Source organism: Chryseobacterium sp. R2ACT005 (assembly GCF_049949215.1).
Taxonomy (GTDB): domain Bacteria; phylum Bacteroidota; class Bacteroidia; order Flavobacteriales; family Weeksellaceae; genus Chryseobacterium.
Map to the genome: position 1 here is coordinate 5015781 of NZ_CP188192.1, position 115343 is coordinate 5131123.

Sequence of the window (115343 nt, forward strand, 5' to 3'; positions counted from 1 at the left end):
TAAATATTTATTGGCATTTTTGTTCGTGATGATATTCATGATTGCACCTCCGGATGTAGCCGGAAATTCAGCGCCGGGTTGAGTGATTACCTCAATTCTTTCTACAGAATTGGCAGGCATTCCTTCAAGAAAGGAGTTCAATTCATTGGATGTGATGTTCAGAGGTCTTCCGTTAAGATATACTTCCAGCATTTTTCCCTGGTACATCATTCCTGCGATGTCGGTAGATACCAGTCCAGGAAGCTTTTTTATTCCTTCTAATACGTTTCCGTTGTTCAGCTGAGGTTGCTCGGAAAAGTCAAAAATAGTACGGTCTGCCTTTTGTTCAACTGCTTTTTTAGTTTTGGTGATGACTACACCTTCAATCTGCTTTTCCTGAGGTTTATTGTTTTTTTCCTGTGAAAAGACAAAAACAGAGCTTAATAAGGATAACGCGAAAATCGTTTTTTTCATAATGTTTTTACTGATATCCGGTTAGACGCTGAAAAAGATAATTTGTTACGCTAAAATGTTGAAAATCGAAATTTTAGGTTAAATATTTTTTTATTTATGAAATAATTATATCTTTGCCGGGTAATTATCAAGAATCTCTAGATGGGATAGCAACCTGCAAAAACAAGCAAGGTGCTGCAATCGATAAGCCGGATCTTCCGGAAAAAATGTTTATCATTCTATCATTATCCCCATCTTGAATTTTTGTTTTAAAGTTAAATTCAAATGTTTAAAGACAAGGGAAATCTCCTTACATCAGTTATCTTTTATTCTTCGGATCATGAAGTGAATCTTCATTATTCCCATATGTTTTCATGCCATTTCTATATGCGCATGTGTTGTTGCTTCTAGCCTTTTCTATTTCTAAAAAATAATACAAACATTTCGAACATTTATGTAACCTTAAAATTTAGGGATACGGGATTTGTATTGCTCAAAAAACAATTTTTAACAACAAAAAGTAAACAACAAACAACATGCATAATTTCAGGAAAAAAATATTTGTTCCTTCTATTGCGCTTATTTCTACATTTTATTACGCACAGACGGACACGTTACAATCTAAGAAAATAGAAGATGTAGTCATCCTTGGATCAAGAGGTTCCGGAAGATCATTGACAGATACACCTGTTCCGGTAGACATCATTAATATATCAAAAATTTTAAAACAGAGCCCGACTAATAGTATCAGCCAGGCCTTAAATTATATTGTACCCTCATTTTCATCCACTTCTCACACGGTTAACGATGGAACTGACTTTGTAGATCCTGCTCTTTTAAGAGGTTTAGGTCCGGATCAGGTTTTAGTTTTACTCAATGGAAAAAGAAGATACCAGTCTTCATTGATTAATGTTACCCTCACACCGGGAAGAGGATCTGTGGGAACCGATCTTAATGCTATTCCAGCTTTTGCTTTAGAAAAAATTGAGGTTTTAAGAGATGGAGCTTCTGCCCAATATGGTTCTGATGCCATTGCTGGAGTCGTTAACCTTGGATTGAAAAAAAGATTAGGGCTTTCCGGACAGGTGTTTTTAGGTGGATATGCTTCACCTGTTGCCAATAATTTCTCCGGAGGAGTGGATGGACAGACCATTTCTGTAGACCTTAATTATGGAGCTAAAATTGGACAGACCGGATTTTTTAACGTTACAGGTTCTGCCCAATACCGAGACCCTTATTCCAGAGCCGGAGTAAGAGAAGGAGATATCTTCAATGCCTATAATGCCATTAACTATAGAGCATTACAGGATGGAGTGAATATTGATGGGTTGTATAAAAATATTACCAATACTTCCAATACTCAGCAGATTATCAATACAATTAAACAATATGCAGGTAAGGTTGGATATTTTGCACCGGATTTTCAGTCTCAGATTTCGGGAGCAAATAGTATTTCGGACCTTCAAAAATTATTAGGTAAAGATTTTACCTCCCAGGAACTTAATTACAGAGGATTAGAGAGAAAAGATTTCAGTCTGAGAGCAGGACAGTCTAAGCTGCAATCCGGACAGCTCTTCTTTAATTCTGAGATTCCTGTTAATGAGGAATGGAAGGTTTACTCATTTGGAGGTTACAGCTACCGCCTTGGAAATGCCGGAGGATTTTACAGACTTCCTAATACTGAAAGAAACATCAATGCAGTGACTCCCAACGGATATCTTCCTCAGATTGAAGCAACCGTAAATGATTATTCTCTCGCTGCAGGAGTCAAAGGGAAATGGAATGGCTGGAATGTGGACTTCAGTAATACATTCGGGAAAAACGTCTTCAGTTTTGGGGTGGTAAATACCTTTAATGCATCACTTACAGACAGTTCTCCAAGAACTTTTGATGCCGGAGGCTCTGAGTTTTCACAAAATACCGTCAATCTTGACTTTTCCAAAAAATATGATGTCCTGAAAGGATTGAACATTGCATTTGGAGGTGAATACAGACACGAAAACTATAAAGTAAATGTTGGAAAAGAAAATTCTTATGCTTCTTATGATATTTATGGACGTGTGGTAACCGCTAAAACCCCTGAAAATGAAAAAGCAACCGATTTCTTCGGAAATACAAGACCGGCCGGAGCTCAGGTTTTCCCAGGGTTTAGTCCGGAAAATGCAGTCTCCGGAAACAGAAACAGTATTGCGGCTTATGCAGATGCAGAGCTGGAGGTTACTGACGGATGGCTGCTGGAAGGAGCTTTACGATATGAGAATTATTCAGACTTCGGATCTACATTCAATTATAAGCTGGCAACCAATGTAAAGCTGGCTCCCAATCTAAACTGGAGAGGTGCTGTTTCTACGGGGTTTAGAGCACCATCTTTAGCACAAATCTATTATAGTTCTACTTCTACACTGATTCAACAGGGAAAAACTACACAGGTAGGTACTTTCAGAAACAATTCTGAAGCAGCACAGGCATTGGGTATTCCAAAATTGAAACAGGAAACCTCACAATCCTACAGCACAGGAATTACATGGAAGATTCCGTCATTAAGCCTGACTTTCACAGCAGATGCTTATTTAATAAAGATTAAGGACAGAGTAGTATTGACAGATCTTTTCTTCCGCCCTAATGGTAATTTTACCCCAGGTTCGGATCAGGCAGTTCTTCAGGACGCTTTTGATCTTGCAAGGGCAAGTGCTGCCAATTTTTTTGCCAATGCGGTGGACTCTCAGACGAAAGGGCTGGATATTACCATTTCTCAGAATTCAAAAATCTCATCAGGGATTTCTTTGGAGAATAACTTCGGCCTTAATCTTAATCAGACCAAAAGAATCGGAGATATCCATGCGTCACCTAAATTAGTAAGCCAGATTGATAATTATTTCTCAGAACCGAACAGAGTATATTTTGAAGAAGCTGTACCACGTGTAAAAGCTACCTTATCCAATACGTTAAGAGTTTCCGGATTTACTTTCCTGCTGCGTAATTCTTTCTTCGGTAAAGTGACGGATGCCGATGTTTTAGATGCTAATTTTGACGGAGTAACAGGAAGTACAGAGCACTTCGTACTTAATAATCGTTTGATAACTGATTTATCTGTAGGATATGATTTTAATAAAAATATTTCAGCAACTATCGGGAGCAATAATATATTGAATATACTGCCTTCTAAAAGCCCGAATATAAATTCATTAACAGCTGATAACCAGTTTGTATATTCAAGACAGGTTTCTCAGTATGGTATTGGTGGAAGGTTCTTATTTGCAAGAATTGAATTCAGATTCTAATAAATAAAGCTTAGAAAATTTAATAAAAAAACAGAGATATCTTCTCTGTTTTTTTATATTCTATTACACCATAAAGAATGAATTATCTATTAGGGTGATTATTCTAATTTTATTTATTTCAGTGAAGAAAATTCAATAAAATCATATTCGGCGGAAGAAGAGAAAAGCTGTCTTAGTACTGCTGCATGGCCATTTCCGGCTATCACAAGAATTCGGTCTTCGCTATTATGAGGAATTTTTTGAATATTGCGGAACATTCTCAGATTCCTGCTGTACCAATACGAGGCAAGCATATCAGCACCATCGTGTTCTCTTAGCTTAAAATCTCCGCTTAAATAAGCACCATATCCGTATTGATGACTTTCTTTTGAATTCATGTAGGTAAATGTGTCTAAAAGCGATTTGAAATTCTTAGGTTCAGAACTCTTGAAGAAGCTGATAAACTGTTGGGAAATTGCATCATCACTTTTAAAATCATAATCTTTGCAGAGGTTATTAAAAAATGTAGAATCTGTTTTCCCAAATTTTGTCTGGAGATCATTCCAGATAGATTCTGCATCTATACTGAACAGTTCTTTGATTTTGAGTTCATTGGCGATTCGCATAGCAAGCTGATAGCGTTCGTCCCTTTCTTCTCTGTGTTTTCCCTCACCATACTCCTTCAGTTTTTGGTTTGCATTCCAGTTTGGCCAGGCTTCAATAGCAATCTTAGTAGGTTTAAATTTCTTGATATATTCTACAAGTTCAGTAACTTCCTTTGCCGTTTTAGGTGAAAGAACATCTATCTGATCTCCCTTATTGGTTGTATGAGCATCAAGATTAGGATAGTCAAAGTGGAAAGACCCTACAACAAGGACTTTGGTTTTTGGATTTTTGAAATAGCCCAAAGGCTTCTTTTGAGCAAAAAAGAATGTGGGAATGCATAGTAGAAGAATATAAATGAAGGTTTTCATAGGTTTATTTTTTTTTGTTATTAAATTATTGAGCACGGTTTTTCTCTTCAAAATCCACCACTCTTTTATTAGATTTTACTTTCTGATTTCCAAAATTGTAAGTGATGCTGAGTGCCAGTCTTCTGGCATCCCAATAGTTGTTGAATGACTGTGTATTATCTGTGAAATACATATCTGCCTTAAAACCAGACTGCCTGAAAATATCACTCACCGAAAGGTTGACCTGAAGAGCCTTTTCCGCAAAACTCATCTTTACTCCTGCATCAATGCTTGCTCTGTTTTTTGCTGCAATATATCCGTCACGTGAAGGCAGATTCTGCCAGTAGTTGACAAACAGCATGAATGTTTTCGCCTTATTCAGCTGAAAAGTATTGTTGAGGGAATAATAAAATGACTGTCCGTTTTTAGGAACCAGATTGAATCTTGTAATCTGGGTCTCATTATAACTGAATGAAGTTGAGATATTACTTTCCCAGATTTTGAAAAACGTATCTGTGTAATTGAAATTGATCCCGTATACGTTCTGATTATAATAATTTTCATAGGTACTGGTAAGGTCAATGCCGTTCAGGAATGAAATCTGGTCAAAATTATTCGTAGTTCTCTGGTAGTAAAGATTCGCAGAAAATTTACTTTTAAAAATATAATTGAACTCAATATTATGATTAAAAGAGGGCTGCAGACTTGGATTTCCGGCATAATATGTATTAGGATTGGAATACCATCGGAACGGATCTAAAGCCCGGAAATAAGGACGGTTGATTCTTCGGGAATAATTAATGCTGAACTGATTATTTTCATTGGCTTTATAAGATAAATAAGCTGTCGGGAAAAACTTTCCGTAATTATTCTCAGATTTTGACTGTGTAGTAAGGGAGAAACCGCTGGTTTGTGAATATTCATAACGGAGTCCTGCCTTTACAGACCATTTTTCACCAAAATCTTTACTGGCACTGATATAAGCTGCATAATTCTTTTCGTTATAATCAAAAAGATTGCTCTTCGCAGGATCTGTGATATAATTTCCATTGATGAAATTAAAATATCCAATATCCGAATTATTGGAAAACTGGCTGTATTTCGTACCGGTTTCTAACTGAATTTTTTTGAAATTTAAAGTTAAGTCAGCCTGTCCGGAATAGATCTTATAATCTACCGAAGAAAGATTTCTCACGACCTGTGTTGCGTTGCTGGTGACATTTCTTGTTGTAAAATTAACTTCCGTATCAGGTAAATTTCCATAATAATTGGCTCCGAAACTTAGCTTATGCTCTCCAAATTTCTGGTCAAAATACAGATTAAGCATTTGGGTTGTAAAAGGAGAACGATGCTTTGAATCCGTCTCTGTTTGTAAAGTAGGCGTACCATCTGTAAAGTAACTTTGTGTTGAAGTGATATCCATATTCGTATGCCCCTTTGTAATATCGTATACCAATCCGATATTGGAATTTTTAGAAAGTGAATAATCAAAATTGGCATTCAGACCGAGCCCGTCATTCATATCCCTTCTGTCATCCTTGCTGACAGAAGAACTTTGGCCAATAATATTATATTTTTCTACTGATCTTTTATCTCCGTCATAGCCCATTACTTTTACGGAGGCTTTTATTTTTTCATTCTGATAATTCACTCCTGCCACACTGCTGAAGCCGGCATATGTTTTTTGAGTATAACTGGTCGTCAGATAACCGTTCCATCCAAGATTCTGATTCTTTTTAAGGACAATATTAATGATTCCGCTATTTCCCTGTGCTTCATATTTGGCGGGTGGAGTGGTGATCACTTCTATTTTCAATATATTTTCAGAGCGAAGATTTCTCAGATAATTAATCAGTTCAGATCCGGAAAGATTCAGCATCCTGTCATTCACCATCACAGAAACTCCGTTTTTTCCGGTAATAGAAAGAAGACCTTTATTTTCATCCACCTGTAATAAAGGAGTGCCGGCTAAGACCTCGGTTCCCGAACTTCCCTGTGAAAGCATAGAATTCTGAACATTATAAACCAGGCGGTCCACTTTACGCTCTACCAGAATTTTTTTGCCATTCATCGTTACTGCCTCAATTTTATTGACGTTAGCAGTGTCTTTTGTTTGTGCTGTTGTAAAAGAACAAGCAAGGGCGGTTATAAATAAAAGGTGCTTTTTCATAGGTTAGTAATGACAGATTAAATGATGTTTATGTTGAATTTCTCGAACAAAAGTATAGGAAGAGCCTTCCATTGGAAATAGCATTTAGATGAAGCCTGAGATTATACATGTCAAAATAGTTTCGTCGGAAAAAAACAGGTTTTTATCGAAAAGGGTTGATGAATTGCGGGAGTATAGATTTATATTTGAATATGAATAAAAAGCAAATTATCTGGCTTCAGATTTTTTATTGGAGTTTCAATTTTATAGGAAACAACATTACACCCTATTTCTTTTTTCCTGAGCGGAGAGGATTTGAATCGTATGTGCTGAACTTTACTTATTTTATTACAGAAATCTCTACTTTTTATCTTTTGTATCTGGTTATTATTCCGAAAGTATTAAATCTGGAGAAACTTTATTCTGCCGTTTTAGTTTTTTTGATCTCTATTTTAAGCTTTGGTGTAATTCGGTATGGAATAGAAGAAGTGCTGCTTCCTATTACCCTTGGATTCAGAAATTATAATAAAGATACCGGACTTTTATATTATTTGACGGATAATATCTACAATGCATCATTGACTGTTTTCATTGCAGGAATCCTGTGGATCCTAGAGAAATATGGTGTTGCCGAAAGTGACAAAAAGCAGCTTTTGATTGAAAAAAAACAGGCAGAACTTCAGGCGTTGAAAACCCAGATCAATCCTCATTTTATTTTTAATTCATTGAATAATATCTATTCTCTCGTATATCAAAAATCAGATAAAGCACTTCCTGCCATTGAAGAACTTGGCCAATTGTTGAGATACAGTACAAAAGATCTAGAAAAAGACTCGATTTCTCTGGATAAGGAAATTGGATATATTGACAGTTTAATTGCATTGGAAAAGCTTAGAATCAGAAATCCTGAACTGTTGAATATAGAAAAAGATATTCAGCATCCACAACTTAAAATTTCACCGATGCTGTTGGTTCCTTTTGTAGAGAATGCTTTCAAACATGGTGATTTTCGTGATAAAGGTTTTGAAATGAAAATCTCTGATCATGATAAGATTCTGCATTTTTATCTTTTAAATTTTAAAACACAGAAAATGAAAGATACCGTGTCTGGAATAGGTATTCAGAATGTGAAAAAAAGACTGGAAATCCTTTATCCTAAACATCAGCTTGAGATCAAAAATTCAGAAACGGAATTTATTGTAGATTTAAAAATTGATTTACGGCATGAATAAGATAAAATGTATTATCGTTGATGATGAGCCGCTGGCAATCTCTCTGCTGGAGCATTATGTAGAGAAAATTCCTTTTCTTGAACTGGTTTTTTCTACAGAGAATCCGATTCTGGCTTTAGAATATCTGCAGAAAAACGATTCGGATCTCATCTTTCTGGATATTCAGATGCCGGAGCTTACGGGAATCAATTTTATGAAGATTGTTGGACCTGGTCAAAAGTATATTCTGACTACAGCGTATTCGGAATATGCGTTGGAAGGATATGAACATAACGTTGTGGATTATCTTCTGAAGCCTATCTCCTTTGAAAGGTTTCAAAAGAGTGTATTAAAAGCTCAGGAGCGGTTTTCTTTTCCACAGGAAGAAAGCACCCATTTCTTTGTGAAATCCTCCGGACAAAGGCATCGTATCGGCTTTCATGAGATTTTGTACGTAGAAAGTATCAAGGACTACGTCAATATCCGGACAGAAAATGATGAGTTTATTGTTCTGGATACTCTTAAATCAATGGAAAGTCAGCTTTCTGAAAAATTTGTGCGGATTCATAAATCTTTCATTGTCAATTTGGATAAAATCAAAAGTATTGGGGCAAAAAAAGTTGTTCTTCCTGAGTTTGAAATTCCTATCGGGGAAAGCTATAGAACAAATCTTCTGGATAGATTAAAGTAAGAAAATTGTAAGTTTTGGCTAAAGCCAGATGTATTTTATAATTTTAAAAGCGGACTAAAGTCCGCTCCTATTGAATTTATTAGCAGGAATTTTTGGTATGAAAATAAAAAAGACGACTTCAATTGAAGCCGCCTTTATATTAATTAATCTAACAATTAATTTTATTTTTCCTGTTGTTTGATCAGGTTCAGTGCAGAACCCGCTTTAAACCACTCAATCTGCTGATTGTTGTAAGTGTGGTTTGCCATGATGATATCTTTAGTTCCGTCAGCATGAACGAATTCTAAAGTCAGCTGTTTTCCTGGAGCAAACTGGTCAAGATCTAAGAAGTTAACTGTATCATCTTCCTTGATTTTATCATAATCAGCTTCATTAGCGAAAGTGATTCCAAGCATACCTTGTTTTTTAAGGTTGGTTTCATGGATTCTCGCGAATGATTTTACCAATACAGCTTTCACACCAAGGTGTCTAGGCTCCATGGCAGCATGCTCTCTTGAAGAACCTTCACCGTAGTTCTGGTCTCCTACAACGATTGTTGGAACGCCTGCCGCTTTGTATGCTCTCTGTACAGCCGGAACTTCACCGTATTCACCGGTTAATTCATTTTTAACTTTATTGGTTTCCATGTTGTAAGCATTTACAGCTCCGATCAACATGTTGTTTGAGATATTATCTAAGTGACCTCTGTACTTCAACCATGGTCCGGCCATAGAAATGTGGTCAGTGGTACATTTTCCGAAAGCTTTGATCAATACCTTAGCTCCTTCAATGTTTTTACCATCCCAAGCCGGGAATGCTTCTAATAACTGAAGCCTGTCTGAAGTAGGACTTACATTCACAACAACACTGGAACCATCTTCAGATGGAGCCTGATATCCATTATCATCTACCGCAAATCCTTTTGAAGGAAGTTCATAGCCTTTAGGTTCGTCAAGTTTTACCTGCTCACCTGCTTCGTTAGTTAAAGTATCTGTAATCGGGTTAAAATCTAGTCTGCCTGAGATCGCAACTGCAGCTACCATTTCAGGAGAAGCTACAAATGCATGGGTATTTGGGTTACCATCAGCTCTTTTGGCGAAGTTTCTGTTGAAAGAGTGAATAATAGAGTTTTTCTCTCCTTTTTCAGCACCTTCTCTGTCCCATTGTCCAATACATGGTCCACAAGCATTGGTAAAGATTCTTGCGTTTTCAAATTTTCTGAAAGAATCTAAGAATCCGTCTCTTTCTGCTGTGAATTTTACCTGTTCAGAACCAGGGTTGATTCCTAAGATGGCTTTAGGTTTTACACCTTTTGATACGGCATCTTCTACAATGGAAGCAGCTCTTGATAAATCTTCATAAGAAGAGTTGGTACAAGAACCGATAAGTGCCCATTCAACTTCCAAAGGCCATCCGTTAGCTTCAGCTTTAGCTCTGAATTCTGCAACCGGAGTCGCCAGATCCGGAGTGAAAGGTCCGTTTAAGTGAGGCGTCAGTTCAGAAAGGTTGATTTCTATTAACTGGTCGAAATATTGTTCAGGGTTTGCATAAACTTCTGCATCACCTGTTAAATGCTCAGCAATTTTATCCGCAGCATCCACTACATCCTGTCTTCCGGTAGCAGCAAGATATCTTCTCATAGAATTATCGTATCCGAAAGTAGAAGTTGTAGCCCCAATTTCAGCACCCATGTTACAGATTGTACCTTTACCTGTTGCGGAAAGGGATTCTGCCCCTTCACCGAAATATTCTACGATGCATCCGGTTCCTCCTTTTACGGTAAGGATTCCTGCTACTTTCAGGATAACATCTTTTGCAGAAGTCCATCCGCTCATTTTACCGGTTAATTTTACCCCGATAAGTTTAGGCATTTTAAGTTCCCAGGCCATTCCTGCCATTACGTCTACCGCATCAGCACCGCCAACACCTATTGCTACCATTCCCAGTCCTCCTGCATTTACAGTGTGTGAATCTGTACCAATCATCATCCCTCCAGGGAAGGCATAATTTTCCAGTACAACCTGGTGAATGATACCTGCTCCCGGTTTCCAGAATCCGATTCCGTATTTATCACATACAGAACTTAGAAAGTTGAATACCTCAGAGTTTTTGTTGATTCCTTCCTGTAAATCTTTATCAGCTCCTACTTTTGCCTGTATCAGGTGATCCGCGTGAGCTGTGGAAGGAACGGCAACTTTAGTTTTTCCTGCCTGCATGAACTGTAAAAGTGCCATCTGTGCAGTGGCATCCTGCATTGCTACTCTGTCTGGAGCGAAGTCTACATAAGAGTTTCCTCTTTCATAAGCCTGTGTAGCATTTCCTTCCCAAAGGTGGGTGTAAAGGATTTTTTCTGAAAGGGTAAGAGGTTTTCCTACGGTTTGTCTTGCTGCAGCAATTCTTTCCGGGTAACGCTCGTACACCTTTTTGATCATATCAATATCAAAAGTCATATCGTATTTTAGTTTTGTTCTTTTTCCGTTTAATGTTTCCTTTTCTACTGTCTGAAAAAGAAAAATCACTTTTTTATATATCAAAAAACGTTCCTATAATCCATAAACAGGGTTGTTTTTGATTCCAAAATCAATAGATTTTATAACTTTCAATTTAAGAAAAAATAGAATCTATTTTCCGGATTTTATCGAAAAAAAAACGTAACTATCTTAAAATAGAAACGTTCTAAACAAAAAATTGGAAGATTTTAAATCCCAAAGGACCAAAATCTTCCAATTATATAATTTTCAATAGTCTTACGACGTATGTGTAAATCTCTTAGTGAGCGCTTGTACTTGTTAATTCTTTAATAGAAGGTACAAAAGTGGTAAGGTCAATACCCTCAACGGCAGCTTTGTATTCATCAATATTAGGAATTCTTCCAATGATCGCAGAAAGAACTACAACCGGAGTTGAAGCAAGTAAAGATTCACCTTTTTTACGTTCAGAATCTTCAACTACTCTTCCCTGGAAAAGACGTGTAGAAGTTGCTAATACTGTATCTCCTTTAGCTGCTTTTTCCTGGTTACCCATACAAAGGTTACATCCGGGACGCTCAAGGTACATTACGTTTTTATATTCAACACGAGCTTCTCCTTTTGGAGCATTATCATCAAATTCAAAAGCTGAATATTTTTCCAGTAATTCCCAGTCTCCTTCTGCCTTTAATTCATCAATGATGTTGTAAGTAGGTGCTGCTACTACAAGAGGAGCATTAAACTCTACCTTTCCTTGTTGTTTTTCAATGTTTCTAAGCATTTGAGAAACAATCTTAAGGTCGCCTTTGTGAACCATACAAGATCCTACGAAACCAAGGTCTACTTTTTTCTCACCTCTATAATAAGAAAGGTCTCTGATGGTATCGTGAGTATATCTCTTAGATACATCGTCGTTGTTTACATCCGGGTCAGCAATCATAGGTTCTACAATTACATCAAGATCTACAACTACTTCAGCATAATATTTAGCATTTGCATCCGGAGTCAAAGCAGGTTTTTCTCCTGATCTGATCTCTGCAATTCTCTTGTTTGCTTTGTCAATTAGTCCCTGAAGAACTTTATTATGGTTATCCATACCTTTATTAATCATGATCTGGATTCTGCCTTTTGCAATTTCCAGTGATTCAATTAAAGTATTATCTTCAGAAATGTTGATAGAAGCTTTTGCCTTCATCTCAGCAGTCCAGTCTGTAAAGGTAAATGCCTGGTCAGCAGGAAGTGTACCAATATGAACCTCAATGATTCTACCCTGGAATACGTTTTCTCCTCCAAACTGCTTCAACATCTGAGCCTGTGTTGCATGAACCACATCACGGAAATCCATGTGTTCTTTCATGTTTCCTTTGAACGTTACTTTCACAGATTCAGGGATTGGCATAGATGCTTCACCTGTAGCTAATGCAAGAGCAACTGTTCCTGAGTCAGCTCCGAAAGCCACCCCTTTAGACATTCTTGTGTGAGAGTCACCACCAATGATGATGGCCCACTCATCTACAGTGATGTCGTTAAGAACCTTGTGGATTACGTCAGTCATTGCATGATATTCACCTTTCGGGTCGCGGGCTGTAATAAGACCGAACTCATTCATGAATTTCATCAGTTTCGGAATATTAGCCTGAGCTTTTTTATCCCAAACAGAAGCCGTATGACATCCTGACTGGTATGCACCATCAACGATTGGGGAAATCACTGTTGCAGCCATAGATTCAAGTTCCTGAGAAGTCATAAGACCTGTTGTATCCTGAGATCCAACGATATTCACTTCTACACGAACATCTGAACCTGCGTGTAACACTTTTCCTGGAGTAGTTCCAACAGCATTTCTGTTGAATATTTTCTCTACAGCCGTAAGTCCTTGCCCTTCGTGAGAAATTTCTTTTGATGGAGCAAAAACAGCAGGTGCTTCAATTCCTAAAAGCTGAGCTGCAAATGTCTGTAGTTTTTTACCAAATACGATAGCGTAAGATCCACCCGCTTTGATGAATTCCATTTTTTGCGGAGTGAAAGATTTAGTAAGGTCGATAAGTTCTTTATCGCCGTTATATAATTTCTTTTCTTTTGTATTAATCGTTAAAACAGTTCCTGTTGCTACTGAATAAGCTTCTTCAAGAACGATGTCGCCATTTTCGTTACGAATTGGGTTTCCGTTTTCATCAACTTTCTTTACCCAGTTTTTAAGGTCAACACCAATACCCCCGGTAACGTCTACTGTTGTAAGGAAGATCGGAGAAATACCGTTTGTTCCTCCTACAATTGGAGCAATGTTTACGAATGGTACATATGGGCTGGCTTGTTTACCTGTCCAAAGAGCAACGTTATTCACTCCAGACATTCTTGATGAACCTACACCCATTGTTCCTTTTTCAGCGATAAGCATAACGCTTGCATCAGGATGTTGTGCCTGTAAAGCTTTAATTTCTTCCTGAGCCTCAGGAGTGATCATACATTTACCATGAAGTTCACGGTCTGATCTTGAGTGGGCCTGGTTACCCGGAGAAAGTAAATCTGTAGAGATATCTCCTTCACCGGCAATAAATGTTACTATTTTGATTTCTTCAGCAACTTCCGGCAGTTTTGTAAAGAATTCAGCTTTTGCATAGCTTTCAAGAATTTCTTTTGCGATTTCGTTACCGCTGTTGAATGCTTCCTTCAGACGGGTTGTGTCTGCTTCATAAAGGAAAACCTGTGTTTTAAGAACAGCTGCAGCTTCTTTAGCGATAGCCGGATCGTTACCTAAAGCAAGGTCCAGCAGCACTTCAATAGAAGGTCCGCCTTTCATATGAGATAATAATTCAAAGGCAAATGCCGGGGAAATTTCTTCTACTATGGATTCACCCAGAATAATTTCTTTTAAAAATTTAGCTTTCACTCCCGCCGCACTTGTCGTTCCGGGTAGCGTGTTGTAAATGAAAAATTTAAGAGAATCCGATCGGTCAGCATTACCTGAATCTTTAATCTGTGTAATGATTTCGCTTAGTAATTCAGCACCATCAATAGGCTTTGGATGAAGCCCTTGGGTTTTTCTTTCTTCAATCTCTTTGATGTAATCCTTATAAATATTCATAATAGAAGGTCTTTCAACATTAAAGGTAGGCCTGCTTCTTCTTTACCGGTCTGTACAAATACAGTTAATGACATTTTGAGTTCTCGCATTTTGATGCAACATTAACCGAATAAAGTCAGCATAATCTACACTTTCTTAAAAGTTTTTTAAAATTATCAAACAATTCAAAATGTTCCCAAAATTACGAATTTTTAATATTTTATAGAAACGAAATTATTTAGATTCTTTATAAATATGAATTTTATAATATCTATTTTTGGTCATATTTTTGTAGACATATGGTGAATATGAAAAATATCCTAAATGTTTTATGCATTTTTACTTCAGTTTTCGTTTTTTCACAGACTAAATCTGTGAAGAAAATACCGGTGAAGCAAGGCGTGAAAACAGCGGTTAAGAAAGGGGCTGCAGCTAAAAAGCCTAATCCTGATTTAGTAATAATCAATAAAGATCTTCCGGTTTTGATTCCTAAGAAGAAAGGTGATCATTTTGGGTATGTTAACCAGAAAGGGAAATTTATTATTCAGCCGGAATATCATATTGCTGTATTTTTTTACGAAGACTGCAACCTTCTGAATTCTCCTAATGAAAAAGTTAGAAAATTCGGAACAAAAGAATATGCTACAGTAGAAAAAGATATGATTTCTTACCGGGTAGATCAGTCTGGGAAGAGAGTATACCAGTTCAAAGAAGCCGATTTTGGAAAATGTATATTTGAAGAATATAAACAGCAGCTATTTCAGGCTTATACTCTGAATGGTTTTTACGGCATTATTGAAAAATCAAAATTTGTGAATGCTGCAGATTACAGGCAGTTTCAGATCTATCCTCAATATCAGTATCTGTACATTATGGAAGGTGATGATGTGGCTAATCCCATGATTGTTGCTTCCAATAATGATAAATTTGGAGTGATTGACGTTAACAATAAGATCATTATTCCTTTTGAATATGCCAATATCAAAAGAAACTTTAGCTGGAAACTGGGGAAGATGTTTGAAGTCACGAAAGATGGAAAAAGCTACTATTATGTTGATGCGGACAATAAAACCTATTAGAAAATTATAAATGATGAATGATGAATGATGAATGGTTCATTCAATAACTCCTATTTTCCGTGATGTTTTTATTATCTCATAACCCAATATCCCGCAACCCGTAACCCGGATTTTACATTCTCTTTTATCTCATATATTTTTTGTAATTTTGCGGCTGAAATAAAGGGGTGCTTTAACAGGCTGAGATTATACCCAATGAACCTGGAACAGGTAATGCTGTTTAGGGATGCGTCTTCATCAGGCGCTTATTGTATAATATCTTATCGATCCCCTTTTATTCATTAAATGTCAAAGATTTATAGAATGAAAGGATTATTTTTTTTAGGGCTTAGTGTAGGCTCTGTAGCCTTTATCCAGGCTCAGAATAAGGATTCTCTGAAAATCAGAGAAATTGAAGCCGTCAACTTTACCAAAAGGCTGCCGGTAGCAAAGGAAATCATCAACGTACAGAAAGATTTAGACGGTAAAAATTTAGGACAGGATCTTCCTATTCTTTTAAAAAATCAAACCTCCATTATTTCTACCTCAGATGCAGGAAATGGAGTAGGATATACCGGTTTTAGAATTCGTGGAGTTTCAGGAAGCGGCATTAATGTAATGATGAATGGTGTTCCGTACAACGATTCTGAAAGCCAGGGGACTTTTTTTGTGAATGTTCCGGATTTAACAAGTTCTGCGTCTCAGATTGTTATTCAAAGAGGAGTGGGAACTTCCAATAATGGTGTTTCTGCTTTTGGCGCAAGTATCAATGTGATTTCTAAAGATCCTGAAGAAAAGTTTTATTTTAAAACAGATGACAGCTACGGCTCATTCAATACCTATAAATATTCGGCTGAAGTAGGTTCCGGTAAGTTCTGGAAAAACCGTCTTTCCATAATGGGAAGATATACACATATTCATTCTGACGGATATATCGACAGAGCTTCATCAAACTTACATTCTTATAATTTCACTGCTTTATTTGAAGAAGGAAACACAAAGCTGCGTTTAATGGCTTTCGGCGGAAAAGAGAAAACCTACCAGGCATGGAACGGGATTGACCGTAAAACATGGGAAACCGATCCTAAATTCAATGTTTCAGGTGCTATTTATGATGCCAATTGGGAGAATATTGTAAGTTTCTATGACAACGAAACAGACAATTATAGACAGAACCACTATCAGTTGCTTTGGGAACAAAAATTCAGTGACCGATGGAATCTTGAAACTACTTTTCACTATACCAAAGGAAAAGGATATTACGAAAACTACAAGCAGGGAGATCCTTTTTCCAGATACAATTTACCTGATTTGACTGAAGGAGGGCAAACTATAAAATATTCAGACTTTATTAGAAAAAAATGGCTGAATAATGATTTTTATGGAGTTGTTTCAACGCTTTACGGAAAGTTTGAAAACTTAGATCTGAATGTTGGTGTTGTTGCCAATCAGTATTACGGAAGACACTATGGAAATGTTACCGGAGTATTTTTTCCTCAGATTGATGAAAGTGAGTATTACAGAAGCCGCTCAATAAAGAATGAAGTATCCGGTTTTGCAAAAGCCTTGTTCAGAGTAGATAATTTTGAATTTTTTGGTGATTTACAGCTTAGAAAAATCAATTATAATACTAAAGTCCTGATGGCTGGTGATGGTGAAGGTGCAGATTTAAGTAAGAACTGGCTGTTTTTTAATCCAAAAGCCGGTGTAAATTACAGAATTGAAGGTGGTAAAGTATTCCTGTCATACGCTCATGCACACCGGGAACCGAACAGAGATGACTTGATGGCGAATAACGATGTGAAAGCAGAAAAACTTCACGACATTGAAGCTGGTTTTGAAAAACAGTTCGGGATTGTATCCTTTACTGCGAATCTCTATTATATGTACTATGTGAATCAATTGGTATTAAATGGTGTACTTAATAATGTAGGAGCATTCATCAGAACCAATTCCGGGAAAAGCTACAGAAGAGGTGTGGAGCTTGGTGCTTTGGCAAAATTATCCAAACAGTGGGAGGTTTCAGGAAACGTAACCTTAAGCCAGAGCAGAAACCAGGATTTTAATATTCAAAATGGAGATGTTCCTAAAAGCCTTGGAAATACACAGATTTCATTCTCTCCAAATGTAATTGCCAATGTAGGTCTGAAATTCAACCCTACAAAGAATTTTCAGTTTGCTTTAATGAATCAGTATGTCGGGAAACAATATCTGGACAATACGGAAGATGCAAATCTGCAGCTTAAAGATTATTTCCTGACAGATTTCAACGCTCAGTATCAGTTTAAAATTGCCAATAATGAAATTGCATTAAAACTGTTGGTGAATAACCTGTTCAATAAAAAATATGTGAACAACGGATCTGTGTATGAAGGACAGCCGTATTATTTTTCACAGGCAGGAACGAATTTCATGTTTGGAGTGAGCTGGAAGATTCAATAATGAGAAGGTCGGAAAGTAAATAAGTGAATTTGTAAATCTGCCCTTTTACATGTTTCATTATAACTGTTAAGCTTAAAAAAAGAAGTTTAAATACCTGTATTCCAGTTTTGATACAGAATAATCAAAAGACTGTTTCGGCAGTCTTTTTTTATATAGGTTAAATATCTTAAAAAGTCATGAAAAAGTTATAAATTTGCTGCCAAATGAATATTTCAGCATACATTTTAGAATACTTAAAACAATTTGGAACTGCCACGGTTCCAGGCTTTGGGGTGTTTTCACTGAAAAATTCTAAGGCAATTATCAATTCCGAAAACGGGAGTATCTTACCTCCAGCCAGTCAGATTGAATTTACAATAGACTACGAAGTACAGGCTGAAGATCTTACTGCTTTTATTGCAGGACAGAAACAGATGTCCTTAGAGGCTTCAAGAAGTGATCTGAAGATCCAGACAGATTTTTGGAAGAAGAAACTTCAGGCCGAACAGGTTCTTGAAATTCAAAACCTTGGAACAGTTTTCATTGAAGAAGGACATACCCATTTCAAAGGAAAAAGAATAGAATCAGGACGTCCGGACTTTTATGGACTTGAAGAGATCAGATTTTCAGATATCAATAACGGAGAAAAGGTAAATCCTTCAGTTAATCGCGAAAAGGATTTCAAATTCAGAAAAACTCTTCTCTGGGTTTTCCTTTTGATTATTCCGGTTTTGGGGATTTTATATCTGGCTTTTACCCAGCAGGAACTTCTTTTTGGTAAAAAGTCTTTCAATAAGGTTTCCGTACAAACCTCTACCCATAGAATTGTAAAAGATACCATTAAGGTGATGGTACATACCCCAAAAGCATCCGTTTCAGATTCTTTGAAAAAAGATTCATTAGCAAAACCTGTCGGAAAAGGAGTAAAACCAGCTCCGGCCGTTCCAAACAACACTAAGACTAGATGGCAAAAATAAAAAAAGCGTCAGACTCTCTGACCATTATGACCAATATCGTTCTTCCGAACGAAACCAATTCTTTAAGAAATCTTTTTGGAGGTGAACTTTTGGCAAAAATGGACCGTTGTGCGTCTATTTCTGCGGCAAGACACTGCGAGAGAAGAGTGGTAACAGCTTCTGTAAACCACGTGTCTTTCAATCACCCGATTCCGGAAGGCGGAGTAGTGGTATTGGAATCTAAAGTTTCCAGAGCATTTTCTACCTCCATGGAAGTATATGTGGATGTATGGTTGGATGACCCGATCAATCAGAAGAAAATTCATACCAATGCTGGTATTTATACTTTCGTTGCAGTAGATGAATTCAACCGTCCGATTCCTATTCCGGAAATGGTTCCTGAAACGGAAGAAGAAAAAGAAAGATTTGCAGCAGCATTCCGTAGAAAAGAACTTTCATTAATTCTTTCCGGAAGAATGAAACCTTTGGAATCTGTAGAACTTAAAAAACTCTTCCAGGAACCACAGGAGTCAAAAAAAGACAAAAAGTAGACTTTACATACTTTATCAATAAAAATGCTTTTAAACTTTGCTGAGTGCTAACACCTTTGCGAGCTTAAAAGCATTTGTTTTTTCAGAAATTTGCGAACTTTGCGATATAATAAAATTGTAATCATTTAGGAATCTGTTCCTATCTCTAAAATCATTAAATAAAAATGAAAATACTTCTTTTAGATAAAAATCATCCTCTTATCACTGAGCAGCTTTTGGCTCAGAATTTTATATTGGAAGAGGATTTTACATCGTCTTATGATGAGGTTTGCAATAAAATTGAAAATTACGACGGGATTATTATCAGAAGCCGTATTCCTTTAGACCAAAATTTTCTGGAGAAGGGTAAGAACCTGAAGTTTATTGCAAGAGTAGGAGCCGGAATGGAAAACATAGATATTCCTGTTGCTGAAAAACTGGGAATCCAACTGATCAATTCTCCGGAAGGAAACAGAGATTCCGTAGCAGAACATGTGGTAGGAATGCTGCTTGTGATCATGAACAGACTTTTTATTGCCTCTCAGGAAGTGAAAAACGGGATCTGGAAACGTGAAGAAAACAGAGGAGATGAATTGCTGGGGAAAACTGTAGGGCTTATCGGGTACGGAAATATGGGGAAAGCTACAGCTAAAAGGCTTTCAGGATTCGGATGTAAAGTGATCTTCCATGATATACTTCCCGGCCTTTCGGATGAATATGCAACACAGGTTTCTCTGGAAGAGCTGAAACAGTCTGCTGAGGTTGTAAGCTTACATATTCCTTTGACTTCAGAAACGCATTATCTTATAGATGAAACATTCATTTCGGAAATGAAAAATGACTTTTATTTTGTGAATACGGCAAGAGGGAAAAATGTAAAAACTAAAAGTTTAGTAGAAGCGTTGAAATCAGGAAAGGTAAAAGGTACCTGTCTGGATGTTTTGGAATACGAAAAATCTTCTTTCGAGCATATTGAAACTGAAAATGAAGATTTAAAATATCTTCTTGAATGTGAAAAAGCCATTGTAACACCACACATTGCCGGGTGGACACACCAGAGCAAAGAAAAGTTGGCTCAGTTTATTGTAGATAAAATTGTAGCTTCACATTGTTAAACAATGAAAAATAAAAGATAAAAGGCGAATTTACAAAAAGTGAATTCGCTTTTTTATTGACTTTCACTTTTTCGCGATTTTGTCCTTCCAAATTTTATATCTCCCTTCATTTATGTTAAATAATTCATAATGTCCCTTTCATGTTTATTATTTATTTTTGAGTTTTATTAAATTGCCGCTCATTTTGAATCTCATGACGAAGCGTAATTTTGTACTTATCCTAACTGTTCTTTTAGCAATATTTTCTTGTAAAAAAAAGTCTGAAGCCAAAGAAGCTTCAGCAGAAAATACGACCAATCTACCCAACTATGGAAATGTAGACTTCGGAAGTATTTTCGTCAAAGGTGATGGAGAGCTTCTGAACAGACAGACAACGGTAAGCTATATAGATCAGTATTACAAAAAAATATGGGAAGAAGGCAATCTTAGCGGCGGAATTCTGGTTGCTAAAGGAGATGAAATTCTTTACGAAAACTATAGAGGCTTTGGAAGAGAAGGCAATCAGATGCCGATTGATAAAAATACACCGTTGCATGTAGCTTCGGTTTCAAAGACTTTAACGGCAATGGCAATGATGAAGCTGATTGAGGCTGGAAAAATAAAACTTACAGATCACCTTACTCAGTTTTTTCCAGGATTTCCATATCCCAATGTTACCGTTCAGACTTTATTGGATCAAAGAAGCGGTCTTCCGAAATACGAATATTTTATCACCAAAATACAGCCTGCACCGGCTGAACTTTCAAAACCGTTTATTACGAACCAGGATGTATTGAATATGATTATCAAGTACAAACCAGATCTGGCGCGAGATACTGATACAGGATTTATGTACTGTAATACCAATTTTGCTCTATTGGCTTTATTGGTTGAAAAAGTAACAAAAACTCCTTTCCCGCAGGCGATGAAAGAAATGGTTTTCACACCCTTGAAAATGAATAATACTTACATTTTCCAGGAAAAAGATATTCCTACAGCCTCTCAGTCATTCTATTATGGGGGAAATAAACTGTATCCTTTAGACAGATTAGATCTTATTTATGGTGACAAAAATGTATATACTACTCCAAGAGATTTGTACAATTTTTCAAAAGCAATGTTTTCGAAAAATTTCCTGAAACCGGAACTCATGGAGATGGTTTTCTCTCCTTACAGTAATGAAAAGTCAGGAATGAATAATTATGGATTAGGATTCAGGATGAAAATTTTTGATAATGGTGAAAAGCTGACGTATCACAACGGATGGTGGCATGGCACAAACTCTGTATTTGCCCACCTTTTAAAATCTAAAGTTACCATCGTGGCTATCGGAAACAAATATTCAAACAAAGTATATACAGCTCTTGCGTTATCCGGATTATTTGAGGATTTTCCTTTACAGAAGGAGAAGTTGCACACCGTTATGCATGATAATAAAGATACTTTAAATTCCGGACAGGAAGTTTTTGGAGAATAATGTTTATTTTTGCTTAAACATTTTCATGAAAAGGTTTCTTTTATTATTTGTTATCTGTTTTCTTGTACATTCATGTGCAAGAGTGGGATCTCCTGTCGGAGGGCCTAAAGATACTTTAGCACCAAGGTTTTTAAGTTCAAACATTGATACGACAAGAATTAATGTCAAAAAAGATATTCACGAGCTCCGTCTGGATTTTGATGAATATGTAACATTGAAGGACATCAATAAAAACCTGATTATTTCACCACCTATTAAAGGGATAACGAGAATTCTTCCTTCGAATATAGCCAACAAATTTGTGCTGATCCAATGGACTGATACTCTTCAGGCGAATACAACGTATAATTTTAATTTCGGAAATTCCATTGTAGATAATAACGAGTCGAATATACTGAGGTATTTCAATTTTGCTTTTTCTACAGGAGACAAACTGGATGATCTTTACATCAGTGGTGAGGTAAAAGATGCAATGGATATTAAAAAGAAAACGGGAACAACAACGGAAAATAAGCTTGTGGTAGGATTGTATCAGGTAAAAGATACAATGGATTATAAGAAAAAACCTTACTATATCACCAAGGTAGATGAAGATGGGTATTATGAATTGAATTATCTGACTCCTGGAAAATATAAAATTATTGCTTTTGACGACGAGAATGGAAATTCTATGTATGACCCAGGAAAAGAAAAGGTTGGATTCCAGAAAGATCCGATTAATGTAGAAAAATCTATTTCAGGATTAAATTTGAAAGTATATCCTTCCAGAAAAGCAGTGAAATATTCAGAAATGAAAGAAATTGCAGGTGGGATTTTAATGTCATTTGAAGGAAATCCAGATGAAGTAAAAGTTCAGTCACTGAATGAGAAAATAAAAGATATCAAAATAATGCATAACCCAAAATCCGACTCTGTCAGAATCTGGTTTGATGCAGTAAAAGATGATGTGGGGCAGACAGCGAATGAAAAACTCACATTTACTCATAATAAAGGTCCCAAAAAAGATAGTGCCTACAGCGTTTCTTTATTTTACAGATATAATAAGAAGAATACGATGGATGTCGTGAGCGATAATGACGGAACTTCAATCGCTCCAAAGGCAGATTTAAAGCTAGCATCAAACTATATTGTAGATAAAATTGATCCTTCAAAATGGACATTAAAGATCAAAGGTGACAGTTTAACAACTTTACCGTTCACTGCTAAAATTTCAGAAACAAATCCTTATCAGATCCATGTTCAATCAGATTTTGTGATGGGAAAAAGCTATGAACTTACTGTTCCTAAGGAAACCGTATCTTCGTACTATGCAAAAAACAGCCAGTCAAAGCGTTTCGACTTTGATGTTGCTAAAGCAGATCAGTTTGGAAGTGTTGAGTTCTCTATTACCAATGCTCCGGAAGCAAATTATTGGATTCAACTGATCGATTCTTCAGATAAAATTGCCTATCAGAAATATATAAAAGGAGACAAGGTAAAATTTGATATATTGAGACCAGCAGAATATATTGTAAGAATTCTGGTAGATAATAACGGGAATAAATATTGGGATGAAGCAGATTTCGCTAACGATATATTTGCTGAAGATGCTTATATCTTCCATAAAAAAGTGATCGTAAGAGGATTGTGGGAAACAAGAGAAGACTGGGATCTGAAGGATACCAGAACACTTGACAGTCCTAAATCAACTTCTCCGACTCCGGCACCCACATCAACCTCTGTTTCAGCATCAGAAACTCCGCAGCCTGTAACACCTACGGTAACGAAGGAACCGCTGAAAAAAGAATTTAAATCCGGTAATGCTGTTTTAACTCCGGCAAAGTAAGCAGATGAAAATGGCTAAGAAAATCATATTTTGGATATTGGTGGGTTTTGCCCTGATCCAGTTTTTTCCTATTGATAGAATCAATAAACCGGTTGATTCTGCTGCGAACTTCGTTGATGCAAGGAAAGCGCCTGAAAAAATCAGAACACTGCTTAAAAATGCGTGTTATGACTGCCATTCCAATGAAACAGTTTACCCGAAATATGCTTTTATTGCACCTGTATCATGGTCTGTAAAAAGCCATGTAAATGAAGGAAGAGAACACCTTAACTTTTCTACCTGGGAAACGTATAATAAGGATTTGAAGAAGGATATGATCACTAAATCTATTCAGACTATCCAAAGCAAAGCAATGCCAATACCGGGTTATATTGTCTATCATAAAGAAGCTAATCTTTCAGAAGCAGAAAGAGCACTGTTGATTCAGTATTTTGAAGAAATGCTGAAGACGAAGACTTACTAATGTCTAAAAATAAAGCTAGAAAGGTATATTTCAATGCTTTATTCTTCTGTTATATTATTTTAAGATTATCATAAAATAAAAAACTCTCGCAGATTTTGCAGACCGGCAGATGAATGTGTTCTAACAATCTGCTTAATCTACAAACTCTGCGAGAGAATATATTACAAAAATTATTTCTTTAAATAGCTCTCAAAAAATCTCTTCTGAGAATCAAAGGCAATATCTTCAAGGTCTAGCTCCTGTAAAGGAATCCATACTGCTTCTGAGATCTCTGAGAGTTCAAGATTTACCTCAAACTTTTCCGAAACATTATACTCATAAAAGAGATCGATGGTATTGTAATCAATTTCTTTGTATTGATAGATGTTTGGAAGGCTGGTAAGGTATTTCAGGTTAGAAATATCGATATCAAGCTGAAGTTCTTCAAAAAGTTCTCTTTTACAGGTTTCCTCTGCACTTTCTTTAGGGTCAACGAATCCTCCGGCAAGATCAAGTTTTCCTTTTTTAGGATCTCTGTTTCTTCGGGTAAGGTAAATTTCGTTACCACATCTGATGACAACCGCCACGGCGCCTGCCACATTATTATACAAAGTAAAACCACATTCCGGACAGCTCCATTTCTTTTCGCCGTCCCAGTGTAAGGACTCTTTGCCACAGCTTGGGCAATATTTCAATAGTTTCATTGAGCAATATTAATATTTCTCGGGTGATAACTCAAAATAACATCCCTTAATTCTTCCGTCTTCAGATGCGTATAGATTTCCGTTGTGGTAATACTGGAATGCCCCAGCATTTCCTGAATATAACGGAGATCTGCTCCGTTCTGCAGCAAATGCGTAGCAAATGAATGTCTGAAGGTGTGTGGAGATATTTTTTTGTTAACCCCTGCTTTATCTGTAAGTTCTTTAATGATAAGAAATACAATCACTCTGGACATAGATGTCCCACGGCTGTTCAAAAACAGAGTGTCTTCATATTTCTTATTGATCTTACCTTTAGAACGTACCTCTTTGATATAATTTTCAAGCAAATCAGCAGTATAGTCGGCCAAAGGTACAAAACGGGTTTTGTTTCCTTTTCCGTTTACCTTGATGTATTGCTCTTTAAAATTGATATTGGAGATCTTCAGATCAATGAGTTCAGAAACACGAAGTCCACATCCATATAGTACCTCTATGATGCAGTGGTTTCTTTTTCCAAGATCTGTATTGACTTCAATAGCAGTGATAATTTTGTTGATATCAGGCAGGCTTAAGGTATCAGGGAGGTATAATCCCAATTTAGGGCCTTCAAGTAACGCCGCAGGATTGTCTTCACGATATTCATCTTCAAGCAGAAATTTGAAAAAGGCTTTGATGGAAGATATCCATCTTGCTTGTGATCTCTCACTGAATTTCTGTTTAGAAAGATTGAAAATGTATTCCTGCAGGTTTTCGTAACCGATAGAATCTGGGCCGACGTTTGCCAGATCTTCTTTTGCATAATCTTTTAATTTCTTAATGTCCCGAACGTAGGCGTCGAGAGTGTTTTCTGAAAAATTTCTTTCGAAACGAAGAAATATTTCAAAATCTTTGATCTTTTCATCCCAAGTCATTTGTGCTTATTTTTTTAGTTCACAGTCCGATATTTGTTCTATTTCAATGTTATGGTTTCTCAGGAACGATATTCCATCGTCATCCGAATACTCATTAATATACACCAGTCTCGCAATTCCTGCCTGTAAAATCAGCTTGCTGCATTCTTTACAGGGAGACAGCGTCAGATATAACGTTGCCCCTTTTGCAGATTGAGTAGAAGCGGCCAGCTTTAATATAGCGTTCGCTTCAGCATGCAATACGTACCAGTGTGTTTTCCCTTCTCCATCTTCACAGCAGTTTTCGAATCCCGAAGGAGTCCCGTTGTAACCATCTGAAATAATCATCCTATCTTTTACGATAAGAGCTCCCACCTGTTTTCTCTTACAGTAGGAGAGTTTTGCCCATTCCTGAGCCATTTTTAGATAAGCTTTATCAAACTTATTCATACCGCAGCATTGTTTTTTTCTCGAAATAATTTGGATTAAAATCTTTTAGAAAGATTTAAAAGTTAGGCTTTCTCTTCTCTAGAAACGCAGTAACTCCTTCTTTCTTATCTTCCATTTCAAAAAGTTGCCCGAAATATTTAATTTCAGTTTCAAAACCTTTCTCTGTATCAGATAAATTTACGGCGTTTATAGCCTTGGATATTGCCATTGGTGAATTGTAGGCAATCGTGTTTGCTAATTCTTTCGTTTTGGTTAATAATTCTTCAATAGGGTATACTTCATTGACCAGGCCGATCTCTTTTGCTTTTTGAGCAGGGATCATTTTGGCAGAGAAGATCATTTCATTGGCAATACCTTTTCCTACAAGCTTTGGAAGCCTTTGAGTTCCTCCGTATCCTGGGATTAATCCAAGAGTTACTTCAGGAAGTCCTAATCTGGCGTTTTCCGATGCATATCTGATATGGCATGCCATGGCAAGCTCTAAACCTCCGCCTAATGCAAAACCGTTTACGGCTGCAATGACAGGTTTAGACATATTTTCAATTTTATTGAACAATATATTTTGTCCGTTTCTTGCAAGTTCTTCAGCTTTTTCCTGTCCGAAGTCGCTGAACTCCTTGATATCAGCTCCTGCTACAAAAGATTTTTCTCCACTTCCGGTAAGGATAATTACCCTGCAGGAAGTATCAGCGTTAAGCTCATCCAGTGCGGTACTGATTTCCTGAATTGTTTTTGCATTTAAAGCATTTAAACTTCCAGGTCTGTTTATGGTAATAATAGATAATTTATCTTCTTTTTTTAATAATATGTTCTCGTAACTCATTTTTCCACTTTAAAATATCATCCTTTGCAAATTATGAATTTTTTACAAAAAAAAAGGAAAAAATATTATTTTTTTTCCTTTTTTTTAATTTATTATTCAATATGATTATTTGGAATGATTCATCATATTTGCATCAATATTGACATTTAACTGAGAAGCTACTTTCATGCCAAGCTCAATATTAGCACGGAAAAAGTGACATAATTGTCGGTTGATAATCTCGTCTTTTTTAGGCCCGCTGATGCCTTGCATGCTTCCGATAATATTTTGAATCAGACGATCTCTGTCTTCTGTGTTCATTGCTTTTGAATAAAGCAGACCCGGCTGAGTATAATGATCGCTGTCATTATCATTTCTGTTATAACTGGCTACATGAGCACTGTCTAATTCATACTCAAAACCTTTGTAATCAGAATCTGCTTTGATATCATCGAAACTGTTCGGATGGTAATTCGGTTTATCCTGATAGTAGCTTGAATCTGCCATATAGCCATCTCTCTGGTAGTTATTGATCGCAAAAGGACATCTGTTCACCTCCAGTTGATGTGCGTTGACACCCACTCTGTAACGGTGTGCATCAGGATAAGAAAATAGTCTTCCCTGCAGCATTTTGTCAGGTGAGAAACTAATTCCGTTAATCAGGCTGCTTGGTGAAAAAGTAGATTGTTCAACATGAGCAAAATAATTAACAGGAACTTCATTAAGCTCCATTTCTCCTACCTCAATCAATGGGAAGTCATCATGGAACCACACTTTTGTTACATCAAAAGGATTCCATCTGAAGTCTTTTGCCTGTTCCTCAGTCATCACCTGGATATACAGGGTCCATTTCGGGAAGTCTCCGTTTTCAATAGCATTGCAAAGGTCTTCTTGGGCGAAATCCGGATTTTCCCCGGCCATTTTTACCGCTTCTTCATCAGTGAAGTTTTTCACCCCCTGCTTGGTTTTGAAGTGGAATTTTACCCATACTCTTTCATTATTGTCATTAATCATAGAGAAAGTATGAGACCCAAATCCATGCATATGTCTATATCCGTAAGGCGTTCCTCTGTCTGACATTAATATAAGAACCTGATGAAGCGATTCAGGATTTAAGCTCCAGAAATCCCACATCATGGTGGCGCTTTTTAAATTGGTTTTTGGAAGTCTTTTTTGAGTATGAATAAAGTCCGGAAATTTTTTTGCATCCTTAATAAAGAATACCGGAGTATTATTTCCTACAAGATCCCAGTTTCCGTCTTCTGTATAAAATTTTAAAGCAAAACCTCTAGGGTCTCTTGCTGTATCTGCACTTCCTTTTTCTCCTCCTACAGTAGAAAAACGGGCAAACATTCTGCATGAATTTCCTACTTTTGAGAACAGTTTTGCTTTTGTGTACTGGCTGATGTCATGGGTTACGGTAAAAGTTCCATAAGCGCCGCTTCCTTTAGCATGCACAATCCTTTCAGGAATTCTTTCCCTAACGAAATGCGCAAGATTTTCCTGAAGAATAAAGTCTTGCAGCAATACCGGGCCTCTTGGTCCTACCGTCTGTGAATCCTGATGCTCAAAGTAAGGTGCGCCGTTGCTTAACGTTAATTTTTTAGAATCCATATAATTGAAGATTTGAATAATTCTTTTTCCTTTTTCTAAATCGAAGTGTAAAGGTAATGAATATCAAATTTACTTGAATTTTTAATTGCTAATAACAAAAACGTTATATCTTTGTAATAGATAATATTAATCAAATGAACATTCAGCAACTGGAGTATCTTATCGCTGTTGATAAGTATAAACATTTTGGTAAAGCAGCTCAGGCATGTTTTATTACACAACCTACGTTAAGTGCCATGATACAGAAATTTGAGGATGAACTGGATGTGAAGGTTTTCGACAGAACTACTCACCCGATTCGTACCACAGATGTAGGTCTTCAGATTATTGATCAGGCAAAAGTTATTATAGAATCTGTCAATGAGCTGAAAAACAAAGCGAACCTTTTGAATAATATTTTAGGAGGAACTCTTAATCTGGGAATTATTCCTACGGTTTCTTCTTTCATTCTGCCTACGGAAATTTTCAAGTTCCTTGAAGACAATCCAAAGATTCAGATGAATGTAAAAGAAATGACTACGGATAATATTATTAAAGCTTTAAAAGCAGGAGAACTGGATGCGGGAATTATCTCAACTCCTTATGATACTGCTGACGAGTTTTATCAGGATTTCTTATTCAATGAGGAGCTGATGATTTACAGTTCCAATACAGAAGCCAACAAAAAGAATTCTTACATCATTCCGGAAGATCTGAATGTAGAAAAAGTATGGTTACTTGAAGAAGGAAACTGTCTTAGAAATCAGTTTGAGAACATCTGTCATTTGAAAGAAAATACCCTGAAGCCTAAAAATTTAGACTTCCTGGCTTCCAATATCCAGACCTTGGTACACATGGTAGATAAAGTAGGAGGAATCAGTATTCTGCCAGAACTTGCTTTGAGTCAGCTTTCAGAAGAACAGAAGAAAAATGTTTTCAGATTCAAGAAACCTTTCCCTTATCGAGAAATCAGTATTATTTATTATAAGCCAACATTTAAACAAAAAATAATTGATGAATTGTCACATTCTATCAAAACTTCTTTAGAACTTAAGCTGAATTATCACGAAAGTCCAAAAGAATTTGTAAGCATTAAGCCTCAGTAATGGAAATGCTTTAAAGTGATAGAAATCATCAATTTAAATAAAATTATAATTAATAAACAAAATTTTTGAGTATTACAAAAATAGTGCTTAAATTTGCTGACGTTTATTACGAGGAAAAATTTGACCTGATTGCAACCTCTATAAAAATATGCTAAAACAGTATTCTTTTTTGGGCAATTTTATTTCATATTTTTCTTCAATACAATTTTTTTAAATCTTTAAAAACAAAAGAATTATATGTCTTATTTATTTACATCTGAATCCGTTTCAGAAGGACATCCGGATAAAATTGCCGATCAAATCTCTGATGCATTAATCGACCATTTTTTAGCATATGATAAAGACTCAAAAGTAGCATGTGAAACTCTTGTAACTACCGGACAGGTGGTATTGGCAGGGGAAGTAAAATCAGATGCTTATCTTGATGTGCAGACTATTGCCAGAGAAGTAATCAACGGAATTGGATATACAAAAGGTGAATATATGTTCAATGGAGATTCTTGTGGAGTGATCTCTGCCATCCATGAGCAGTCACCTGATATCAACCAGGGAGTTGACAGAGCTGTAAATGACGAGTCTTTCGAAGCAAAAGCAAATGCACAGGGAGCAGGAGATCAGGGAATGATGTTCGGGTATGCTACCAATGAAACGGCTAACTATATGCCTCTTGCATTGGATCTTGCCCACACGATTCTGAAGGAACTTTCTGCCATCAGAAGAGAAAATAAAGAAATCACTTATCTTCGTCCTGATGCAAAAAGCCAGGTAACTATTGAGTATTCTGATGATCATAAACCAATCAGAATTGATTCTATCGTAGTTTCTACTCAGCATGATGATTTTGCAGCTGAAGAGGAAATGCTGAATAAGATCCGTGAGGATATTAAAAACATTCTGGTTCCAAGAGTTGTTGCACAACAGACTGAGGAAATCAAAGCTTTGTTCAACGATCAGATCAAATATCACATCAATCCTACAGGGAAATTTGTAATCGGAGGACCTCACGGGGATACAGGTCTTACAGGTAGAAAAATCATTGTTGATACCTACGGTGGTAAAGGAGCTCACGGAGGAGGTGCTTTCTCAGGAAAAGATCCTTCTAAAGTAGACAGAAGTGCTGCTTATGCTACAAGACATATTGCTAAAAACTTAGTGGCTGCAGGAGTTGCTGATGAAGTTTTGGTGCAGGTTTCTTATGCTATTGGTGTAGCTGAGCCTTGTGGTTTATATATCAATACTTACGGAACTGCAAAAGTAGATCTTCATGATGGAGAGATTGCGAAAAAAGTTTCTGCAATTTTCGATTTAAGACCTTATGCTATTGAGCAGAACTTAAAATTAAGAAATCCTATTTATCAGGAAACTGCTTCTTACGGGCATATGGGTAAAGAGCATTATATTGCTGATAAAACTTTTAATAAAGGACATAAAAATGAGCTTACATTGGAAGGGCTTGAGTTCTTTACTTGGGAGAAACTAGACAAAGTAGAGGAAATTAAAACCGCTTTCGGAATTTAATTTTCCCCTTAAAGAATAATAAATGAACTGCTTTATCTCTTGATAAGGCAGTTTTTTTTAATTTTACACCTTAATAATATAGAAAGATGATGAATTTTAGAACTGTAGTTGCTGTCCTGTCCCTGTTTTTGCTAAGTACATTAGCAAAGGCACAATATACCATGCATAAAATGATTACTGTGGGGTATACTTATCAGAATCAAAGTTTTGGTGAAATAGGAGGGAAATTGCTTTTTCTTAAAAATGACGATGTGATTTACAGATTGGGAGGATCTGCACTGATGGGAGTTTCGGACTCCAAATTTGCTATCATGCCAAAGCTCCAGGCGGACGTTCTTCTTAATTTTGAAAAAAATGTAGACTTCTATCACTCGTATTATTTTTTAGCAGGGGTAGAAGGAACCAATAAATACATTGCCCCTAAAATAGGAGTCACCTTATTTGGGATGCTAGACCTTACCGGAGGCTATGCTTTTCCTATCGGAGATACCCGATTGAACGGAAAAGAGATGAAAGGTCTGAATATTAATTTTACATTAAATATCCCTACCGTATTCATTCATGACATGTTTAAATGATTTTTTTTAGATTTTTCTCTAAAAAATTTAATAATAGGTTAACAGTTATTAAAAAAATATTATATTTACATCATAATAATTGTACTACCGCCTATAGAAGAGACTCTACTCTAGAACTGTTTTGTTTATACAGCAAAGGCCAGAAGAAATATCTGGTAGAATGGCTGTCTGCAAATATTTATATTGAGAAGAGTTATGAAATCAAAATCGGATAGTTTACTAATTTCCCTTTACCAGAAAGGAGACGAGGGTGCGTTGTCAACCCTTATTCATCGACATCAGAGAGAACTGTTTACATTCATTTTTTATAAAATTAATGATGAAGATTTAGCGAATGATATCTTTCAGGACACCTTTATGAAGATTATTGTTATGCTGAAAGAAGGGCGTTATAACGAAGAAGGTAAATTTATCCTTTGGGCAAAAAGGATTTCCCACAATTTAATTATCGACCATTTCAGATCAAAAGCAAAGAATATAAAGGTTTCAGAAACTACTTTTGAAACCGATGAATATTCTATTTTTGATTTGATCAGAGAGCCTTCTGAAAATATTGAAGATCAGCTTGTGACGAATCAGATACAGGAAGATCTTTTAAGGATGCTGCAGTTTTTACCACAAAATCAACAAGAAGTAATCAAACTAAGATTTTTTGACGGGCTGAGTTTCAAGGAAATTGCGGATCATACAGATATGAGCATTAATACTACTCTTGGAAGAGTACGGTATGCGCTGATAAACCTGAGAAAAATCATGGATGAAAATAATATAATATTGACCAGATAAATAATATTTTGGGAAATTTCACGTTTTAAGGAAAACATACTTCGCTTATGAAAAAAAATGACTCCTTAAAAGTGAAAACTTTGAAACCTAAGAAACAAACTATTGATTTTTTGCTGAATTTTTCTAAAAGCCTTGAAGTTGTGAAAAGCAAGAGCAAAAATTATCCAATTTTAAAAAATTAAAATGATTAACTTTGTGCTGTATGAAAATGCAGCATGTTTTTTTTGACCTGGATAATACACTCTGGGATCATCGTAGAAATGCCTATCTTACCATCAGGGAACTTTTTGAAAAACAGGAAATTACTTCAAAGTATCATATTGACTTTGAAGAGTTTCATTCTGTTTACCATGATATCAACGAAGATTTATGGGAAAAGATCAGAGATGGAATTATTGGCAAAGAGTATTTGAGAGAACACCGTTTTTATGACTCATTTAAACATTTTGGAGTAGAAGATAGAGAACTTGCCCTTTATTTTGAAGAGCACTTTCTTGATAATATTGTGAGTCATAATGAATTGGTAGAAGGAGCTGAAGATGTTTTGGAATATCTGAAAGCTAAGAATTATACATTACACATTATTTCCAATGGATTTCAGGAGGTAACGGAAAGGAAATGTACCTTGTCCGGAATTGCCTCTTATTTTAAAACGATTACCAGTGCAGATGCTGTAGGAGTAAGAAAACCTAATCCCAGGATTTTTGAATACTCTTTAGGACTTTCTGAAGCCAGAAAAGAAGAAAGTATCCTGATTGGTGATGATTGGATTGCTGATGCCCTGGGAGCAACAGACTTCGGAATGGATGCCATTTTCTTTGATGTTTATAAAGAAGATAAACGGAAAGAAGGATTAAAAGCCATTACCCATCTTCAGCAGATTAAAGAATACTTATAAAATATAAGACCGTAAAGTCTAAAGTATAAATATAGGCCACTAAGATTATCTTAGTGGCTTTTCTGTTTTTATAGACTTGAGAAATCAACGTAAAGATGTTTGATTATCCACGAAAATCTGCGATTAAGAATAAATCATAAATTCATTTATTTTTTTGCTGGATTAGTTTTCCCAATTCTTTCCCAAATTGATTTGCAACTTTGCTCCATAATAATGATAAAAAAATTAAATGTTATGAAAAATGTAAAGAAAATCACAGGAGTATTGATGATCATGTTTTTATTAATAGGAGGCTTCGTTTCTGCACAGGACAGAGCAATCAATGTTAATCAGTTACCCAAAACAGCTAAAAACTTTCTTGCTGCCCAATTTAAAGGAATGCCTGTAACCTCGGCCATCGAAGACAGAGAAATTTATGGAGTAGATGAATATAAAGTATATCTGACCAATGGAATGAAAATAGAGTTTGACAGCAATGGAAACTGGAAAGAAGTGGATGGAAAGCATCAGAAAGTTCCGTATGGTTTCATTCCTGTATCGATCAGAAACTACAGTACAAAGAATTTCCCGAACACTTACATTATTAAGATCGAAAAGAAAAGATGGTCTTATAAAGCAGAACTTTCCAACGGACTGGAGCTTGAATTTGACAGAAACGGAAATTTTAAAAGAATTGATGATTAATACTTAACCGATGCAAACACTAAATTTTAATATTATGGTCAACTGGAATTTAATAAACAATAACGGAAGAAAGATTTCTTCTGCTCAGATTAGAAAGAATATAGTTTCATTTATCACAAGGAATCATCCTTGCAGTGTCATTGACTCTATTGAAAAAAAATATAATGCTTATAAGATTCATTTGATGAATGGTCTATGTCTTGTTTTCGATGCAGATGGCCGTAACGTGAAATCAAATTAGATTATTCATGAAAAAATACCTGAGGGAAGAGGGCAGAGAGCATTTTCATTTTATAGATATCTTATCGGTTATCTATCATATAACCCTTATATTGATCATATTCTCGTAGACTTTTGGATGTGTATCTCTATCTCCGGCTTCCCTCCTTATAATTTCCTATATTTGATATTAGTTAATCATGCAGCAGAGCATATACACCCAGAGGTATGAAGATTTTAATAGTAGAAGATGAACCCGAACTAAAAAATACGGTACAGAAGTTTCTGGAAGCAGAACATTTCATTGTAGAGTATGCAGAAAATTACAGCAATGGGCTGGAGAAAATTATTTCTTACGAATACGACTGTATTTTGCTGGATATTATGCTACCGGACGGAAACGGAATAGATCTGCTGAAAGAAATAAAAAAAATGCACAAGAAAGATCCCGTGATCATTCTTTCTGCCAAAGACTCAGTAGATGACAAGGTAACGGGATTGGAAATAGGGGCTGATGATTATCTTGCCAAACCTTTTCATCTTGCAGAACTGATGGCGAGGATCAAGTCGGTGATCAGAAGAAAAAATCAGGATGGTGAAAATATCATCCGATACAAAAATATAAGTATTGATCCGGAGAACAGAACAGTGAAAGTGGGAAATGAGGAGTTGATCCTTAACCGCAAAGAATACGATCTGTTGTATTATTTTGTGATTCATCCGGAAAAAACTTTACAGAAAACGACGTTGGCAGAAGCTATCTGGGGAGATTACATCGATCAGGCAGACAGTCTGGATTTTATTTATTCACAGATTAAAAATCTTCGTAAAAAATTAAAAACACTTAATGCAGAAGCTGATTTCCAGGCTGTATACGGAATAGGATATAAATTCATCTGATGAAAGTCTCTTTAAAATATTATACCATAAAATACCTGATCATCATCCTGCTGTTTGTTATTGCAGTTTGGGCAGGGTTGTTTTATGCCTACATTCTGGATGAAGTACATGATAATGTGGATGACGGATTGAAGGACCGGAAAATACAGATTATCAAAGCTGTTTACCTGAATCCCCAGCTGCTGAAGAATAATGATTTTGGATTTAATGAATTTAAAATTAATCCCATTAAAGCTGAAGAGTATCAAAATAAAAGCAGGCTCTACAATAAGATGTATTATATGGAATATGATGATAAAGACCAGCCTTACAGAGTTCTTGAGGCAGACTTTATCGATCAGTTTAAAAATCAGCAGAGGCTTGTCATAAGAACGTCTACCGTAGAAGAGGATGAATTGATCTACGACCTTACGACTGCTTTAATTGTGCTTTATATCCTTTTGGTAATAAGCATTGTTGTTATCAACGGATATCTGTTGAATAAAGCAATGAGACCTTTCTACCTGATTTTGGATAAGCTTAAAAAATATCAGTTCGGAATCCCTTTTTCACAGGAAAGGCAGATATATAAAATTACCGAGTTTGAAGAATTGAATGTCGAAATCAATGAAATGATTGAACGTAACGAGCTTGTTTTTTACCAGCAGAAACAGTTTATTGAAAATGCGTCCCACGAACTTCAGACTCCTTTGGCTATTGTTATTAACAAAATTGACCTTCTGATTCAGAATGATGACCTTGATAAAATGAGTATGACCTTTCTTACTGAAGTTAAAAATGATCTGCGAAGAATGGTAGGCTTAAACAAATCTTTATTAATGCTTTCCAAAATTGAAAACAGTCAGTTTAATAAAACTTCAGACGTTGACTTTAATGGAATGATTGCTCAGTTAGTTCAGAATTATGAAGATTTCATCGCATTTAAAAAAGTAGAGGTCAATATTATAGAGAAAGGAAAATTCGTTGCAGATTTTAACCAGGATCTGGCAGATATTCTGCTGTCCAATCTTCTTAAAAATGCGGTTAAATATAATAATGAAGAAGGAACGTTAAATATTATTGTTGAATATAACCGGATTACATTCCAAAACAGCGGTACAGCCATTCCTTTAGATAAGTCAAGGATCTTTAACCGTTTTTACAAGCAAGGATCAGATCATACCTCTACAGGATTAGGATTGTCTATCATTAAGACTATTATAAAACAATACCCGGGTTGGGATATTGTCTATGAATTCGGAGATCAGATGCATTACTTTATCCTGACAAAGAATAACGGAAAATGATATTCAGAAAATCATAATAATAAAAAAAGCCTTTCGTTTGAAAGGCTTTCTTATGTTTACAACTTAGTATTAAAATCCTAAGCTTGTTCTTACTCTTTTAAGAGTTTCCAGGGCAATAGGTCTGGTTTTCTCGGCACCTTGCTGTAGTTTTGCTTCCAGCTCATCAAGGTTGTTCATATAATAAGCGAAAGTTTCTCTTTCTTTCTCAAAACGTAACAGAATAAGATCCAGTAATTCCTTCTTAGCATGTCCGTATCCGAAGTTTCCGGCAAGATATTTTGCTCTTAGCTCTTCAGTTTGTTCAGGTGTTGCAATAAGTTCATAGATCTGGAAGGTTTTATCCGTTTCGGGATCTTTAGGTTCCTCCAGAGATTTAGAATCTGATTCAATGCTCATTACCTGTTTTTTCAGTTCCTTTTCAGGTAAGAAAATATTGATAATATTTCCCATTGATTTAGACATTTTACGTCCATCAGTTCCGGGAACATATTTCGTGTCCTGCTGAAGTTCTGCCTGTGGTAATACAAGCACTTCTCCCATTTGATTATTAAACCTGGAAGCTACATCTCTTGCAATTTCCAAATGCTGAAGCTGGTCCTTTCCTACAGGTACAATCTCTGCATCATACAGTAAAATATCTGCAGCCATCAGAATTGGGTAAGTAAATAAACCTGCATTTACATCCTGAAGTCTGTCAGCCTTATCCTTGAATGAATGAGCCAATGTTAATCTTTGATAAGGAAAAAAACATGATAAATGCCAAGAAAGTTCACAGGTTTCAGCGATATCACTTTGTCTGTAGAAAAATGTTTTTTCAGTATCTAATCCACAAGCAAGCCAAGCCGCAGCAATCTCGTAGGTATTTTGTCTTAACGTTTGCGCATCTTTAATCTGTGTAAGTGTGTGAAGATTCGCAATAAATAAAAATGATTCATTTCCTTCCTGCTTGGATAGTTCAATAGCAGGAATAATTGCCCCTAATAAGTTTCCAAGATGGGGTGTTCCGGTGGCTTGAATGCCGGTAAGAATTCTTGACATTTGTTTAAAATTTATATTAAAAAATTAATGAATTACAAATCTACGAGGTTTGTTGGGAATAACGAAAGATAAAAGATAAAAGATAAAAGATAAAAGATAAAAGATAAAAGATAAAAGATAAAAGATAAAAGATGTTGTTATTAAAATTCAATAGGGCTGGGTTTTAACCCAGCCAACGATAAATCACCCTTCCATTGGCTTTAGCCAAAACCTATCACCCTTCAATAATCTATATGTCTTTACGCATCATCCGTGAAAATCTGTGAAATCTGTGGTTAAAAAATATTAAGGAATCACAATTTTCTCCCCACCAAATTTAGGTTCTACTCCGAAAAGAAGGTCCCAGTATGCCTTAGCTTTGGCAGCGTACTCTCTCATATTGGTCTTTAAACCTGCGTATTTATTTACATCTGCAGCATTATAACCAAAGGCTTCCATTCCATTTTTTCTGGCCAGGAAAACAGCTCTTTCATTGTGGAATTTCTGAGAGATAATCACCAGTTTTGTCTGGCTGAAAATATCTTTTGCCCTTACCACAGAATCCAGTGTTCTGAATCCGGCATGATCTAAAATGATTTTATCCTGTGGAACTCCTTTCTGCATTAATGCCAGCTGCATATCTTCAGGTTCATTATAGTCTTTGGTACTGTTGTCACCACTTACAATAATATACTGTATTTTTCCGCTTTTGTATAAGTTGGCAGCAGCTTCAATTCTATTGTAGAAATAAGCATTCGGGGCTCCGTTGCTCAGAAGTTTTCCGGTTCCCAGTAACAGACCCGTTTTTGCTTCCGGTACATCTGCAATATTATAGGAAACGAAAGATTCGCTGTCCTTTTTTATGCTGTAATTTGCCCAGGCAATAAAAATAATTCCTGCAACCAGAAGAAGCAGGAAAATTTTAAAAATATTTTTGATTATTTTTTTCATCCGAAAATACATCTTTTAAAACTCAAGCCCGTTTGGAAATGCTTTTTTTCTGAAGATTAGAAGGAAAGCTGCACCTACTGTGATCGCAGAATCGGCAACATTGAAAATATATTTGAAGAACTCAATATGTTTTCCTCCTATTAAAGGCCAGCTTTCAGGGACATACCAGTCTACTACCGGGAAATGAAGCATATCCACTACACAGCCTTTCATAAAGGTAGAATATCCCTGCCCAAAAGGAACAAGCTTAGAGATACCTCCATACCCAATCCATCGGTCAGTACTGGCGTCATACACTGTTCCGGTGTCGAAGATCATCCCATAAAACATTCCGTCAATAAGATTTCCGATTGCTCCGGCGAAAATGATGGCCATAGGAATCAAAAGATAATTGGATGCTCCGTCTTTCAACCATTTTTTAAACATATATACCATTCCTCCAATCAGGAAAACTCTTAGGATTACCAGAAAGTATTTCCCGATGATTCCGCCAAAATGAAATCCATAAGCCATTCCGGGGTTTTCAACAAAAGTTTTGTTAAAGAAACCATTGACTACAGGAATACTTTCATTCAGTTCAAAATGAGTTTTGATGTAAATTTTTGAAGCCTGGTCAATCAACAACACTAAAAATGTTATCGCTAATATCTTTTTCATTACTCTCCTTTAGGTTTTGAAGGTTTTGCAGCAGGTTTTATATTTTTATTATCACTTGCTTTCTTAACCACTTTCTGTCCGTTATACGAACTTTTAACATGAGCTTTTTCAAATTTAATGTTCATTTCTTTCAGTACACTTTTCAGTGCGCTAAGCTCCATTGCATTTTTTGGATGTACTATAATAGATTCCATTTCTTATATTTAATTTTTACATTTTGGACAATTCGTCGAGTCGTTTTCTATCTTTTTCAGATAAATCACTGATTCCGTTTCTGCCCATTTTGCTTAAAAGTCTGTCGATCTCTTTTTCCCGCTCGCGTTTATCAGAATTGAATTGATCATCAATAGTATAGTTTTTCTGAGGTTCAGAAAAGAATCTGTTTTTAATCCATTCTCTATTGAAAAACAGTAATGCTATTGCGATAATAAATCCTAAAATTAATAATTCGCTCATAGGTATACATTAAAAATTAGGTTTATAAAGTATCCGTGAATACGATATAAACCCAATATTATTTTTTACAAACCTTGCGGTTATTTTTGCATGTTTTTCGCTTCGATGCTCAGCGTAGCATGAGGAACGGCTAAAAGTCTTTCCTTAGGAATCAGTTTTCCTGTTACTCTGCAAACACCATACGTTTTATTTTCGATTCTGATCAAAGCATTTTTAAGATCACGCACGAATTTTTCCTGTCTTCCTGCCAAAATAGAGTTCTGCTCTTTGCTCAATGTTTCTGCTCCTTCCTCAAAAGCTTTGAAAGTAGGAGAGGTATCATCAGTTCCATTATTCTGGTCATTGATGAAACTTTCTCTGATAAGCTGAAGATCCTTTTCTGCTTTTTCTATTTTTTCTTTAATAATTGCCTTAAATTCCTGTAAATCAGCATCGCTGTATCTAACTCTTTCGTCTGACATATTCGTTCTCTTTTTTAATAAAATTATGAAATGGAATTTGAAATATAATAACTACATGTTAATTTTTTTCAACATTTATCTTAAAATTAACCTCATCTATTTCGATTTCGTTAAAATTTGAAAGTGAAGATACAATTTCTATTTTATTTGACAAGACTTCAGAAGAAATATATTCTTCATTTTTCTTAATATCATTAAGGAAAGGTGAGTTTTCTTCAATGGAGATATTAATCTTGTCTGTCAGTTCAAAGTCTTTATCTTTTCGCAGGTTTTGAATTCTGTTGATGAATTCTCTTGCGATACCTTCAGATTTTAATTCATCGGTTAACGTCAAATCTAATGCCACAGTTGTTTTACCATCTGAAGTAACCGTCCATCCCGGGATATCTTTTGTAGAAATTTCCACATCATCAAGTGTGATTTCATATCCCTGAACATCTAGTTTCCCTTCTTTTTCAAGACCGGCAATCTGTTCTGTATTAAGATTTGCAATCTCGGCACCTACCACCTTCATGTCTTTTCCTAATTTAGGACCAAGAGCTTTGAAGTTGGGTTTTATCTGTTTTACAATTAAGTGAGATGCTTCTTCAGCATTGATTAACTGTAATTCTTTCACGTTTACTTCCTGTTTGATCAGATCTGCAACAGCAAGAATTTGCGCTTCTGTTTTAGAATCCAATACAGGAACCAATACTTTTTGTAACGGCTGACGAACTTTTACATTTTCTTTCTTTCTCAGTGAGAAGACCATACTTGTAATGTTCTGAGCAAGATGTGTTTTTTCAACCAGATCCTGATCAATTAAGCTTTCATCAGCTACCGGGAAGTCTGTTAAGTGTACAGATTCACAGTTCTCTTTACCTGTTACTTTATTCAGGTCCTGGTATAATTGGTCCATAAAGAACGGAGCAATAGGAGCAGATAGCTTAGCCACTACTTCAAGACATGTGTATAATGTTTGGTAAGCAGAGATCTTGTCATCAGAATATTCTCCTTTCCAGAAACGTCTTCTGCATAATCTTACATACCAGTTACTCAGGTTATCATTTACAAAAGTGCTGATTGCTCTTGCTACTCTTGTGGGTTCATAATCTTCATAGAAAGCTTTTACTTCTTTGATCAGAAGATTCAGTTCAGAAAGAACCCATCTGTCAATTTCAGGACGGTTTTCCACTTCCTTTTCTGAATAGTTGAAGCCGTCAACATTCGCATATAAAGCAAAGAATGAATAGGTATTGTAAAGCGTTCCGAAGAACTTTCTTCTTACTTCGTCAATTCCTTCAATGTCAAACTTCAGGTTTTCCCATGGGTTTGCATTGGAGATCATATACCAACGGGTAGCATCCGGTCCATATACAGAAAGTGTTTCAAACGGATCTACAGCATTTCCTAAACGTTTTGACATCTTCTGTCCGTTCTTATCCAGAACAAGACCGTTACTCATTACATTTTTATAAGCAACAGAATCAAACACAGCAGTTCCGATCGCGTGAAGCGTATAGAACCATCCGCGGGTCTGGTCAACACCTTCTGCGATAAAATCAGCAGGGAATGCCTTATTGTTGTCGATTAATTCTTTATTTTCAAAAGGATAATGCAATTGAGCATAAGGCATAGACCCTGAATCGAACCAAACGTCGATCAGGTCGCTTTCACGTCTCATTGCTTTTCCTGAGTCAGAAACCAATACTATTTTGTCTACTACGTTTTTGTGAAGATCCACAAGCTCATAGTTAGACTCAGCCATATTTCCGATGATAAAACCTTGGAACGGGTTTTCAGTCATCAATCCAGCTGCAATTGATTTCTCGATTTCGTTGTATAACTCTTCTACAGAACCTATGATCTTTTCTTCTTTCAGGTCATCTGTTCTCCAGATTGGCAACGGAATACCCCAATATCTTGAACGGGAAAGATTCCAGTCGTTTACATTTTCCAACCAGTTAGCAAAACGTCCTTCTCCGGTAGCTTTTGGTTTCCAGTTGATTTCTTTGTTCAAATTAACCAATCTGTCTTTTACAGCGGTCATTTTCACAAACCATGAATCCAGCGGATAATACAATACCGGTTTGTCAGTTCTCCAGCAATGTGGATAAGAGTGAACATATTTTTCTACTTTGAAGGCTTTGTTCTCTATTTTCAATAGGATCGCAAGTTCTACATCCCATGATTTCTCAGGAGCAGTTCCTTCATCGTAATATTCGTTTTTGATATAGGTTCCGGAGAATACCTCAGGAACATTTTCACCTTTGATGAATTTACCCTGTAAATCTACCAATGGCACAAGGTTGTCATTTTCGTCCTTCACCAACATTGGCGGGATCTCAGGCTGAGCCATTTTAGCAACTCTCGCATCATCAGCACCAAAAGTAGGCGCTGTATGAACGACACCTGTACCGTCCTCTGTCGTTACGAAATCTCCCAGGATTACTCTGAATGCATTTTCAGCATTATCGTTGGGCGTAAACCAAGGAACTAATTGCTCATATCTCGTGTCAACAAGTTTTTCTCCTGTAAACTCTTTTAAAACCTTGAAAGGAATTACTTTAGTTTCTGAAGTATAGTTGGCAAAATCTTCATCTGTACCTTCTGTATATTTTTTACCGAAAACTTTAGGTAAAAGAACTCTTGATAAAACAACAGTTACGGGTTCAAATGTATATTGGTTGAAAGTTTTAACTACAACATATTCAATATCTCTCCCTACAGTAAGAGCTGTATTGGATGGCAATGTCCATGGAGTTGTCGTCCATGCAAGGATATGAACATCTCCGTCCACATCATTGAATAATGCTGAAGAGTCTTTTTTTACTTTAAACTGAGCGACAACCGTTGTGTCTGAAACATCACGATAGGTCCCGGGCTGATTCAGCTCGTGAGAAGAAAGTCCTGTTCCCGCTTTCGGAGAATAAGGCTGGATCGTATACCCTTTATACAACAAGCTTTTGTCATATAATTGTTTCAATAACCACCAAACGGTTTCCATATATTTTGACTTGTACGTGATGTACGGATCATCAAGGTCTACCCAATATCCGATTTTCTCCGTAAGGTTATTCCAAACATCGGTATAACGCATTACTGCTTCACGGCAAGCTCTGTTATAATCTTCAATAGAGATTTTTTTGCCAATATCTTCTTTCGTGATTCCTAATTCTTTTTCTACACCCAGTTCCACAGGAAGACCATGCGTATCCCAGCCTGCTTTACGGAAAACCTGCTTTCCGTTTTGAGTCTGGTAACGGCAGAAAATATCTTTCAATGCTCTTGCCATTACGTGGTGAATTCCAGGCATACCGTTTGCTGAAGGCGGACCTTCATAAAAAACAAACTCAGGATTTCCCTGACGAATCTCAACACTCTTATTGAAAGTTTTATTTTGTTTCCAAAATTCCGCTACATTCTCTGCTACGTCAATAAGGTTGAGGTTTTTGTATTCTTTAAATTGGCTCATTGTAAATATCTCAATATCGTTGATTAATTAAGTCTGCAAATTTACTAAAATTTGTCGGTTTATAATATATGTTTTATTTTGATATCATCTATTAAAAAGTTCAATCTCAGAAATATAAATAGAGAAAGTGAAAAAAGTGAATAGTGAATGGTCAATAAGTGAATTTTTCTGGCTGTTTTCATGTGAAATTTTATGTAATTTATTCAATAGAAGTGGCTTTAGCCGAAACTAAAAAGTTGCCTACATCTAAAAACATAAACATCTGTGAAAATCCGTGTAATCTGTGGTTAAGAAATACTTATATCAATTCAAAAATAAGGACATGATGATTGGAAATTCGTATATTTAAATAGCTCTAAACCCAAATGCTGTATGAAAACCTTTTATCAACTGATGCTTTTTGTTTGTTTTATCAACACGAGCATTGTACAGGCTCAAAATAATTACCCTCAGAATTATTTCCGGAATCCTTTGAATATTCCCATGCAGCTGGCTGCCAATTTTGGTGCTGTAAGGACAAACCACTTTCATATGGGACTTGATTTAAGAACGAACAGTCAGGAAAATTTGCCGGTTGTTGCCGCAGCAGAAGGATATGTGAGCAGAATAAAAGTGGAACGGTACGGTTTTGGAAATGCAGTGTACATTACTCATCCCAATGGCTATACTACTGTGTATGCCCATTTGAACAAATACTTCAATAAGCTTGATGAATATGTAAAGGAAAGACAATATAAAGACGAAAAGTGGGAACAGGATATCACGTTCCAGCCTGGACAGTTTCCGGTGGAAAAAGGACAGCAAATTGCACTAAGTGGAAATACCGGAGGCTCTGCTGGTCCGCATTTACATTTTGAAATAAGAGATACCAAAACAGAAGAATGTTTTAATCCCTTGCTTTTCGGTTTTGCTATTCCAGATACTGTAGCACCCATTATCAGCGGACTGTATTGGTATGACCGACGTTTCAGTACCTACGAACCTGGCGCGAACGGAATTGCAGTAAAAAAAGCTGGAAATGTTTATACTTCTCATCTCGTTCAGGTTAATTCACCGGAAATAAGTTTTGCCATTAAAGCCGTAGATAAAGCCAATCAAGGGTTTAATCTGGGGATTTATAACGCAGAATTATTGATGGATGGCAAGTTGATTTATAGTTTTAAAATTGATAAAGTACATTATGACGAGACCCGCTATATCAACGGCTGTATAGATTATACTAAATTCATCAGGGATAAAATGGGAATTCAGCATTTGTCAGTTTTACCGGGGATGAAACTTCAGAATTATAGTCTTCCCAATCTGGCAGGGATTATCAATCTCCCGGATGAAGAGGTTCATACGATTGAAATTATCCTGAAAGATACAAAAGGAAATACAAGCCGGTTAACAACAAAACTTCAGTTCAATAAAACTTCGGACAAAGTATCTTCTACAGGAAAAACGCTAATGCCTAATGAAAGAAAAACAATTTCTACCGAAAATACTGAAATTAATTTCAGCAAAAATACAGTATATGATGCAGTAAATTTCAATGCCTATGAAAAACCGGATAGCGATCCCAATGCGGTTTCAAATAGTATTGTTTTGCATAGTCCATATATCCCGGTTCATGATGAATATACTTTGAAAATAAAACCGAATAGAAAATTAACCAATACAGAAAAAGATAAAGCCGTTATTCTCCTTGATTATGGCAGTGACAAAGATGTCGTCAAGGTACAATGGAATAATGACTGGGCAGAAGGTAAATTCAATAGATTGGGTATCGCAAAATTATTAATAGACAATAATCAGCCATCTGTTTCATCAGGCTGGAGTGAAGGAACACTGGTTAATAACAGTTCTTTATTGTTAAAAGGAACAACAAAAGTGGGAGATATTGTTTCATTCCGGGCCGAACTGGATGGGAAGTGGCTTCGCTTTGCCCGTGTAAAAGATAATTTTATCTACACCTTTGATGACAAGTGCCTGAGAGGATCAGGTTCTCATACTTTAAAAGTTACAACAGTAAATACCGCTGGAAATACAAACATACAATCCTTTACTTTCCAGAGATAAATAATCTTTTAATACTTGAATCTTTAAATCTTTTAATTTTAATTAAATAAATTTGCTCTTTAAAAATTAAAATCATTGGAATTTCATCCGTCAATCGAGAAAGCAGGGACTCAGGAAATCAAACTATTTCAGGAAGAAAAACTTCATGAACTTTTGGGGTATCTGGAAGCTCATTCACCTTTTTATCAAAAACTGTTCAGAGAAAATAATATCCATATTGCTGATATCCGTACTTTGGAGGATCTTCATAAAATCCCTACAACGACGAAGAATGATCTGCAGCAGTACAACCATGATTTTTTCTGCATAACACCGGATAAGATTGTGGATTACAGCACCACTTCCGGAACGTTGGGAGATCCAGTTACTTTCGGGCTTTCGGATAATGATCTCGAAAGACTGGCTTATAACGAAGCGATCTCTTTTGCCTGTGCCGGAATTCAAAAAGGGGATGTTGTTCAGATGATTACCACCATAGACAAAAGGTTTATGGCGGGACTTGCTTATTTTCTGGGGTTAAGAAAAATGGGAGCAAGCGTAGTGAGAATGGGACCTGGAATTCCTGAACTGCAATGGGATTCCATTTTCAGATACAAACCTAAATATCTGATTACCGTTCCTTCTTTCCTTTTGAAAATGATTGACTATGCCGAGAAACATGGATTGGATTATAAAAATTCCAGTGTCTATGGAGCTGTATGTATCGGAGAAAGTATCAAAAACCAGGATTTTACAGATAATATCCTTTCTCAGAAAATCAAGGAAAAGTGGAATATAAAACTTTTTTCAACCTATGCCTCTACAGAAATGAGTACCGCTTTTACAGAGTGCGAATTTCAGATTGGAGGGCATCACCACCCGGAACTGATCATTACAGAAATTCTGGATGATAACGCAAACCCTGTAAAAGAAGGAGAAAGTGGCGAGCTTACCATCACCACTTTAGGGGTAGAAGCTATTCCTTTGTTAAGATTTAAAACCGGAGATATTGTAAAAGCACACTATGAGCCATGCCAGTGTGGAAGAAGTACAATGAGATTAGGGCCTGTGGTAGGCAGGAAACAACAAATGATCAAATACAAAGGAACAACTTTGTATCCGCCGGCAATGAACGATATTTTGAATGATTTTAATACTATCTTATGCTACCAGATCGTCATTCAGGCTAACGAAATCGGGCTTGATGAAATTATTATCAAACTAAGTACTGAAGAAGAACACGATAGTTTTGTCAATGAAGTCAGAGATCACTTCCGTGCAAAATTGAGAGTAAGTCCGAAAATTGAAATCATTGACTTTGATATCTTATCTAAAACAGTTTTTAATCCAAACAGCAGGAAACCAGTCACTTTTATTGATTTAAGATAAAATTAAATATAAGAGTGGAAGATTTCTTTTTTATAATATCTTTGCGCCCTTGAATATATAAAGCTAATAAAAAAAACATGAAAAAATTATTATTGTTACTCTTTGTAGTAATTGGTGTAGTAACATTTGGACAAAATCAGATTAATATTGAATCCGGGAATTTTGACTTTCTGAAAGATCAGACTGAGGTAAATGTTCAGTTTAAATTTGAAAATCCCCTTTTTCAGGCAGATAATTATACTGAAGCCCAATATCTTGAAAGAAGAAAGACAGAGACGTTAGCTAAGAAAGGAGAGGAATCCTGGAAAGAATGGGATGAAGAGTGGCAAAAGCATAAAGAATCTGTTTTTTTAGATAAATTTATTGAAGGAGTAAACGGTAAAGCGAAAAAAATAAAATTCAGTAAAGGTGCTGCAGCAAAGTACACATTAATCCTAGATACAAAATGGATTTATGCCGGGTGGACAGGATTTGTAATGCAACCTGCTAAATTATCCTCAGAACTGATATTTGTTGAAACTGAAAATCCATCTAAAGTGTTAACTAAAGTCCAAGGTGATAAGATTGAAGGGGTAGGAAGTAAAGTTAGCTATCATATGGAATATGGAAGAATATCTGCAGCATATGAAAAAACAGGAAAAGAATTAGGGAAAGCGATTAAAAGTGCTTTAAAATAAAACAATAAAAAACGGTCTGAATTTTCAGACCGTTTTTTATGCTTGGTTTTGCTGTTCCTGTTTTTCTAATTTGATCAGGTTCGCAAGATTTTTAATAACTGTATCGTGCTTTCTCACAAAAGGGTTGTCTTTATTCCACACATACCCTGCTAAAACAGCACAGATTTTTTTCTTGACATCCGGATTTTCCGGTTGGTGGAAGAAGAGCTCCTGAAGATTTCCGGTATACCATTCTTTTACATAGGTGGTGAAAACATCCACACCATATAAAATATAATCAGTGTATTCCGTCTGCCAGTTGATTTTTTCTCCATTTAATTGTCTTAAAGCCAGTTTGGCGGCCAGCATTCCGGATTCTGTAGCAAAAGCCATTCCTGAAGAGAATACCGGATCAAGGAATTCCGAAGCATTCCCGGTTAAAGCAAATCCGTCTCCGAATAAACTTTTTACCGAACAGGAATAATCTTTCAGATGTTTTGGCTCAAAAAGAAAATCTACATTCCCAAAACGTTTTACATAATAATCAGAAAGAGAAATAGCTTTTCTTAAAGCCTCTGTTGTATCTCCGTTCTCAGATAATTTGTCGATATATTCCGTTGGGCCTACAATTCCTAAACTTGTATTTCTGTTGGAAAAGGGAATTACCCAAAGCCATACTTCTGTTTCAATAATATCAAAAGAAATCAAAGTTCCTTCCTCTCCCGGTTCTCTGTTGATATCGTCTACATGAGAGAAAATGGCAGAGTGAGGAGACAGTTTTGAAGGTTTTTCTAAATCAAGCAGACGGGGCAGTACTCTTCCGTAGCCGCTGGAATCAATAACAAACTTAGCATGGATTTCTTTCGTTTCACCATCTTTAGTTCTTACCGTCGTTACAGAATCTGTTCCGTCAAATTGTATATCAATAACTTCAGTTTCAAATTCAAGATCAATTCCTTTATTAATGACTTCCTGAGCAAGAGTATTATCAAAATCAGCTCTCGGAACCTGCCAGGTCCAGTCCCAGCCTTCCCCGAATTTGTTGCTGAAATCAAAAATGCAGACTTCATCGCCGCGAAGAAAACGTGCTCCAAGCTTTTTTTCAAAGCCCATCTTGTCTAATGCAGGGAAAAGTCCGGCCTCTTCAAAGTGGTCCATTACCCTTGGAATTAAGCTTTCTCCGACAACCAGTCTTGGAAACTTTGTCTTTTCGACTACTTTTACGTTGACATTATTCTTCTTTAAGTAGGAAGAAGACACGCATCCGGAGGGTCCGGCTCCGATTACAAGAACGTCAACAAATTCTTTGCTCATCTTTGATTTTTTATTTTAATAATAACTTTTATCTTTGCCGCAAAATTAGTGACAAATAATTAATATTTTACAAAATTATCAACTATTACTTTTAATTGATGAAAATAAATAACTTTTTAGAACTGAAAGACTTTCAAAAAATTATCATTGAGAATGAAAAAATAGAACTGGATGAATCACTTTTATCAAGAGTGGATAAGAGTTTTCAGTTTTTAAAGGAGTTTTCAAAAAATAAAGTAATATATGGTGTAAACACCGGTTTTGGGCCGATGGCTCAGTTTAAAATCAGTGATGAAGATACACACCAGCTTCAGTATAACCTTATAAGAAGCCATTCTTCAGGAATTGGAAACCCTTTGCCTACAGATGAGGTGAAGGCATGTATGCTGGCAAGACTGAATACTTTATCATTAGGGAATTCAGGAGTACATCAGTCTGTGATCTATCTTCTTCAGGAGCTGATCAACAGAGATATTACCCCATTGATATTTGAACATGGAGGAGTAGGAGCAAGCGGCGACCTTGTTCAGCTGGCTCACCTGGCTTTGGTACTGATAGGAGAAGGAGAAGTCTTTTATAAAGGAGAAAGAAAATCTACAAAACAGGTTTTTGAAACTGAAGGATTGGAACCGATAAAAGTAGAGATCCGTGAAGGTCTTGCTTTGATGAACGGAACTTCTGTAATGTCAGGAATCGGTATTGTGAATGCCTATAAAGCGAATCAGCTTACAGATATCTCTCTTAGACTTTCTTGTGCGATTAACGAAATTGTTCAGGCTTATGATGATCATTTATCAGAAGCTTTGAACGGAACCAAAAAACATTACGGTCAACAGAAAGTAGCAGAAAGAATGCGTGCTCACCTGGCAGACAGTAAACTGATCAGAAAAAGAGAAGATCATCTTTATACTCATTTCGAGGAACAGGAGAAAGTATTCAAGGAAAAAGTTCAGGAATATTATTCTTTAAGATGTGTTCCTCAGATTTTAGGTCCGGTATTGGATACGTTGGAATATACAGAAAAGGTGCTTGAGAACGAGATTAATTCTGCCAATGATAACCCAATCATTAACGTTGAAGACCAACATGTTTACCACGGAGGAAACTTCCATGGAGACTACATCTCTCTGGAAATGGACAAACTTAAGATTGTGGTAACCAAACTGACCATGCTTGCTGAAAGACAGTTGAACTATCTTCTGAATGCTAAAATCAATGAAATTTTGCCTCCTTTTGTAAATTTAGGTAAATTAGGTTTCAATTTCGGGATGCAGGGTGTACAGTTTACGGCAACTTCTACAACGGCGGAGAGCCAGATGCTGTCGAATTCTATGTATGTTCACAGTATTCCAAACAATAATGATAATCAGGATATCGTTAGCATGGGAACAAACGCTGCTGTGATCTGCAGAAAAGTGATTGAAAATGCCTTTGAAGTATTAGCAATCGAAGCGATTACGATTATTCAGGCTGTTGAATATCTTGGGTTTCAGGATAAAGTTTCATCCTCTACAAAAGAGCTGTATGATGAAATCAGAAAAATAATTCCTGCTTTCTCAGATGATATGGTAATGTATCCGTATCTGGAGGAAGTAAAGAGATATCTGAAAGGAATGTAACTATTTGCTGTTCTGGATTGTCTTCAAAGAAAGACGTATCACTCAACTTAAAAAAACTAAAAACGATATAAACACTAACGCATGAAATGTGCAATTGTAACAGGAGGCTCCAGAGGAATCGGGAAAGCAATCTGTATAAAACTGGCTGAAGAGAAAAACTATCATATCCTTATCAACTACGCTTCAAACGAAGTGGCAGCAAAAGAAACATTGGCTAAAGTTGAAGAATTGGGTGCTACCGGAGAAATCCTTAAATTTGATGTAGGAAATACTGAAGAAACACAAGCTGTTTTAACAGAATGGCAGGATAGAAACCCTGATTCAGTGGTAGAAGTTATTGTCAATAATGCCGGAATCACAAGAGATGGCCTTTTTATGTGGATGCAGAAAGAAGACTGGAATAGCGTGATCAATACAAGTCTGGATGGATTTTTCAATGTAACTAATTTCTTTATCCAAAAGCTGCTTCGTAACAAATACGGAAGAATCATCAATATGGTTTCGGTATCCGGTGTAAAAGGAACAGCCGGTCAAACGAATTACTCTGCAGCAAAAGGAGCTGTGATAGGTGCTACAAAAGCTCTTGCTCAGGAAGTTGCCAAAAGAAATGTTACCGTAAATGCTGTTGCTCCGGGTTTCATCAAAACAGATATGACCCAGGACTTTAATGAAGAGGAACTGAAAGCAATGATTCCTGCCAACAGATTTGGAGAAGCGGAAGAAGTGGCGGATCTTGTCGCATTTTTAGCATCTAAAAAATCTTCTTACATTACAGGAGAAGTGATTAATATTAACGGAGGAATTTATTCATAACATGGAAAATAGGGTTGTAATTACCGGAATGGGAATTTATTCCTGCATCGGGACGTCTTTAGAAGAGGTCAGGGAATCCCTATATCAAGGAAAATCCGGTATTGTTTTAGATCCGGATAGAAAAGAATTTGGTTTCAGGTCTGGCCTTACAGGAGTTGTTCCAAAACCCGATCTGAAAAACCTCTTAAACAGACGCCAGCGTATCAGTATGGGAGAAGAAAGCGAATATGCGTATCTGGCTACTATGGATGCATTGAAGCAGGCGAATCTGGATGAAGAGTTCCTGAATTCTCATGAAGTGGGAATTTTATATGGAAACGACAGTGTTTCCCAGGCAGTCGTAGAATCTATTGATATTGCCAGGGAAAAGAAAGATACTACATTGATGGGGTCGGGAGCGATCTTCAAATCAATGAATTCAACAGTGACAATGAACCTTTCAACTATTTTTAAACTGAAAGGAATTAATCTTACCATCAGTGCAGCCTGCGCAAGTGGATCCCATTCATTGGGACTGGCTTATATGATGATCAAAAATGGTTTTCAGGACATGATTATCTGTGGCGGTGCTCAGGAAACCAACAAATATTCTATGGCGAGCTTTGACGGACTGGGAGTTTTCTCAGCCAGAGAAGATGAACCCACAAAAGCATCCAGACCTTTCGATGCAGAAAGAGACGGATTGATTCCAAGCGGAGGTGCTGCCAGCCTGATTGTTGAAAGCTTAGAATCTGCCCAAAGAAGAGGTGTTCCAATCATTGCAGAAATTATCGGATACGGTTTTTCTTCAAACGGAGGTCATATTTCAACACCCAATGTAGACGGACCTGCTTTGGCCATGGACAGAGCATTAAAACAGTCAGGATTAAAAGCTTCAGACATCGATTATATCAATGCTCATGCGACTTCTACTCCCATTGGTGATGCCAACGAGGCAAAAGCAATCTATGAGATTTTCGGTAGTGAAGTTCCTGTAAGTTCTACAAAATCTATGACCGGACATGAGTGCTGGATGGCGGGTGCAAGTGAAGTGATCTACTCTATTCTGATGATGCAGAACGATTTTGTAGCTCCCAATATTAATCTGGAAAATCCTGATAATGAAGCACAAAAGATAAATTTGGTCGCAAAAACAAAAAATCAAAAAATTGATGTATTTTTGTCGAATTCTTTTGGGTTTGGGGGAACCAATTCTGCACTAATAGTAAAAAAATTTGATTAAAAACATGGAAAGGGAAAAAATTGTTGCCATCGTTAATGATTTTCTGGTAAACGAATTCGAGGTAGACGGAGACGAAATCAGTAATGATGCCAACCTTAAAAATACACTGGGCTTAGACAGCCTGGATTATATCGACATGGTAGTCGTGATCGAATCCAATTTCGGCGTGAAATTAGGAGAAGCTGATTTCAAAAAAATGGTAACATTTGATGATTTCTATACAACGATTGAAAGTAAGATTGCTGAAAAAAACGCTTAGTTATTCAGTAAATCTTTATTCTATAAAATGGGCCAATGTAATAATATCAAGGTGATCCGGTAACGGTTACTTTTAAAAAAGGTATTATTACATTGGTTCTCTGTTATATTAAATTCTATATATGAACAAGTGGAAAGGTAAATCTAAAGGAACAGTACTCGGATACAGAATATTCGTCTGGTGTATTAGAAATATCGGAATCAGAAGTTCATATGGGGTGCTTTACTTTGTAGCAGCCTATTATTCACTGTTTCAGAAGAAGAGTAATCAATATATACGGTATTACTTTCAGAAAAGACTGAACTATGGATACTGGAAATCCAAAGCCTTTATATTTAAAAGTTATTTTACCTTCGGAAAAGTTCTGATTGATAAAACGGCAATTTCTGCCGGGCTCAGAGGCAAATACACTTATGAGTTTGACGGTATTGAAAATCTCAGAGATCTTTTAGCTGCTAAAAAAGGAGGAGTGCTGATCAGTGCCCATATCGGTAATTTTGAAATTGCAGAGCATTTTTTTGCAGATATCGACTTCGACTGCCAGATCAATCTCGTGACCACAGATCAGGAAGTTACCGTGATTAAAGAATATCTGGAGAGCGTTGCCGTAAAAGAAAGTAATATCAAGTTCATCTATGTAAAAGAAGATATGTCGCATATCTTTGAGATCAATAAAGCTCTATCCGAAAATGAGCTGATCTGCTTCACCGGAGACCGTTATTTTGAAGGATCCAAATATCTGGAGGCAGAATTGTTGGGAAAGAGCGCAAAGTTTCCGGCGGGTCCTTTTATGATCGCCTCAAGATTAGGAGTTCCTGTGATCTATGTCTATGTAATGAAAGAAAATAATCTTCATTATCATCTGTATGCAAGAGTGGCCCAGAATATCAAAAACCGAGATTCACAAGGGCTTTTGCAGTCTTATGTTCAGAATCTTGAAACCATGGTGAAAAAATATCCTCTTCAATGGTTTAATTATTTTGATTTTTGGGATGATGTTGATTAATTTTTCTATTTTTATCCTGTAAAAACAAACGAAAAACTAAAAACCATTAAGATTTACTGAGAATTAAGATCATTAAATAGTATTTTCCAAATAAAATTTCTTTGTTTACTGTACCAAAGTAATCTTTAAATATCTTAAATTCCCTATTTCTTAATTATTAAAAGCACGTTCTCTTTTGAAGAAAGCATATGACATACTTGTAATCGGCAGCGGATTGGGAGGTCTTGTTTCGGCTCTTATTTTGGCGAAAGAAGGTATGAAAGTGTGTGTTCTTGAGAAAAATAATCAATACGGAGGAAATCTGCAGACTTTTTCACGGGACAAACTGATTTTTGATACAGGTGTCCATTATCTCGGAGGGCTGTCCAAGGGGCAGAATCTGAACCTTTTCTTTTCCTATCTGGAAATTATGGATGATCTGGAGCTTCAGCTGATGGATGAAGATGGCTATGACAGGATCAGTTTTGGAGAAGATGAAATAGAATATCCACATGCACAGGGCTATCAGAATTTCGTTGAGCAGCTTTCTAAGTATTTTCCTGAAGAGAAAGTAAACCTTGAAAACTACTGTGAAGAGATTCAGTATGTCTGCAGCCAGTTTCCAAGATATCATGTGGTAGGAAAAGACAACTACAACGAGGAAATACTGCATCTTAATACCAAAAGATTTATTGAATCCGTTACCCAGAACAAAAGGCTTCAAGCTGTTTTACTGGGTTCCAATTTTTTATATGCCGGAGATTCTGAAGATATACCTTTCTATGTACATGCTTTAACGGTAAATTCTTATATCCAAAGCGCCTACAAATGTGTAAAAGGAGGCAGCCAGATCTCTAAACTTCTGATCAGAAAACTTCGGGAATATGGAGCGGAAATACACAAGCATTCAGAAGTTTCGGACTTTGTTTTTAATGAAAATAATGTACTGGTATCCGTAAAAACGAAAGAAGGAAAAGAATATTCAGCAAAACAGTTTATTTCAAATATAGAGATTCGTTCCACTATTAAACTAATCGGAGAGGAAAGACTTAAGAAATCCTTTCTGAACAGGGTTTTGAGCTGGAAGCCGGTTTCATCATGCTTTAGTATTTATATGGTTTTAAGGCCCCATAGTCTTCCAAATTTCAATTACAACAGATATCATTATTCATCAGAAGAGCAGGTCTGGAATGCATTCCGCTACCAGAAAGAATTATGGCCGGAAACCTATATGCTTTCATCTACACCCTCAAAACATTACCCTGAATTTGCAGAAAGTCTTACCGTAATTTCCTATATGGATTTTGATGAGGTTAGAGAATGGGAAAATACATTCAACACGGTTGCGGATGAACATGAAAGAGGAGAAGCGTATGAAAGATTTAAACTTGAAAAAACAGAAAAGATGCTTGATGCTCTGGAGAAGAAAATTCCTAATCTAAGGCATGCTATCAAAACAATATATACTTCTTCTCCCTTGTCTTACCGGGACTATATCGGGAATTTTGAAGGAAATATGTATGGATACATGAAAAGCTCAGAGAACCCTCTTAAAACAATGGTTTCTCCCCGTACCAAAATCGACAATCTGTTTCTTACCGGACAATCTGTTAATATGCACGGGATTTTAGGTGTTACCATTGGTGCTTTTAATACGTGTGCGGAAATCTTAGGAAAAGAAATGATAGATAAGCGGTTGACACAAATGATTAATAAAAACTAAAGTGAAAAAAACGAATACCATATATTCACCCTATAAAAGAGCTCTTCTTTACCTTACTTTTTGTTTTTTCCTCACTTCCTGCGGAATATCAAAATCTATCCATCATATTCCTGATGTAAAACAATATTCTTTGGAAGTTCCAAAAGTAGCACGTATCAACGACAGTACTTTCAGCTATAACCAAAATTACCTTACGAAAAATAAGCAGCAGCTCTGGGAACTTTATATCAAAGGAAATCCTTTGCAGCTGGGATATAATAATGGAGCATTGACTCAAAGTTTAATGCAGAAACAGGAAGGAATTTTCTTTTCAAAAGTAGAGGGATTTGTACCGTCAAAATTTAAGCAGAGGCTGTTAAGAGGATTTTTAAAATGGTACAACAGAAAAATGTATCTCAATGTAAGAGAAGATTATCAGGCAGAATTGTATGGTTTATCACAATATTCATCTGATCAGTATAATTTTATTGCTTCAAAATATTTAAGAAATCTTTACCTGCATGGAGCTCATGATATTGGGCATGCAATGCAGGATCTCGCTATGGTAGGCTGTACTTCTCTTGCGGTTTGGAATGAAAATACAGAAGACGGTGATCTGCTGATCGGAAGAAATTTCGATTTTTATGTAGGAGATGATTTTGCAAAAAATAAGTTGGTAGAATTTGTTCAGCCGGAAGAAGGAATCCCGTACATGTCAGTAAGCTGGCCGGGAATGATTGGTGTGGTATCCGGGATGAATAAAGAAGGAATTACAGTAACTATTAACGCTGGAAAATCAAAAATTCCTTTAACAGCAAAAACGCCTATTTCCCTTGTTACAAGAGAAATTCTGCAATATGCTAAAAATATTGAGGAAGCGATTGCCATTGCTAAAAAAAGGAAAGTTTTTGTTTCAGAATCCATTCTTGTGGGAAGTGCTGCGGATAAAAATGCAGTCATCATTGAAGTTTCACCTAAAAATTTCGGAGTGTACAGAGTACAAAATACCAGCAGGGTTCTTTGCACCAATCATTTCCAGTCTGACACCTATAAAGATGATAAAAGAAATCAGAAACATATTGAAGAAAGCCATTCTGAATACCGTTATGAAAGACTTCAGGAGCTTTTACAGGAAGAAAAAAAGATGACCCCGGAAAAGATGGCTTCCATTTTAAGAAATAGATCCGGTTTAAAAGATGAAAACATAGGCTATGGTAATGAAAAAGCACTCAATCAGCTTTTGGCACATCATGCCGTTATATTTTCACCTCAGAAAAAACTGGTCTGGGTGTCTTCAAATCCTTATCAGCTTGGAGAATTTGTATGTTATGATCTGAACGAAATCTTTTCAGAAAAAGGATTGCAGCCTGATGACTTTTCAAAATCAAGTCTGAATATTCCACATGATCCCTTCGCAGATTCTGAAGAATTCCAAAACTATGAATTGTCTAAAATGTACGGTAAAGAAATAAATGAGGCTGCCGACGATAAAAATACACTGTTAACAGATGATGTTATCTCTTCTTATCAATCTATGAATCCGGATTTTTGGCTGGTCTACTATCAATCAGGAAAATATTATTTTAACAAAAAAGAATACTCAAAGGCAAAAATTGAATTTGAAAAAGCTTTGACGAAAGAGATTACGACTGTTCCAGACAGAAAAAATGTAGAAAAATACCTGAAGAAAACTTTAAAGAAACTGAAATGATCCCTAAATATATAAAGCTGCTGTTTTGCATTCCCTTTGTCATCATTATTGGTTATTCTGTTTATTTGTGTACGGTTTACAGCTCAATACCTGAAATCATAACCATTCATGGATATGGAAATATGAATGACAATTACGGAAATAAAATATTTCTGATAATGCCTGTAATTATGAATTTAGTTATTCTGCTTTTTATCTGGTTGATTATCAGAAGGCCGGATAAGATAAAATTTACTTTTGAAATTGACGAAAACGAAAGAGAAAAAATATATCATATAACGCAGTTGGCCCTGGTAATTATTGCGATATTTGTCACCATCATGATGACGCCATTAGCATTTTCTGATATTGTTTATAAATAATTGAATATGACAAAACTTTTAACCCTATTCCTTACTGTATGGTCTCTCTTATCATTTTCTCAGGACAGAAAAGAGATCGGAAATACTTTTATCAAAACCTTATTGGTAGATAAAAATATAGAAAAAGCACATTCTTACTTTGATCCTTCAGTAGCAGGACAGATTCCCGTGGAGCAGCTTAAGGCTATCACAGAACAGCTTCAGGGACAGATAGGAGGATTAAAAAATATCCTGGAAGTGAATAATGAAGGAAATATCTATTATTACTATTCCGAATTTGAAAAAACAAAACTGGATGTTCAGCTTACTTTTGGTGAGAATAATAAAATGCTGGGTTTCTTTTTAGTTCCTCACAAAACATTTGAAAAACCGGATGAGAAGACTACACTGAAAATAAAAAGCGATGGTATTGAACTGAATGGAACACTGCTGGTTCCTCCGTCGAATGATAAAAAGAAACTGGTTATTTTTGTTCATGGTTCCGGAGCGAATGACAGAGACGAAACAATTGGAGAAAACAAACCCTTTAAAGATATTGCAGAATACCTTTTAGCCAACGGCATTGCTTCCTACCGATATGATAAAAGAAACTATTCTTACCCTGAGACATTGAATGAAAAATCTACTGTAGAAGAGGAAACCATCAATGATGCCGTAAATGCAGCTCTTTATTTTAAAAATAATCCTGAGTATAAAGGATATCAGATTATCATTCTGGGACACAGCCAGGGAGCTTATATGATGCCTGAAATTGCAGAAAAAGCACAAGTTTCGAAGTATGTTTTTATGGCTGGAAATGCGAGACCACTACAGGATTTATTAGTAGAACAGTACGAATATCTTCACTCTATGGATCCAGCTAAAGTACCTGCTGAAGCTGTTCAGGAGGTGAAAAAACAGGTCGCATTTTTAAATTCACCCCAATTTAACTTAAATTCACCAGCAACAGAGCTTCCTTTAGGGCAGTCTGCTCCGTATTGGAAATATTTAAAGGACTATAATCAGCTTAAAGAGGTTAAAAAAATCAAAGCTCCCATGTTCTTTGCACAAGGAGGAAGAGATTATCAGGTGACAGAGAAAGATTTCAACCTGTGGAAAGAAACATTGAAAAAAGATAAAACAGCCGTTTTTAAATTTTATCCAACATTAAGTCATTTATTCATTGCAGGTTCTGGAAAACCATCTCCAAAGGATTATGAAACAAAGGGGAAGGTGGATGAACAGTTTTTGAAAGATCTTACACAGTTTATTCTGAAATAAATGCAATGAGATCATTGCTCTCATAAGCCTGGAATTTTGTTCCGGGCTTTTTTAATTATTTTCCGGGCTTACTTTATTCAGAAACAGAAAAGAAGTTATCCCTGCAATAGCAGAAAGTGTAGTGCTTAAGATAAAACTGCCGATGATATATTGTACCAGATTGTTTTTAATCAGTTCAAAGTTTAAATCCTGGTTTAAAATATCGCTGTCACCACTTACAAATGGAGCACCCAGAAACAGAGAAGCAGCGATAATAAAAGGAATAAACGGCGGAAGGCTCACATTGGAGGCCACAAATGCAAGTACTTTATTGAGTTTAAAAAGTACAGATAAACTGATGACTAAAAGTGTCTGAAAACCCCAGAACGGTGAAAGTCCTATAAAGACTCCCAATGCAATAGAAAAGGCCTTTGTACGGTTGCTTCCGTCACTTTCTAAGACATCTTCCTGAATGAACTTTTTAAAGCTTTTTTTTTTGAAATTATTCAGAAAATTTCTAGGAATAATATAAAATAAAGTGATCGTTACCAGGATTGTATTCAGAATACTGATTCTCGTAAAATCTTTGAAAGGTCTGAAATGTGAAACCCGTTCTGCCGGATCATACAAAACCTTGATTGGAACATTCTTTACCGGAACATGTCTCCATGCGGTTCTTACAATGATTTCAATTTCAAATTCAAACTTAGGGGTAAAATATTTCTTTGGAATTCTATGCAAAGGATAAAGCCTGTAACCGGATTGTGTATCTTCCAGTTTAATTCCGGTTTCAAACCAAAACCAGAAATTGGAAAAACGGTTTCCAAAGCTGCTTTTCTTGGGAATACCATCCTGAGACATATTTCTGTTTCCAATCAGAAGAACCTCCTCTTTTTCCTGAAGAAGGGCCTCTACAAATACAGGAATATCATCCGGATAATGCTGCCCGTCCGAATCAATGGTGATAGCATAATCATATCCTGATTTCTTTGCCGCTCTAAAACCTGTTTTAAGGGCATTCCCCTTTCCTTTGTTCTCCGGTAAAGAGATTATCGTGATCTGAGGATATTGGGCAAGAATATGAGGGGTAGAATCGGTGGAACCGTCATTGACCACAATAATACTTCCGGTGTAGTTGAGAACACCGTCAATAACCCTGTTCAGAGTCTTTTCATTATTGTAGGTAGGTATTAAAACGCATATCTTCTTTTCAGAAATTGCATTTTGTACTTCAGTAAGGGACATTCTTTTATTTTAAAGTGGCTCTTTCCGCCTCTGTAATGGTTTTAGACTGCATTGCAAACCTTTTGATGTAGCTTTTTAATGCTGTATTTTGTTTGCTGTAATTATTCAGAAGAAATGCTTTATCATCCTTCAGGCTTCCACGGTATCCAACAATTTTAGGGATGTTTTCCTGCACACTCATTCTGATCAGACGAAGTTCCGCATTGCTGGGGTTACTTTTGATAACCGCTTCAAGACTTGTAGCACCTGTTTTAACCAGCGATTTTCTGTTGCTTTTGACAACTTTTGCTTCCATAATCTTCGCCGCGGCTTTATATCCTACAGTCACCGCATCAGAACCGGATTGTTTTTCCGCGGTTTCAATGAAGTTTTGTGTATTACTGCTAGATTCATTGGCTTTAGCATAGCTGTTTCTCAGCGTTTCAAGGTCAGACTGAAAGAAAAAAACAAATGCTGTTATGAATGAGAAGATAAGATTCATGACGATAATTTTTTATAGCTTACAGACAATTTTAATGCAATAGTCTCGCCAAAAGAAGTTATATTTTTTACTTTCACATCTTCTTCACTTTCATTAATATCCAGTTGAAGTACCAGATCAGGTGTTTCAAAAGGATTGATAATTGCCATGAATTTTACATTGGATGCTGTTTTCAGAAACAATTTTGATTCTGTAAATTCCTCTGTCAGTTCTTTAATGATCTGCATCATACAAACACCGGGAGTCACCGGATTTCCAGGGAAATGGCCTTTGAAAATATCGTGGTCTTTATTAAGATGGATGTGAGCAGTAAACTTTCCGTCTTCTGCTTTCTCATAGGATGTTAATGTATAAAAATCTGTAAGAATGGTTTGCATGATCTTATTTTTTAAGATTAAATGTACAATACAATCTGATCTGAAAAGAACTCAAATAGGGTACAATTTTTCTATTGGAAATTACTCTGTTTCGGTTATTTGAAATAGTTTTATATTGATCTTAAAATCTTTGTGCTGTAGATTTAAGCTATCCGCGAAGATAGGTTTTTTTGCATCAAAAGTAAAATCGATTTTTTCCTTATTATTTTTCGTGTAAATGATTTGTTTTAGTAAGTTATTTTCCTTGTTGAAGAATAGATAATAGCTTTTATTCTCAATTTTTGAAAGATAGATTCTAGCATTGTCATTCTCAAAACTTTCGCTCACAGGATATTGTCTTTTCAATAGCTGCTGAAAATCATTTTTTAGAAAATTGATGACTATTTTTTTATCCAGATCAGGAAGTACATAATTTAACTTGAAATTATCATAAGAAACCTCGAAATCAATCAGTTTATTCCCGAAATCTGATGTTAAAGCGACACGGTGCGTTGTTTCATTCAGTTTTTTGATGATCAGAATTCCGCTCACATGGTTTTTATAAATGTCCATCTGGCATTTGTATACATAATCTTCACCTGAAGAAAAGTATAAATTCTCAACCATCTTTTCAGAAGAGGAAACAGGTTTTACTTCTGTTAACTTGTACGTTTTACAGGAAGCAGCCAGAATCAGGATCAGGCTATAAAGTAAACTCTGACGCAGGAATTGAAGCATTGATCTTGGTGTTTTTGAAAACAATATTCGTGGTATCTCCGGAAGCCTCGGTCATATTCACCTGAGAAACCGTCGACTGGTTCTTTGGAAAATACAGCTCGATCTGTTTGATGTATTTCAACAGTTGTGATGTTTTAGGAATAAACTTCGCGATATTGTAATTTCCATTCTTAAAATAAGTTACGGTAAATTCCGGATCATTGAACATCGTTCCGTTTGAGCTTCCTACAATCAGCTTATTGATTTTTTCAAATGTTTTGCTCTTGGCATCTACAGACGATTTTTTCCCCTGGTCATTGATAAAGATCTTGTTGCTTTTAAAAACAATACTGTATTGATAAGGTTTTGTATATTTCCAGCTCAGCATGTTGGGAGTCTGCAGGGACATTCTTCCGTAAGTAACAATGCTCTTATCCAGGAAGTCCATTTTTTTTGTCTGGGTAAAATCACTCTGTAACGTTTTGATCTCTTTAGTCTCCGAAGATACTTTCGACACAAATGCTTTGGCTTCAGCTCCTGACATGGCCGCGTTTTGTGCAAAAAAGAAACCGGAAACCAGTAAGAATGCTCCTAAAGCAATATTTTTAATCATTTCTATTTGAATTTATAATTGTATCAACCGTAAAAGTTGAATATTTTTTGTCCTTCAAAAATACTAATAAATCTGCCAGCACGCGGAAGGTCTTTTCCGAAGTATCATGAAGGAGGATAATACTTCCTTTTTTCAAGCTTTTAGTCACTCTGGTATAGATTTTCTTTTCATCATCAATGATGGTGTCTAAGGACCGGACATTCCATCCGATACTTTTTTTATGTGTTCTTTTAATCGCTTTCGCAATATTGGGATTCGTCACTCCAAAAGGAGGTCTGTAAAGATGGGTTGTTATATTTCCCGAGTTTTTAATGACATCGTCGCATTTTTCAATTTCTTCAATCATTTTTGAAGCAGATAAAAATCCTGTGGAATTGGCATGTGATAAGGTATGATTTCCGATCGTATGACCTTCTGCAATGATTCTCTGAAATGTTTCAGGATACTTCTCAACCTGTTTTCCAATACAGAAAAAGGTGGCTTTTACCTGATGTTCTTTAAGCAGGTCTAAAAATTTTGGTGTAAATTCAGTTGGGCCATCATCAAAAGTAAGAGCAACTTCTTTGATCTTTGTACGCTTATGAGTGATACTGTTGACAAAATATCCCAGTTCAATATCAAAAGAACCCCAGACTACCACCGCAGAAAAAGCAAAAAAACAAAACAGATATACCCAAAAACCTCCGTGGAACGCATAAATAAAAGCGTTACAGAAGAGATAAAACAGGATGAATGGATAGTGTTTCATTGCTGTGGTTTATTTATGTTGAACTTGTTATTATGAGTTGTATGGTCATAATATTTATTGTACACCATTGTCACTCCGTAGGAGTCTGGACTAATTCAGATTCCACGCTCTCTGAATGACAAATACACCGTGTAATTTTCAATTTCAACAATTATGCCTTTTCCAATAATACCAGGCTGTGATCATTTCCTGCCAGGTGATTGTAAAGAAGTATATTTTTTACACTTTCCTTTTTCTCAGAATTGATCATCATAATTTCCGGGATCTGCTGTTCCTTAAGGATATGACAGGCCATAAATGTTGAAAAACCGCTGGCTGTATTGAATTCTCCGCTCAAATGCTTGTAATAAAGCAAAGATGAGTCCGGAAACAGATTCATTGCTTTGGTATAATAAATATCAGAATCCGCATCTCCACTGAATCCTAAGATAACAGCATCAATATCATGAGTAGAAAGATTGTTTTGAGTTAAGAAATTCCGGATAAAATCCTGTACTTCATCCAAATCTACTTTATTACTGATACGAATGTTTTTAAGCTTTGCGTAAGAATTTTCAGCCTTATCTTTTCCTATCACAAAGAAGCTCGCGCCTTCACCCCAAACTACTCCATTGGTAGTGGAATGCAAATAATCGGCAGGAAGATCAGTTTCCTTTTTTATGGTATTATTTAAACAGTAAAGCTCCATTGTTCTGTTTGTCTGTTCATCTGTAGAACCTACAAGCACATTTTCCGCTTCACCATCATTGATCTGAAGCTGAGCATCCAACAATGAAAATTCCAGTGAAGAAGAAGTATTTACATACGTGAAGTTGTAAGCATGGCACTGTAATCCCAAAGCAATCTGTCCTGCTACGGTATTGTGTGTAGACTGGATGAAAAAGGTAGGCGTAAGGAACTCTTCATGATTATCAATTACATTTTTCAGAAACTTCTCTGAATCCTGTGAGCAGCCCATTCCGGTTCCTACGATGATGGCATCCGGTTGTTTGATACCTGCTTCTTTTAAAGCGTAATGCGAGGCTACGGAACTCATTTTTACCGTTTTAGACATTCTTCTGATCATGGCTGGCGGAATGAATTCTTTGTAATTAGGTTCTATCGCTTTGATGATATTTGAAGAATTCCCAGAAGTAAGGTTCTGAAGAATATTTCCGTTTAAAGTGTCCTGAACTGAGATACAGGATGCACTGTTGATGTATACTGCACTCATGATTTAGAGAAAATTAAGGTAGAACAGTTTCCTCCAAAACCGAATGAGTTAGAAAGCACATGATTGATATTTTTCTCTTTCAGTTCGGTAACAGGAGTAAGGTCAAACTCTTCCATTTTTGTTTTGAAATTCAGGTTCGGGAAGATAACATTGTTTTGCATAGCTAAAATTGAAAATACCGCTTCAATTCCTGCAGCTGCAGCCAAAGTATGTCCTGTAAATGCTTTTGTAGAGCTGAATTCAGGAACCTGGTTTTCGCCGAAGATTCTTATCATAGCAATTCCCTCAGATAAATCATTATTAGGAGTCGCCGTACCGTGAACGTTGATGTAATCTATATTTTCTTTAGCTAATCCTGAGATTTTCAAAGCCTGCTGCATTGCTAAAAATGCTCCCTGTCCGTTTTCTGAAGATGCGGTCTGATGGTGTGCATCATTGGCATTTCCATATCCGGAAAGATAAGCCAGAACTTTTTTGTTTTCTTTTTTGACTATTTCTTCAGATTCAAGGACTAAGAAAGCCGCAGCTTCCCCAAGGTTCAGCCCTTTTCTGTTGTGGTCAAAAGGGGTGTTATAGGAATCCGTAAGAATCATCAGGGTATTGAAACCATTCAAAGTAAATTTTGACAGTGAATCTGTTCCTCCCACAATGACACGGTCCAAAACTCCGTTTTTTATCAGCTTAGCACCCATCATAATTGCATTGGCTGCTGATGAACACGCTGTACTGATGGTGGAAACCATACCTTTTAATTCCAGATAATCTGCAATAGCCAATGAAGAACTTCCGGCATCGTGGGCATCAATATATTTTTGCTTTTCAGGAAAGTCTTCGTAAGAGTAGAAGTATTTTTCAGTAATATCCATTCCTCCAACGCTCGTAGAAGAGATAAGCCCGGTTCTGCAGCTATTGATATCTGAAATTCCTGCACTTTCTACAGCTTCTTTAGCAGCAATCATTCCCAGTAAAGAAGTTCTTGTTACATTATTGTCTTCATCAAGCTGAAGTTTCTGTACAAGCGCTTCATTGGATAATTTTATTTCACCCGTTTTAATGATTCCGGCATGACGGGTTTCAAACATTTCGATATCTGAAATTCCGTGTTTTCCGGTTTGTAATGAAATAAAATTTTCCTCCACATTGTTTCCGATGGAGGAAATGACGCCCATTCCTGTTATGGCAATTTTTTGACTCATGGTTTAAGATAACATAACAATACGGCAATCTGATAATTCACTAATCATTACCACATTGTTATACTGTTAGACTGTTGTATTAATTTATTTTGTTCTGTTGTCTTCGATAAATTTAGCCATCGTATCAATAGACTGGAAAATTTCCTTTCCTTTTTTAGGGTCAGCTAATTTTATTCCGTAGTCTTTATCAAGAAGAACAATCAGTTCCAAAGCGTCGATAGAATCTAATCCTAATCCTCCTCCGAACAACGGATCAGTATCTTTGATTTCTTCTACAGATACATCTTCAAGATTAAGAACTTCAATAATTTTGTGTTTCAATTCTGTTTTTAAGTTTTCCATAATTAAGTTGTTTATCAGTGTTTCAGTATATCATGAAGATCATTACATCATTACACTGTTATATTGTTACATTTCTATAAGGTTAGCAAATATACAAAAGCTTTGTAATTTTCCTGATACAATTCTACCCAGCCACATAGTACTTTGTCGGCTTTACCGGATAGCAGAATTTGTTCAGAATAGTTGTTTAAAAAGTTTTCATCAAATTCATCCAGAACAAAAAAAGCATTTTCAGTCTGCATTTTGTGCTTAATGCTGATTTCTCCTACACAGATGTTGGGCAAAGTATACACAAATACTGCCGGACTTGGATAAAAATTATCCTGATCGTTGATGCTTTCCTGATATTTGAAATCCGTATCCAGGCTGGATGACCTGTTGGCAAAAACAATGGCCGTCCTGCTGTGATCTTCGTCTTTCAAAATGATTTCGGCGGAAAGAAAAGCCAGTTTGCTCAGGTTATCCATTTTATGAAATTTTGGATAGCTGATATCCAGACTTTTATAAGCTTCTTTGGCAAATTCCTGAAAAGTTTCGCTTTGATTTTCAAAAATAAGATCTCCGTCAACGGTTATCTTTGAATGTTCTATGGTACAGGTGTTCGTTTTCTTCATCACGTTCAATTTAACATTTTTCCAGTACAACAGCCGCATTACACCCTCCAAAACCAGAAGCTGTCTTTAGAATATATTTAATTTCTGCAGATTGATTTTCTTTGATGATATTCAAAGGCTGGGTTACTCCCATTTCTTCAAAATTCTTTGAGGGAAGTAAAGTCCTGTGAAGAGCACTTTCCATAGAGATAATACTCTCAAGAAGCCCTGATGCACCCAAACAATGTCCGTAATATCCTTTCATACTGTTGAGAGGAACATTCTGAAGTTCCATTCTGTTGAAGGCAATAGCTTCCATTTCGTCGTTATATAAAGTTGCCGTTCCGTGGGCAGAAATAAAATCGATGTGTTCCGGAGAAACCTTCGCTTCATCCATAGCATTGCTGATACTGGCATACAAACCGTCCCCGGTTCTTGAAGGTCCGGAAATATGGTTGGCATCATTGATTGCGGAATCTCCCAGAACTTTAAATCTGAATTTTTCGTTTTGTGAAGGATTGCTGGTTATATAAACTGCAGCTGCAGCTTCACCAATATTGATTCCGTCTCTGTTTTTATCATAAGGCTTACAAGGTCCCGATCCTATAGCCTGAAATGAGTTGAATCCTGAAATAACAAACTCAGAAAGCTCATCCCCAGCAATGACAAAGGCATCTTTATACTTTCCTGCCTGAATCATATTCTTTGCAACAGAAATTGCCATTACCCCTGAAACACAGGCGTTGGAAACAATGATTGGTTTTGTTTTAAATCCAAAAAAATCTGCTATTTTCTGCGCTAATTTTGATAAATAAACGCCTTCAGGTAATTCAGACTGGTTTTTTAACAGGCTGATATTCCCTTTTGTGGTAGACAGAAGAAAGGCAGTGTCTTTTGATACAGTATGTTTTTCAACAAGAGGAAGCAGGCTTAAAAGAAGCATTTTTTCAAGTCTTGTGAAATCGATGGTATTCTGAGCAAAGAATCTGTTGAATTCTTCATTCAGTTTTTCAGAATCAATCATGGAAGCATAAAAAGCATCCTGATTGTCTATGATTTTATGTAAAGCAACTCCTGATTTTCCTTCCAAAAGAGCGTTCCAGTTGGAATCCACATTGAAGCCTAAAGGAGTTACACAATTATAGTCTGTGATATAAATTTCTTTCCTCATGATAATCCCATTTTATCTTTCCAGTTTTGAAAAAACTCCGGGTTGTACAGGCATAAGCTTCCGTTACTGTCCAGAAATACCTGAATTGTTTCCCCACTGCATACCAATTGGTCTTCTTTGTTGAAGATTTCATATCTGTATATCAGCTTGGCAGATATCGAATTTACGTACGTTGTTACAATTCTGAAGGTTTCTCCATATTTTAAAGGAAGAAAATGTTCGCAGGTACTTTTTACAATGGGTGTCACATATCCTGCATTCTGAATATCAAGATAGGTTAAGCCATGCTCACGGCCAAAAGCTTCTCTTCCATCTTCAAAATACACGATATAGTGTCCATGCCAGACAATTCCCAATGGATCTGTCTCATTGAATCGTACTCTTACTTCTTCAGTACAGGTTAATATATTTTCTTTAGACTGCATTTTGTTTTCTTCCGGAATTTTTATTGTTTTTTTTGGCCGTCAGGAAACTCCTGGTAATATTTGTCATAAAAATAAATTAAATATTTTGGAGTTTTCTTTCGTAAAAAATGGAAATAGCTACGGTGGCAATATAAAATAATAATAAGAATGCTAATTCTTTAGCTATTCCTCCAATTCCGCTGTTTCTTAAAATAATATCATAGTAAGCATTCAGTCCCCAGTTCATGGGAGAAAATTTAGCAACGGTCTGCATGAATTCCGGCATTAAAAATACAGGAACCCAGATTCCTCCGATAGCAGCCAAAACTACTACAGATGTCGCTCCGAATGGGGCAGACTGCTCTTGTGTATCGGCAATAGTACCCAGTAAAACGCCAAACCCAATAGCTGCCAGTCCCGCAAACAGCGTTACTGTGACAAGCTGGAACATTTTTCCGGATACATCAAATGCAGGAAGATCCATATAAGGGAAAAGATAAATTCCTACCGCAACCATCAGTAAAAACTGAATGATACAGATGATAAGATAGGTAAATGTTTTACCTAAAATATGTACAAAATACGGAGTAGGACTTATTCTTGCTCTTACACTTGTTCCCTGACTTTTTTCTTTAACCAGATTGATGGATAAAGGAACTACAATAAAGAATATTGCAAAAAGAGTCCATGCAGGAACGTTGTGCTGAACAGAATTCGGCATTACATCCATTTCTCCTTTCTTGGGAGTTATTTCTTTAAAACTGATCAGGTTTTTATTTTCGGCAAGATTTTCCGTGGTTCCCAGCTGATCCTGAAATGCTTTGTAAATCTTTTTATTTTCAATCTCAAAAACCATTTTGTTGACAGAATTCATCACTGAGTTTTTGAATCCTGCATTGGTAGCAGGGTCAAAGTACAAATGAATTTCTTTGGTCTTTGGGACAGCTGTTTTTACTTTTGCAGAATCTCCTTCCAGTCCGAAAGAACTTACAATGGTCTGAACTTTTGAATCAATATTTGAATTTAAATCTTTCGTTAAATTTTCAGGAATGACGATCGCCATCTGATAATCTCCGGAAAAAACAGCATTCTGAGCAGACTTTTCATTGAAATTGGTCAGCAGCTGGAATGTTTTGCTGTTTTCCAGTTCAGCTTTTATATTTTTTGAAACTTCAGATTGATCCTGATCAATAAAAATGATCGGAATTTTTGATCCTTCAAGGTTTTTAAAGGTAGAATCCTGGATAAGGGTAATGGTTACAATCAAAAGTAATGGCATCACAAAGATGATGACAATCCCTCCGATATCTCTTTTCAGCAGAAGGATTTCCTTAATGAAGCTTCTCCACAATTTATACAACAACATCTCTTAATTCTTTTCCGGTTAATGAAATGAAAACATCTTCAAGGTTTTCTGCGCTTGCTACTCTGTTTACCAATTCTTCAGGTGTTCCTACTGCATGAATTTTTCCGTGGTCGATAATGGCAATTTTTGTACAGAACTCTTCCGCTTCCGAAAGGTGATGGGAAGTATAAATAATGCAGGTTCCCTGTTTATTTAAATCTAAAAGATAGTCAATAATTGCTTTTTTAGACTGAACATCAACTCCTACAGTGGGTTCATCCAGAAATAAGACTTTAGGATTGTGAAGTGTTCCTGCGATGAGGTTGCAGCGACGTTTCATTCCTCCTGAAAACTGTCCTACTTGTTTATTGGCAAATTTTGAAAGCCCCATAATTTCCAGAGATTCATCAATTACTTTTTTAAGCTGGTTGTGCTTCAAACCATACAGACTTCCAAAGAACATTAGGTTTTCTTTAGCGGTAAGAGTAGGATATAGAGCATATTCCTGAGGTACAATTCCAATAATCTGTCTAATTTTAAAACCCTCTTTTTGTGGAGATAAACCATTGATGGTGAATTGTCCCGAGGTTGGCTTTATCAATCCTGAAAGCATAGAAATCAGCGTTGTTTTCCCAGCACCATTAGGTCCGAGAATTCCATAAATTTCATCTTTATTGATATTCAGGGAAATATCATTTACAGAAAACTCATCAGAATTTTTGTATTTCTTATATAAGTTTTTGATCTCAATCATATTTTCTGCCATATCAGATCGCTTTTCTCAGTTTTTTATAAAAAGCTTCTTCTAAATCTGCAATGTGCAGCATCGTTTTAGAAAGTTCGTTATAAATATTGCTTTTTGAGTTTCTGTTTTTGTAAACTCTCGCAATATCTACAGCAAAATCTCTCCACAGGTCACCAATGGAAGTGATTTCTTTTGATAATTCCTTGAGTTCATCGTTTTTAAGAATAACAGAAGCTTCCTGAAGAAATGCTCCATAGATGAATCTGAAACCTCCGCCTCCGGTCCCGATTTCTTCCTGCATTCTGATCAGTTGGCCCAAATAATGGTTGGTCACTTTTGTTCCCTTCTTTTCGGCCCACTTCGGGATGCTCTTTGCTACCCATCTCATGGCTTTTATGCCGATAAGCGGTACCGGTGCCAGCATATTTTTGCAGGTGTCTTTAATTCCTTTTTTAATGGCTTCTTCAAGGTTTACATTTTCCGGAACATAAATAGGATAGTACATATGTCCTTTCGGAGGAAGCGCTCCTTTTGCATATCTTACTTTTTCCAGTTCTGCTTCGGAAAGGGATGTTGTATAATCCATTACAGGGTCGCTGATAAGGAATTTTCCGTCCTCTTTTCCGTATACCACAAGATTGTGGGCATTGAAGTGGAATTTATATTCTTCAGGAAAGTAGGTAAGGTTGAAAACCCCTACCTGAAGTCCTGTAGGGATATTTTGTTCCAGATTTCTTTCTAGAGCTTTTTGGGCGTCTTTAGGGTTTGAGAATTTTTCTCTTTTGATTTTAATTCCTAATCTTTTGGCTGCTTTACTGAAAATAGCACCCGGCATCGGACGATAGCTGAAGCCCGGCGCAAAATTCACCTTTAAAAAAGGGAGATAGACAAAAAATAGTCCGGAACCAATTCCGAAAATCATAGGCTCACTTAGTTTTAAGCCTTTATTAAGCAGTAGATTAGAAGCAACACCGTTTTCGCAATGCGCAGTCTGATGGTGTTCAAAGTTTAATTTCATTTGCTGATTGTATCTTTTCATTGGAAAATGAACAGGCATATATAGCCTTATTTCATTTATTTTCCGTTGAAGTTTTTTAATTCATCCACCGAAATTCCGAATGCATCGGCATATTTTTTCAGTGCAGTTTCGCTTAGTGTTTTAAATACCTTGGGTTTAAAATGTCTTTTTACCCTCCATTGCCATAATCCTACGTAAGAAGCAAGAACACCCAGATCCATTTTATTCAGTTCCATAAAATAGGCGATAGGGCTTGCCATATTATTGGCAACATTTTGTTTTGCTTCCTCAATTCTTTCATGAATAAGTTCCATAGATTCATCCAGAGCAGCATTCTTGGCATCCCAGCCTGTACTGTTTGCTGTGGTGTAATTATCGTTCTCATCCGTTACATACAGAACTTCAGTCATGTTGGCGGATTTCAGGTTACTTTCGTCTTGAGGTAAGTCTTGTTTTTTCATCTAAATACTGTAATTTTTTTAGATTGCAGATGAAAAATATTCACCTGTTTTTGATTCTTATAATCGGTGGCTAAAATAGTGAAAATACATTATATGTAAATCATATTACATCTGAGGGAGCTATTGCTTTGAAACAGAGGCTTTATGAAAATATTTTGCAGATTCTAAAAACAGAAACCCATTATGTTTAATTACGGATATGCATAAAATTTTATTAATTATTGAAAATATATGGGTTGTTTGATTGTTTTATCTATATTTGTCTGTGTTAAACAACAAAAACTAATAATTTAAAACAAATTTAAACCATGAGAAACTTAAAGTTACTTACAAAAAATCAATTGAAAAAAGTACAAGGAGGTATTACTGTTTATATTTCATGTGCTAACGGAACGAATGGTCAAATCCGTAATGTAGATATCAATACTGATATTGCTGGTCCTGCTGAGCAGATTTGCGGTGGAAATGACTATGAAGTTGTTATCTAAAATAATTATAAAAACTTTCATAAAAAGACGCGCTGTTTAGATTCTAAACAGCGTGATTTTTTTTATAGAGTCGAATGGGCAAGATCTGATTTTATCTTGTTTGGATCTAATTTGCCTAATAAGAAGTGTTTCACGGATTTATAAAATGTTTCACGTGAAATAATTCATCTTGTGAGGATGTTTTTAATTTGTATTTCATTGGTTTTCAATTATATTATGATGGTTTTTTTTAAATTTTAAATAAATAAAAAATGTTTTTTATTGTAAGGCAGTTGTAATCAATTCAATAGAAGTAGGCTTTAGCCCACTTGCAAAAAAGAAAAAATCACCTGGCTTTAGCCAAAGTCTATATTTTTAACACAAATGGCACCAATGAATTGCACAAATATTCACAAGCCATAAGATCAAAAATAAAAAAGCTGTACGTTTTGTACAGCTTTTTTATTCTATGTTGAATTGATCTTTACGATTTTACTTCCTGGATAAACAGGTTGATTTCCGCTCTGATCAATAGTTCATCATTATTAAAGGTTTCACAGAAGATATGGCAGATGTTCTCAAACTGTGAAATAAGAGATGCCTTGGAAATAATTTTGTCATTCACTTTTGGAAGGGCAAAAACTTCAATCTTCTTGATATTGGTAATGAATCCGATTACTTTAGTATCTGCTTCAGGATTTTCAAAGAAACTTTGTCCAAGAATTGATGAACAGGTTTGTGCCAGATTCTCAATTAATCCGGCTTCCACGAACTCATTGTTGTGAACAAAGACATTGTCTTCTTTTATTTCAAAGGAAGTCACTACTTTTTCTTTGGTCAGTTCCAGAATATAGTCTGCCATAAGCATCGGTTCACGATGCGGTAAAAAGTTGTGTATATTGATGATATTCTCTTCCTTTATTTCCATTTCCAGTTTATTTTACAGCGGTTTTCATTTGAGATTTTGCAATCACTTCACCGTTTAGTTTGGTAACAATATCCACAAGAGTTACTCCCATTACTTCATTGAGGATGGTTACCTCAGATTTCAGTTGGTCTCCTACTTTGGGCAGCATTTCAGCTTCAAAAGATTTGATGGCTCCTATATACCCGGTTGGGGCATCTTTTCCCAGCAGATAATATTTATATCCGGTATGAAGAGCAACACTCTGTGCCTGATGCTCAATAAGCCCGGAAGCCTGAAACAATCCGTCCTGGATGAAAAGATTGTCTTCTTTGATCTCAAAACCGGATAAAAGATGGTTTTCAGAATAATCTGATAACTCATGTACCATTACAAAAGGAAACCGTTGCGGAATAAGGCTTTCTACAAAATCTTTATCGGATGTGGGCAGTCTGTTTTCCATTAGCAAACTGTTAGTAAAGCACATGAATAAGCGAATCTTCCACTTTCAGGAACACAAAGAAGTACTTTTTCTCCTTTTTTCAATGTCCCGGAATTCATAAGTTCCTCAAGGGCAATAAATATAGATCCAGCTCCGATGTTTCCAACCTCAGAAAGATTATAGAACCATTTTTCTGCCGGGAAATCCATTCCTTTTTTAGCAAACTCTTCCTTCAGTCCGTCTTTGAAATATCCTGATGAAATATGAGCTAATACATGGTCGATTTTTTCAGGATCTAAATTATGTTTGTCAAAAGAAGATCTTAGACTTTCCGCTCCTTTTACAAGGATATATTTATCAAGGATTTTAGTATCCTGTTTGATGGCAAAAATAGATTGCTTCAACCATTCATCAGAAGGGTAGTCTGCCCATGATTTCAGGCTTCCGTCTTCCAGTTTGTCACATCCGGCATACATACATGCTTCAATTTCGTGAGCATAAGAATAAAAGTCAATAAATTCTACCTTTAAAGAAATACTGTTTTCTCTTGGTTTGTTTTGCAACAAGAAAGCACCTGCTCCGTCAGAAAGCATCCATCTCAGAAACTCTCTTTTGAAAGCAACGATAGGTCTTTCTTCCAGTAGTTTTAAGTTTTCAGCTTCGTGGTTGAATTTATCAGCAGTCATCCATGCAGACATTCTTTCGGAACCTGCACATACAGCACTTTCCTGCACACCAGCTTTTACAGAAAGGAATCCATAGTTCAGGGCATTCATTCCTGAGTTGCAAAGGCCGGTTGAAGTATTAATCTCAATAGATTTTCCGATGTTCAGTTCACCATGTACCATAGAAGCGTGAGAAGGCTGTATCTGGTCTGGTGAAGTAGTTCCTACGGATAATAATTTCATATCTTCCTTTTTGAAATTCTCATCAAAAAGTCCTTCAATTGCTTTTGCAGTAAGCTGCGCATTAGAGTGCGTAGGGTTTCCTTCTTTGTCTAAAGCGTAGTATCTTGTTGTGATTTTATTATTTCTTAGGATAAGTGATTTTGCTTTAGATGGCGCATCATTGATAAGCCCAAGATAAGTCTCCATTTCATCATTCGCTACCGGCTCATTGGGTAAGTATTTTGATGCTTTTGTTATAAATACGTCGTACATTCTATTTTAAATTAATTCCTTGTAAATATCTTTTTTGTTTTTGTCTTTTAAACCAAAATATAGGGGTTGTAAGCAGGTGTAAAACCAAAACGACAGGTGAGATAATCCATATCGCTGCCATCAAATATACCTTAAAGAATTTTATCAGCAATGGGCGTTTCTCTTTTTTCTTGATAATCAGGTTAGACCATACGGTGAAAATTTTATTTCCTACCTTTTCTACCCGTACCAAAAACGCACGGATTTCAATGGCCCCGTTTTTAACAAGGTCCGGCTGCAAATTATTAAGGTCATTATTATTAAAATGTCTTTCAATAATCTCGCCATACTTTACTGAGCCCGTGATTTCTTCATCAGAAACCCCTGCAGCGGGAAGCATCCCTGATTTTTCTTTCTGCCCCGTTGTAAGCCATCGTAGAATAGTCAAAACACTCGTATAATTGTCATGCCTGTCTACCAGTGCAATATTCCCTACAAGTTTAGCTTGTAAATCTCTTAAGTAGACTTTTAGTTTTTCCTGAGAAAGCATCCACATATTTCTGGTTCCGGAGATGGTGACTACAGGCGCATCTTTAAGGATGCGTTGTGCATAACCACTCTTTAAAAATGAAATAATAGGAATGGATGGTGTGAGATACCATACCTGATATCCGAAAAGAATAAGGTCGTACTTTTTGTTCAGAATTTCTTCCGAAGGAGGAAGGATTTCTTTAGGAATCTGTAAATAAGATTCCGGAAAGGTGTTGAAAAAAACATCACCTGGCCAGGGAAAAGGAAAATCTTCCTTTAGCTGAATGTTGTAATATGTAATATCATAAGCCTCCTTTTTAGCTTCAAAAGGTTTGGCTATGTTTCTCACGATATCTTCGAGTTGTCCGGTTTGTGAATAATATATGACAAGTATATTTTTCTTCATTAGTTTTCTTTAGCGTTTACAAAAATATGTTTTTCATATTTATTATTTAGTTTTAAATACTTTTAATGATTCAGAACTAAATTCCAGTGTATAATTATCGTTTTCAAACGAAGCATTCTTTGTGTCGACAAAAATAATGGTCTCGGGAAGAACCCGAATCTCATTGAAGCTGAAATGATCATGGGAGATCAAAAGAACATCAATCTTTTTAGACACTTCCGAAAGGTCTTTTATATACTGTATCTTTCTTCTTTTTACCAGATAGCTGTGCGCAGCAATTGCTCTTTTTTCATCACTTTGTATCAGAGAAAAAATTCTTCGGCTGGCCTGATATAAAGTCAATAATACATCTTTCTGTCCGAAGTCATCTGCCATGTGAAGGATATTGGCTTCATTGGAAATATGCTTATTCAGTTCGAAATATACTGATTTTTTGGTGTTGAAGTCTTCTTTTACTTCATTTACCACTTCACTGTCTTTATAAAGGTAGCTCAGGAACAGTTTCTTTTTAAAATAATTCTCATCCTCAATCTCTTCTCTCAGTGTTGCAAACTCTTCTCTGAAATAAGCATTGATCTTCTTTGTTCTTTCAGAATAGTTTTTGCCGAAGCTCATATCGTCTTTACTTATTCTGTTGCCTACTTTTACGGTAATACTTCCGTCATAGATAATGAAATCTCCTTTCGGTAATACTTCGGAATTTCCGTGGATGTAAAGTGGAAGAACATCCAGACCAAATTGCTCAGCAAGGTAGAATGCTCCTTTATGGAATCTTTTGACATCATTGGTATAAGAACGTTCTGCTTCAGGGAAAACAACCAAAGAATATCCCTGTGCAATTTTTTCTTTCAGCTTATCCATTCCGTTCTCAATTCCCTGGGAAACCGGATAGAAGCCCAGTGCTTTTACCAGTTTTCCAAAAACAGGAGATTCATAGACCCAGTCATTCACTAGATAGATGATTTTGTGGGTAGCCATGGCAATGGCCAGAGTATCCAGGAAAGACGTATGATTGGCAATGATAACCGCCGGTTTGCTGAAATCTTCAGCTGTATTTTTAATGACCCTTTTCTTTACAAAAGGTGTTAAATAAAGTACTGATGTTAAAAACTTAGCCAGAATCAGTTTGATAATATCTAACGTTTTTCCCTTGGAGTTTTTAATAAATAAACTCCCGAAAGCTGAAAATACCAATCCACCCAATCCGTAATATAAAAATGAAAATATAGCCCGTAAAAATAACCTGAGCGTAATAGGCGACAGACCTTTCTTTGCCCGGTTGGTAATGAATAATCTGAACCAGAAAGGATATAGGGTAGAAGTGATGATAATCACGGAGAACATTCCAATCAGCGCAACTAATGCTAAAGAGTGCAGCGCCGGATGTTTTGCAAAGATCAGGGAGCCAATCGAAAGAATGGTGGTGAAAACAGCAAGAATAATGGACGTTCTGTAGGTAGGTAATTCATTTTTGCCTGTTGTATGCTCTTTTTGCATCGCCTGGGTCAGGAAAATACTGAAATCATCCCCAACTCCAAATACCAGTGTACAGACTACGGTACTGAAAATATTTAATTCCAATCCTAAGAAATAAAGAATTCCAGCGGTTACAACACCCGTTAAAACAATCGGGAACATGGTAAGAATGGTGAGTTCAAGATTTCTGAAGAATACAATAATTGTCAGAACAATTGCTAAAAGAGAATAATTGATCAGCGTATTGAAGTCTCTCTTCAGCAAGCCGAGGAAATTTTCGTTCATCTGCTGGCGGTCAATCGCAAGAGCATCATGTTTCTTTTCAATATCTTTAATGAAAGCATCTCTTTTCTTTTCATCCACTTTTACTACATTGGAAACGGTGTAAAAACCATTTTCGCTGCTCATGAATTCTGAGATCTGAAGAGCCTTTACTTTTTCATAGTCTTTCAGGCTTAATGCAGTATAGTTTTTATGCAGAGCTTCATTGAAGGTGTCAAAAGCTGAACCATTGAACCCAAATTTGTTTCCATTACTGATCAGTTCAGAAATAGTCTGATTTTTCTTAGAATCATTCCAGAAGCTGTTCCATTTCTCAATCTTTTTTTGCTGGTCTTTTTCTGAAAGAACAATATTTCCGATAGAATTGTAACTTAATATCTTACCTTCTTTTTTCTCTTTTTCAAGGAAGCTGCTTAACTCAGAATTACGGGTTAATGCCTCCTCTTCAGAATTTCCATAAGAGATCGTATAAATAGATTTTGAAGTAATATCCGAGAGCTTCTGTAATTTGGCTTCACTGATTTTCAGATCTTTTGGAATATAATTAAGATCACCAATATCTTCATTAAAACCTACATGCCTGAATCCGAAAAGGCAGGCAAGAATGATGATAGAACACCCTATAATCAAAGGTTTGTTTTTCTCATAAGGATAAGATCCTATCTTGTCGATGAAATTCGTGTTATGGTTTTCTCCTTTTTCTTTGGGCTTATACAGCTGAGGAACGATAATCAAGGCTGAAACTGAAGAGAGAATGACGGTGATAGCAGCGAAAATCCCCAGGTCTTTCAAAGCTTCAGAGCGTACAAAAACCAGACACAGGAATGAGACAGCTGTCGTCGCACTGCTCAATATAATAGGCTGGGTGATTTCTTTATAAAGCTCTTCAATATTATTGTTGTGCTTGTAATGGGTAAGAATATGCAGGGCGTAATCTATTGTAATTCCGATCAGAATAGCTCCTACACTTAATGAAATGGCTGAAATTTTGTCTTTAATAAAATAAAGGACAAGTAAGGCTAGAAGTACAGAGAATACTGTTGGTAAAAAGACAATGATAGGCGTAAAGAAATTCCGGAAATAATAGATCAGAAGCACCAGAAGTACTGTCATAGAAATAACTACTGTATTCTGAATGTCTTTTTTGATCTGTTTAGCATTCGCCACAGCAATCACCGGAGAACCAAAATAACTGGTTTCTGTTTTTCCCTTGAACTGTTTATTAAGACCATCTTTTATTGAGTTGAGCTGGTCTACAAAAACTTCATTGGCTTTCGTGTCATTACTTTTATTCTTTGGATCAATAAAAAGTAACAGGTTTTTGCCGTCTTTGGTCACAATATAACTGTCTTCAAGCTTGAAATCTTTGCTGATGTTTAAGGCATTTAATTTTTTAATTCCTAAAAAAGTAAGTCCTAGAGGATCTTTTTTTATAAATTCCTTAGTAACAAGACTTGTTGGGGAAACCAGTGATATATAATTATTCTCTACCTGCTTGGCAATGCTGTCTTTCTGAAGTTTGCGGTCTATTTCCCTGTAATCATTTTCATTAAGAAATAAGGGTAAGTTTTGGCTTACGAAATCAAATGTTTCCGAAATCTCATTATCATTCACTTTGCCCTGAACAGAACCTATATACTTTTGTAAAGGCTCTATCTTCTGCAAAAAGGTATCTGCCGTTTCGGAAAGCTGGAAGCTGTCTTCACCAGATTTATTCTCTATAATAACAATAATTTTATCCGAAAAATTAAGCTGCTTAAGAACTTTTGCTGTAAGATCAGATTTTTCATTTTTAGGAATGATCTGATTGATATCTTCCTCAAAATTGATCTTTGATGCAAAAAATAAGCATAAAACAGCAATTCCTAAGGCTGTAAGTACAGATAGGATTTTATTTCTGGAAATCAGATAATATAAAAATATAAAAAAACGATGCATTGCATGTGAATCAAGTCTGCAAATTTAATTTTTTAAGCATTAGTTCAAAATAGTTAGAGATAAGTTTTGTCTGAAAATCAATAAAATATTCTAGGAAGAATGAAAAAATATTCTACTTTTGCAAAAGTTCCCCTTTAAAAAAATGTATTTTAAATCACAATTATTATTAAAAAATAAGAATCTGTTTTAGATATGTTGAAAAGAAATGATGAAAAAATAAACGGATTTCTATTTGTAATAGTACTTCCGCTTCTGCTGTTTGCTATGTCTTATTATGGATTTGAATCTTCCTATACGAGACTGAAAACATCAGAAACAACTCCCGACTTCTTATTTTCCTCGGTATACGCCTACAGGGTGATTCCCAATTACCTGAGTGTGCAGATGACAGATCTGATGTATGATCTGATCAATGGTCCTTTTTCTTTCTTTAAAGATTTTTTGTCCAAAAACGGAACGCCGTTCTATCATGGGCTTTTCCTGATGAATAGTGTTTTTTTTATTGGATGTTCCCTGATCTTAAATGCCGTATTTAAAATGAAGTCCACAGGTCTTCTGCTCAATCTTAATGCAAGAAGAATTATCCATCTTTTGTCTGTTTTTTTTATCGTAATTACTCAGTATGCACCGACAAATTGTGATACTATTGCACTTTTCTGCTATCTGGCCGGCGTATTTTTAACATTAAAATATTTAGATACCGGGAAAAATATCTTCTTTTTTATCCTCATTGGTCTTATCGGAATCTCCACATTGGTAAGAGAGACTGCCTGCCTGAATATCGCTTTTTTTGCCGCCATATTTTTCAATATTGCCGAGTTGAAAAAAGGAAATTATCAGGTGGTCTGGAAAATAATACCTCTGGTTATAGCTTTTCTTGTTCCTTATCTGGGATTAAGAGCACTGCTTATTCAGGATGAAACTACATTTGTAGAAGGCTTTTACATCAACAGGAACTTTTCCAGTCCTTTCAATCTTGCGGGATTGATTTTTGCCGTCATTGTGATTTACTTTATATACAGACTTTGTACTGATGAAGAAAACAGGAACATTTTTGGAAAATATTTTTTCTTTTCAATTCCTTACCTCATTATGATCACTTTAGTGGGCCTTTTTTGGGAGGTGAGACTTTTTCTGCCTTTAGTTCTAACGGGAATTATCGCAGCATATCATCAGTTTAAAAAAACATAAGAGATTTAACATGAGTTTACTACATCCATATTATATTATTGCAATTGTCTATATGCTGTTCTTCAGTATTCAGGAGGTGTATGGAAAAAAAGTTGATAAAAAATGGTTCTGGTTCCTTGCTGTTTATTTCATTCTTATTGCCGGTCTTAGAAATGAGGTAGGTCCTGACTACGGAAGTTACAAAGGGATTTATATTTACTCTGATACCAAAAGCTATTACAGTATCTTTATGAAGATGCTCCATATGGAAGGATCTGAAAATCTGGATGTAGAATGGCTGTATACATTGATTAATAAAATACTCCTCAATTTTTTTAACGCTCCTTTTTATATGTTGACGCTGGTCATTGCTATTTTTGCGATGATCTTTAAAGTAGAATATACAGAAGACAATACATTTTATCCATTTACCTTTACCCTTTTTATGTTTATCCCCAACTTTTTTATTGGGGAAAGTGGACAGATCAGACAAAATCTGGGGACCTTTATCGTTTACTTTGCGATACGGTATATCAAAGAACGGAAATTCTGGCATTACTTATTTTTCATATTTATAGGATCAGGTATCCATAGTGTCTGTTATTTATTCCTGCCAATGTATTGGCTGGCCCGCGTTCCACTGAACAAAACAGTGATGCTGGTTATGATCATTGGCTCTGTCTTCCTGTCTCCGTTTGAAATATACAGAAGTTTTGGGGGGATCTTGGATGGGATGGCCTCGAATAGTACGCTTGTAGAAGGCTTCAACGGATATATGGATGAAACGGTACAGCGATTGAACGGTGGTGTTGGTATTCCTGAAGTAATGATGGCTATCCTGACTTTCTTTCTTTTTGTTTTTGATACTAAGATGAAAGAGCTGTACCCTTATTATGAATACCATAGAAACTATGCTGTGGCTGGAATTTGCATGTATTTTATCTTTAGAAATAACCCTATTTTCTCATCGAGGCTTGCAGGAGCATTCATTGGGTTCTCATATATCATTATTCCAAATGCCATGTATGTTGTTTCTGCAAGGACCAAGAACATGATTTATGCATTTATTATCTCACTCGTTGTCTTCAATTTTGTTGTCTTCTCTCTCTTTAATAATATCAAGGCGGGACGATTTTCAATAGAACGTTACAAAAACCATATCCTTCCATAGTATTTTGTAAGTAAAAATATAAAGGCAGCTTTTTAGCTGTCTTTTTTTATATAAAGTGATTGTTTGGGTTTGTACTGTTTATAAGGTTTTTAATTGTGTTATTAACAACATAATATAAATATGTTATTTTTATTTATAAAATAAATCTATTTTTGTTGATGTGGGCTTAAAAATTGTATTTTGATAACACTCAAATCCATAAGATATGAAAAGGTTAGTTGGAAAATTAGCGGCAGCTATCTGCCTGATATCGTTGGGAATTTGTTCTAAAGGTAATGTTAGAGGATATCTTCCCTTAGTTGAGCATGAGGTATTGAGTACTCATAATATAGACTCACTCACCAGACCGGTGCGTGAAAGGGCAAAATTATTACTCCCGGATTGGAAAAAAGCTCCTAACAGCTACATCTTTGACCCTAGTCAGAATAGTGAAGGCTTGCTGGTTCCCGTAAAGAAAGCATATGCTATGTGGGAAGGAGGCGGCTATCTCAACGGAAATGGCATTCCGGCAGGAGCTGTAACAGCAGATGTACTGTGGGAAGATGTTCATGGTCTGATAAAATCAGGGGTAAATTATGCTCTCGAAATAACAGGGACAGGTCAGGATGCGAAGATCAAAGTTCCTGTCAACAAAACAAAAAAAGGAAATGCCGTGGTTGCCTTTAAGGTAAATGGAGAAATCTATTGGAGCTGGCATATCTGGGTTACTGATGATCCTACAAATGGAACGGCTTATCGAAGTTTCAATACTATTAAAAGGATGAAGTCAGATGGCACAACTGAAGTGATTCCGGATACAGATTGGAAATGGATGGACAGGAATTTGGGTGCACTTACAAGCTCCATCACCGTGTCAGACTGGAACAAAAGTATAGGACTTCTTTACCAGTGGGGGCGAAAAGATCCAATTCCGCCATTGGTTACCAGAGGGAATGATTTCTATGAAGCTTCGGGATCTATAGGAAGAGTCAGACATAGAGGAGCAAAAAATATGACCAATGCTGTAAGTATTGATGATCTTAGGAAATTCGTGTTACTTTCCGGAGCAGAGGTTACCAATAACTTAAGACTTTCTGTAAAAAATCCGCTGAGTCTTATCTATGTCAATAAAGAGGACAATTCCGGTCAGGCTTACTACAATAATAATGTCAATCTGCCTGTCAATTGGTTTGGGAAATCTACAACCTTGCCTACTAACCGGCTTTCAGAGCTTAACCTTTGGTCTGATAATGCACAGGGAAAAATAGAAGCTATTTACAATACCGATGACAAAGCAAAACCTTATCGGGATAAGTCTTCTTATGATCCTTGTCCCAACGGATGGCGAATACCCTCTATGCTGGTGGCGAATCTTGCCTCCGGATCCTATATTGATGATATCAGAATAGACTTTTCACCTTTCGGTGTAAAAACCAATATGGCGAAAAATGTTTTTGAGACCAATAAATACCATATTATAAAACCTACCAATGCCGGAATTCCCGCATTTATGACAGGATTTAAGGTATATCCTAATCTTGGTTTTGATCTTTCTGCTGTTGGAGGGTACAATATGGGAATCTTTCCCGGAAATGGACAGCTTATCAGAGGGGCTCATTTGGGACAGTACAGTGATCAGCATCATATTGCATTGTGGACAGCTACCATGGCCCGGCAGTTCGATGCTTCTCCGGCAGTTACCGTTAGAGGGCTTTCTATGATTCCGGATAAAACGCAGCCTGATATTCCGGATGCTAATTATCCTAATATCAAAGGGCGTTATTATTACTTTCCTATGTCAGTAATGTATACTTCGGATGCGAACGGATGCAGATGTATAAAAGACCCTTTATATCTCGTCAATGATTATGATTTTCCTACAGAATATCTGCCTGCTGCTACAGAATATAAAGAAGGGATTGATAACCCGAATACCTACCAGATTGTTAAAAGCGGGACAGCTGCTGTCATTGAAATTCCAGTGAGTAAAGCATTTTCAGTACAAGGTCAATTGTTGAATAATCCTGAGATATTAAACCCTTCCAGTTTTAATAATTTAAAAGGAAATGTTCTCTGGACTACGAATACCGGTCTTATCAGTAAAATTTCAATAGTAAATCCGTCGCCTTCTTCACTGCAGGGTATTGCTAACTCAAAAATAAAGGTAGAAATAGCTCCTGATCAGAGTGGAAATGCTGTGGTGACTCTACATAACGGCAGTATATCAGCTCCTGTATATTGGAGTTGGCATATCTGGGTTACGGATTCTCCTATACAGTCTTACACCTATACTACAGAATCTCCTGAAGTAGTAGCGAATTATGTGAATTATGTGAACAAAGCGGATGTGATATTGCAGACCACTTTCATGGATCGTAATCTTGGGGCAACAGATGCTTTTCCTAATGTTGCAAATCCTCTTGCACCCACCGCTGAAGAGCTGTTGAAGATACGTGCTTCTACGGGATTGCACTATCAATGGGGAAGAAAAGATCCTATTCCTGCATTCCAAAATGCAGATAACAGAAATTCCTACAATATTTCTTTAGGAACTGCTGCTGCAAATGGAACTGTTTCCTATGCTTTACTTACTTCGGCTGATTATAACAATCTTTCCGGTAGTTATATAGTGCCTTACAATACTTATGCTGCTGCATCCAGCGTGCAGAGTACAGATAAGCCGGTAGAAAAGATTTCCAAGATACTGTCTTATTCCGTTAAAAATCCTTTGGTATATATGATTCCAAGTACGTTTGCTCCTTATAACAGCGCAACACCCAACTATACTAACGGAACTGACTGGCTGGCAACAGAACCAAACCTGGCTCCTGACAGATGGGGAAGAGGAGGAGAGAAATCTCCTTTCGATCCCTGCCCGGAAGGCTGGCGAATTCCCGATCTGATGAATGTTGCTTTGGTTTCGGGGAGTGATTTCGGACAGACTCCATGGTATAAAAAAGACAAAAACATAGCTACATCATATAATATAGCCACTGATTACTTAGGAACCAGAGTGAGAAATTCTGCCAATGCCACCGTCGGATATATCTTTAATAATCCTGCATATCCTTTAGGAAACTACCCTGATTCCGGATCAAGAGGTTTCAGAAGTGTAATTGCCAATCAGACATCACAAGGAACCTTTAATATTCTCAATTTTCAATACCCTGCTGTATGGACTGCAGCTTTAAATTCAAATTATTTGGGAAGACCTGTTAATGTACTTTTTGATGCTGCTTCTACTACCAACAGGATGATGGTTTTTCATGATAATAATGATCCATATTTTGGTGTGGGGTGCCGATGTGTAAAAATAGAATATGACGCAAACGGCAATGAAGAAGGACCTGCTTCCAGAATCACAGTAGTCTCTAATGGCTCAACTTTGAGTACTGCTAATGCAGAATTTAAAATGACAGACAATAAGATTATTCTATACCCAAGCCCGGTTTCCAATATTTTGTATATCAAGGCTTCGGAAAACAAAGAATATCATTTTTCAGATTTTTAATGCTTTGGGGCAGATTGTGAAGTCTGGCCAGTTTATAAATAATCAGACGGACCTGTCATCTTTGAATGCAGGAGTGTATTTGATAAGAATAAATAATTCGGAAGCAGTTGTCAAAATTATAAAACGATAAATTCCGGAAATGAGGATTTAAAAAGCGGAATGAGATCCCTTGTTCTGCTTTTTTATAGGTAAGCATATCTTTTACATCTATGATGGTTGATGAAAAATTCTATATCATAAAATGTTGATAACTATATAACTCTCTAAAACCTATACTACAAAGGGCTTGAATCTTTAAAAAATGGGTGCTGAAAAGGGGTATAAACCATCTGGATTGTTAAATTAAACCCGTTTTACAAAAAGTATATAATAAAAAAGCTTTACTTTTGCAAAAATTTTTAGTTAGAATGTCGAAAAATTTAGTAATCGTAGAGTCCCCGGCAAAAGCAAAAACTATTCAAAAATATTTAGGAAAGGATTTTGAAGTGAAATCCAGTTTCGGACATATCCGGGATCTTCCTAAAAAAGGAATGGGGATAGACCTTACTACATTCAGTCCTGATTACGAAGTTTCCGCAGACAAGAAGAAATTGGTAACCGAATTAAAGGCTGCAGTAAAGAAAGCCGATATGGTATGGCTCGCTTCCGATGAGGACCGCGAAGGAGAGGCTATTGCATGGCACCTTGCGGATGAGTTGAAATTGAAGCCTGAAAACAGAAAAAGAATTGTTTTCCATGAGATTACCAAAAACGCCATTCTAAAAGCAATCGACAATCCGAGAGATATAGATCAGAACTTAGTGAATGCCCAGCAGGCAAGAAGAGTGCTGGACAGAATTGTAGGTTTTGAAATGTCACCCGTTTTATGGAAGAAAGTAAAACCTGGATTATCTGCCGGAAGAGTACAATCTGTAGCAGTACGATTAATTGTTGAAAGAGAAAAGGAGATTCGTGAGTTTAAACCAAAAGCAAGTTTTAAACTTGACGGAATCTTTTTAAATAAAACAGAGCAGGAAATAGCTGCCAAACTGAAAAAAGACTTCGAAAAAGAAGAAGATGCAGAAAAATTCCTTGAGCAGGCAAAAACTACAGAATTTAAAGTCCTGAATGTTGAAACCAAGCCGGGTACCCGTTCTGCTTCAGCTCCATTTACAACCTCCACATTACAGCAGGAGGCTTCCTCAAGACTTGGATATAATGTAACCAATACCATGCGTATGGCACAAAGGCTGTATGAAGAGGGGTACATTACCTATATGAGAACAGATTCCGTAAACCTTTCTCAGGAAGCAATTGAAGGAGCTAAAAAACAAATTACATCAGAATATGGAGCAGAATATTCTTCTCCAAGAAATTATACTACAAAATCTGCTTCCGCACAGGAAGCTCACGAAGCAATCCGCCCTACGGATTTTGGAGTGAAAAGTATAGGAGATGCACAGCTGAATAAGCTATACCAACTCATATACAGAAGAACACTGGCTTCTCAGATGGCCAATGCGAAAATTGAAAAGACTGTGATCGAAATCGGGAATGCATCATTACCCCATCATTTTGAAGCACAGGGAGAGGTGATCATATTTGATGGTTTCCTGAAAGCTTATGGTATTGTGAAGACAGAAGATGAAGATGAGGAAAACAATGATAAGTTACTGCCAAAAGTAAGTGTAGGAGAGGTATTGAACTATAAAACTATTACCGCTACTGAAAAATTCACAAGACCAAGTGCAAGATATACTGAAGCCGGATTGGTGAGAAAGCTTGAAGAATTAGGGATTGGAAGACCATCTACTTATGCTCCGACAATTCAGACGATTCAGAACAGAGAATATGTGGATAAGAGAGAAATCGAGCCGCATACCCGTGAAGTGATCAAAATGTCTTTAGCCAAGGATAAAATCAAAAAAGTAGTTCTTGAAGAGAAATTCGGAGGTGATAAAAATAAATTCTTACCCACAGATATAGGTGAAGTGGTAAATGATTTCCTGACTGATAACTTTAGAGAAATTCTTGACTACGGTTTCACGGCAAGGGTAGAAGAAAGTTTTGACGAAATTGCAAGTGGTGACCAGAAATGGAAAGAAATGATGACGAATTTCTACTCAAAATTCCACCCGAGAATCGAAGATGTAGAAGAAAATGCAGACCGTGCAACAGGAGACAGACTATTAGGGGTAGATCCGAAAACTGGTAAAAATGTTCATGCAAGAATCGGAAGATTTGGAGCGATGATCCAGATCGGAGAAACTGATGATGAAGAGAAACCAATTTTTGCTTCATTAATGACAGGTCAGAATATTGCTACCATAACTTTTGAAGAGGCATTAGAACTATTCAAACTGCCTTTCGATTTAAGTGAAGTTGATGGACAGCCGGTTTCTGTAGGGGTTGGTAGATTTGGACCTTACGTGAAATGGGGAGAAACTTATATCAGCATTCCAAAAGGAGAAGACCCTCTTTCTGTAGATCAGAAACGTGCAGAAGAAATCATCAATGAAAAGAAAATTGCTGATGCTCCAATTGCCACTTATAAAGGTGAACCGGTAACGAAAGGAACAGGAAGATTCGGGCCATTTATCAAATACAAAGCTATTTTCGTAAATGTTCCAAAAAAATATGACTTTGAAAATCTTTCTCAAAGCGATATCAATGAATTAATTGATGCCAAGCTTGAAAAAGAAGCCAACCGATATATCCAGCAGTGGGAAAAAGAAAAAATTTCCATTGAAAACGGAAGATGGGGACCTTTCATCAAATTCGGAAAGGCAATGTTCAAAATTCCGAAGAAAGCAGATGATACAAAATATGAAGCAGATGAGTTGAAAGAGCTTTCTTTAGATGAGGTTAAAAAATGGATTACAGATCAGGATCCTAAAGCTTTTGCAGAAAAGAAAAAACCTGCAGCTAAAAAAGCAGCCACAACTAAGAAGGCAGCTACAACAGCTAAAAAACCTGCGGCCAAGAAACCTGCAGCTAAGAAATAAATAGTCTTTATTAAAATATGAAAGCACAGATTTTGGTCTGTGCTTTTTCTGTTTTTATAAAGTAAGATAATAAGTGATGACATGAGTTTTTAACTTGTGTTTTTTCATTTATAGTCACTTCAAAAAATGCAAAAATTATAACAAGATAATAACTAAATAAATTTCTCTGTATTGAGAATTAATATCTGTACACGCTTATTACTTAGCTTTAAGTATAAATACGCAAATGAAAAATTCAGTACTAATACTTTGATATTCAGTGTTTTAATTCTATAGATTTACATCGTAATATTACAGACGGTGGAGTTCAGGAACCACTTTAAAAACGAGGCGGATTCTGAAAAGCCAAACGAGTAAGAAAAACAAAACTATCAAATCATGTCAGAATTTAATTTTAGCAAAGAAGCTATCTCGCACGCATTAGAAGCGGCAAAAAGATCACACGAAGACAGTCAGGCAAATCTTCGTTCATCAGGAGCAGACACAGACTTAAGCCTTGCCAATGCCAGTGCAGGTTATCTTCTTGTAACAGCAGAGTGTATCTCAATTACTGTTGAGAACAACAAAGTTTGTATCAACTTACCATTAGGTTTTGGGAAGTACTGTTTCAGTATACCCTTAAGTATTCCTAATGGAACAGCTGGTCAGGCTTGTTTATCTATATGTACTACCTGGGGAATTCCAACAGGAATCAGAGTTACAATTATTATAGGCGGAATAACAATTATCAGCCAATCATTCGGAAAATGCTAATTAGTTAACATACGAATTATAATAAAAAAGTCCGCCTCATACAATATGTGAGGCGGATTTGTTTTTATAAGGTTGATGAAAAATAAGGTTGGCGAAAATATAAAGCTATTAAAAGATGTTGAGGGCTTTTTTATGAACAAAACATACCACATTCTGCTCAGTTCCCATGTTTTTTGTATGTTTGTTATATCAAGCAATTAATCAATTATTACATTCAAATTAAAATATGGATTTCGAAGACTTTATCATTTCACCAAGAAATTTCAAAACAGAAAGCTGGCAGATAGGAAATCGGATTACAAAAGATATCAGAGAAGACAGTATTGTTCTTTTGTTTGTATCTGATTACAGAGGTGTGGGCGGAGATGCAGAAGTGCAGGATTTTACAGCAGTGAGGAACGAGTTTTATAAACTTTCGCAGATGGATTTTGAAATTCCTGTTGTAGATCTCGGGGATCTGGTATCTGGAAGATCTGTTCAGGATACCCATTATATTTTGCAGGAAGTACTGTCGGCATGTCATTATAAAAGAGCAATTCCGGTGATTGTGGGTGGATCCAATGATTTTGCGTTCTCATTATTTTCTGCTTTGAATTTTCATCAGAAAAATATCAATTATACCCAAATCAGTAATATTATTTCCCTTCAACAGGGTGAAACAATCAATGAACATACTTTTCTAGGCAAAATTTTCGGAGCCAAGAATTTCTCTATTAAAAATTACCACCATTTAGGATATCAGAAGCATTTGAATGAAATGGATTCTGTAAGACTGATCAAAGAAGTAGAGTTTGATATTATCCGTCTCGCTGAAATGATGAATTCTACAGAAAAAACAGAACCTTTCTTCAGAAAAGCAGATCTGGTGACCGTAAATTGTGATGCTGTGGAAAGCTTCAGTGAACCTTTTTCTATGAATCCACAGGTCAATGGACTCAACAGAAGAGAGATCTGTGCCTACATGAAAGAAATCGGATTAAGTGAAAATCTGAAATCTGTTGGGATTTTTAATTATAATATTTATTCAGAAAACCAGTTGAACCACCAGCTTTTAGCACAAATGTTATGGTATCTGATTGAAGGAATCAATATTCAGCATTCCCATCCGAAAGAAAGACATTATGAACTGTTTTATGTTTTGATAGATGACAGACAATATGCTTTCAAGCGTGATACTTTCAGTAATTTGTGGTATTTTGGCGATGATGAAAATATAGAAAACTGCATTCCATGTTCCAGAAAGGATTTTGATGAAGCTAAAAAAGGCTGGCTGAATGCAAGACTGACGAAAATTTAATGTATGACAAATGCTCCCCCAAAAGTATCCATTATTGTTCCTGTTTACAATGTCGAAAATTATCTGACAAAATGCCTTGACTCCCTGGTGAACCAGAGCCTCTCTAATATTGAGATTCTTGTAGTGAACGATGGAAGTAAAGATAATTCTGGAAAAATCATTGAAGGATATGCACAAAGATATCCGGAAAAAATAAAAGCTTTTACTAAAGAAAACGGAGGTTTAAGTGATGCCCGTAATTTTGGGCTTGACAGAGCTTCCGGAGATTATATAGGTTTTGTAGACAGCGATGATTATGTTTCCGAAACAATGTTTGAAGAAATGTTTCTTTTAGGAGAAAAACATCAGGCAAAAATGGTGATCTGCAATATTCAGAAAGTTGACGAAACCGGGAAGGTTACCCAAAAACTGACTCAGCTTCCAAACATGCCCGAGAAAATAACCCTTGAAAATAATTTTTCAGTGTTCTCGGATATCAGCTATTTTGCATGCAATAAGCTGTTCAAAAAAGAACTTTTTAACCAAAGAAGATTTAAAAAAGGAGTTCATTTTGAAGATATTCAGTTGATTCCACAACTTTTGCTGGAATGTGATGCCATTGCCCAGATCCAAAATTTCCATTATCAATATCTTGAACGTACAGATTCTATTACGAAGACCCATACGGAAAAAGGACTTGATATGCTGAAAGCAGTGGCTGATGTGGAAAATGTATTCACCGAATCTCAGTATTCTCACAAAAAAGAGGAATTAAAAAACTTCCAGATTTTTGAAGGAGTTTATTCATTTCTGGCTTATCTGGCCTTTGTGAAAAAAGAAGAAATATTTTATAGTATGTCTGAGCAGCTGGTCCTTTTTATGAAGGAAAGACAAATAAAAATTCAAGATATATTGAAGTATAGTCGTTTTGGTAAGAATTATCTTTTATCTTTGCCTTTGAAGAAAAAAATTTTTTATCTGCTGTTTTTTGGAGGACAGAAAAGATTGATAAGGAAGTTAATTTAATAAACACAAATGTACGTGCTATTGTTTCGAGCAATAGAAAATGATGATGAAGTTCTTTATAAGTTCTACATGATGAGTTTTTATTGAGAGAGACAAGTGCTGAATAAGAAAGAATGAAAAATTTTGAATTGTTCTTAAGCGGATCGGGAATACCTATTTTCTATGTAAAAATAGGACTTGGTTTCGTATTCGCCTTTTTAATTACTTTTTTCTCTATTCCTACCATCGTCAAGATCTCAAGAAGGAAGAATCTGATGGATGAGCCTGGGATAAGAAGTTCGCATCTTAGAGAAATTCCTAACCTTGGTGGAATTGCTATTTTCTATTCAATTGGAATCTGTGCTTCTATTTTTGCCTATGAGCTTTTTGACCTTTACAAATTTTTATTTGCTTCATTGATTATCCTGCTTTATGTAGGGGTAATGGACGATATTGTTGTAATGAGGGCTTATAAGAAACTTGTTGCACAAATTGTAGTGTCTTCACTGGTGGTGATTGGGTCAGATATTAGAATAAGAAGTTTATTTGGGATATTTGGTGTGTATGAACTGCAGTATTTTGTAAGTGTACTGTTCAGTATTACCACCTTTATTATTCTGATCAATGCTTTCAACCTGATCGATGGAATAGACGGACTGGCAGGCGGTTATTCTGTAATCTGCAGTGCTTTATTTGGAATAAGCTATTACCGGTTGGGAGAATATAATTATCCGCTGGTGGTATTATCTGTTGTTATTATCGGGACTGTATTGGCTTTTCTGTATTATAACCTGTCTAACTACCGTACCCGTAAAATATTTATGGGAGATACCGGATCTATGCTGCTTGGCTTTTTACTGGCCTTTACCTCCATTTGTTTCATAGATATTTTTATTGATAAAAACCTGGTAGATGTACCAAGATATCACCTTCAGTCTGCTCCTGTAGTCGCTGTAGCGATCCTGATTCTTCCGATCGTAGATACATTAAATGTAATATTTATAAGGCTTTACAATAAGAAATCACCATTTGACGCTGATAAAAATCACATTCACCATAAGCTGTTGAAGCTAAATCTTACCCACAGAAGATCTACTTTTTATATCATTCTTTACTATTTGATGATTGTGGGAGTTGCTTATTATTTAAGACATATTAATGTCAATCTGTTATTATTGGTGATTATTTCATTAGGCTTTTTCGGAGCTTATCTGCCAGATTTGCTATATCGATTAAGAAATAACAAAAATTAACAATTAAATATTACTTTTGTAAACAATATTCAAATATGATGAAGAATTTTAAATATTTATTTTTAATATTCCCTTTTTTAGTTACCTCATGTATCACAACAAAAGATGTGAGGTACTTGCAGCCAAGCGAAAGTCTTGTCATTAACGAAGAAGGTCTTATCCCGTACAATATTCCCGTGTACAGGATTACTAAAAACGACATCCTTAACCTTAATATTGTGACTACTCCCAAAGGAGATGCAGCACAGTTTTATTCCTCTTACAATACTTCAGGCGGAGTTACCGGCGGAGGGGCAATAAGTTCTGCAATATCAGGAGGTGGTAGTGCAGCAGGTGTAGTGAGTGCTAATTCCGGAGGTGGAAGAGGTGGAAATATGAATTTTTACTTTAACGGACTGAAGGTGGACTCCAATGGTGATATCAATGTGTTCGGGATAGGATATGTAAAAGCTGAAGGAAGAACTCTTGACGATATTACAAAAGAGATACAGGATAAAGTAAATGAAAATTTCCAGGAAGGTAAATCTGAAGTACGACTGAATACAGACGGTATTACATATTATATTCTTGGTGATGTGGAAACTACAGGACTTTCAGGCGAAAAAGTAGTCCACAAAAACACCCTTACCATTACTGAGGCATTGGCCATTAATGGTGGATTGAACAGAACTATTGATAAAAGAGAAGTCGTTATTCACAGAAAGCTTCCGGAAGGAATCAAAATTGCAAAAATAGATCTTACCCGTGAAGATCTTATGAACTCTCCTTATTATTATATACAGAACGGAGATGAAATCTATCTGAATACAAGAGCGAAAAGCTTGAATGGATTCGGAAAAGACCCGATCCAGACTTTGACTACAGGAGTTTCTGTAATTACTACTGCATTATCTATTTATTTACTCCTTAAAAATCTTTAGCCATGATTCCAGAAAGAGTAAACACTGCAGAGAAGACTAATTCTCAGAAAGATAAATCCGGGACATTTGCCTTATTTGATTTAGAACACTTTTTAAAAAGGATTCTTAAAAACTGGTACTGGTTTGTATTAATGCTTATCATTGGCTATGCCATAGCGTGGGTATACAGTAAATATTATGCACAAAATATTTATGCATCAGACTTATCATTAAGTACCTCCAGTAAAGCTTCGGAGTTTCTGCCAACTCAATCTAACCAATCTATTAACTTCATTTGGGGAGATACAGGAAATCAGGATGGGCTTTATTTGAAGAAAATGCTTTTATCCAGATCTCATAACGAATTTTTGGTAAAAGAATTAGATCTTTTTGTAAACTATTCTACCAAAGGGCTTATAAAATCTACTTACCTGGACAAAGATGATTCACCTGTTTTTCTTCAGATTGATAAAAAGCACCTTCAGCAGATCAATTATCCTATTACACTGATACCGAAAGGAAATGGAGCATATGAAGTGGTTTTGCCTGAAGAAGGAGAATCAACGAACTTATATAACTATGAAGTAGAAGGATTCCAGGATATTAACGCTTATAGCAGACCAGCAGATAAAACCATCAAAATTAATGAGTGGTATAATTCGCCTAACCTGAGATTCAGGCTGCTTCAAAATCCTGTTGCTACCAAAATTAAGCTGGATAATATTATTATCAATCTGAACTCTGTAAACCAGAGTGTAGATGAAATTGTTTCTACTACAGGAGTAGACTTTGACAAAGAAATCAGGTCTATTATGATTATTACTAAAAAAGGATACAACCTTAATAGTACAGTTAATTTCCTGAATAAATCTGTTGCAGAACTGCAGAAAAAAAGACTTGCTGATAAAAATATCGTTAATAAGAATACGGATATTTTTTTAAAAGACAACCTTGGGAATATCCGTAAAAAACTTGATTCAAGCGCAAATGTGCTTAATTATTTAAAGACTTCAGAAAAACTTTATAATATTAAAGACAGAGATGAAAAATCTCTCGAAAAAATAAAAGAACTTGAAGCTAAAAAAGCTGATATCATCAGTAAAATCAGCTCTCTGAATAATATCAAGAACACACTTCAGTCTCAGAATTTTGATAAAATGATCGGAACAAATGCGGCAGGTTTTGAAGATGGTGTTTTCACAGCAACGGTTTCTGAACTTAAAGCTTTATATATCAAAAAAGCTGAAATGGCCACTATTTATAAACCGTCATCAGAGCCTATGAGAGAAATCAACAGGCTTATTGATGAGGCAAGAATGGGGTCGTCCAATAGTTTGAGAAGCTATTATAACCGATATTATGAAGAAATCAATAAGATAGACCGTGAAATGGCTGGTGCTAATTCTGATTTAGCGACTTATCCTGAAAAAGAAAGAAGATATCTGGACGCAGAGAGAGGCTATAACATGATTGAAGCTACTTATAACAGTCTTTTGGGCAGACAGAGTGATACCCAGATGAGAATGGCTACCAATCAGTCTGATATAACGGTCATTGACCCGGCTAAAAATTTAGGACAAAGACCAATTGGGCCTAATGTTAAATTGGCGAAAACGGCTATTATTTCTGGAATGTTACTGCTTCCACTATTATTTATCCTGATTGGTGAGGTGTTTGACAACAAGATCCGAAATATTAAAGACCTTTTAAGTGCTACAAAAATTCCGCTTCTTGGGGTTATCGGAAATAACAACAATGAAAATATGCTTACTGTTCTGGAGCAGCCAAAATCATCCGTATCAGAAGCCTTCAGGGGAATAAGAGCCAATATGAGATTTTTGATGGATAATGAAGATCAAAAAGGGAAGGTCATATTAATCACATCATCCATCGGAGGAGAAGGAAAAACTTATATCTCCATTAATCTGGCTTCTGTAATTGGATTAAGTGATAAAAAAACAATCTTATTGGGAATGGACCTTAGAAAACCAAAAATCTTTGGAGACTTCAAGATTGATAATAAATATGGTATTTCAAATTATCTGACCGGGGAAGTGGGAATTGATCAGATTGTCAACAAAACAAAAATCCCAAATCTGGATGTTGCCACTTCAGGACCTATCCCGCCAAATCCTTCTGAGCTTTTAATGAGCCAGAGAAATATCAAATTTATAGAAGAACTGAAAGAAAAATATGATTTCATTATTATAGATTCACCACCGGTAGGATTAGTGGCAGATTCATATGAGCTTATGAAGCATTCTGATGCCAATATTTATGTTGTGCGCCATGAATACACGGAAAAGTACATGCTAAAAATGATCACGGATAAGTATCATAATGATGAGATTGACAATTTAGGACTTGTTTATAATGATTATAATACAAAACAAGGCTACGGTTACGGTTATGGCTACGGCTATGGTTACGGATATTTTGATGAAGATAAAAATTATAAAGAACCATTGTTGATAAGGATCAGAAATAAAGTACAGGTATTATTTAATAAAAAATAAAGCATTAAACCCTCATTTAATGGGGGTTTTTTCATATTTAATGTATTTTCATTCTATGAAAAAAAGAATATTTTTGCCACTTTGCCGTTTACTTTATAACAAATTATGTTTTTTTGTTTATTTTTAACTAAACATTAAGATTATCATTAATATAAAAATGTTTTATATTTGCAAAAATTAAATTTTAAAATAACCATAAATCCATATTCTTTTATGAATAAAAAATTATTGTTTAGCTTCCTTGCCTTCCTTGGAGTGGTAAGTGTTAAAGCACAAAGAAACGAATTGGGAGTTCGTCTAGGTATGAGTAACCTAGTGGGAGATGTAGGAAGGACAAATTATATTTTACAGAAGCCGTTGGATTTAAACAGAGTGTCAGATTTGGGCATCCCATTTTATGGAGGTTTGTTATATAGATTTAATTTTAACCCGCATCAGACCGTTAGATTGGATTTAGGATACAACCAGGTTCAGTTTAGTGATAAAGCTGCGAAAGAAGATTATAGAAGAAATAGAAACTCATACGGAAAAAATAATGTGTATGAGGCGAGTTTAATGTTTGAGTATAACTTTTTCCCTGTAAATAATGAGCAGATCAGCATGCTAAGCCCTTATATCTTCGGAGGTGTTGGTGCTTTAATGTTTGATGCTCCTAAAGCAAATCTTGTGAATGATTTCAGAAGAGATGCAGATGGGGTGGCGCAGGCTCCAATCAATGAATTGGACTTCACCACAAGAACAGAGTATTCATTAGGGAAAAAAGTAACGATGCATATTCCTTTTGGGGTAGGTTTGAAGTATAAATTCAACCACTCCTGGGCAATATTTGCAGAAGCTACATTCAGATATACATTGACGGATCAGCTGGATCATAGTAAGATCCTTTCCGAAGATGTAAAAACTTCTTTTAATGCTGATATTTTGGACCCTGCAACAGGAGGTTCATTATTACAGTCAGGAAATTATTATGCGGTTTCTAAAGAAAGAGAAACAGAGTTTATTAATAAGAGAAATATTGGAGATGGCAGATCTAAAGATTGGATGAATACGTTTAGCTTAGGGCTCACGTATTCGTTCGGAAGGCCTCCATGTTATTGTGAATAATATGTCGTTGATTAAAGATAAAATAAATTCTGAGAATTTACCAAAACACGTAGCCATCATTATGGATGGTAATGGAAGATGGGCAAAATCTCGTGGCGAAGAAAGAACTTTCGGTCACAAAAATGCCATTAATGCAGTAAGAAATGCTATTAATGCCTGTAATGAGATTAATATCCCTTACTTAACACTTTATACATTCTCTTCAGAAAATTGGAGTCGTCCAACCGAAGAAGTAAATACCCTTATGAACCTGCTGGTAGAAACATTACTGCTTGAAGCAGAAGAAATCTTCAGCAAGGGATTGAGAATGCATGTGATAGGGAACCTTGATAAACTGCCTGCTTTGGTAAAAGAGCAGTTGGAACGTGTGGTAGAACTCACAAAAGAAAACACAAAAGGAAACCTTGTATTAGCTATAAGCTATGGCTCACAAAATGAAATGCTGGAAGCCGTTAAAAATATAAGTTCTGATGTAAAAGAAGGAAAAGTAGAGATAGAAAATATTAACGAAAGTTTATTTGAAAGCTACCTTTATACAAAAGATTTTCCTCCTGTAGACTTACTGATCAGAACCAGCGGTGAAATAAGAATAAGTAATTTCCTGCTTTGGCAGATCGCTTATGCAGAACTACAGTTTTTAAATGTTCTGTGGCCGGATTTTACCAAAGATATTTTCTTTCAATGTATTGTAGATTATCAAAACAAAGAAAGAAGATATGGTTTAACCGGTGAGCAAGTAAAAGGCCAATAAAATTTTAAGAAAAGAAAGACTCGATAAAATGAAGTTTAGACTATTACCCATCATTATGTTTGCTGCTTCTGCACATTTTTATGGACAAGTAACTCCACAAGACAGCACAAAAGTAAATAATGCTGTCCACGCAGAAAATGAGGCAGGCACTTATACACTTAAAGACATCGTTGTAGATGGGGTAAAAAAATATACACCAGCTCAGATCTTAAGATTTACAGGTCTTACTAAAGGAGAAAGCGTAGACATTCCGGGACAGAAAATCAGCAATGCTGTTAAAAAACTTTGGGATACCCAATCTTTTTCTGAAGTGGAAGTTTATGTTCAAAGCATTGAAGGACAGACAATCGTTCTGAAATTTCACCTGCAGGATCTGAAAGAACTTGGAGAAGTGAAATTCGCAGGAAAAGGAATTGGTAAATCTAAGAGTGAAAAGCTGGCAAAGGATAACAACCTTAAACCAGGAACTAAGATTACTCAAAACTTAGTGTCTAGTCTTAAAACAAATGTCCCTAAAGACTATATTAAGAAAGGTTTTGCAGATGCTAAAATCAGTATTCAGGATAAAGTAAACGCAGGAGATCCTGCTTTAGTAGACTGGACTATTAATGTAGAAAAGGGAAAAAGAATTAAGATTGATCATATTGAATTTGAAGGAAACGAAAATGTAACCGATAGAAAACTTAGAAACAAAGCTTTCAAAGAAACAAAACAAAAACGTTTTGGTATTGGTGGTATTTTGAAATCCTCAAAATTCATTGAAGATAAATATCAGGAAGATAAGCAAGGTCTTATCAATTATTATAACTCCCTGGGATATAGAGATGCGAAAATTGTTTCAGATTCAGTGTGGAGAAACAAAAGAAATAACTACGAAATCAATGTAAAACTTAATGAGGGTAAAAAATATTACATCGGGGACGTTACATTCACAGGGAATACAGTATACGCTACAGAATATTTACAGAGATTATTAGGATACAAGAAAGGAGATATTTACGATGCAGTAGGATTCAACAAAAAAGTTGGAGAAGATGGAGGTAAAGAAGATGATTCAGATATCAAATCTGTTTACATGAACAACGGTTACCTTTTCTCCAATGTTACACCTGTTGAAAAATCGGTATCAGGAGATGCTGTAAACCTTGAAGTTAGAATTAATGAAGGTGAGCAGGCTACCTGGAATAAAGTAACATGGCAGGGGAATACTACAACCCATGACCACGTTATCCTTAGAGCACTGAGAACAAAACCGGGAGAACTATTCAAGAAAACGGAAATTAAAAGAACATATTTCGATTTAGCAGGGATGTCATTCTTTGACCCTCAGCAGATCGGACAGGATATCCAGCCAAACCAGCAGGACAACACTGTTGATATTAACTGGAAGCTTGTAGAAAAAGGATCTTCCCAAGTACAGCTGCAGGCAGGTTACGGTGGTAACAGCTTCATTGGTACTTTAGGATTAACTTTTAATAACTTCTCATTAAAGAACTTCCTTAAGTTTAAAGACTTCAAACCAGTACCTCAGGGAGACGGACAAACGTTCTCTATTCAGGTGCAGGCAGGACAGTATTTCCAAAATTACGGGGTATCATTTACAGAGCCGTGGTTATTTGGTACAAGAGCAACAGCCCTTTCTGTAAGTTTGAACAACTCCAGAGTAAGATATACGGATCAATATGGAGCAGCTCAGAAGCTTAATATCTTCTCCGCTTCAGCTGGTTTAAACAGACTATTGAACTGGCCGGATGATTATTTCTCATTGTACACAGGATTACAGTTCCAGAAGTATGATTTCAATAACTATCCATTCCAGTTTGGAAATACTACAGAAACGAACGGTACTGCCAATAACTTCAGTGTGAACTTAGGATTGAGCAGAAACTCAGCAGGTATCGACCCAATCTTCCCGACAATGGGATCCAATATTGAGCTTTCAGCAAAACTGACACCTCCATACTCATTGTTTAAAAAGAAAGATTATTCCACAATGTCAGCTATTGACAAGTATAAGTGGATGGAATTCTATAAGATTAAATTCAAGGCAGATGTATACAATGAAATCGTTGGAAAACTGGTCTTGAGGTCTTCTGCAGAAATGGGATTCATGGACGGATATAACAGTAAACTGGGAGCTCCGCCATTTGAAAGATTCTATATGGGAGGTACAGGTCTTTTCGGAGGTAGATATGACGGTAGAGAATTGATTCCTTTAAGAGGATATGAAAATGCCAGCACAGAAGGAGGTCAGGCAGATGATATTACTCAGACAGGTGGTGGTACAATCTATAACAGATTTACTTTAGAATTAAGATACCCGATCTCAATGAGCCAGACTGCAAAAATCTATGCATTGACATTTGCTGAAGGAGGTAACGTATGGAATTCATGGAGTTCTTACAGCCCGTTCCAATTGAAAAGATCAGTAGGTATAGGAGTAAGAGTTTATATGGGAGCATTTGGATTAATCGGATTTGACTTCGCACTAGGTCTTGATAAAACATTATCAGGTGACAAGTCAGGATGGAGAAACCACTTCTTGATGAACCAAACATTATAATTACAAATATGAAGCACTTTAAAATAATTTTCACGTTCGCATTACTATTGTTTTTTGGATTCAGCAATGCCCAGAAAATAGGAGTAGTGGATACTAATGAAATTTTAAATAAATTACCTCAGTATAAAGAAGCTGAAGCAAGATTGAATTCTCAGATCGATACCTGGGAGTCAGAACTTCAAAGTCTTCAATCTGAATATGAAAGAAAAAAAGCTGCTTTTGAAAGTGAAAAAGTATTATTGATAGGTGATCAGCTTAAACTGAGAGAAAAAGAAGTTGTAGACCTCGATAAAAATATTAAAACGACTACTAGCTTACGTTTTGGAGCTAACGGTGAAATTACAAAACTGAGAACAAACCTTGTTTTGCCTTTTCAGGACCAGATCTGGGGAGCCATCAAAACAATGTCCGAAAAAAATGGATTGGGCATAGTTCTTGATAAAAGCAATAACATTAGTGTTATTTTCCTTCAGTCAAAATATGATTACACCGAGAAAGTATTGTCTGTTTTGTTGAAAGGAACAGATAAGAAGGAAAAAACAAATAGCAAAGGAAAAAAATAAGTTTAAAAATTAACTTTTGCTATATTTTAAAATCTAAAAACAAATTAAATTATTTATTTACCAGTTATGAAAAAATTAAGTGTATTATTTGCAGCAGTAATGATGGTTGTATCTGTAGGTATGGCAAAAGCTCAAAAAATTGCTACTTTAGATGTAATGGGAGTTCTTAACGCTATGCCGGAGAAAAAGAAAGCAGATGCTGATCTTAAAACATTCTTAGATACTAAACAAGCTGAGATTAAGAAAAAAGCTGATGCAGCTCAAACTAAATATCAGCAATATCAAACAGAAGCTCCGAAAAAAACAGCTGACGAAAACGCAGCAAGAGAAGCTGAAATGAAAAAATTAGCTGAAGAAATCCAGCAAATGCAGGACAAAGCTCAAAAAGATCTACAAGCTAAGCAGGATTTGGCTTTCGGTCCAGTTGAGAAAAAACTGAACGATGCAGTAGAAAAAGTAGCTAAAGCTAACGGATATGATTATATTATGGATGCTAACTCAACTGCATTCCTTTATAAAGCAGGACCAGATGCTACTCCAGCTGTAAAGAAAGAACTTGGAGTTCAATAATTTCAGCAAATTAACAAAGATTTATAAAACTAACCATCTCTATTAGAGGTGGTTTTTTTATTTTTGCGGAATGGAAAAAGAAGTATCAACTACGGTAAAAGTTAGATTTAGTGACTGCGATCCGATCGGACATTTGAATAATGTAAAATATCTTGAATATATGTTCAATGCCAGAGAAGATCATGTGGAAACATTCTACGGATTTACCTATGAAGAATATACCAAGAAAACCGGCTGTACCTGGATTGCTATTCAAAATGAAATAGCCTATTTAAAAGAAGTAAGATATAACACACAGGTAGTAATCAGCAGCAAAACCATCGATGTACAGGATAGAACGGCAAAAGTGGAAATCCTTATGAAAAGTTTAGATGAAAAGACAATCCATGCCGTACTTTGGGTAACTGTTATTTATTTCAATGTTAAAACAAGAAAATCTGAAGTTCATCCCGAAGATGTCAAAGAAATTTTCAACAAGTTTTATGTAGATTTGATTCAGAAAGACTTCCAGCCAAGAGTGAAGTTTTTAAGAAGCCAAAATGCAAAAAATTCTTAATCAGCAACTCTTATTGAAGATTCCAACTTAAAAATTAATAATATATAAATGAAAAAAATAGCAGTAATAGGAAGCAACGGACAATTGGGAAACTGCATTAGAAAAATAGCTCCAGACTTTGAACATCAATATGAATTCTTATTTACAGACTCATCCACTCTTGATGTTACCAATGAAGACCAGGTGAATGACTTCTTTTATGATAACAAACCTGATTACTGCATTAATGCTTCAGCATACACAGCGGTAGATCTGGCTGAAACAGAAAAAGAAAAAGCTTTTGCAGTAAATGCTTATGGGGTAGCTCATCTTGCCCAGGCGTGTGTAGAGTATAAAACGACCCTGATTCATGTTTCTACAGACTATGTTTTTGATGGAACCACAAATCTGCCATACTCGGAAGATGATTTTACAAATCCGATAGGCGTATATGGAGAATCAAAAAGAAAAGGTGAAGAACTTGCTCTGGAAATTAATCCTAAAACAATTATCCTGAGAACCTCATGGCTGTACTCAGAGTTCAATAAGAATTTTGTGAAAACCATGCTGAACCTTTTCTCTCAGAAAAAAGAACTGGGAATTGTTGCTGATCAGTTTGGACAGCCAACCAATGCAAATGATCTGGCGGAAGCTATCATGGATATCATCAAAGCTCACCGTAAAATCTATGGAGTCTTTCACTTCTCAAACTATCCGGAGACAACATGGTTTGAATTTGCGAAAAAAATTGCTGAATTTTCAAAATCTTCAGTAAAACTGAATCCACTAACAACCGAACAGTATCCAACACCCGCCAAAAGACCCGTAAGAAGTACAATGTCTTTGGATAAAATAGAAGAGACTTACAAAATAGAACCCAAACATTGGGAAAACAGCCTTGAGGAATGTGTTGATACACTTTCACAACAATAATATATATATGAAGAATATTGCAATCATCTTTTCCGTATTGTGTATCCAGCTGTGGAATGCACAGAATGTTTATCTGACTAAAGTTGAGAAAACAAATGATAACCCGGATAAATTCTTTTATAAAAAAGAAACCGCCACTGCTGATGCCGTTTATTTAGGAGAAGTAGAAGTTCAGGGCTTTTCAAAAGATGATGCACTTACATTTTCCTTAGTCTATAAAAAGGCAAAAGAGATCGGTGCCAATACTTTTGAATTAAAACCTTTCGAAAACATAGATGGTGCAGCTCAGCCATTCAACGCTTCCAATTATAAGATTGCTTTATATTATACGCCTAAAGATAAGTTAGCGGCTCAACATGGCGAGATGTTTATATTTGCATCCTCTGAAAAAGATCAGAAAATAAACATCAATCGTAAAGACTATATTATCTCTCCAAGATCATTTTTAAAATTAAAAATTGTTCCGGGGGAAGTCTATACAATTTCAACCAAGAAACTTCTGGGTTCTACTATCAAAGTTCAGTCAAAAGCGAATGATGATAACTTATACTTTCAGGTTTCATCTTTAAAAGTAAAGCCGGATAACTCAGGAGTAGGAGGGTTGAATCTTAAATCCGGCGATATTATTGGGTTGGAAAAGTCCTATGCCGAATTTTTAAGCGCTATTTACAAAGAAAAAAATCCTTAAAAAATTACCTGCAACAGTATTATGACAGGTTTTCCTTTTGGTAGATTTAAATTGAGAACAAATGTTTAAAATTTTTCTCCCTGCCTTCCAGTGTATTAGGGTTAAATATTACGATGGTGTAAAATTTATGTTAAATAAAGTTGTTTTGCGTTGCAATAAGTTGTTATCTTTGCCCCACTGAAAAACGAGAGTAATACAGTAGCGCAGGAGAGCTTTTAGATAAGCATAGACATTATGATACTTCAAAAAGAGGCAGACAAAAAACTTTAATTTTTTTATCAAAAAAAGTTGCGAGTTTAAAAAGAGTTTGTATCTTTGCAGTCCCAAATAAAGGGAGCGCAGGAGTAGGATGATTAAGGTTTAGGAGAGGGGTTAAGGTTACTTAAAAAACTTTAAAATTTTCTTTCAAAACATTTGGTCATTAAGAAATAAAGTTTTACTTTTGCACTCGCAAATACGGAGCACCACTGACAGAAGAGAGTGTTTCGTTATAAAGCGAAAGATATAAAGATCATTGACATACAATATAACAACCAAGTAAGGAAAAACTAAAGCGTAAAAAAACTTTGAGTGAGTCAGACAAACATACAATGGAGAGTTTGATCCTGGCTCAGGATGAACGCTAGCGGGAGGCCTAACACATGCAAGCCGAGCGGTATTGTTTCTTCGGAAATGAGAGAGCGGCGTACGGGTGCGGAACACGTGTGCAACCTGCCTTTATCTGGGGGATAGCCTTTCGAAAGGGAGATTAATACCCCATAATATTTAGAATGGCATCATTTTAAATTGAAAACTCCGGTGGATAGAGATGGGCACGCGCAAGATTAGATAGTTGGTGAGGTAACGGCTCACCAAGTCAACGATCTTTAGGGGGCCTGAGAGGGTGATCCCCCACACTGGTACTGAGACACGGACCAGACTCCTACGGGAGGCAGCAGTGAGGAATATTGGACAATGGGTGAGAGCCTGATCCAGCCATCCCGCGTGAAGGACGACGGCCCTATGGGTTGTAAACTTCTTTTGTATAGGGATAAACCTACCCTCGTGAGGGTAGCTGAAGGTACTATACGAATAAGCACCGGCTAACTCCGTGCCAGCAGCCGCGGTAATACGGAGGGTGCAAGCGTTATCCGGATTTATTGGGTTTAAAGGGTCCGTAGGCGGATCTGTAAGTCAGTGGTGAAATCTCACAGCTTAACTGTGAAACTGCCATTGATACTGCAGGTCTTGAGTGTTGTTGAAGTAGCTGGAATAAGTAGTGTAGCGGTGAAATGCATAGATATTACTTAGAACACCAATTGCGAAGGCAGGTTACTAAGCAACAACTGACGCTGATGGACGAAAGCGTGGGGAGCGAACAGGATTAGATACCCTGGTAGTCCACGCCGTAAACGATGCTAACTCGTTTTTGGGCTTTCGGGTTCAGAGACTAAGCGAAAGTGATAAGTTAGCCACCTGGGGAGTACGTTCGCAAGAATGAAACTCAAAGGAATTGACGGGGGCCCGCACAAGCGGTGGATTATGTGGTTTAATTCGATGATACGCGAGGAACCTTACCAAGGCTTAAATGGGAAATGACAGGTTTAGAAATAGACTTTTCTTCGGACATTTTTCAAGGTGCTGCATGGTTGTCGTCAGCTCGTGCCGTGAGGTGTTAGGTTAAGTCCTGCAACGAGCGCAACCCCTGTCACTAGTTGCCATCATTAAGTTGGGGACTCTAGTGAGACTGCCTACGCAAGTAGAGAGGAAGGTGGGGATGACGTCAAATCATCACGGCCCTTACGCCTTGGGCCACACACGTAATACAATGGCCAGTACAGAGGGCAGCTACACGGTGACGTGATGCAAATCTCGAAAGCTGGTCTCAGTTCGGATTGGAGTCTGCAACTCGACTCTATGAAGCTGGAATCGCTAGTAATCGCGCATCAGCCATGGCGCGGTGAATACGTTCCCGGGCCTTGTACACACCGCCCGTCAAGCCATGGAAGTCTGGGGTACCTGAAGTCGGTGACCGTAAAAGGAGCTGCCTAGGGTAAAACAGGTAACTAGGGCTAAGTCGTAACAAGGTAGCCGTACCGGAAGGTGCGGCTGGAACATCTCATTTTAGAGCGTCTAAAGACGATAAAAAAACAAAGGTACTTAAATGTACCATGCACTTACTTCAAAGTAAAGCTTTAGTTTTTTGTTTGGTTGGTTATATTAAAAATACAACACCCACTAGAAATTAGTATAGGGAAAGAGATTGAGAAATGAAGAAGAGGAAAAGTATAACTTACTTACTCATCCCCATAACTCATATAAAGTCTCGTAGCTCAGCTGGTTAGAGCGCTACACTGATAATGTAGAGGTCGGCAGTTCGAGCCTGCCCGAGACTACTAATTAAAGCGGCTGGCAAATAGCTTATAGCTTATGGCAAAAATGCCAGAAGCCAGAAGCAAATAGCCAACAGCAACTAGAGGGGGAATTAGCTCAGCTGGCTAGAGCGCCTGCCTTGCACGCAGGAGGTCAAGGGTTCGACTCCCTTATTCTCCACAGTTTTAGAAGACTGATTTAAAAGTTACGGATAGAGCCAAAAACAATATCTGTTCATCAGTTGGATAAAAAGAAATTAAGATCATTGACATTAACGGTAAAGACATCACAAAGAGATAACCGAGCACTTTCGAGTGCCGAGTTTATAAAAATATCGATAAATTAAATTTATCAAAAAATACTGAACTAATATAATTATTAGGAAAGAAATCGTTAAGGGCGTATGGCGGATGCCTAGGCTTTCAGAGGCGACGAAGGACGTGGTAAGCTGCGAAAAGCTGCGGGGATTGGCACACACGAATTGATCCGCAGATGTCCGAATGGGGCAACCCGGCTGGTTGAAGACCAGTCACCTCTAAGGAGGAGCAAACCCGGAGAACTGAAACATCTAAGTACCCGGAGGAAAAGAAATCGAAGAGATTCCGTAAGTAGTGGCGAGCGAAAGCGGATTAGCCCAAAAGCTGATATATGTTTAATAGAATGTTCTGGAAAGAACGGCCGTAGAGGGTGATAGCCCCGTATATGAAAGGCATATTTGAGTGATAAATGAGTAGGGCGGGACACGTGAAATCCTGTCTGAATATGGGGGGACCATCCTCCAAGGCTAAATACTCCTGAAAGACCGATAGTGAACAAGTACTGTGAAGGAAAGGTGAAAAGCACTTCGAATAGAAGGGTGAAATAGAACCTGAAACCGTACGCCTACAAGCGGTCGGAGCAGCATTAAGCTGTGACGGCGTGCCTTTTGCATAATGAGCCTACGAGTTAATTTTACTAGCGAGGTTAAGGTATTAAGTACCGGAGCCGGAGCGAAAGCGAGTCTGAATAGGGCGTATAGTTAGTAGGATTAGACGCGAAACCTTGTGATCTACCCATGGGCAGGTTGAAGCTCTGGTAACACAGAGTGGAGGACCGAACCGGTTGACGTTGAAAAGTCTTCGGATGACCTGTGGGTAGGGGTGAAAGGCCAATCAAACTGGGAGATAGCTCGTACTCTCCGAAATGCATTTAGGTGCAGCGTCGTATATAAGTTTATTAGAGGTAGAGCTACTGATTGGATGCGGGGGTTTCATCGCCTACCAATTCCTGACAAACTCCGAATGCTAATAAATGTTCTACGGCAGTGAGGGCATGGGTGCTAAGGTCCATGTCCGAGAGGGAAAGAACCCAGACCAACAGCTAAGGTCCCCAAATATATGTTAAGTTGAAGCAACGCGGTTGGACTGCATTGACAGCTAGGATGTTGGCTTGGAAGCAGCCATTCATTTAAAGAGTGCGTAACAGCTCACTAGTCGAGCGGTCCGGCATGGATAATAATCGGGCATAAACATATTACCGAAGCTATGGATTTGTACTTTATGTACATCTGGTAGGAGAGCATTCTATTTGCGCTGAAGCAGTACTGTGAGGTATTGTGGAGCGGATAGAAAAGAAAATGTAGGCATAAGTAACGATAAAGCGGGCGAGAAACCCGCTCACCGAAAGACTAAGGTTTCCTCAGCCATGCTAATCAGCTGAGGGTTAGTCGGGACCTAACGCGAACCCGAAAGGGGTAGTGGATGGACAATGGGTTAATATTCCCATACTTGCTCACACTAAAAAGGGGACGGAGTGCCGTACTTACTGGAGACTGACGGAATAGTCAAGGCCTAGCCTTCGGGCGAAGCTGCTGTAGGGAAAGTGCTTCCAAGAAAAGCCGAAGTGAAGCAACCCGTACCAAAACCGACACAGGTAGTCGAGGAGAGAATCCTAAGGTGCTAGAGTGAATCATGGTTAAGGAACTAGGCAAAATAGTCTCGTAACTTCGGGAGAAGAGACGCCATCAGCAATGGTGGCCGCAGTAAAGAGGCCCAGGCGACTGTTTATCAAAAACACAGGACTCTGCAAAATCGAAAGATGCAGTATAGGGTCTGACACCTGCCCGGTGCTGGAAGGTTAAGGAAGGTGCTTAGGGTTAAACCGAAGGCATTGACTGAAGCCCCAGTAAACGGCGGCCGTAACTATAACGGTCCTAAGGTAGCGAAATTCCTTGTCGGGTAAGTTCCGACCTGCACGAATGGTGTAACGATCTGGGCACTGTCTCAACCATGAGCTCTGTGAAATTGTAGTATCGGTGAAGATGCCGATTACCCGCAATGGGACGAAAAGACCCTGTGAACCTTTACTATAACTTCGTATTGACTTTGAGTAAGTAATGTGTAGGATAGGTGGGAGGCTTTGAAGCTTGCACGCTAGTGTAGGTGGAGCCAACGTTGAAATACCACCCTTTACTTACTTGGAGCCTAACTTCTTAATGGAAGGACATTGCGTGGTGGGTAGTTTGACTGGGGTGGTCGCCTCCAAAAGAGTAACGGAGGCTTTCAAAGGTACCCTCAGCACGCTTGGTAACCGTGCGTAGAGTGTAATGGCATAAGGGTGCTTGACTGTGAGACCTACAAGTCGATCAGGTGCGAAAGCAGGACATAGTGATCCGGTGGTTCCGTATGGAAGGGCCATCGCTCATAGGATAAAAGGTACTCCGGGGATAACAGGCTAGTCTCCCCCAAGAGCTCACATCGACGGGGAGGTTCGGCACCTCGATGTCGGCTCGTCACATCCTGGGGCTGGAGAAGGTCCCAAGGGTTGGGCTGTTCGCCCATTAAAGTGGCACGCGAGCTGGGTTCAGAACGTCGTGAGACAGTTCGGTCTCTATCTATTGCGGGCGTTAGATGTTTGAGAGGGCTTGATTCTAGTACGAGAGGACCGAATTGAACAAACCTCTGGTGTATCAGTTGTACCGCCAGGTGCACTGCTGAGTAGCTACGTTTGGAAGAGATAAGCACTGAAAGCATATAAGTGCGAAACTCGCCTCAAGATGAGACATCTTTTAAGGGTCGTTGGAGATGACGACGTTGATAGGCTACAGGTGTAAAGACAGTAATGTCATAGCCGAGTAGTACTAATTACCCGTAGATTTATAGCCTAATATGGCGCACGGAAGTGCAGCAAGGTTACCTCTTTGTGAAAGTTTTTATCGAAAATAACCAGGTAGCAGATGGTAGCTATTGGGAATCAGGTAAAACCTGTATCCTTTTATCTATACCGTGCAACCTTATATACCTTCTTTAGGGTGGTTTTAGCGGTGGGGCTCACCTGTTCCCATTCCGAACACAGAAGTTAAGCCCACCAGCGCCGATGGTACTGCGAAAGCGGGAGAGTAGGCCGCCGCCAGTTTTTATTTTATTTTTAAAAAATCCTTTATCGTATGATAAAGGATTTTTTTTGCTGTATACCCAGCGAATACCCAACTAAATAAAGCAAAACAAAACAAAACACCTGGACTCATTAAGAATGAGTAATAAATAAACAATCAATCATTATTGATTGTCCCTACTGTTATCCAATATCATTTATCATCTATACCCCCCATTGTCACTTCGTAGGAGTCTCAACAACCCATTATCTTATTTTATCTCTTTTTTCAACTAAATAGCCCCACCAGGTATTAAGTTTTGGTCAATCTAATTTGGAATTTTACTTAATCGTTTAAGTATCATAAGCTTTAGAAAGATTCAGTTGCTTTTATGAATGTATTTAACATAAATAATTAATGATTGTGTATTAATTTAATAAGAATTACGTTTATTTGTTATAATATCCTGTGATATTATTAAGTATATACCAAATCTAATTTTTATGAAAAAAAACATTTTTAAGGTTGGGCTGCTCCAATCCTTATTATTCTGTTTCGGTGGATTGTATGCACAAAGTGACTCAACTAAAACGTCAAAGATTGACGAAGTAGTTGTTACAGCCTATGGTGTAAAAAAAGAAAAAAAAGCGCTTGGATATTCTTTCCAGGATGTGAAAGGCCAAACCCTTGTCGATGCTAAAGAAAATAACATGACCAATGCATTAGTAGGGAAGGTTGCAGGTTTACAAGTTATTAAAGGAGGTTTTGGGCCAGGTTCTTCTTCCAAAATTAATCTGCGGGGGTTTAATTCTTTTACTGGAGATAATCAGCCTCTTATTGTGGTGGATGGAGTTCCATTAAGTAATAGTTTAGGATCAAAGGTTAAGCAGAATGGAAAAGATTTTAATAATGATTTCTGGAATCCGGATCTTGATATGGGAAATGGTTTAAGTGATATTAACCCGGATGACATTGAAAGTCTTTCTGTTTTAAAAGGTGGTGCTGCTTCTGCTCTTTACGGTTCCAGAGGTGGAAATGGAGTTATTTTGATTACTACAAAAACCGGTAAACGAAAGGGAGGATTAGGAATTACATATTCTACAAGCTTAGGCTTTGAAAATATTTTTATGAAACCTGATTTGCAACATAGTTTTGCACAAGGTAGTATTGGTTTACCCAATCTTCCTGGGGTTGACAATACCACTTCCTGGGGACCTGCTTTTGAAGGATCCAATATGACGGTTCATGACAACTTAAAAAATTTTTTTAAGACAGGAACAAATTCACAGCATACACTGAGCTTTCAGGAGAGTTTAGGCGAAGGATCAAGCTTGTATACTTCGGCTAATTATTTAAACAGTAATAGCCAGATTCCTAATTCAAAATATGAAAGATTCAATTTCATGGCTAAAATGAATTCTAATTTTGGAGCTAATAAAAGGTGGACTAGTGAGGTGAAAGCCCAATATATGAGTATTAAAGGAACAAATAGACCTTCTGGAGGACAGGGTGATGGAAATTACTATCCGAAAATACTCTTAATGCCTCAAAATATTGATGTAAGAGATTATCGTGAGGGGCAGATGCAAAATGAAGTTACTTCGCGCTGGATAACTTCAAATGGAATTAACCCCTATTGGACAGCTTATAATGCATTGAACGCCGATAAAAAAGATAGGTTTTTATTAAACGGTTATCTCAAGTATCAATTTAATAATTGGCTGAGCGCAGATGTAAGGTTAGGAACAGATTTCTATTCTTTAAATACGGATGCAAGGGTTTGGACGGGATCTGGCCGTAATAATTCTTACTCTACCGGTCAGGAAAAGTTTTATGAGAATAATTATATCATAAGTCTTAATGCCAAAAAGGATAATATTATTGGCAAATGGGGCGGATCGCTTTCCGTTTATGGGCAGATGATGGAAAGCAGGGATAAGGCATTATATTTTTCCACTCAAAATCTTATTCTTGCCAACGTTTTCAGCACGTCTAATACGAGTGATCTTGCATCTATTACTACAACTGAAGTTGATATGTGGAAAAAAATTAATTCAGTATTTGCTGCTGCTGAAATTAATTATGATGGATACTGGTTTCTGAATGCTACAGCAAGAAATGATTGGTCTTCTACTTTGAATATTGATAACAGGTCTTATTTTTATTCTTCTGTGAGTACTTCATTAGTTTTAACGGATATGCTGAAGAAATTAAATGGTACAACTTCGAATGTTTTAACGTTTGCTAAACTTCGTGCAGCTTACGCAGTTGTAGGGAACTCTTTACCTCCTCAAAGCTTATACAATACATATCTTGCTTCCACAGATCCAAACGGGCATATTGTACTTGCAAGAAATAAAATACTTTTTAATCCGGATTTGCATGCGGAAAAGCTTAAAACTTTTGAAGTGGGTGCAGATATGAAGTTTTTTGACAGAGTGTCTTTGGATGTAAGCTATTTTAATAATAATGCGACTGATCAGCTTATAGCTATTCCGATAAACCCGCTATCCGGATATGAAAGAATGATGATTAATTCAGGAGGGCTGCATAATAAAGGATTTGAATTTGTTTTGAATACAGATATTTCTAAGAAGGAAAATTTTGCGTGGAACGTAAATGCTAATTTTTCAACTTTAAAAAGTAATATCGATAAAATTGATGGAAATATTTCAAAATATCCTCTATCAGGTTTTGATAACGTTGCTTTCTTCGCTGAAGTAGGAAAACCTTATGGTGCAATTTATGGAACGAAATTCTTGAGAGTAGAAGATACCGCTAGTCCTCATTACGGAAAACTGATTGTGGATCAAAATGGATTGCCACAGGCTACTCAAGACCAATATTATCTTGGAGATCAGACTCCGAGGGCTTTGTTTGGCTTTACCAACAGCTTTGTATATAAAAATATTGGACTTTCATTTTTAATTGACGGAAGAATCGGAGGTAAATTTTTCTCCGCAACGCAAGCAGCATTACAAGCTAATGGACTTGCTGCAGACACTGCGCCCGGAGGAAAACGTGATAATATGATTTTGGATGCCGTAGTGGAAGGAAATGGCGGTTATACAGCAAATACCAAAGAAATAACTCAGCAGGATTATTGGGGAGCTGTAACATCTGGAAATTTAGGAATTACGGAGCAAAATATTTATGATGCTACCAATATTCGTTTAAGAAATATTCAGCTGACGTATAATTTCCCTAAAAGTATTTTCCAAAAATTAGCCTTGCAGAGTGCTAAAGTTGCTTTTACGGCCAATAATGTCTGGATGATCTACAGTAAAGCAAAAGGAATCGACCCAGAATCTGTATTTGCAATTAATTCTAATGCTACAGGATTTGAAAACCTTGCTTTTCCTACTTCAAGATCTTATTTATTTACAATTACTTTAGGCTTTTAATTAAAAACTGACTCAATGAAAAAATATATCTTATCATTTTTTACCATCGGTTTACTATGTACTTCATGCAATGATTTTGAAGACATCAATAATAACCCATTTGCCGTAGACGCTAATAAGGCAGAACCTGAATATTTCTTAAATAACTCAATTCTTGGTGCTCAGCAGGATCCTAATATTGCAGAACGTGTTTTTGTTCTATACTGGAAAACGGCAGCGAGACAGCATTTATCAACAGGAATTGCAGGTGGAACTTACGACGATTCCTGGACTTCCGAATATTGGAAATACGTTTCAGATTGGCTGAATAATGCGAATGCGGCTATTCAATTGGCTAATGAAAAAAAGGCGGCCGGGCAAGGAAAACCTTATTATGACAATGTCATTCAGGTTTCCAGAATTTGGAGAGCTTATTTAATGAGTGAATTTTCGGATAATTTCGGACCTCAACCTATTCAGGCTTTTCAGGGAACGAATCCTACTTTTAATTCTGAAAAAGAAGTGTATTATTTTATTTTAGAAGAATTAAAAGATGCAGTCGCAAAAATGGACACAACCCAAGGAGCACCATCAAATGCTAATGCCCATGATATGGTGTATGGATTTAATTGGACGCAATGGGTAAAGTATGCCAACTCTATGAGGATGAGAATTGCTATGAGAATTGCTGAAGTAGATCCTTCAAAAGCAAAAACAGAATTTGAAGCAGCTGCCAATTCAAATATGTTTATTGCTACAAGTGCAGATAATTTTAAAGTGGCTGAAAAATCGGGTTGGGATGCCTTAACAGGTGTAATGTCCAGAGAATGGAACTCCCAAATCTTGTCAGCAACCCTTAATAATTTATACATTGGTTTAGGAGGAGTAAGTTCCACAGAGCAATTACCTGCAGCTCAACATACAGCAGTTAAGGCATCTGACTATGTTGGCATAAAGTATGATCAACAGTTCACCACAATGACCAACGATCCTAGTGCAGGATATTGGTTGGATGGACTACCCAATAAAATTGATCCGAGAGCGTATAAAACGTTCTATATTCCGGGTGATCTTACAAGCCCGGTTTATTCATTATATCCCACTTATACCAATCAGGCAACTACCAATCATGGAGATCTTACATTTGAAGATAACTCTAAAGTAACAATAAATACAGTAAATACCTGGAATGCCTATACCATTGGAAATTGGGGGGTAAAAGGACAGAGAAACGGCTTGAGAAATGTAGTAGGATGTATGCCGGCTTTGGGTAAGCAGTACCGGGAAAGTACGAATTCAAGAATATTTTTTGCAAGCTGGGAAACTTATTTCCTTTTGGCGGAAGCGGCATTGAAAGGCTGGGCTGTTCCAATGAGTGATGAAGCGGCATATAATAAAGGAATTCAGGAAAGTTTTGCTTATAATGGAGTTTCACAATTCTATGGTCAATATATTGCTTCAACAGATTATAACCGTGATGGGACTTCTGTTTCTTACAGTCATATTACAGAACCGGGAGTAAGTCATACGATGAAATATAAAGATCCTGTAAGCGGGAACTTAGTTTCGGTAGACATTAAATATCCTGTAAATACCATTTATAAAAATGGATCGGTAAAGAATGATAAACTGACAAAGATTATTACCCAGAAATATATTGCCAATATGCCTTGGTTACCGTTAGAGTCCTGGAGTGATCAGAGAAGGCTTGGACTGCCGTTTTTTGAAAATCCTGCCATCGAAACTCCATTGGCAAACCTTCCTAATCTGAGTTCAGGGAATTATATGACGAATTCTATTCAGAATTTCCCTCAGAGATTAAGATATCCAAGTACTTTCAGAAATACGGATCAGCCTGGATATGATAAGGCTGTACAGTTACTTGGTGGTGCAGATGCTGTACTGACTCCTCTTTGGTGGGCCAAACATTAATTAGTTTTAAATACAATAAAAAAACAATCCTTTTCTGATTTTGAAAAGGATTGCTTTTTTAGATATAAATTGACTGATTATGTCTTTAGCTGGATTAGTATTGGAGTATTTTTAATTGGGACCTATTGTGAAAACTATTTGCGTGTTATAGGTTGTTGCAGGAACGATTACAGAAACACCACTTATTTGTAATTGTCCATTAATGCCTGAAAAAGTAACACTATTACCCAATCCCAAAATTCCCGAAAAATTTATTGTAAAGAATGCTGTATCTACAGCTTGTGGTATTTCTACATAGGTTGTCCCACCATTGATTGTTGCAGTACAGCCAAGGCAAAGTCCACTGATACTGGTTGTCCCGCCACTTCTTTTGGCATAAAGGTGTAGATTGCTGTTCCAGGTGGTAGGAGTATGATGCATGCTTATTCTTGCCGCCCCACTTGTGAGCAGATTTAGAAAAGATCCTGGCAGTGTTCCTGATAATGTTATCAAATTAGTAGCGCTCTGATACGTTCCGGCATAGTTTGTCCCTGCTTCGGTAATAGAAGGTACGCTTACTGTCCAGTTACTTCCACCTACAGTTATTGTTTGGCCTGTCAAATAACTACTTATTATTAAAGGAATAACATATAGATATTTTTTTAAGAGGATTTCCCTGAAAAAGTGGCTGTAGACTTTCATTTTTCAATTTTATTCTGTGATGGTGTAGGTGATGACAATTGCTGTATTGGCCTGTGCATGTAAATTAGCATAAGTATTGGTCGTTAGAGAAATAGTGAGCGCATGGCCATTGTTGGCACCATTTCCTGTGTAGGCACCTCCAATGCCACTAATAATTGTAACAGGAGTCGTCGTAAGGGTAACCTGTCCTGAGGAAGTTCCTAATGTTCCGCCTCCAGCTCCGGAAGCGGCAGCTGCCTGTAATCTTATATTGACTCCTGCAATAACTTTATTCACAGATGCTGTAATTTTTCTAGTAAGCCCTCCGGGTGCAATTGCAGAGGTATAGTTGACCCATTTGGAAGTATTGGGTGTTGGATTACCAAGAGCATTTCCTGCTTCGGTAGGAGCTGTAAAATTGAGCGTAAAACTTCCTGTAGGTTCTATATCCATTAAAGTTACGATAGGTAAAGTCA

The 115343-nt window shown here is 36.6% G+C and carries 95 protein-coding genes, 2 tRNA genes, 3 rRNA genes and 1 riboswitch (2 of these 101 cut by a window edge); of the genes, 59 read left to right on the forward strand and 41 right to left on the reverse strand.

The window, feature by feature from the left end:
• Positions 1–453 carry the start of an outer membrane beta-barrel protein gene (locus tag ACPF63_RS23040; protein ID WP_426481451.1) on the reverse strand. The gene continues 1773 nt to the left of window position 1, outside the view, so the window shows 453 of its 2226 coding nt (coding positions 1–453); the start codon lies at positions 451–453; the stop codon falls past the left edge of the window.
• Positions 454–572: 119 nt separating this feature from the next.
• A riboswitch (SAM-I-IV-variant riboswitch) is annotated at positions 573–670 on the forward strand.
• 298 nt (positions 671–968) lie between these two features.
• Between ACPF63_RS23040 and ACPF63_RS23045 the strand changes: the two genes are divergently transcribed.
• The gene (locus ACPF63_RS23045) at positions 969–3713 is read left to right on the forward strand and encodes a TonB-dependent receptor plug domain-containing protein (RefSeq protein WP_426481452.1); all 2745 of its coding nucleotides are present in this window, start codon (positions 969–971) and stop codon (positions 3711–3713) included.
• Positions 3714–3826: 113 nt separating this feature from the next.
• Here the strand turns inward: ACPF63_RS23045 and ACPF63_RS23050 are convergent, their stop codons facing one another.
• Positions 3827–4666: a DUF5694 domain-containing protein gene (locus ACPF63_RS23050; RefSeq protein ID WP_426481453.1), complete on the reverse strand. Its 840-nt coding sequence runs from the start codon at positions 4664–4666 to the stop codon at positions 3827–3829.
• A gap of 25 nt (positions 4667–4691) precedes the next feature.
• Positions 4692–6815 (reverse strand): TonB-dependent receptor domain-containing protein, encoded by a 2124-nt coding sequence (locus ACPF63_RS23055; protein WP_426481454.1) that lies wholly within the window; start codon positions 6813–6815, stop codon positions 4692–4694.
• A 191-nt stretch (positions 6816–7006) separates the two neighbouring features.
• Here ACPF63_RS23055 and ACPF63_RS23060 point away from each other — a divergent pair, with 191 nt between their 5' ends.
• Entirely contained in the window at positions 7007–8026 is a 1020-nt protein-coding gene (locus tag ACPF63_RS23060) for a sensor histidine kinase (protein ID WP_426481455.1), read from the forward strand.
• Positions 8019–8696 carry a LytR/AlgR family response regulator transcription factor gene (locus ACPF63_RS23065; protein ID WP_426481456.1) on the forward strand — a complete coding sequence of 226 codons (678 nt, stop codon included), beginning with the start codon at positions 8019–8021 and terminating at the stop codon, positions 8694–8696. The genes ACPF63_RS23060 and ACPF63_RS23065 overlap by 8 nt, the downstream gene beginning before the upstream one ends.
• Before the next feature lie 161 nt (positions 8697–8857).
• On the opposite strand, the gene ACPF63_RS23070 is transcribed toward ACPF63_RS23065, so the two are convergent.
• Together ACPF63_RS23070 and ACPF63_RS23075 are read right to left on the reverse strand one after the other, a co-directional pair.
• Positions 8858–11125 carry an aconitate hydratase gene (locus ACPF63_RS23070; RefSeq protein ID WP_426483240.1) on the reverse strand — a complete coding sequence of 756 codons (2268 nt, stop codon included), beginning with the start codon at positions 11123–11125 and terminating at the stop codon, positions 8858–8860.
• A 319-nt stretch (positions 11126–11444) separates the two neighbouring features.
• Entirely contained in the window at positions 11445–14228 is a 2784-nt protein-coding gene (locus ACPF63_RS23075) for a bifunctional aconitate hydratase 2/2-methylisocitrate dehydratase (protein WP_426481457.1), read from the reverse strand.
• 287 nt (positions 14229–14515) lie between these two features.
• Between ACPF63_RS23075 and ACPF63_RS23080 the strand changes: the two genes are divergently transcribed.
• The 8 genes from ACPF63_RS23080 to ACPF63_RS23115 all read left to right on the forward strand — a co-directional run bounded on the left by ACPF63_RS23080 (position 14516) and on the right by ACPF63_RS23115 (position 24031).
• Positions 14516–15286, forward strand: a complete 771-nt coding sequence (locus tag ACPF63_RS23080) for a WG repeat-containing protein (RefSeq protein WP_426481458.1) — start codon at positions 14516–14518, stop codon at positions 15284–15286.
• Between the two features lie 303 nt (positions 15287–15589).
• Positions 15590–17707, forward strand: a complete 2118-nt coding sequence (locus ACPF63_RS23085) for a TonB-dependent receptor (RefSeq protein WP_426481459.1) — start codon at positions 15590–15592, stop codon at positions 17705–17707.
• Positions 17708–17910: 203 nt separating this feature from the next.
• Positions 17911–18663, forward strand: a complete 753-nt coding sequence (locus ACPF63_RS23090; RefSeq protein ID WP_077419503.1) for a hypothetical protein — start codon at positions 17911–17913, stop codon at positions 18661–18663.
• Complete coding sequence (locus ACPF63_RS23095; protein ID WP_077419504.1) at positions 18651–19193, forward strand: acyl-CoA thioesterase; 543 nt, start codon at positions 18651–18653, stop codon at positions 19191–19193. The genes ACPF63_RS23090 and ACPF63_RS23095 overlap by 13 nt, the downstream gene beginning before the upstream one ends.
• Positions 19194–19357: 164 nt before the next feature.
• Positions 19358–20287 carry a 2-hydroxyacid dehydrogenase gene (locus tag ACPF63_RS23100; RefSeq protein ID WP_426481460.1) on the forward strand — a complete coding sequence of 310 codons (930 nt, stop codon included), beginning with the start codon at positions 19358–19360 and terminating at the stop codon, positions 20285–20287.
• Between the two features lie 193 nt (positions 20288–20480).
• Positions 20481–21743, forward strand: coding sequence for a serine hydrolase domain-containing protein (locus tag ACPF63_RS23105; protein ID WP_426481461.1), 1263 nt, complete (start codon positions 20481–20483; stop codon positions 21741–21743).
• A 25-nt stretch (positions 21744–21768) separates the two neighbouring features.
• Positions 21769–23568: an Ig-like domain-containing protein gene (locus tag ACPF63_RS23110; RefSeq protein ID WP_426481462.1), complete on the forward strand. Its 1800-nt coding sequence runs from the start codon at positions 21769–21771 to the stop codon at positions 23566–23568.
• A 4-nt stretch (positions 23569–23572) separates the two neighbouring features.
• Complete coding sequence (locus ACPF63_RS23115; RefSeq protein WP_426481463.1) at positions 23573–24031, forward strand: heme-binding domain-containing protein; 459 nt, start codon at positions 23573–23575, stop codon at positions 24029–24031.
• A gap of 170 nt (positions 24032–24201) precedes the next feature.
• Here ACPF63_RS23115 and ACPF63_RS23120 read toward each other — a convergent pair whose 3' ends face one another.
• From ACPF63_RS23120 to ACPF63_RS23140, 5 genes are all read right to left on the reverse strand, one after another.
• Positions 24202–24714 carry an NUDIX hydrolase gene (locus tag ACPF63_RS23120; protein ID WP_077419510.1) on the reverse strand — a complete coding sequence of 171 codons (513 nt, stop codon included), beginning with the start codon at positions 24712–24714 and terminating at the stop codon, positions 24202–24204.
• Positions 24711–25625, reverse strand: a complete 915-nt coding sequence (gene xerD / locus ACPF63_RS23125; RefSeq protein ID WP_077419511.1) for a site-specific tyrosine recombinase XerD — start codon at positions 25623–25625, stop codon at positions 24711–24713. The genes ACPF63_RS23120 and xerD overlap by 4 nt, the downstream gene beginning before the upstream one ends.
• Before the next feature lie 6 nt (positions 25626–25631).
• A complete protein-coding gene (locus tag ACPF63_RS23130) occupies positions 25632–26054 on the reverse strand; it encodes a deoxycytidylate deaminase (RefSeq protein WP_076356921.1) in 423 nt (140 codons plus the stop codon).
• A gap of 55 nt (positions 26055–26109) precedes the next feature.
• Complete coding sequence (locus ACPF63_RS23135) at positions 26110–26877, reverse strand: enoyl-CoA hydratase/isomerase family protein (RefSeq protein ID WP_077419512.1); 768 nt, start codon at positions 26875–26877, stop codon at positions 26110–26112.
• Between the two features lie 105 nt (positions 26878–26982).
• Complete coding sequence (locus ACPF63_RS23140; RefSeq protein WP_426481464.1) at positions 26983–28470, reverse strand: catalase; 1488 nt, start codon at positions 28468–28470, stop codon at positions 26983–26985.
• Positions 28471–28604: 134 nt separating this feature from the next.
• On the opposite strand from ACPF63_RS23140, the gene ACPF63_RS23145 reads away from it, so the two are divergent.
• The 9 genes from ACPF63_RS23145 to ACPF63_RS23185 all read left to right on the forward strand — a co-directional run bounded on the left by ACPF63_RS23145 (position 28605) and on the right by ACPF63_RS23185 (position 36424).
• Positions 28605–29555, forward strand: coding sequence for a LysR substrate-binding domain-containing protein (locus ACPF63_RS23145; RefSeq protein ID WP_047377365.1), 951 nt, complete (start codon positions 28605–28607; stop codon positions 29553–29555).
• Between the two features lie 237 nt (positions 29556–29792).
• Positions 29793–31073 (forward strand): methionine adenosyltransferase, encoded by a 1281-nt coding sequence (metK, locus tag ACPF63_RS23150; protein WP_219071892.1) that lies wholly within the window; start codon positions 29793–29795, stop codon positions 31071–31073.
• A gap of 86 nt (positions 31074–31159) precedes the next feature.
• Entirely contained in the window at positions 31160–31651 is a 492-nt protein-coding gene (locus ACPF63_RS23155) for a hypothetical protein (RefSeq protein WP_149389010.1), read from the forward strand.
• 195 nt (positions 31652–31846) lie between these two features.
• A complete protein-coding gene (locus ACPF63_RS23160) occupies positions 31847–32437 on the forward strand; it encodes an RNA polymerase sigma factor (RefSeq protein WP_047377368.1) in 591 nt (196 codons plus the stop codon).
• A 202-nt stretch (positions 32438–32639) separates the two neighbouring features.
• Entirely contained in the window at positions 32640–33335 is a 696-nt protein-coding gene (locus ACPF63_RS23165) for a YjjG family noncanonical pyrimidine nucleotidase (RefSeq protein ID WP_426481465.1), read from the forward strand.
• Positions 33336–33569: 234 nt separating this feature from the next.
• Positions 33570–34019, forward strand: coding sequence for a PepSY-like domain-containing protein (locus ACPF63_RS23170; protein WP_426481466.1), 450 nt, complete (start codon positions 33570–33572; stop codon positions 34017–34019).
• Between the two features lie 34 nt (positions 34020–34053).
• Entirely contained in the window at positions 34054–34260 is a 207-nt protein-coding gene (locus ACPF63_RS23175) for a PepSY-like domain-containing protein (protein WP_426483241.1), read from the forward strand.
• A gap of 206 nt (positions 34261–34466) precedes the next feature.
• Complete coding sequence (locus ACPF63_RS23180; protein ID WP_426481467.1) at positions 34467–35138, forward strand: response regulator transcription factor; 672 nt, start codon at positions 34467–34469, stop codon at positions 35136–35138.
• Positions 35138–36424, forward strand: coding sequence for a sensor histidine kinase (locus tag ACPF63_RS23185; RefSeq protein WP_426481468.1), 1287 nt, complete (start codon positions 35138–35140; stop codon positions 36422–36424). Before ACPF63_RS23180 ends, ACPF63_RS23185 begins: the two co-directional genes overlap by 1 nt.
• Before the next feature lie 69 nt (positions 36425–36493).
• On the opposite strand, the gene trpS is transcribed toward ACPF63_RS23185, so the two are convergent.
• The 7 genes from trpS to ileS all read right to left on the reverse strand — a co-directional run bounded on the left by trpS (position 36494) and on the right by ileS (position 43420).
• Entirely contained in the window at positions 36494–37462 is a 969-nt protein-coding gene (trpS, locus tag ACPF63_RS23190) for a tryptophan--tRNA ligase (protein ID WP_426481469.1), read from the reverse strand.
• A gap of 285 nt (positions 37463–37747) precedes the next feature.
• Positions 37748–38392 (reverse strand): SanA/YdcF family protein, encoded by a 645-nt coding sequence (locus tag ACPF63_RS23195; protein ID WP_426481470.1) that lies wholly within the window; start codon positions 38390–38392, stop codon positions 37748–37750.
• Positions 38393–38407: 15 nt separating this feature from the next.
• Complete coding sequence (locus tag ACPF63_RS23200; protein ID WP_077419522.1) at positions 38408–39049, reverse strand: lipoprotein signal peptidase; 642 nt, start codon at positions 39047–39049, stop codon at positions 38408–38410.
• Positions 39049–39243 (reverse strand): DUF2683 family protein, encoded by a 195-nt coding sequence (locus ACPF63_RS23205; protein WP_077419523.1) that lies wholly within the window; start codon positions 39241–39243, stop codon positions 39049–39051. The genes ACPF63_RS23200 and ACPF63_RS23205 overlap by 1 nt, the downstream gene beginning before the upstream one ends.
• Positions 39244–39259: 16 nt before the next feature.
• Positions 39260–39505, reverse strand: coding sequence for a DUF6576 domain-containing protein (locus tag ACPF63_RS23210; RefSeq protein ID WP_077419524.1), 246 nt, complete (start codon positions 39503–39505; stop codon positions 39260–39262).
• Between the two features lie 80 nt (positions 39506–39585).
• Complete coding sequence (locus tag ACPF63_RS23215) at positions 39586–39966, reverse strand: TraR/DksA family transcriptional regulator (protein ID WP_002983772.1); 381 nt, start codon at positions 39964–39966, stop codon at positions 39586–39588.
• Positions 39967–40024: 58 nt separating this feature from the next.
• On the reverse strand, positions 40025–43420 hold the full coding sequence (ileS, locus tag ACPF63_RS23220; RefSeq protein ID WP_219071889.1) for an isoleucine--tRNA ligase: 3396 nt from the start codon (positions 43418–43420) through the stop codon (positions 40025–40027).
• Between the two features lie 372 nt (positions 43421–43792).
• Between ileS and ACPF63_RS23225 the strand changes: the two genes are divergently transcribed.
• The 3 genes from ACPF63_RS23225 to ACPF63_RS23235 all read left to right on the forward strand — a co-directional run bounded on the left by ACPF63_RS23225 (position 43793) and on the right by ACPF63_RS23235 (position 47526).
• Positions 43793–45481, forward strand: coding sequence for a M23 family metallopeptidase (locus ACPF63_RS23225; RefSeq protein WP_426481471.1), 1689 nt, complete (start codon positions 43793–43795; stop codon positions 45479–45481).
• Between the two features lie 75 nt (positions 45482–45556).
• Positions 45557–46849, forward strand: a complete 1293-nt coding sequence (locus ACPF63_RS23230) for a phenylacetate--CoA ligase family protein (protein WP_426481472.1) — start codon at positions 45557–45559, stop codon at positions 46847–46849.
• Between the two features lie 77 nt (positions 46850–46926).
• The gene (locus ACPF63_RS23235; RefSeq protein WP_426481473.1) at positions 46927–47526 is read left to right on the forward strand and encodes a hypothetical protein; all 600 of its coding nucleotides are present in this window, start codon (positions 46927–46929) and stop codon (positions 47524–47526) included.
• A gap of 36 nt (positions 47527–47562) precedes the next feature.
• Here the strand turns inward: ACPF63_RS23235 and ACPF63_RS23240 are convergent, their stop codons facing one another.
• Complete coding sequence (locus tag ACPF63_RS23240) at positions 47563–48819, reverse strand: NAD(P)/FAD-dependent oxidoreductase (protein WP_426481474.1); 1257 nt, start codon at positions 48817–48819, stop codon at positions 47563–47565.
• Between the two features lie 98 nt (positions 48820–48917).
• Here ACPF63_RS23240 and ACPF63_RS23245 point away from each other — a divergent pair, with 98 nt between their 5' ends.
• From ACPF63_RS23245 to ACPF63_RS23285, 9 genes are all read left to right on the forward strand, one after another.
• On the forward strand, positions 48918–50438 hold the full coding sequence (locus ACPF63_RS23245) for an HAL/PAL/TAL family ammonia-lyase (protein WP_426481475.1): 1521 nt from the start codon (positions 48918–48920) through the stop codon (positions 50436–50438).
• A gap of 81 nt (positions 50439–50519) precedes the next feature.
• The gene (fabG, locus tag ACPF63_RS23250) at positions 50520–51251 is read left to right on the forward strand and encodes a 3-oxoacyl-ACP reductase FabG (RefSeq protein WP_077419531.1); all 732 of its coding nucleotides are present in this window, start codon (positions 50520–50522) and stop codon (positions 51249–51251) included.
• Between the two features lies 1 nt (position 51252).
• Positions 51253–52473: a beta-ketoacyl-[acyl-carrier-protein] synthase family protein gene (locus ACPF63_RS23255; RefSeq protein WP_077419532.1), complete on the forward strand. Its 1221-nt coding sequence runs from the start codon at positions 51253–51255 to the stop codon at positions 52471–52473.
• A 4-nt stretch (positions 52474–52477) separates the two neighbouring features.
• A complete protein-coding gene (locus ACPF63_RS23260; protein WP_426481476.1) occupies positions 52478–52732 on the forward strand; it encodes an acyl carrier protein in 255 nt (84 codons plus the stop codon).
• Between the two features lie 121 nt (positions 52733–52853).
• Positions 52854–53738 carry a lipid A biosynthesis acyltransferase gene (locus ACPF63_RS23265; RefSeq protein WP_077419533.1) on the forward strand — a complete coding sequence of 295 codons (885 nt, stop codon included), beginning with the start codon at positions 52854–52856 and terminating at the stop codon, positions 53736–53738.
• Between the two features lie 175 nt (positions 53739–53913).
• The gene (locus tag ACPF63_RS23270) at positions 53914–55440 is read left to right on the forward strand and encodes a phytoene desaturase family protein (RefSeq protein ID WP_426481477.1); all 1527 of its coding nucleotides are present in this window, start codon (positions 53914–53916) and stop codon (positions 55438–55440) included.
• 1 nt (position 55441) lies between these two features.
• A complete protein-coding gene (locus tag ACPF63_RS23275; RefSeq protein ID WP_426481478.1) occupies positions 55442–57130 on the forward strand; it encodes a C45 family autoproteolytic acyltransferase/hydolase in 1689 nt (562 codons plus the stop codon).
• Positions 57127–57492 carry a hypothetical protein gene (locus ACPF63_RS23280; RefSeq protein WP_426481479.1) on the forward strand — a complete coding sequence of 122 codons (366 nt, stop codon included), beginning with the start codon at positions 57127–57129 and terminating at the stop codon, positions 57490–57492. Before ACPF63_RS23275 ends, ACPF63_RS23280 begins: the two co-directional genes overlap by 4 nt.
• 6 nt (positions 57493–57498) lie before the next feature.
• Entirely contained in the window at positions 57499–58752 is a 1254-nt protein-coding gene (locus ACPF63_RS23285; RefSeq protein ID WP_426481480.1) for an alpha/beta hydrolase, read from the forward strand.
• 51 nt (positions 58753–58803) lie between these two features.
• Here the strand turns inward: ACPF63_RS23285 and ACPF63_RS23290 are convergent, their stop codons facing one another.
• The 16 genes from ACPF63_RS23290 to ACPF63_RS23365 all read right to left on the reverse strand — a co-directional run bounded on the left by ACPF63_RS23290 (position 58804) and on the right by ACPF63_RS23365 (position 71379).
• A complete protein-coding gene (locus tag ACPF63_RS23290) occupies positions 58804–59976 on the reverse strand; it encodes a DUF2062 domain-containing protein (RefSeq protein ID WP_426481481.1) in 1173 nt (390 codons plus the stop codon).
• Positions 59977–59980: 4 nt separating this feature from the next.
• Positions 59981–60457: a hypothetical protein gene (locus ACPF63_RS23295; protein WP_426481482.1), complete on the reverse strand. Its 477-nt coding sequence runs from the start codon at positions 60455–60457 to the stop codon at positions 59981–59983.
• The gene (locus tag ACPF63_RS23300; protein WP_426481483.1) at positions 60454–60834 is read right to left on the reverse strand and encodes a 3-hydroxyacyl-ACP dehydratase; all 381 of its coding nucleotides are present in this window, start codon (positions 60832–60834) and stop codon (positions 60454–60456) included. Before ACPF63_RS23300 ends, ACPF63_RS23295 begins: the two co-directional genes overlap by 4 nt.
• Positions 60835–60915: 81 nt before the next feature.
• Positions 60916–61551, reverse strand: coding sequence for a hypothetical protein (locus tag ACPF63_RS23305; RefSeq protein WP_426481484.1), 636 nt, complete (start codon positions 61549–61551; stop codon positions 60916–60918).
• The gene (locus tag ACPF63_RS23310) at positions 61517–62143 is read right to left on the reverse strand and encodes a LolA family protein (protein WP_077419542.1); all 627 of its coding nucleotides are present in this window, start codon (positions 62141–62143) and stop codon (positions 61517–61519) included. Before ACPF63_RS23310 ends, ACPF63_RS23305 begins: the two co-directional genes overlap by 35 nt.
• Complete coding sequence (locus ACPF63_RS23315; RefSeq protein ID WP_426481485.1) at positions 62136–62891, reverse strand: polysaccharide deacetylase family protein; 756 nt, start codon at positions 62889–62891, stop codon at positions 62136–62138. Before ACPF63_RS23315 ends, ACPF63_RS23310 begins: the two co-directional genes overlap by 8 nt.
• Positions 62892–63042: 151 nt before the next feature.
• Positions 63043–64104, reverse strand: coding sequence for a beta-ketoacyl synthase N-terminal-like domain-containing protein (locus ACPF63_RS23320; RefSeq protein WP_426481486.1), 1062 nt, complete (start codon positions 64102–64104; stop codon positions 63043–63045).
• Complete coding sequence (locus ACPF63_RS23325; protein WP_426481487.1) at positions 64101–65300, reverse strand: beta-ketoacyl-[acyl-carrier-protein] synthase family protein; 1200 nt, start codon at positions 65298–65300, stop codon at positions 64101–64103. Before ACPF63_RS23325 ends, ACPF63_RS23320 begins: the two co-directional genes overlap by 4 nt.
• A gap of 84 nt (positions 65301–65384) precedes the next feature.
• A complete protein-coding gene (locus ACPF63_RS23330; RefSeq protein ID WP_034692439.1) occupies positions 65385–65642 on the reverse strand; it encodes a phosphopantetheine-binding protein in 258 nt (85 codons plus the stop codon).
• 74 nt (positions 65643–65716) lie between these two features.
• Positions 65717–66256, reverse strand: a complete 540-nt coding sequence (locus tag ACPF63_RS23335) for a 3-oxoacyl-ACP synthase (RefSeq protein ID WP_426481488.1) — start codon at positions 66254–66256, stop codon at positions 65717–65719.
• A 10-nt stretch (positions 66257–66266) separates the two neighbouring features.
• Positions 66267–67406: a beta-ketoacyl synthase N-terminal-like domain-containing protein gene (locus tag ACPF63_RS23340; protein WP_426481489.1), complete on the reverse strand. Its 1140-nt coding sequence runs from the start codon at positions 67404–67406 to the stop codon at positions 66267–66269.
• The gene (locus tag ACPF63_RS23345) at positions 67403–67831 is read right to left on the reverse strand and encodes an acyl-CoA thioesterase (RefSeq protein WP_077419547.1); all 429 of its coding nucleotides are present in this window, start codon (positions 67829–67831) and stop codon (positions 67403–67405) included. The genes ACPF63_RS23340 and ACPF63_RS23345 overlap by 4 nt, the downstream gene beginning before the upstream one ends.
• A 76-nt stretch (positions 67832–67907) precedes the next feature.
• Positions 67908–69176 carry an ABC transporter permease gene (locus ACPF63_RS23350; protein ID WP_426481490.1) on the reverse strand — a complete coding sequence of 423 codons (1269 nt, stop codon included), beginning with the start codon at positions 69174–69176 and terminating at the stop codon, positions 67908–67910.
• Positions 69163–69921, reverse strand: a complete 759-nt coding sequence (locus tag ACPF63_RS23355) for an ABC transporter ATP-binding protein (RefSeq protein WP_180564741.1) — start codon at positions 69919–69921, stop codon at positions 69163–69165. Before ACPF63_RS23355 ends, ACPF63_RS23350 begins: the two co-directional genes overlap by 14 nt.
• A 1-nt stretch (position 69922) precedes the next feature.
• Positions 69923–70918 carry a BtrH N-terminal domain-containing protein gene (locus tag ACPF63_RS23360; RefSeq protein WP_077419583.1) on the reverse strand — a complete coding sequence of 332 codons (996 nt, stop codon included), beginning with the start codon at positions 70916–70918 and terminating at the stop codon, positions 69923–69925.
• A gap of 56 nt (positions 70919–70974) precedes the next feature.
• Positions 70975–71379 (reverse strand): hypothetical protein, encoded by a 405-nt coding sequence (locus ACPF63_RS23365; RefSeq protein WP_426481491.1) that lies wholly within the window; start codon positions 71377–71379, stop codon positions 70975–70977.
• Positions 71380–71687: 308 nt separating this feature from the next.
• On the opposite strand from ACPF63_RS23365, the gene ACPF63_RS23370 reads away from it, so the two are divergent.
• Positions 71688–71867, forward strand: a complete 180-nt coding sequence (locus ACPF63_RS23370; RefSeq protein WP_149835525.1) for a hypothetical protein — start codon at positions 71688–71690, stop codon at positions 71865–71867.
• A 463-nt stretch (positions 71868–72330) separates the two neighbouring features.
• On the opposite strand, the gene ACPF63_RS23375 is transcribed toward ACPF63_RS23370, so the two are convergent.
• The 5 genes from ACPF63_RS23375 to ACPF63_RS23395 are packed head-to-tail and all read right to left on the reverse strand — an operon-like array spanning position 72331 to position 78964.
• On the reverse strand, positions 72331–72774 hold the full coding sequence (locus tag ACPF63_RS23375; protein ID WP_426481492.1) for an ABC transporter permease: 444 nt from the start codon (positions 72772–72774) through the stop codon (positions 72331–72333).
• A 7-nt stretch (positions 72775–72781) separates the two neighbouring features.
• On the reverse strand, positions 72782–73213 hold the full coding sequence (locus ACPF63_RS23380) for a hypothetical protein (RefSeq protein WP_077419553.1): 432 nt from the start codon (positions 73211–73213) through the stop codon (positions 72782–72784).
• Positions 73213–74352, reverse strand: coding sequence for a beta-ketoacyl-ACP synthase III (locus tag ACPF63_RS23385; protein ID WP_426481493.1), 1140 nt, complete (start codon positions 74350–74352; stop codon positions 73213–73215). The genes ACPF63_RS23380 and ACPF63_RS23385 overlap by 1 nt, the downstream gene beginning before the upstream one ends.
• Before the next feature lies 1 nt (position 74353).
• Complete coding sequence (locus ACPF63_RS23390; protein ID WP_180564738.1) at positions 74354–75268, reverse strand: dialkylrecorsinol condensing enzyme DarA; 915 nt, start codon at positions 75266–75268, stop codon at positions 74354–74356.
• A 42-nt stretch (positions 75269–75310) separates the two neighbouring features.
• Complete coding sequence (locus ACPF63_RS23395; protein WP_426481494.1) at positions 75311–78964, reverse strand: MMPL family transporter; 3654 nt, start codon at positions 78962–78964, stop codon at positions 75311–75313.
• Positions 78965–79156: 192 nt separating this feature from the next.
• Between ACPF63_RS23395 and ACPF63_RS23400 the strand changes: the two genes are divergently transcribed.
• The 26 genes from ACPF63_RS23400 to ACPF63_RS23525 all read left to right on the forward strand — a co-directional run bounded on the left by ACPF63_RS23400 (position 79157) and on the right by ACPF63_RS23525 (position 114207).
• Positions 79157–80155, forward strand: coding sequence for a hypothetical protein (locus ACPF63_RS23400; RefSeq protein ID WP_426481495.1), 999 nt, complete (start codon positions 79157–79159; stop codon positions 80153–80155).
• Between the two features lie 10 nt (positions 80156–80165).
• Positions 80166–81305 carry an EpsG family protein gene (locus ACPF63_RS23405; RefSeq protein ID WP_426481496.1) on the forward strand — a complete coding sequence of 380 codons (1140 nt, stop codon included), beginning with the start codon at positions 80166–80168 and terminating at the stop codon, positions 81303–81305.
• Between the two features lie 205 nt (positions 81306–81510).
• Positions 81511–84795 (forward strand): T9SS type A sorting domain-containing protein, encoded by a 3285-nt coding sequence (locus tag ACPF63_RS23410; RefSeq protein WP_426481497.1) that lies wholly within the window; start codon positions 81511–81513, stop codon positions 84793–84795.
• 16 nt (positions 84796–84811) lie between these two features.
• Positions 84812–84925 (forward strand): T9SS type A sorting domain-containing protein, encoded by a 114-nt coding sequence (locus tag ACPF63_RS23415; protein ID WP_426481498.1) that lies wholly within the window; start codon positions 84812–84814, stop codon positions 84923–84925.
• Between the two features lie 277 nt (positions 84926–85202).
• Positions 85203–87779 (forward strand): type I DNA topoisomerase, encoded by a 2577-nt coding sequence (gene topA / locus ACPF63_RS23420; RefSeq protein ID WP_077419560.1) that lies wholly within the window; start codon positions 85203–85205, stop codon positions 87777–87779.
• Positions 87780–88157: 378 nt separating this feature from the next.
• Positions 88158–88532 (forward strand): hypothetical protein, encoded by a 375-nt coding sequence (locus ACPF63_RS23425; RefSeq protein ID WP_077419561.1) that lies wholly within the window; start codon positions 88158–88160, stop codon positions 88530–88532.
• 226 nt (positions 88533–88758) lie between these two features.
• Positions 88759–89829, forward strand: coding sequence for a formimidoylglutamase (locus ACPF63_RS23430; RefSeq protein WP_426481499.1), 1071 nt, complete (start codon positions 88759–88761; stop codon positions 89827–89829).
• A 3-nt stretch (positions 89830–89832) separates the two neighbouring features.
• Positions 89833–90834, forward strand: a complete 1002-nt coding sequence (locus ACPF63_RS23435; protein WP_426481500.1) for a glycosyltransferase family 2 protein — start codon at positions 89833–89835, stop codon at positions 90832–90834.
• A gap of 113 nt (positions 90835–90947) precedes the next feature.
• Complete coding sequence (locus ACPF63_RS23440) at positions 90948–92066, forward strand: glycosyltransferase family 4 protein (protein ID WP_077419564.1); 1119 nt, start codon at positions 90948–90950, stop codon at positions 92064–92066.
• Positions 92067–92101: 35 nt separating this feature from the next.
• The gene (locus ACPF63_RS23445) at positions 92102–92986 is read left to right on the forward strand and encodes a polysaccharide biosynthesis/export family protein (RefSeq protein WP_077419565.1); all 885 of its coding nucleotides are present in this window, start codon (positions 92102–92104) and stop codon (positions 92984–92986) included.
• Positions 92987–92988: 2 nt separating this feature from the next.
• Positions 92989–95481 (forward strand): polysaccharide biosynthesis tyrosine autokinase, encoded by a 2493-nt coding sequence (locus ACPF63_RS23450; RefSeq protein ID WP_077419566.1) that lies wholly within the window; start codon positions 92989–92991, stop codon positions 95479–95481.
• Between the two features lie 213 nt (positions 95482–95694).
• Positions 95695–96585, forward strand: a complete 891-nt coding sequence (locus ACPF63_RS23455) for a DUF6089 family protein (protein ID WP_426481501.1) — start codon at positions 95695–95697, stop codon at positions 96583–96585.
• A gap of 1 nt (position 96586) precedes the next feature.
• A complete protein-coding gene (locus tag ACPF63_RS23460; RefSeq protein ID WP_077419568.1) occupies positions 96587–97336 on the forward strand; it encodes an isoprenyl transferase in 750 nt (249 codons plus the stop codon).
• A 28-nt stretch (positions 97337–97364) separates the two neighbouring features.
• The gene (bamA, locus tag ACPF63_RS23465) at positions 97365–99899 is read left to right on the forward strand and encodes an outer membrane protein assembly factor BamA (RefSeq protein WP_077419569.1); all 2535 of its coding nucleotides are present in this window, start codon (positions 97365–97367) and stop codon (positions 99897–99899) included.
• Positions 99900–99907: 8 nt separating this feature from the next.
• Complete coding sequence (locus ACPF63_RS23470) at positions 99908–100462, forward strand: OmpH family outer membrane protein (protein ID WP_426481502.1); 555 nt, start codon at positions 99908–99910, stop codon at positions 100460–100462.
• 66 nt (positions 100463–100528) lie between these two features.
• Entirely contained in the window at positions 100529–101032 is a 504-nt protein-coding gene (locus ACPF63_RS23475; RefSeq protein WP_047377419.1) for an OmpH family outer membrane protein, read from the forward strand.
• A gap of 70 nt (positions 101033–101102) precedes the next feature.
• On the forward strand, positions 101103–101588 hold the full coding sequence (locus ACPF63_RS23480) for an acyl-CoA thioesterase (protein ID WP_426481503.1): 486 nt from the start codon (positions 101103–101105) through the stop codon (positions 101586–101588).
• Positions 101589–101636: 48 nt separating this feature from the next.
• Positions 101637–102500, forward strand: a complete 864-nt coding sequence (rfbD, locus tag ACPF63_RS23485) for a dTDP-4-dehydrorhamnose reductase (RefSeq protein WP_426481504.1) — start codon at positions 101637–101639, stop codon at positions 102498–102500.
• A gap of 7 nt (positions 102501–102507) precedes the next feature.
• On the forward strand, positions 102508–103188 hold the full coding sequence (locus tag ACPF63_RS23490; RefSeq protein WP_426481505.1) for a hypothetical protein: 681 nt from the start codon (positions 102508–102510) through the stop codon (positions 103186–103188).
• A 587-nt stretch (positions 103189–103775) separates the two neighbouring features.
• Positions 103776–105292 (forward strand): 16S ribosomal RNA (locus ACPF63_RS23495).
• 197 nt (positions 105293–105489) lie between these two features.
• Positions 105490–105563: transfer RNA gene (locus ACPF63_RS23500), tRNA-Ile, on the forward strand.
• Positions 105564–105646: 83 nt separating this feature from the next.
• Positions 105647–105720 (forward strand) — tRNA-Ala (locus ACPF63_RS23505).
• A gap of 203 nt (positions 105721–105923) precedes the next feature.
• A 23S ribosomal RNA gene (locus tag ACPF63_RS23510) occupies positions 105924–108682 on the forward strand.
• Between the two features lie 143 nt (positions 108683–108825).
• Positions 108826–108933, forward strand: a 5S ribosomal RNA gene (gene rrf, locus ACPF63_RS23515).
• Together the 16S, 23S and 5S rRNA genes with 2 tRNA genes alongside form the textbook arrangement of a ribosomal RNA operon.
• 462 nt (positions 108934–109395) lie before the next feature.
• Positions 109396–112296 (forward strand): SusC/RagA family TonB-linked outer membrane protein, encoded by a 2901-nt coding sequence (locus ACPF63_RS23520; RefSeq protein WP_426481506.1) that lies wholly within the window; start codon positions 109396–109398, stop codon positions 112294–112296.
• Positions 112297–112311: 15 nt separating this feature from the next.
• On the forward strand, positions 112312–114207 hold the full coding sequence (locus ACPF63_RS23525) for a SusD/RagB family nutrient-binding outer membrane lipoprotein (protein ID WP_426481507.1): 1896 nt from the start codon (positions 112312–112314) through the stop codon (positions 114205–114207).
• Between the two features lie 111 nt (positions 114208–114318).
• Here ACPF63_RS23525 and ACPF63_RS23530 read toward each other — a convergent pair whose 3' ends face one another.
• Positions 114319–114807, reverse strand: a complete 489-nt coding sequence (locus ACPF63_RS23530) for a hypothetical protein (RefSeq protein ID WP_139348583.1) — start codon at positions 114805–114807, stop codon at positions 114319–114321.
• 90 nt (positions 114808–114897) lie between these two features.
• Positions 114898–115343, reverse strand: the 3' portion of a protein-coding gene (locus tag ACPF63_RS23535; RefSeq protein WP_426481508.1) for a hypothetical protein. It continues 79 nt past the right edge of the window; 446 of the gene's 525 nt are visible here — the last part of the coding sequence; its start codon lies off the right edge, out of view; the stop codon is at positions 114898–114900.

Excerpts from the sequence above, each read along its gene's own strand:
- ACPF63_RS23045 (WP_426481452.1), top strand. The coding sequence starts at position 969 with ATGCATAATTTCAGGAAAAAAATATTTGTTCCTTCTATTGCGCTTATT.
- ACPF63_RS23050 (WP_426481453.1), bottom strand. The coding sequence starts at position 4,666 with ATGAAAACCTTCATTTATATTCTTCTACTATGCATTCCCACATTCTTT.
- ACPF63_RS23055 (WP_426481454.1), bottom strand. The coding sequence starts at position 6,815 with ATGAAAAAGCACCTTTTATTTATAACCGCCCTTGCTTGTTCTTTTACA.
- ACPF63_RS23060 (WP_426481455.1), top strand. The coding sequence starts at position 7,007 with ATGAATAAAAAGCAAATTATCTGGCTTCAGATTTTTTATTGGAGTTTC.
- ACPF63_RS23065 (WP_426481456.1), top strand. The coding sequence starts at position 8,019 with ATGAATAAGATAAAATGTATTATCGTTGATGATGAGCCGCTGGCAATC.
- ACPF63_RS23070 (WP_426483240.1), bottom strand. The coding sequence starts at position 11,125 with ATGACTTTTGATATTGATATGATCAAAAAGGTGTACGAGCGTTACCCG.
- ACPF63_RS23075 (WP_426481457.1), bottom strand. The coding sequence starts at position 14,228 with ATGAATATTTATAAGGATTACATCAAAGAGATTGAAGAAAGAAAAACC.
- ACPF63_RS23080 (WP_426481458.1), top strand. The coding sequence starts at position 14,516 with ATGAAAAATATCCTAAATGTTTTATGCATTTTTACTTCAGTTTTCGTT.
- ACPF63_RS23085 (WP_426481459.1), top strand. The coding sequence starts at position 15,590 with ATGAAAGGATTATTTTTTTTAGGGCTTAGTGTAGGCTCTGTAGCCTTT.
- ACPF63_RS23090 (WP_077419503.1), top strand. The coding sequence starts at position 17,911 with ATGAATATTTCAGCATACATTTTAGAATACTTAAAACAATTTGGAACT.
- ACPF63_RS23095 (WP_077419504.1), top strand. The coding sequence starts at position 18,651 with ATGGCAAAAATAAAAAAAGCGTCAGACTCTCTGACCATTATGACCAAT.
- ACPF63_RS23100 (WP_426481460.1), top strand. The coding sequence starts at position 19,358 with ATGAAAATACTTCTTTTAGATAAAAATCATCCTCTTATCACTGAGCAG.
- ACPF63_RS23105 (WP_426481461.1), top strand. The coding sequence starts at position 20,481 with ATGACGAAGCGTAATTTTGTACTTATCCTAACTGTTCTTTTAGCAATA.
- ACPF63_RS23110 (WP_426481462.1), top strand. The coding sequence starts at position 21,769 with ATGAAAAGGTTTCTTTTATTATTTGTTATCTGTTTTCTTGTACATTCA.
- ACPF63_RS23115 (WP_426481463.1), top strand. The coding sequence starts at position 23,573 with ATGAAAATGGCTAAGAAAATCATATTTTGGATATTGGTGGGTTTTGCC.
- ACPF63_RS23120 (WP_077419510.1), bottom strand. The coding sequence starts at position 24,714 with ATGAAACTATTGAAATATTGCCCAAGCTGTGGCAAAGAGTCCTTACAC.
- xerD (WP_077419511.1), bottom strand. The coding sequence starts at position 25,625 with ATGACTTGGGATGAAAAGATCAAAGATTTTGAAATATTTCTTCGTTTC.
- ACPF63_RS23130 (WP_076356921.1), bottom strand. The coding sequence starts at position 26,054 with ATGAATAAGTTTGATAAAGCTTATCTAAAAATGGCTCAGGAATGGGCA.
- ACPF63_RS23135 (WP_077419512.1), bottom strand. The coding sequence starts at position 26,877 with ATGAGTTACGAGAACATATTATTAAAAAAAGAAGATAAATTATCTATT.
- ACPF63_RS23140 (WP_426481464.1), bottom strand. The coding sequence starts at position 28,470 with ATGGATTCTAAAAAATTAACGTTAAGCAACGGCGCACCTTACTTTGAG.
- ACPF63_RS23145 (WP_047377365.1), top strand. The coding sequence starts at position 28,605 with ATGAACATTCAGCAACTGGAGTATCTTATCGCTGTTGATAAGTATAAA.
- metK (WP_219071892.1), top strand. The coding sequence starts at position 29,793 with ATGTCTTATTTATTTACATCTGAATCCGTTTCAGAAGGACATCCGGAT.
- ACPF63_RS23155 (WP_149389010.1), top strand. The coding sequence starts at position 31,160 with ATGATGAATTTTAGAACTGTAGTTGCTGTCCTGTCCCTGTTTTTGCTA.
- ACPF63_RS23160 (WP_047377368.1), top strand. The coding sequence starts at position 31,847 with ATGAAATCAAAATCGGATAGTTTACTAATTTCCCTTTACCAGAAAGGA.
- ACPF63_RS23165 (WP_426481465.1), top strand. The coding sequence starts at position 32,640 with ATGAAAATGCAGCATGTTTTTTTTGACCTGGATAATACACTCTGGGAT.
- ACPF63_RS23170 (WP_426481466.1), top strand. The coding sequence starts at position 33,570 with ATGAAAAATGTAAAGAAAATCACAGGAGTATTGATGATCATGTTTTTA.
- ACPF63_RS23175 (WP_426483241.1), top strand. The coding sequence starts at position 34,054 with ATGGTCAACTGGAATTTAATAAACAATAACGGAAGAAAGATTTCTTCT.
- ACPF63_RS23180 (WP_426481467.1), top strand. The coding sequence starts at position 34,467 with ATGAAGATTTTAATAGTAGAAGATGAACCCGAACTAAAAAATACGGTA.
- ACPF63_RS23185 (WP_426481468.1), top strand. The coding sequence starts at position 35,138 with ATGAAAGTCTCTTTAAAATATTATACCATAAAATACCTGATCATCATC.
- trpS (WP_426481469.1), bottom strand. The coding sequence starts at position 37,462 with ATGTCAAGAATTCTTACCGGCATTCAAGCCACCGGAACACCCCATCTT.
- ACPF63_RS23195 (WP_426481470.1), bottom strand. The coding sequence starts at position 38,392 with ATGAAAAAAATAATCAAAAATATTTTTAAAATTTTCCTGCTTCTTCTG.
- ACPF63_RS23200 (WP_077419522.1), bottom strand. The coding sequence starts at position 39,049 with ATGAAAAAGATATTAGCGATAACATTTTTAGTGTTGTTGATTGACCAG.
- ACPF63_RS23205 (WP_077419523.1), bottom strand. The coding sequence starts at position 39,243 with ATGGAATCTATTATAGTACATCCAAAAAATGCAATGGAGCTTAGCGCA.
- ACPF63_RS23210 (WP_077419524.1), bottom strand. The coding sequence starts at position 39,505 with ATGAGCGAATTATTAATTTTAGGATTTATTATCGCAATAGCATTACTG.
- ACPF63_RS23215 (WP_002983772.1), bottom strand. The coding sequence starts at position 39,966 with ATGTCAGACGAAAGAGTTAGATACAGCGATGCTGATTTACAGGAATTT.
- ileS (WP_219071889.1), bottom strand. The coding sequence starts at position 43,420 with ATGAGCCAATTTAAAGAATACAAAAACCTCAACCTTATTGACGTAGCA.
- ACPF63_RS23225 (WP_426481471.1), top strand. The coding sequence starts at position 43,793 with ATGAAAACCTTTTATCAACTGATGCTTTTTGTTTGTTTTATCAACACG.
- ACPF63_RS23235 (WP_426481473.1), top strand. The coding sequence starts at position 46,927 with ATGAAAAAATTATTATTGTTACTCTTTGTAGTAATTGGTGTAGTAACA.
- ACPF63_RS23240 (WP_426481474.1), bottom strand. The coding sequence starts at position 48,819 with ATGAGCAAAGAATTTGTTGACGTTCTTGTAATCGGAGCCGGACCCTCC.
- ACPF63_RS23245 (WP_426481475.1), top strand. The coding sequence starts at position 48,918 with ATGAAAATAAATAACTTTTTAGAACTGAAAGACTTTCAAAAAATTATC.
- fabG (WP_077419531.1), top strand. The coding sequence starts at position 50,520 with ATGAAATGTGCAATTGTAACAGGAGGCTCCAGAGGAATCGGGAAAGCA.
- ACPF63_RS23255 (WP_077419532.1), top strand. The coding sequence starts at position 51,253 with ATGGAAAATAGGGTTGTAATTACCGGAATGGGAATTTATTCCTGCATC.
- ACPF63_RS23260 (WP_426481476.1), top strand. The coding sequence starts at position 52,478 with ATGGAAAGGGAAAAAATTGTTGCCATCGTTAATGATTTTCTGGTAAAC.
- ACPF63_RS23265 (WP_077419533.1), top strand. The coding sequence starts at position 52,854 with ATGAACAAGTGGAAAGGTAAATCTAAAGGAACAGTACTCGGATACAGA.
- ACPF63_RS23280 (WP_426481479.1), top strand. The coding sequence starts at position 57,127 with ATGATCCCTAAATATATAAAGCTGCTGTTTTGCATTCCCTTTGTCATC.
- ACPF63_RS23285 (WP_426481480.1), top strand. The coding sequence starts at position 57,499 with ATGACAAAACTTTTAACCCTATTCCTTACTGTATGGTCTCTCTTATCA.
- ACPF63_RS23290 (WP_426481481.1), bottom strand. The coding sequence starts at position 59,976 with ATGTCCCTTACTGAAGTACAAAATGCAATTTCTGAAAAGAAGATATGC.
- ACPF63_RS23295 (WP_426481482.1), bottom strand. The coding sequence starts at position 60,457 with ATGAATCTTATCTTCTCATTCATAACAGCATTTGTTTTTTTCTTTCAG.
- ACPF63_RS23300 (WP_426481483.1), bottom strand. The coding sequence starts at position 60,834 with ATGCAAACCATTCTTACAGATTTTTATACATTAACATCCTATGAGAAA.
- ACPF63_RS23305 (WP_426481484.1), bottom strand. The coding sequence starts at position 61,551 with ATGCTTCAATTCCTGCGTCAGAGTTTACTTTATAGCCTGATCCTGATT.
- ACPF63_RS23310 (WP_077419542.1), bottom strand. The coding sequence starts at position 62,143 with ATGATTAAAAATATTGCTTTAGGAGCATTCTTACTGGTTTCCGGTTTC.
- ACPF63_RS23315 (WP_426481485.1), bottom strand. The coding sequence starts at position 62,891 with ATGAAACACTATCCATTCATCCTGTTTTATCTCTTCTGTAACGCTTTT.
- ACPF63_RS23320 (WP_426481486.1), bottom strand. The coding sequence starts at position 64,104 with ATGAGTGCAGTATACATCAACAGTGCATCCTGTATCTCAGTTCAGGAC.
- ACPF63_RS23325 (WP_426481487.1), bottom strand. The coding sequence starts at position 65,300 with ATGAGTCAAAAAATTGCCATAACAGGAATGGGCGTCATTTCCTCCATC.
- ACPF63_RS23330 (WP_034692439.1), bottom strand. The coding sequence starts at position 65,642 with ATGGAAAACTTAAAAACAGAATTGAAACACAAAATTATTGAAGTTCTT.
- ACPF63_RS23335 (WP_426481488.1), bottom strand. The coding sequence starts at position 66,256 with ATGAAGAAAACGAACACCTGTACCATAGAACATTCAAAGATAACCGTT.
- ACPF63_RS23340 (WP_426481489.1), bottom strand. The coding sequence starts at position 67,406 with ATGAGGAAAGAAATTTATATCACAGACTATAATTGTGTAACTCCTTTA.
- ACPF63_RS23345 (WP_077419547.1), bottom strand. The coding sequence starts at position 67,831 with ATGCAGTCTAAAGAAAATATATTAACCTGTACTGAAGAAGTAAGAGTA.
- ACPF63_RS23350 (WP_426481490.1), bottom strand. The coding sequence starts at position 69,176 with ATGTTGTTGTATAAATTGTGGAGAAGCTTCATTAAGGAAATCCTTCTG.
- ACPF63_RS23355 (WP_180564741.1), bottom strand. The coding sequence starts at position 69,921 with ATGGCAGAAAATATGATTGAGATCAAAAACTTATATAAGAAATACAAA.
- ACPF63_RS23360 (WP_077419583.1), bottom strand. The coding sequence starts at position 70,918 with ATGAAATTAAACTTTGAACACCATCAGACTGCGCATTGCGAAAACGGT.
- ACPF63_RS23365 (WP_426481491.1), bottom strand. The coding sequence starts at position 71,379 with ATGAAAAAACAAGACTTACCTCAAGACGAAAGTAACCTGAAATCCGCC.
- ACPF63_RS23370 (WP_149835525.1), top strand. The coding sequence starts at position 71,688 with ATGAGAAACTTAAAGTTACTTACAAAAAATCAATTGAAAAAAGTACAA.
- ACPF63_RS23375 (WP_426481492.1), bottom strand. The coding sequence starts at position 72,774 with ATGGAAATAAAGGAAGAGAATATCATCAATATACACAACTTTTTACCG.
- ACPF63_RS23380 (WP_077419553.1), bottom strand. The coding sequence starts at position 73,213 with ATGGAAAACAGACTGCCCACATCCGATAAAGATTTTGTAGAAAGCCTT.
- ACPF63_RS23385 (WP_426481493.1), bottom strand. The coding sequence starts at position 74,352 with ATGTACGACGTATTTATAACAAAAGCATCAAAATACTTACCCAATGAG.
- ACPF63_RS23390 (WP_180564738.1), bottom strand. The coding sequence starts at position 75,268 with ATGAAGAAAAATATACTTGTCATATATTATTCACAAACCGGACAACTC.
- ACPF63_RS23395 (WP_426481494.1), bottom strand. The coding sequence starts at position 78,964 with ATGCATCGTTTTTTTATATTTTTATATTATCTGATTTCCAGAAATAAA.
- ACPF63_RS23400 (WP_426481495.1), top strand. The coding sequence starts at position 79,157 with ATGTTGAAAAGAAATGATGAAAAAATAAACGGATTTCTATTTGTAATA.
- ACPF63_RS23405 (WP_426481496.1), top strand. The coding sequence starts at position 80,166 with ATGAGTTTACTACATCCATATTATATTATTGCAATTGTCTATATGCTG.
- ACPF63_RS23410 (WP_426481497.1), top strand. The coding sequence starts at position 81,511 with ATGAAAAGGTTAGTTGGAAAATTAGCGGCAGCTATCTGCCTGATATCG.
- topA (WP_077419560.1), top strand. The coding sequence starts at position 85,203 with ATGTCGAAAAATTTAGTAATCGTAGAGTCCCCGGCAAAAGCAAAAACT.
- ACPF63_RS23425 (WP_077419561.1), top strand. The coding sequence starts at position 88,158 with ATGTCAGAATTTAATTTTAGCAAAGAAGCTATCTCGCACGCATTAGAA.
- ACPF63_RS23430 (WP_426481499.1), top strand. The coding sequence starts at position 88,759 with ATGGATTTCGAAGACTTTATCATTTCACCAAGAAATTTCAAAACAGAA.
- ACPF63_RS23435 (WP_426481500.1), top strand. The coding sequence starts at position 89,833 with ATGACAAATGCTCCCCCAAAAGTATCCATTATTGTTCCTGTTTACAAT.
- ACPF63_RS23440 (WP_077419564.1), top strand. The coding sequence starts at position 90,948 with ATGAAAAATTTTGAATTGTTCTTAAGCGGATCGGGAATACCTATTTTC.
- ACPF63_RS23445 (WP_077419565.1), top strand. The coding sequence starts at position 92,102 with ATGATGAAGAATTTTAAATATTTATTTTTAATATTCCCTTTTTTAGTT.
- ACPF63_RS23450 (WP_077419566.1), top strand. The coding sequence starts at position 92,989 with ATGATTCCAGAAAGAGTAAACACTGCAGAGAAGACTAATTCTCAGAAA.
- ACPF63_RS23455 (WP_426481501.1), top strand. The coding sequence starts at position 95,695 with ATGAATAAAAAATTATTGTTTAGCTTCCTTGCCTTCCTTGGAGTGGTA.
- ACPF63_RS23460 (WP_077419568.1), top strand. The coding sequence starts at position 96,587 with ATGTCGTTGATTAAAGATAAAATAAATTCTGAGAATTTACCAAAACAC.
- bamA (WP_077419569.1), top strand. The coding sequence starts at position 97,365 with ATGAAGTTTAGACTATTACCCATCATTATGTTTGCTGCTTCTGCACAT.
- ACPF63_RS23470 (WP_426481502.1), top strand. The coding sequence starts at position 99,908 with ATGAAGCACTTTAAAATAATTTTCACGTTCGCATTACTATTGTTTTTT.
- ACPF63_RS23475 (WP_047377419.1), top strand. The coding sequence starts at position 100,529 with ATGAAAAAATTAAGTGTATTATTTGCAGCAGTAATGATGGTTGTATCT.
- ACPF63_RS23480 (WP_426481503.1), top strand. The coding sequence starts at position 101,103 with ATGGAAAAAGAAGTATCAACTACGGTAAAAGTTAGATTTAGTGACTGC.
- rfbD (WP_426481504.1), top strand. The coding sequence starts at position 101,637 with ATGAAAAAAATAGCAGTAATAGGAAGCAACGGACAATTGGGAAACTGC.
- ACPF63_RS23490 (WP_426481505.1), top strand. The coding sequence starts at position 102,508 with ATGAAGAATATTGCAATCATCTTTTCCGTATTGTGTATCCAGCTGTGG.
- ACPF63_RS23520 (WP_426481506.1), top strand. The coding sequence starts at position 109,396 with ATGAAAAAAAACATTTTTAAGGTTGGGCTGCTCCAATCCTTATTATTC.
- ACPF63_RS23525 (WP_426481507.1), top strand. The coding sequence starts at position 112,312 with ATGAAAAAATATATCTTATCATTTTTTACCATCGGTTTACTATGTACT.